We start from the raw sequence: 113,330 nt of genomic DNA, 5'->3' as shown, positions 1-113,330 counted from the left end.
GAAAACAGTGTTTCTACTGCCTGACTGGCTTTTTGTGCACCGTATTGCTGTTGAATTGCTGCCAATGCGTCAGTGCTGGCGGTGGCAAAAACCAGTGGAGCAAGTACACTTTCCTGGCCCAGAACCCACTCTGCCAGTTCGTGTGCATAAGCGGCCAGAGTTTCAATTGAGAGGCAGCGTGCCACATCAACTTCACGGGCTGGTGCAATTTGACGGTAATGTGCTACCTGGCGGTTGGTCATTTGAGAGCATGAACCGGAGAGCACTACGCCGCGCCCAGCGAGCGGATGCCCTGCTTTGCGAGCCTGGTTACCGTTTTCTTGCGCCCACTGCCGGGCAAGGCCAATCGCCAGACCAGAACCGCCCGTTACCAGTGGGGTATCGCGCAAGGCTTCTCCCTGAATTTCCAGATGGTGTTCGGTCAGCGCATCAAGCACCGCGTAGCGGTAGCCCTCTTGCTGTAAGCGAGCCAGCTCTTGACGAACGGCATCCACACCTTGTTCGAAAACATGTGCCGAAACGACGCCGCAGCGCCCTGTGGATTGCGCTTCAACCAGACGGGGAAGATAGCTGTCGGTCATGGGATTTACCGGGTGATGGCGCATCCCGGATTCGGCCAGCAGTTGATTCATTACGAACAAATACCCCTGATAAACCGTACGTCCGTTGACCGGCAGGGCCGGAGAGAAGACCGTAAACGGCGTGTCGAGAGCATCCATTAATGCATCGGTAACCGGGCCGATATTACCTTTCGCCGAACTGTCGAAAGTAGAGCAGTATTTGAAATAGATCTGTTTGCAACCTTGCTGTTGCAACCAGCTCAGTGCCGCCAGCGATTGCTGTGTGGCTTCAACCACCGGACAGGAACGCGTTTTCAGGCTGATCACCAGTGCGTCGATTGCTTCCGGCATTTTACCTGTTGGAACACCGTTAATTTGTACCGTTGGTAGACCGTTTTCCACCAGAAAACTGGCGATATCCGTCGCGCCGGTAAAATCATCGGCGATAACGCCAATCTTGATCATGATTTCGCTCCCGGTAGAGTGATGCCAGAGAAAATCTTGATAACTGCGCTATCGTCTTCTTTCCCGTAACCCGCGTTACTGGCGCTGGTGAACATATTCAATGCTGTTGAGGCCAATGGCAGCGGGAAGTGCAGGGCTTTGGCTGTATCGGCAACCAGACCAAGATCCTTAACAAAAATATCGACGGCTGAATGCGGGGTGTAATCGCCATCCACCACATGACGCATCCGGTTTTCGAACATCCAGGAATTTCCGGCGGCATTGGTCACGACGTCATACATCACATCCAGCGGGATCCCCGCACGGGCTGCAAGTGCCATCGCTTCGGCTCCGGCAGCAATATGTACGCCCGCTAACAACTGGTGAATAATTTTTACGGTCGAACCTAGTCCCGGTTCTGCACCTATGCGATAAACTTTTCCGGCAACGGCTTCCAGCACGGGTGCCAGTCGTTCAAAGGCAATATCGCTACCGGAGGCCATGACAGTCATTTCACCGTTAGCGGCTTTTACTGCACCACCAGAAACTGGCGCATCCAGCATTTCCAGATCGAATCCAGCCAGAGCGGTAGCAATTTCTTGCGCATCAGCACTAGCGATAGTGGAAGAAACCATTACTGCCGTACCGGGTTTCAGATGTTGTGCAACGCCTGTTTCACCAAACAGCACCTGTTTAACCTGGGCCGCATTGACCACCAGCACCAGCAGAGCGTCCAGTTTTTCGGCAAACGTCGCGGCGTTATCAGAAACCCCGCAAGCACCTGCCTCTTTCAACGTAGCGCAGGCATTGCTGTTCAGGTCTGCGCCCCAGGTAGAAAGACCTGCGCGGACACATGACAGTGCTGCTCCCATTCCCATTGACCCTAAGCCAACGATACCGACATGAAACTCAGATCCCGTTTTCATCTGCTCTCCTTGTTAATTTAAGTGATATTTTGTTTGATATTGTGAATATAGGCGCTGGAAGATAACGATATGGTGAGCTGATTCACAAAAATTAACATTGTGTGTTATTTTATGTGAACTAAGCGTTAGTTGCGCCGCGCACGTTTCGCAGGCAAATAGCGTAGAATGTCAGCAGGACAAAGGAAGGAGCAAAAGTTGATACCCGTAGAGCGTCGCCAAATCATCCTTGAGATGGTAGCTGAAAAAGGCATTGTCAGTATTGCTGAACTAACGGACAGAATGAATGTGTCACATATGACCATTCGTCGGGATTTACAAAAACTGGAGCAGCAGGGAGCCGTTGTGCTGGTGTCCGGAGGCGTCCAGTCTCCGGGACGCGTGGCGCATGAACCTTCTCATCAGGTAAAAACTGCGCTGGCAATGACGCAAAAAGCGGCTATTGGCAAGCTGGCGGCAAGTCTTGTTCAGCCGGGAAGTTGTATCTATCTGGATGCGGGAACGACCACGCTAGCGATAGCACAGCATCTGATTCACATGGAGTCACTGACTGTGGTCACAAACGATTTCGTTATTGCGGACTACTTGCTCGACAACAGTAATTGCACAATTATTCACACTGGCGGTGCAGTGTGTCGGGAAAACCGTTCCTGTGTCGGGGAAGCCGCTGCGACCATGCTGCGCAGCCTGATGATTGATCAGGCTTTTATTTCTGCATCGTCATGGAGTGTGCGGGGGATTTCTACGCCAGCGGAAGATAAAGTCACGGTGAAACGGGCGATTGCCAGTGCCAGCCGCCAGCGAGTTTTGGTCTGTGATGCGACGAAATATGGTCAGGTGGCGACATGGCTGGCGTTACCATTAAGCGAGTTTGATCAGATTATTACAGACGACGGTTTGCCGGAGAGTGCCAGTCGCGCGCTGGCGAAGCAGGATCTCTCTTTGCTGGTAGCGAAAAATGAATAATGGCCTGCAATAACACCGGGTTACTCATGCTTCACAGAAGAAGCATGAGACTACTTTATTTTATAAAATGACAGCCGCCCGCTTTTCGGCGATCCGGTATCAATATAAATCTGGTTTGCGAACGTCTGAATGTTATCAAACATCATATGTCCAAATATAAAATAATCAGCGCCGTTTATTTGTTGTAACTCGCCATTAAGCGATTTCTGCACACGATCAACAGGCCAGAGTAGTTCTCTCTCCGCTATTTCTTTGCCAAAGAGATATTCATTCCCCGGATAATCTGCATGTGCGATGACATATTTTATTATGTCGTTAGTGATTTCAATAATATGTGGAAGGCGATGAAATTTCAGCAACAGATTTATTGCTTCTTGTTGTTCCGTCTCATTTAATTCAAAGAACCAGTCGCCGCCGCTGGCAAGCCACATATTTCCATCGCCAGTTTCGAATGCATCAAGCGCCATCGCTTCATGGTTGCCTTTAACCGATGTAAACCAGGGCTGGTTTAACAGGCGTAGTACGTTAAGACTCTCCGGCCCACGATCAATATTATCGCCGACAGAAATAAGTAAGTCGGTTTCAGGGAAAAAAGAGAGTTGATGTAAGCGGGATTGTAATAATTGATAGTCACCATGAATATCACCAACGGCCCATATATAACGATAGTGATGGGCATTAATTTTTTGATAGCGTGTAGATGGCATGGTTTTACCCTGTAAAATAAGATTTCCTATTATACAGGGTGTTTTTATTTGATTCGTCTGTTGTCGTTAATATTCCCGATAGCAAAAGACTATCGGGAATTGTTATTACACCAGACTCTTCAAGCGATAAATCCACTCCAGCGCCTGACGCGGAGTCAGTGAATCCGGGTCGAGATTTTCCAGTGCTTCGACCGCAGGCGACGTTTCTTCTGGCACTGACAGCAAAGACATTTGCGTACCATCCACTTGCGTAGCGGCGGCGTTCGGCGAAATGCTTTCCAACTCACGCAGTTTTTGCCGTGCGCGCTTAATAACCTCTTTTGGCACGCCGGCCAGAGCTGCAACCGCCAGGCCGTAGCTTTTGCTCGCCGCGCCATCCTGCACGCTGTGCATAAAGGCAATGGTGTCGCCGTGCTCCAGCGCATCGAGATGCACGTTGGCGACGCCTTCCATTTTCTCCGGTAACTGGGTCAGCTCGAAATAGTGGGTGGCAAACAGTGTCAACGCTTTAATCTTATTCGCCAGATTTTCCGCGCACGCCCACGCCAGCGACAGACCATCGTAAGTGGACGTCCCGCGCCCAATCTCATCCATCAGCACCAGACTGTACTCGGTGGCGTTATGTAAAATATTGGCGGTTTCGGTCATTTCCACCATAAAGGTTGAACGCCCGGATGCCAGATCATCCGCTGCCCCTACGCGGGTAAAGATGCGATCGATAGGTCCAATCTCGACTTTTTGTGCCGGTACATAGCTGCCGATGTAGGCCATCAGCGCAATCAGTGCGGTCTGGCGCATATAGGTACTTTTACCGCCCATATTCGGACCGGTAATGATCAACATGCGACGCTGCGGCGACAGGTTCAGCGGGTTGGCGATAAACGGCTCATTCAGCACCTGTTCAACCACCGGATGGCGGCCTTCGGTGATGCGAATACCCGGTTTATCAATAAAGGTCGGGCAGGTGTAGTTCAGCGTATAGGCCCGTTCTGCCAGGTTCACCAGCACGTCGAGTTCCGCCAGCGCGCTCGCGCTCTGTTGCAACGCTTCCAGATGCGGCAACAGCAGGTCGAACAACTCTTCATAAAGCTGTTTTTCCAGTGCCAGTGCTTTGCCTTTTGAAGTGAGAACTTTGTCTTCGTACTCTTTTAGCTCTGGAATAATGTAGCGTTCGGCGTTTTTCAGCGTCTGGCGGCGCATGTAGTTAATCGGTGCCAGATGGCTTTGTCCACGGCTGATCTGAATGTAATAACCATGCACCGCGTTAAATCCGACTTTCAGCGTGTCCAGGCCGGTACGTTCACGCTCGCGGACTTCCAGACGCTCCAGATAATCGGTCGCGCCGTCAGCCAGCGCGCGCCACTCATCCAGCTCTTCGTTATAGCCCGATGCGATAACACCACCGTCGCGCACCAGTACCGGCGGTGTGTCGATAATGGCCCGCTCCAGCAGATCGCGCAGTTCGGCAAACTCACCCATCTTCTCACGCAGCGCCTGTACCGGAGCGCTATCGACATTTTCTAACTGCGCACGCAGCTCCGGCAGTTGCTGGAAAGCGTGACGCATACGGGCCAGATCGCGTGGGCGAGCAGTTCGTAAAGCCAGACGTGCCAGAATACGTTCCAGGTCGCCGACCTGACGCAGCACCGGCTGTAGCTCGGCGGTGAAATCCTGCAATGCGCCAATAGTTTGCTGGCGCTCAAGCAACACGCGGGTATCGCGCACTGGCATATGCAGCCAGCGTTTCAGCATACGACTACCCATTGGCGTTACAGTGCAGTCGAGCACTGAAGCCAGCGTGTTTTCCGCACCGCCCGCCAGGTTCTGAGTAATTTCCAGGTTACGACGTGTCGCGGCATCCATAATGATGCTGTCCTGCTCACGTTCCATGGTGATAGAACGAATATGCGGCAGGGTCGTACGTTGGGTATCTTTCGCATACTGCAACAGACAACCGGCAGCACAAAGTCCGCGCGGCGCGTTCTCGACGCCAAAACCGACCAGATCGCGGGTGCCAAATTGCAGATTCAACTGCTGGCGCGCGGTGTCGATTTCAAACTCCCACAGCGGGCGACGGCGCAGGCCGCGACGGCCTTCAATTAACGACATTTCAGCAAAATCTTCTGCATACAGCAGTTCCGCCGGATTAGTGCGTTGCAGTTCTGCCGCCATCGTTTCGCGGTCAGCCGGTTCGCTCAGGCGAAAACGACCGGAACTGATATCCAGCGTCGCGTAGCCGAAACCTTTGCTGTCCTGCCAGATAGCCGCCAGCAGGTTGTCCTGACGCTCCAGCAACAGGGCTTCATCGCTGATGGTGCCTGGCGTAACGATACGCACAACTTTGCGCTCAACCGGACCTTTGCTGGTCGCCGGATCGCCAATTTGTTCGCAGATGGCAACGGACTCGCCCTGATTCACCAGTTTGGCGAGGTAGTTTTCCACCGCATGGTAGGGGATCCCCGCCATCGGGATCGGCTCTCCCGCGGAAGCACCGCGTTTGGTCAGTGAAATATCCAGCAGCTGCGAGGCGCGTTTCGCGTCGTCATAAAACAGTTCGTAAAAGTCACCCATCCGATAGAACAGCAGGATCTCGGGATGCTGGGCTTTCAGCTTGAGATACTGCTGCATCATGGGCGTATGGGCATCGAAATTTTCTATTGCACTCATGGGGTTATGTCCGGTTCCCTGATATTAAATGGGGTGTGATGGTTTTTATTTTCGTTGTAATCACATAAGGCGCACATGATACCGGAGTTAATCATTTCAGGGGAAGAAGCGAACGGCGAGTTCTTGATGCTGGTTCCGGGAAAGATGCTGTTTTGCAGCTTTTGCGTGATGCTTATGAAGCAAGTACGCAAAATTGTATCGGTTGGCTAACCCTTCTTCTTTAGAGTCATAGTGCCCTTTAAGATTAAGTTGTAATATAAATGCATCTTAATGAGATGGAGGCAGCATGTCCGGCAAGCGTATCTCTCGTGAAAAACTGACGATTAAAAAAATGATCGATCTTTATCAAGCGAAATGCCCGCAGGCGTCAGCGGAGCCGGAGCATTATGAGACGTTGTTTACTTACGCGCAAAAGCGGCTGGATAAATGTGTGTTCGGCGAAGAGAAACCAGCCTGTAAGCAGTGTCCGGTGCACTGTTACCAGCCTGCAAAGCGTGAAGAGATGAAACAGATTATGCGTTGGGCTGGGCCGCGAATGCTGTGGCGTCATCCGATCTTAACCGTGCGTCATCTCATCGATGACAAGCGTCCGGTGCCGGAGTTGCCAGAAAAATATCGTCCAAAGAAATAAATCTGCCGGAGAGCCATACTCTCCGGCAAATAAGGCGCTTACGCTTTGGTGGCAATCAGGATGGCTGATGCTTTGATCAATGCAATAACGCGCGAGCCAGTGGTGAGTTTCATTTCATCCTGACTTTCATTTGTTACCACTGCCACAATTTCAAAACCCGCATCCGTTTTGATATGGACAGTGGCGTTCACTGCGCCTTCGGTGATTGTCGACACGCTGCCAGCAAACTGGTTGCGAGCAGAGAATTTCAGTCCACAGTCTTCCGTTGCCAGCGTTACCCACGGGGCTTTAATCAGGGCAATCGCTTCTTTCCCTTTCGCCAGACCCAGCGCTTGCTGGCTGCTGTGAGTCACAATTGCCACCAGCTTTGCACCACCTGCCAGCGTCAGTTCTACTTCATCATTCACAGCGCCCATTGCTACTGCGCTAACTGTTCCGGTTAATTGATTTCTTGCTGAAACTGCCATACTGCCTCCTTTCATTGAACGTTGATCGAGTATAACCACATCTGTTAAATCAATGCCGATTTATCAATTCCCAGTCGCTTCATCCGTGACAGCAGGGTCGTGCGTTTCAGCCCCAGACGTTGCGCAGCGCCTTTAGGCCCGGCAACCACGCCGTTGGTTTCTTTCAGCACGCGAACAATCAACTGATATTCATCTTCGCCCTCCTGGGCGACAACCGTTGCGGCAGGCGGCGTTTCAGGCTCCGGTAAAGCAATATCTGGCAGTGACAGCTGCAGCACGTTGCCGCGTGTTAGCAATACCGCGCGCTCAATGACGTTTTCCAGTTCGCGTACGTTACCCGGCCACTCCATGTTGCTCAAGGTGCGCAGCGTCTCGGCAGGAATGCTGTCGATATTGCGCCCGAGACGACGGGCAATTTTGAAGGTAAAGGCTTTCGCCAGCAGCGGAATATCTTCCGGACGCTCGCGTAGTGGCGGCAGGTGGATCGGGAATACATTCAGGCGGTAATAGAGATCGCTACGGAACTCACGGTCGGCGACCATTTTTTTCAGATCGCGGTTAGTCGCGGCAATTAAACGTACGTCCGTCTGAATGATTTTGTTGCTGCCGAGGCGTTCAAACTCCTGTTCCTGTAATACACGCAGCAACTTCGGCTGTAACTCCAGTGGCATATCGCCCACTTCGTCGAGGAACAGGGAGCTTTTATCCGCCAGTTCAAAACGACCAATGCGCTGGGCGCTGGCACCGGTAAAAGCCCCACGCTCATGACCAAACAGATCGCTCTCCAGCAATCCGGCAGGCATTGCCGCGCAGTTCATTTTTACCATGCGGCGATTATTACGCCCACTGAGATTATGGATCGCGCGGGCAATCAGCTCTTTACCTGTACCAGTTTCACCGAGAATCAGCACGGTACTGTCGCTTTGCGCCACCATTTCAACTTGTTTAAGTACGCTGTACATGGCTTCGCTGCGGCCAATAATCTCGCCAAATTCACTATCAACATTGTTGAGCTGCTCGGTCAGGGCGAGGTTTTCATCAACCAGCCGTTCTTTCAGACGATGGATTTCCTGATAGGCGAGGGCGTTATCGACAGCGATTGCCACACGTTCGGCAATCTGGCGCAGTAAATTCAGATTGGTAGTGGTAAACACTTTCTCTTCGCATTGCGCCAGTTTCAGCACGCCCAGCATGGTGTCGCCAGACATCAGCGGTAACAGGCACAAGGTTTGAATCTGGTTGCCCCAGGTGTCGAACAACATGCGTTCATAGGGGGCTAAATCGTCCCGCTCGTGGAGATTAATCAGCAGCATCTCTTTGCTTTTGAACACGCGTTCGGTGAGGGTTCCGGCTTCATCGACTTCGCTCTGTTCGTGGGCGGGATGCTGTTTATCAAGATAGTGAGTGGAGTAGATGTTGAGTTTGTTTTTACGGTGGCTGCGTAAGACGATGCTGATATCGTCAATGTCGAAGTAGTAATGGATTTCTTTGGCGACTTCGCTGACCAGTTCGTCCATATCCAGGCGGGAAAGCACCGCGTTGGTAATGGCAACCAGGATGCGGAAGTTATCGCGCTCCCGGCATAACAACTCATAGTCGACATTATTGACGACGCGGCTCTGGATTTGTTCGGTGACGACAGAAACGATCTGCGTAAATGTTTGCAGACGATTGAACTCTTTTTCGCTCCAGGGGCGATCGTCATAACGAATAAATTCACAGCCACCAAAAATATGCCCTTCCGCCGCCAGTGGCATCAGGCAATAGTGACCAAATTTGGGGTATAGCCCACCTGCGGCCAGCTGCGGCCAGGTTTCACAAAATTCTTCGTAACTGCAATGCAGCGTATCAGGGCGCGACAAAATGCTGCGTACCGGACCGTGTGCCAGAACAGTTTCGTCTTCATATTTAATGGGGGTGTCTTTTTCACGCGATGCGTAATAAGACGCACGTTGAGTCTGCGCTTGCCACAACACAATAGCCGCGTTGTCGGCGAGCGCAGAACGCTTTACCAGTTGCGAAAGAGCCTCACACAGCGAGGCCAGATCGGGCTGCTGCAATAGTGTCCGAGTGATGTCGAACAACCCTTGTTGTCCGAGATCACTCATCGGTGTATATGACATTTTGTTCTTCCAGGAAAGCACCGCAAAGCGGTGCAAAAGGTCATTGACTAACTATAGGAGATTTAGAATTTTATTAGCATATACGCGGAAGCGGTTCGGCGTGTGGTAAATCGAGGGTTCGTTTCACGCCATACAGACCGGCAAGACGAACACCTTTACGTTCCACCACTTCACCAATCAGCGCCGCGTCTTTCCCCAGTGGATGGGAATGTAACGCTGCCAAAACTTGCTCTGCCGCGTTGCGTTCAACGGCGATCACCAGTTTGCCTTCGTTGGCAAAGTTAAGGGCGTCCAGTCCCAGCAGTTCGCAAACGCCGCGCACAGCAGGTTTAACCGGCAGTGCCGCTTCTGAAATTTCAATACCGCAACCGCAGGCTGCCGCGAACTCATGAACTACCGCGTTCACACCACCACGGGTGGCATCACGCAGCGCTTTCACGCCGGGAATGTCACGCAGCGTCTGAATAAGCGGCGTTAGTACCGCACAGTCGCTGACCAGTTCGCCATCCAGCCCCAGCTGCTCACGCAGGTTAAGGATAGTCGCCCCGTGGTCGCCGAGTGTACCGCTAACCAGCAATACATCGCCTGCGGTTAGCGTCTGTGCGCCCCAGTGAATATTCGCCGGAATTGCGCCCATGCCAGCGGTGTTGATAAACAGTTTATCTGCCGCGCCGCGCTGCACCACTTTAGTATCGCCAGTGACGATGGCAATGCCTGCCGCGCGGGCGGTTTCTGCCATGCTGGTCACTACGGCTTTCAGTGTCTCCATCGGCAATCCTTCTTCGAGGATAAAGCCACAGGAGAGATAGCGCGGAATAGCGCCACTGACCGCAACGTCATTCGCGGTTCCGCAAATCGCCAGCTTGCCGATATTACCGCCAGGAAAGAACAGCGGGTCAATGACGTAACTGTCGGTGGAGAACGCCAGACGGTCGCCTTCCGCTACCAGCTGCGCCAGATCAAGACGTGCCTGATCTTCCTGCTCTGCCAGCCACGGGTTGGCAAAGGCTTCCATAAACAGGCTGTTGATTAATTGCTGCATCGCCTGGCCGCCGCTACCGTGGGCGAGTTGGATATTATTCACGCTTCACTCTCCTGCTGACGATACTGATACCACGCGGCGCACGCTCCTTCGGAGGAAACCATCAGCGCACCAAACGCGGTTTGAGGATTACAGGTGTTACCAAACAGCGGGCATTGATGCGGCTTACATTTGCCCGTTAATACTTCGCCACAACGTGCGCGCGGGTCATCGCAGACCTGCTGCGGTGCCGGGCGGAAATGCGCTTCGGCATCGAATCGTTGATAATCCGGCGTCAGGTGTACACCAGAAGATTCAATCACGCCTAAGCCGCGCCATTCGCTGTCGCCGTTGACACAGAACACATCGGCAATCGCCTGTTGCGCCAGCAGGTTACCGGCATCCGGCACCACCCGACGATACTGATTCTCTACCTTGCTGTGGGCCGCTATTTTCTGCTCCACCAGCATCACCACGCCTTGCAGTAGATCAAGGGGTTCGAAACCAGCGACCACCAGCGGACGATGAAAATCGCTGGCGATAAAATTATAGGCATCAGTGCCGATAACCATACTAACGTGACCGGGCGCAAGAAACGCGTCGATACCGTTATCCGGCTCTTCCAGCAAACTGCGCAGCGTCGGGATAAGCGTAATATGCTGGCAGAAGAAGTAAAAATTCTGCACATCACGCGCTTTCGCCTGTTGCAGAGTGATGGCCGTCGTCGGCATGGTGGTTTCAAAACCTAAGCCGAAGAACACCACTTTGCGGGTTGGATTCTCCTGCGCCAGTTTCAACGCATCCATCGGCGAGTAAACGATGCGCACATCGGCACCGCGTGCTTTTGCCTGCAACAGCGATCCCTGTTTCCCCGGCACGCGCATGGCGTCGCCAAAGGTACAGAAGATGACTTCCGGATGGCTGGCAATCTCCACGCAGGTATCGATTCTACCCATCGGCAGTACACACACCGGACAACCCGGACCGTGGATAAACTCAACGTTTTCCGGCAGTAACTGGTCGAGGCCGAATTTAAAGATAGCGTGGGTATGACCGCCACACACTTCCATAATCCGCAGAGGGCGTTCGGCTGTGTAAGAGAGATGTGAAGCACGTTCGCGCAGATGCTCAATTAACTGCATCACCTGTTCCGGCGCGCGATATTCATCAACAAAACGCATTATTTTTCCTCGCCATACAACAGCGCACCGACATCCGGCTCAACGTCAAACATGTTTTGTAAGGCGTCGAGAGTGTCGCGCGCTTCGGCTTCATTAATTACGCTCATGGCAAAGCCAACGTGGACCAGTACCCACTGGCCTACGCGTGGCTGACCGTTTTCATCGCAGCTGCCGACTAACGTTAAATCGACATCGCGCTGAATGCCGCAGACGTCGACTTTCGCCTGGTTGCCGTCAATGGTGCGGATCTGGCCGGGAACGCCTATGCACATCGCTGTGTCTCCAGCCAGTTCAGCCACTGGTCCATCCCTTCGCCGCTGGTGGCGGAAATAAGGATGATTTCAATTTCTGGATTGACTTCGCGGGCGCAGGCGATGCACTTCTCAACGTCAAAGTTGAGATACGGCAGCAAGTCAACTTTGTTGAGCAGCATCAGCGAAGCTGCGGCAAACATATGCGGATATTTCAGCGGTTTGTCTTCACCTTCGGTAACGGAAAGCACCGCCACTTTGTGTTTTTCACCGAGATCGAAGCTGGCCGGGCACACGAGGTTGCCGACGTTTTCGATAAACAGAATACCGTTATCGTCCAGTGGCAGGCGCGGTGCGGCGTCGGCAATCATCTGTGCGTCAAGATGGCAGCCTTTACCGGTATTCACCTGAATCGCTGGTGTGCCGGTAGCGCGAATGCGCGCGGCATCGTTCACGGTTTGCTGGTCGCCTTCAATAACCGCGCACGGAACGCTGTCTTTCAGGCGCATTAAGGTTTCCGTCAGCAGGGTGGTTTTACCGGAACCAGGGCTGGAAACCAGGTTGAGCACCAGTTGCTTGCGGGCAGCAAAGCGCGCGCGGTTGCGTTCAGCCAGACGGTTATTTTTGTCCAGCACGTCAATTTCGACTTCCAGCATCCGACGCTGGCTCATGCCCGGCGCGTGAGTACCCGCTTCGCCATGACCGTAATGCAGATCGCCTTCTTCAGTCTGGCTGGGGGTAAATTCAGGCGCTTTAATGCCGGTGATTTTCATCTTCGGGCGTGCCGCCGGGGCAAATGGCGCGCTACGAAACGCGGAATGAGGGTTATGTTCATCACCCTCGATATACAGGTTGCCTTCACCGCAACCGCATGTTGTACACATCGCTCACTCCTGGTCTATTTCTATCCGCCGAATCTGTAAACCGTCGTCTGCCACAATCTGTAGCATGTCACCATGACACTGTGGACAGCGGCGGACGCGCTGGGTCAGTAGCGTCACATACTGTTGGCATGTTTCACACCAGCATTCGGCCTCTTGTTCTTCGAGGTGCAGTTTACAACCTTCCGCCACGCTGCCGCGGCAAACCAGATCAAAACAAAAGGCAAGAGAGCTGGTTTCGACACAAGAAAATGCGCCAATTTTGAGCCAGACCCCAGTTACGCGTTTTGCGCCGTGTTTTGCGGCCTGCTGTTCGATCAATTCCAGTGCCCGTTGGCAGAGGGTTATTTCGTGCATATCGCCTCCCATTAACTATTGCCAGCTACAAGCAATAATTGTGCCAGTGTTGATTATCCCTGCGGTGAATAATGTCGATGATGTCGAAATGACACGTCGACACGGCGACGAAATTCATCTTTATCTTAAAAATCTGTTTCATAACAATGAATTAAAAGTTGGCACAGAAAATGCTTAAAGCTGGCATCTCTGTTAAACGGGTAACCTGACAATGACTATTTGGGAAATAAGCGAGAAAGCCGATTACATCGCACAGCGGCATCGTCGCCTACAGGACCAGTGGCACATCTACTGCAATTCGCTGGTTCAGGGGATCACGTTATCGAAAGCGCGCCTGCATCACGCCATGAGCTGCGCGCCGGACAAAGAACTCTGTTTCGTCCTTTTTGAACATTTTCGCATTTACGTCACCCTGGCGGATGGCTTTAACAGCCACACCATCGAGTATTACGTCGAAACAAAAGATGGTGAAGACAAACAGCGGATTGCGCAGGCGCAACTGAGCATTGACGGCATGATTGATGGCAAGGTCAACATCCGCGATCGCGAACAGGTTCTGGAACACTATCTCGAAAAAATCGCTGGCGTTTACGACAGCTTATACACCGCCATTGAAAACAATGTGCCGGTGAATTTAAGCCAACTGGTAAAGGGACAAAGCCCGGCAGCATGAGCTGAGGCTTTGCCCGTTTTGCAGGCGTTACGCCTGTTTGGGGATGGGCGTGTCGATGAGTGTCGAAAATGACATTTCATCGGCATGTTTTCGTCAAAAATGACAATCACCTGAGGAATGCCTGGTGAATCGTTTTGTAATTGCTGACTCCACGCTCTGTATCGGCTGCCACACCTGTGAGGCCGCCTGTTCAGAGACGCATCGCCAGCACGGCCTGCAATCAATGCCGCGCCTGCGAGTGATGCTCAATGAAAAAGAATCTGCGCCGCAGCTCTGTCACCACTGTGAAGATGCGCCCTGTGCGGTGGTTTGCCCGGTTAACGCCATCACCCGCGTTGATGGGGCCGTGCAGTTGAATGAAAGTCTGTGCGTAAGCTGCAAACTGTGCGGCATCGCCTGCCCGTTTGGCGCAATTGAATTTTCCGGCAGCCGTCCGCTGGATATTCCGGCAAACGCCAATACCCCGAAAGCGCCACCGGCACCGCCTGCTCCGGCGCGTGTCAGCACATTGCTTGACTGGGTGCCAGGTATTCGCGCGATCGCCGTCAAATGTGACCTTTGTAGCTTTGATGAACAAGGTCCGGCCTGCGTGCGGATGTGCCCGACTAAAGCCCTGCATCTGGTGGATAACACCGATATCGCCCGCGTCAGCAAACGTAAGCGTGAGCTGACTTTTAACACGGACTTTGGCGATCTCACCTTGTTTCAGCAGGCTCAAAGTGGAGAGGCTAAATGAGCGCAATTTCCCTGATCAATAGTGGCGTGGCGTGGTTTGCCGCCGCCGCTGTTCTGGCATTTCTCTTTTCTTTTCAAAAGGCGCTAAGCGGCTGGATAGCCGGAATTGGCGGCGCGGTGGGTAGCCTGTATACGGCAGCCGCGGGCTTCACTGTGCTGACTGGTGCGGTTGGCGTGAGCGGTGCGCTGTCGCTGGTAAGCTACGATGTGCAAATCTCTCCGCTTAACGCGATTTGGCTGATTACGCTCGGCCTGTGCGGTCTGTTTGTCAGCCTCTACAACATTGACTGGCATCGCCACGCGCAGGTGAAATGCAACGGCTTGCAGATCAATATGTTGATGGCTGCCGCCGTCTGTGCCGTCATCGCCAGCAACCTCGGCATGTTCGTGGTAATGGCCGAAATCATGGCCCTGTGTGCGGTGTTCCTCACCAGCAACAGCAAAGAGGGCAAACTGTGGTTTGCGCTGGGGCGTCTTGGCACTCTGCTGCTGGCGATTGCCTGCTGGCTGCTGTGGCAGCGTTACGGCACGCTGGATCTGCGCCTGCTGGATATGCGTATGCAACAGCTGCCGCTCGGTTCCGATATCTGGCTGCTCGGTGTGATTGGCTTTGGCCTGCTGGCCGGGATTATTCCGCTGCACGGCTGGGTGCCGCAGGCACATGCTAACGCCTCTGCGCCAGCTGCCGCGTTGTTTTCTACGGTAGTCATGAAAATTGGCCTGCTGGGCATTTTAACCCTGTCGCTGCTGGGCGGTAATGCACCGCTGTGGTGGGGGATCGCGCTGCTGGTGCTCGGCATGATCACCGCGTTCGTCGGTGGTCTGTATGCGTTGATGGAACACAACATCCAGCGCCTGCTGGCTTACCACACCCTGGAGAATATCGGCATTATCCTGCTGGGGCTGGGCGCTGGCGTAACGGGTATCGCGCTCGAACAACCGGCGCTGATTGCTCTTGGCCTGGTCGGTGGTCTGTACCATCTGCTTAACCATAGCCTGTTCAAAAGCGTACTGTTCCTCGGGGCGGGGAGCGTCTGGTTCCGTACCGGTCATCGCGATATCGAAAAACTCGGTGGTATTGGCAAGAAAATGCCGGTTATCTCCATCGCCATGTTAGTCGGGCTGATGGCAATGGCTGCGTTGCCGCCGCTGAACGGGTTTGCCGGGGAATGGGTTATCTATCAATCCTTCTTCAAACTGAGCAATAGTGGCGCGTTTGTTGCCCGTCTGCTGGGGCCGCTGCTCGCAGTGGGTCTGGCAATTACCGGTGCGCTGGCGGTGATGTGTATGGCGAAAGTCTATGGCGTCACGTTCCTCGGCGCGCCGCGTACCAAAGAAGCCGAAAACGCCACCAGTGCGCCGCTCCTGATGAGCGTAAGCGTGGTGGCACTGGCGATTTGCTGCGTAATTGGCGGTGTTGCTGCGCCGTGGCTGCTGCCGATGCTCTCTGCTGCTGTACCTCTGCCGCTGGAGCCTGCTAACACCACCGTTTCTCAACCCATGATCACGTTGCTGCTGATTGCCTGCCCGCTGCTGCCATTCATCATTATGGCGATTTGCAAAGGCGATCGTTTGCCGTCGCGTTCCCGCGGCGCGGCCTGGGTGTGCGGCTACGACCATGAAAAATCAATGGTGATTACTGCTCACGGTTTTGCCATGCCGGTGAAACAGGCGTTTGCGCCGGTGCTGAAACTGCGCAAATGGCTGAATCCGGTGTCGCTGGTACCGGGCTGGCAGTGCGAGGGGAGTGCGTTGCTGTTCCGCCGGATGGCGCTGGTTGAACTGGCGGTACTGGTGGTGATTATTGTTTCACGAGGAGCCTGAGAATGAGTGTTTTATATCCGTTAATTCAGGCGCTGGTGTTATTTGCCGTTGCGCCGCTGCTCTCCGGTATAACCCGCGTGGCGCGCGCCCGCTTGCATAACCGTCGCGGGCCGGGCGTGTTGCAGGAGTATCGCGACATTATCAAACTGCTGGGCCGCCAGAGCGTTGGCCCGGATGCCTCCGGCTGGGTGTTCCGCCTGACGCCGTATGTGATGGTGGGCGTCATGCTGACTATCGCTACTGCGCTGCCGGTGGTGACCGTTGGTTCTCCGCTGCCGCAGCTGGGCGATTTGATCACTTTACTGTATCTCTTTGCCATCGCGCGTTTCTTCTTTGCCATTTCTGGTCTGGATACCGGTAGCCCGTTTACCGCTATCGGCGCGAGCCGTGAAGCGATGCTTGGCGTGCTGGTTGAACCGATGCTGCTGCTTGGTCTGTGGGTCGCCGCACAGGTTGCCGGTTCCACCAACATCAGCAACATCACCGACACCGTTTATCACTGGCCGCTGAGCCAGAGCATTCCGCTGGTGCTGGCGCTTTGTGCCTGTGCATTCGCCACCTTTATCGAAATGGGCAAACTGCCGTTCGACCTGGCGGAAGCCGAGCAGGAGTTGCAGGAAGGTCCGCTCTCTGAGTATAGCGGCAGCGGCTTTGGCGTCATGAAATGGGGTATCAGCCTGAAACAGCTGGTGGTGTTGCAGATGTTCGTCGGGGTGTTTATTCCGTGGGGACAAATGGAAACCTTCACCGTCGGTGGGCTGCTGCTGGCGCTGGTGATTGCCATCGTCAAACTGGTGGTTGGCGTCCTGGTTATCGCGCTGTTCGAAAACAGCATGGCCCGTCTGCGTCTTGATATTACTCCGCGCATTACCTGGGCTGGGTTTGGCTTTGCATTTTTAGCGTTCGTCTCCTTGCTGGCGGCGTGATTAAAGAGAGTTTGAGCATGTCTGAAGAAAAATTAGGTCAACATTATCTCGCTGCGCTGAATGAGGCATTTCCGGGCGTCGTGCTGGACCACGCCTGGCAGACCAAAGATCAGCTGACCGTGACCGTGAAGGTGAACTACCTGCCGGAAGTGGTGGAGTTTCTCTACTACAAGCAGGGGGGCTGGCTGTCGGTGCTGTTTGGTAACGACGAACGCAAACTTAATGGTCATTACGCCGTTTACTACGTGCTGTCGATGGAGAAGGGCACCAAATGCTGGATAACCGTGCGCGTTGAAGTTGACGCCAACAAACCGGAATATCCGTCCGTAACGCCGCGCGTTCCGGCGGCGGTATGGGGCGAGCGTGAAGTGCGCGATATGTACGGTTTGATTCCGGTAGGGCTGCCGGATGAACGTCGTCTGGTGCTGCCGGATGACTGGCCGGATGAACTTTATCCGCTGCGTAAAGACAGCATGGATTATCGTCAACGTCCGGCACCGACTACCGATGCTGAAACCTACGAGTTCATCAACGAACTGGGCGACAAGAAAAACAACGTCGTGCCGATTGGTCCGCTGCACGTCACTTCCGACGAACCGGGTCACTTCCGTCTGTTCGTCGATGGCGAAAACATTATCGACGCCGACTACCGCCTGTTCTATGTCCATCGCGGCATGGAAAAACTGGCGGAAACCCGCATGGGTTACAACGAAGTGACCTTCCTCTCTGACCGTGTGTGCGGGATCTGCGGCTTTGCTCACAGCACCGCCTACACCACGTCGGTGGAAAACGCGATGGGTATTCAGGTGCCAGAACGTGCGCAGATGATCCGCGCCATTCTGCTGGAGGTAGAACGCCTGCACTCGCATCTGCTCAACCTCGGCCTCGCCTGTCACTTTACCGGCTTCGACTCCGGCTTTATGCAGTTCTTCCGCGTGCGTGAAACCTCCATGAAAATGGCAGAGATCCTTACCGGTGCGCGTAAAACCTACGGCTTGAACCTGATCGGCGGAATTCGTCGCGATCTGCTGAAAGATGACATGATCCAGACCCGCCAGTTGGCGCAACAGATGCGTCGTGAAGTGCAGGAGCTGGTGGATGTGCTGCTGAGCACACCGAACATGGAACAGCGTACTGTCGGCATTGGTCGTCTGGACCCGGAAATCGCCCGCGATTTCAGTAACGTTGGCCCGATGGTCCGCGCCAGCGGTCACGCCCGCGATACCCGTGCCGATCACCCGTTTGTTGGTTATGGCCTGCTGCCAATGGAAGTCCACAGCGAGCAGGGCTGCGACGTTATTTCCCGTCTGAAAGTGCGTATCAACGAGGTCTATACCGCGCTGAACATGATCGACTACGGTCTGGATAACCTGCCGGGCGGTCCGCTGATGGTGGAAGGCTTTACCTATATTCCGCACCGTTTTGCGCTGGGCTTTGCCGAAGCGCCGCGCGGCGACGATATCCACTGGAGCATGACCGGCGACAACCAGAAGCTGTACCGCTGGCGCTGCCGTGCCGCGACCTACGCGAACTGGCCGACCCTGCGCTACATGCTGCGCGGCAACACCGTTTCCGATGCGCCGCTGATTATCGGTAGCCTGGACCCTTGCTACTCCTGTACCGACCGCATGACCGTGGTCGATGTGCGTAAGAAGAAGAGCAAAGTGGTGCCGTACAAAGAACTCGAGCGTTACAGCATTGAGCGTAAAAACTCGCCGCTGAAATAAGGAATCGCCATGTTTACCTTTATCAAAAAAGTTATCAAAACCGGCACGGCGACCTCGTCTTATCCGCTGGAGCCGATTGCGGTTGATAAAAACTTCCGTGGTAAGCCAGAGCAGAACCCGCAGCAGTGCATCGGCTGCGCGGCCTGCGTCAATGCCTGCCCGTCAAACGCCTTAACGGTTGAAACTGACCTCGCCACAGGAGAGCTTGCCTGGGAGTTTAATCTCGGGCGCTGCATCTTCTGTGGACGCTGCGAAGAAGTTTGCCCGACGGCGGCGATTAAGCTGTCGCAAGAGTACGAACTGGCGGTGTGGAAGAAAGAAGACTTCCTGCAACAGTCCCGCTTCGCGCTGTGCAACTGTCGCGTCTGCAATCGTCCTTTCGCCGTCCAGAAAGAGATCGACTACGCCATTGCGCTGCTCAAGCACAACGGCGACAGCCGCGCGGAAAACCACCGCGAAAGCTTTGAGACTTGCCCGGAATGTAAGCGCCAGAAATGCCTGGTGCCGTCCGACCGTATTGAACTGACTCGCCATATGAAAGAGGCCATCTGATGAGCAATTTATTAGGCCCCCGTGACGCCAACGGCATTCCGGTCCCGATGACGGTGGATGAATCCATCGCCAGCATGAAGGCGTCGTTACTGAAAAAAATCAAACGTTCTGCCTACGTTTACCGCGTGGACTGCGGCGGCTGCAACGGCTGCGAAATCGAAATTTTCGCCACGCTTTCGCCGCTGTTTGATGCAGAACGCTTCGGCATTAAAGTCGTTCCTTCACCGCGTCATGCGGATATTTTACTGTTTACCGGCGCGGTCACCCGTGCAATGCGATCCCCTGCGCTGCGTGCGTGGCAGTCCGCGCCGGACCCGAAAATTTGTATCTCCTACGGTGCCTGCGGTAACAGCGGCGGGATCTTCCACGATCTCTACTGCGTGTGGGGCGGTACGGATAAAATCGTCCCGGTGGATGTTTATATCCCTGGCTGCCCGCCAACGCCTGCCGCCACGCTGTACGGCTTTGCAATGGCGCTCGGCCTGCTGGAGCAGAAAATTCACGCCCGTGGGCCGGGTGAGCAGGATGAACAACCGGCGGAGATCCTGCATGGCGATATGGTGCAGCCGCTGCGCGTGAAAGTGGATCGCGAAGCTCGCCGCCTGGCGGGTTACCGTTACGGTCGCCAGATTGCCGATGACTTCCTGACACAGTTAGGGCAGGGCGAAGAGCAGGTTGCACGCTGGCTGGAAGCGGAAAACGATCCGCGTCTGAACGAGATTGTCAGCCATCTGAATCATGTTGTTGAAGAGGCGCGTATCCGATGAGTGAAAAGGTGGTGTTCAGTCAACTGAGCCGTAAATTTATTGATGAGAACGATGCCACGCCCGCCGAGGCGCAGCAGGTGGTCTATTACAGCCTGGCGATTGGTCACCACCTTGGGGTTATCGATTGCCTGGAAGCGGCGCTCACCTGTCCGTGGGATGAATATCTGGCATGGATTGCCACTCTGGAGGCGGGCAGCGAAGCCCGCCGCAAAATGGAAGGCGTGCCGAAATATGGTGAGATCGTCATCGACATTAACCATGTGCCGATGCTGGCCAACGCATTCGATAAAGCCCGGGCTGCGCAAACTTCGCAGCAGAAAGAATGGAGTACAATGCTGTTAAGTATGCTGCATGATATTCATCAGGAAAACGCCATCTATTTGATGGTGAGGAGATTGCGTGACTGACGTTTTACTCTGTGTTGGCAATAGCATGATGGGCGATGATGGCGCAGGTCCGCTGCTGGCGGAAAAGTGTGCCGCCGCGCCGAAAGGTAACTGGGTGGTGATTGACGGCGGTAGCGCACCGGAAAACGACATCGTCGCTATTCGCGAACTGCGCCCGACACGACTGTTGATTGTCGACGCCACGGATATGGGGCTAAACCCCGGCGAGATCCGCATCATCGATCCGGATGATATCGCCGAGATGTTTATGATGACTACCCATAACATGCCGTTGAACTACCTTATCGACCAGTTGAAAGAAGACATTGGCGAAGTGATTTTCCTCGGCATCCAGCCGGATATCGTCGGCTTTTACTACCCGATGACCCAGCCGATTAAAGACGCCGTAGAAACCGTTTATCAACGACTGGAAGGCTGGGAAGGGAATGGCGGATTCGCGCAGTTAGCGGTGGAAGAAGAGTAGTTCGTAGACAAACATGTTCACGTTTTGGAATTTGGACGTGCAATTGTGACGTGTAGACGGGTGTTTACATATTGTGAACACCCGTGTGATCAACTACTATAGAAAAATAAATCCGAAGGAATGGTAGTCCAGGTTTAGTCATTCAGGCGCTAATAAGGAAGTTAAAATGCACATCATTTCGAAAGCGCCATTTGAAGAGTGTGCGCGCAAATATCCTAACGACGCTCTGGCTCTACACTCATTGTATCGGGTTATTAAGGAAACGGATTTTTCTACACCAGAAGAAATGCGAACGGCGTTTCCTAACCTCGACAATTTTAAATATCGCAACAAATGGTACGTTCTGGATGTCGGCGGGAACAATCTTAGGGTTATTGCCTACATAAACTTTGTTAATAAGCGGTTCTTTGTGAAGCACATAACGAATCACGCAGAGTATGACAAACTGACACGTTACTACAGAGAGAACAAAGAATGACTGCTAATGCTGCACGCGCTGTTAAAGCAACAAGAGAACTGGTCAATGCAGTCCCCTTTCTGGGAGGCAGTGACTCAGAAGATGATTATCGTGAAGCACTGGAACTGGTCGAATATTTGATTGAAGAAGATGACACCAATCCACTTATCGACTTTCTGGCGAGCCGCATTGCAGAATATGAAAACAACAACGAAAAGTTTGCAGAGTTCGACAAAGCCGTTGCAGCAATGCCGGTTGGCGTGGCCTTACTTCGTACGCTGATTGATCAACATAATTTGACCTATGCGGATTTGAAGAACGAAATCGGCTCTAAATCTCTGGTCAGTCAGATTTTGTCTGGGCAACGATCCCTGACGATATCCCATATTAAGGCACTTTCAGCCCGATTTGGCGTTAAGCCGGAATGGTTTCTTTGATTTTGACTGATGCCAAACCCAAGATTGCCCGATGCGCAACGCTTATCGGGCTTTCCTGGTTCGTGCGACGGTAGTTACTTACTCTAAATCTTCACCATTACTGGCAATTACTTTTTTATACCACCAGAACGATTTCTTACGTGTGCGCGTCAGCGTGCCGTTGCCTACGTCGTCACGGTCTACGTAGACAAAACCGTAGCGTTTGCTCATTTCACCCGTAGAGGCGGAAACTAAATCAATACAGCCCCATGTGGTGTAGCCCATCAGCGGAATGCCATCTGCAATCGCTTCGCCCATTGCGCGGATATGTTCGCGTAAATAGCTGATGCGATAGTCATCGTTAATCTCACCATTGGCAGCAAATTCATCTTTTGCGCCGAGGCCGTTTTCCACCAGAAACAGTGGCTTCTGATAACGGTCGTACATCATATTCATGGTGATACGCAGACCGAGTGGATCAATACCCCAGCCCCAGTCGCTCACTTGCAGATACGGGTTACGCAGCGATTTCACTACGTTCGCCGCACTGCTATTGTTGGCGTTCATCTCCGCCGAGGCGCAGCGTGAGGCGTAATAGCTGAAAGAGACAAAATCGACGGTGTTTTTCAGGATCTCATCATCGCCCGGTGCTTTGTCGATGGTTACCCCTTTTTCGCGGAATACGCGGGCAGAGTAAGCCGGATACGCGCCCCGCGCCTGCACATCGATAAAAAACAGGTTTTCCCGATCTTTCTCCAGCGCCGCCCAGACATCTTCCGGCTTGCAACTGTAAGGGTAGAAGTTACCGCCCGCCAGCATACAGCCCACCTGATTTTGCGGGTTAACCTCATGGGCGATTTTGGTGGCTAATGCACTGGCAATCAGTTGGTGATGCGCAGCCTGATATTTCACCTGATCCTGATTTTCGCCTTCTTCAAACACCAGACCCGCGCCGGAGAACGGGCTATGCAACATAATGTTGATTTCATTGAAGGTTAGCCAGTATTTCACCAGACCATCAAATGCTTCAAAGCAGATTCTGGCGTAGCGGCTGAAAAACTCCACCAGCTTGCGGTTACGCCAGGAGCCATATTCGGTGACCAGATGCATCGGCACATCGAAGTGGCACAACGTGACCAGCGGTTCGATACCGTACTTTTTACACTCTTCAAAGACAGAACGGTAAAAAGCAATGCCCTGCTGGTTGGGCGTCAGTTCATCGCCCTGCGGGAAGAGGCGGCTCCAGGCAATTGAGGTACGGAACACTTTGAATCCCATCTCTGCCATCAGGGCGATATCTTCTTTATAACGATGATAAAAATCCGTCGCCTCATGGCTGGGATAAAACTCGTCATCGCGCAACTGAAAACGTTTTTCCAGCCCCAGTTTCACCGCCATTCGATGCTCGCCGTGTGGGATCATATCGACGGTGGTCAGCCCTTTGCCACCTTCACGGTACGCACCTTCAGACTGGTTGGCGGCAAGCGCGCCGCCCCATAAAAAACCTTCTGGAAATACTGACATTTTCATCCTCAATTAAGACTTACTTCTTTGGCGACGGTCGGTTGTGCGCTCTGATGCTTTCGCGCCTCGGCAGTCGCTTCCTCAACAGGAATATCCTCAAAGCCGAGCAACAGTGTGAGGATAAACGACAGCACCACCGCCAGCGCCATGACCGCGAACACCCAGACGATGCTCATTGGATTCGCCGGATCGAAGAACTGCACGCTGGTAAATAGCCCCGGCGCTGCCATTGAGTGGCTGGCAAGCCCCGCCATACCGGCAACCGCGCCGCAAATAAAACCGCTGATAAGACTGGCGATAAGCGGACGTTTCAGGCGGATCGCCACGCCATATAACGCCGGTTCGGAAATCCCCGCCATAATGGCTGATGCCGCCGCAGCCAGCGCCGTCTGGCGCAGTTCCGGGTTTTTCGTTTTCCACGCCACCGCCAGTGATGAACCGCCCAGCGACAGGTTAGCGCCGATCTCTGACGGCATGACCATCCCTTCTTTGCCGGTTTCGGCAATGGTCTGAATGATGGTTGGCGTAAAGACGCGGTGCATCCCGGTCATTACCAGCAGAGGCCACAGCGCGCCCATAATGGCGACTGAAAGCCAGCCCAGATAACCATGAATGGTGTAAACCAGCGCCGAAATGGCGCTACCGATCCAGATACCAATCGGGCCAATCAGCAGAATTGCCAGCGGTGCGGCAATCAACACAATCAGCATTGGCTTGAGGAAGTTTTTAGTCACCGCCGGTGTAATGCTGTCCACCCAGCGTTCGATATATGACAGGCACCAGGTCATCACCAGCGCCGGGATCACCGTGTAGGTGTATTTCACCGCGGTGACCGGAATCAGGGCAAATTCGACATGTTCACCCTGGGCCGCTTTCGCCATTAATTCAATAAAACTCGGATGTACCAGCACACCCGCGATGGCAATCGCCAGCGACATATTGGTTTTAAATTTGATGGCGGCAGAAGCCGCGACCATCAGCGGCAGGAAGAAGAAAGCACCGTCACCAATCACATTCAGAATGGTTAAGGTCGGCGATCCTTTTGTCAGCACGCCGCTCATCTCGAGGATCATCGCCAGCAGTTTGACCATCGATCCGCCGATAATCGCCGGGATCAGCGGTGACATGGTGCCGATCAGCGCATCGAGGATCCCCGCACCAATGCGACGTAGCGTAAGTTTGGGTTTACCCACGGGCTGTGCGGGCTGCATATCTCCCGGCAGCAGGCTGACGACTTCCTGAAAGGCTTGTGAAACGGTATTGCCGATAATCACCTGGCACTGGTTGTCACTACGTACCACGCCGAGCACGCCGGAGATGGTTTTCAACGTCGGACTGTCGATAAGCTGGTCATCTTTGATAACAAAGCGCAAACGCGTCATACAGTGCGTGACTGCCGAGATGTTATCAACGCCGCCCAGTGCCGCTATCACCGAGCGTGCCAGCGCCGCATAATTTTTGGCCATCGGATTTTATCCTGTTATCAGTAGGGTAGATGTAGTTGTTATCAGTCGACGTGACGGAAAAATGCCGATGCTGAAACGGAATTAGGAAACCGGTTTCACAAAATCATGAATAGTTGTCACTAAATAAGCAAGAGAGTTAATTGTTCATTTTTTATATTTGTGAAACCGGTCACCTGAATATTTTTCCCGCCGATTGCGCAAGGACAATCGGCAAACGGTGCAGTACACTGCGTTGATTGCGTGTAAAGGGATGAAAATGATGACGACGATGCTGGAAGTGGCGAAGCGCGCCGGGGTTTCAAAAGCGACCGTTTCCCGCGTGCTTTCAGGTAATGGCTACGTCAGCCAGGAGACTAAAGATCGCGTGTTTCAGGCGGTAGAAGAGAGCGGTTACCGCCCAAACTTGCTGGCGCGCAATCTGTCGGCGAAGAGTACTCAGACGCTGGGGCTGGTCGTGACCAACACGCTTTACCACGGCATTTATTTTAGTGAATTACTCTTTCATGCCGCGCGAATGGCGGAAGAGAAAGGGCGACAGTTGCTATTGGCAGATGGTAAACACAGCGCCGAAGAAGAGCGCCAGGCGATTCAGTATCTGCTGGATTTGCGCTGCGACGCCATTATGATTTACCCGCGTTTTTTAAGCGTGGATGAGATTGATGACATCATTGACGCACACAGTCAGCCGATAATGGTGCTTAATCGCCGCCTGCGCAAAAACAGCAGCCATAGCGTCTGGTGCGATCATAAACAGACCAGCTTTAACGCCGTGGCAGAGTTGATAAACGCCGGACATCAGGAGATTGCTTTCCTTACCGGCTCGATGGATTCTCCCACCAGCATTGAACGTCTTGCCGGGTATAAAGACGCGCTGGCGCAGCATAGTATTGCGCTCAATGAAAAACTTATCGCTAACGGTAAATGGACGCCTGCCAGCGGGGCCGAAGGGGTAGAAACGTTGCTCGAACGTGGGGCTAAATTTAGCGCGTTAGTTGCCAGTAACGACGATATGGCGATAGGTGCGATGAAAGCGTTACACGAGCGCGGCGTAGCGGTGCCAGAGCAGGTGTCAGTTATCGGATTCGATGATATCGCCATTGCCCCCTATATCGTTCCGGCGCTCTCCAGCGTAAAAATTCCGGTGACTGAGATGATTCAGGAAATTATTGGACGGCTGATTTTTATGCTCGATGGTGGGGATTTCTCACCGCCGAAAACCTTCAGCGGAAAACTGATCCGCCGCGGCTCCCTCATTGCTCTTTCGCAATAAACATTGTCATCACATGTCATCGTCACTAGTGTCGATGACATCGTTTTTCCTGCATTACAGAATTTAATTTCTTTAAATAACAGTAAATTAAAAACTGGCATGATTTGTGAATGTATCGGCGCATTAACTGTCATTGCTGGAGAATTTGATGAACCGTTTCATCATTGCTGACGCGAGTAAATGTATTGGTTGCCGTACCTGTGAAGTGGCGTGCGTGGTTTCTCATCAGGAGAATCAGGACTGTGCATCGCTGACCCCGGAAACTTTTTTACCGCGAATCCATGTCATTAAAGGTGTGAACATTTCTACGGCAACAGTCTGCCGTCAGTGTGAAGATGCACCGTGCGCTAACGTCTGCCCAAATGGTGCTATCAGCCGTGATAAAGGGTTTGTTCATGTGATGCAGGAACGTTGCATTGGTTGCAAAACCTGCGTTGTGGCTTGCCCGTATGGCGCGATGGAAGTGGTGGTACGTCCGGTGATTCGCAACAGCGGCGCAGGGCTGAATGTACGGGCTGACAAAGCCGAAGCCAATAAATGCGACCTCTGTAACCATCGTGAAGACGGCCCGGCGTGTATGGCGGCTTGCCCGACCCATGCGCTGATTTGTGTCGATCGTAATAAACTTGAACAACTGAGCGCAGAAAAACGCCGCCGTACGGCGCTGATGTTCTAAAAATCTTACAGAACTGTTCTGGCATCAAAGGAATTCCCGGAAATATTCGTAGAATACGGAGCGGGCGGTATCGCCGACCTGTGATTGCCGGATACGACGCTGTCGTGTCCGGCAGGGCGGGTTACGCAATTCATGATGGCGGGAATAACTCAATGGCAAAAAACACATCTTGCGGTGTCCAACTGCGTATTCGTGGCAAAGTGCAGGGCGTCGGTTTTCGTCCGTTTGTCTGGCAGCTGGCACAGCAATTAAATCTTCACGGCGATGTCTGTAATGACGGCGATGGCGTAGAAGTCCGGCTGCTGGAAGACCCGGAAACGTTTCTTGTGCAGTTGCATCAGCACTGCCCGCCGCTGGCGCGTATTGATAGCGTCGAGCGTGAGCCGTTTATCTGGTCACAACTGCCCACCGAGTTCACTATACGCCAGAGCACAGGCGGCACCATGAATACGCAAATTGTTCCCGATGCCGCTACTTGCCCTGCCTGTCTTGCCGAAATGAATACCCCAGGCGAGCGGCGTTATCGTTATCCGTTTATCAACTGTACTCACTGTGGCCCGCGTTTCACCATTATTCGCGCCATGCCTTACGACCGCCCGTTTACCGTGATGGCGGCGTTTCCGTTGTGTCCGGCTTGTGACAAAGAGTACCGCGACCCGCTCGATCGTCGCTTCCACGCCCAGCCGGTGGCCTGCCCGGAGTGTGGCCCACATCTTGAATGGGTAAGTCATGGTGAACATGCGGAACAAGAGGCGGCATTACAGGCAGCTATCGCACAGTTAAAAATGGGCAACATTGTCGCCATCAAAGGGATTGGCGGATTTCATCTTGCCTGCGATGCACGTAACAGTAACGCGGTGGCGACACTTCGGGCGCGCAAACATCGCCCGGCGAAACCGCTGGCGGTCATGTTGCCAGTGGCAGAAGGTTTACCAGACGCTGCGCGCCAGTTGCTCACCACACCCGCCGCGCCGATTGTGCTGGTGGATAAAAAATACGTTCCTGAGCTTTGTGATGATATCGCCCCTGGCCTTAACGAAGTTGGGGTGATGTTGCCTGCGAATCCGCTTCAGCATTTGCTGTTACAGGAACTGCAATGTCCGCTGGTGATGACCTCCGGCAACCTGAGCGGTAAACCACCGGCTATCAGCAACGAACAGGCGCTGGCGGATTTGCAGGGCATTGCCGACGGATTCTTGCTACATAACCGCGACATCGTGCAGCGGATGGATGATTCGGTGGTGCGCGAAAGCGGCGAAATGCTGCGCCGTTCGCGGGGGTATGTGCCGGATGCGCTGGCTTTGCCTCCGGGCTTTAAAAATGTTCCGCCTGTGCTGTGTCTCGGCGCGGATCTGAAAAACACCTTCTGCCTGGTGCGCGGTGAACAAGCGGTGTTGAGTCAGCATCTGGGCGATTTAAGTGACGATGGCATCCAGATGCAGTGGCGCGAAGCGTTACGCCTGATGCAAAACATCTACGATTTCACTCCGCAATACGTTGTGCATGACGCGCATCCGGGCTATGTCTCCAGCCAGTGGGCACGCGAAATGAATCTGCCGACGCAAACGGTGCTGCATCATCATGCTCATGCGGCGGCGAGTCTGGCAGAGCATCAGTGGCCGCTGGATGGCGGTGATGTCATTGCGTTGACGCTCGACGGTATCGGTATGGGGGAGAACGGCGCTTTGTGGGGCGGCGAATGCCTGCGGGTGAACTATCGCGAATGTGAGCACCTGGGCGGCTTGCCTGCGGTGGCGCTTCCGGGGGGCGATTTGGCTGCAAAGCAGCCGTGGCGTAACCTGCTGGCGCAGTGCCTGCGCTTTGTGCCGGAGTGGCAGAATTACCCTGAAACGACAAGTGTGCAACAGCAAAACTGGAGCGTGCTGGCGCGGGCCATTGAGCGTGGAATTAACGCGCCGCTGGCGTCATCGTGTGGGCGTTTGTTCGATGCTGTGGCGGCGGCACTGGGCTGTGCGCCAGCCACGTTAAGTTATGAAGGTGAAGCGGCTTGTGCTCTGGAGGCGCTCGCAGCCTCATGCGACGGAGTGACGCATCCGGTGACGATGCCGCTGGTGGACAATCAACTGGATCTCGCCACTTTCTGGCAGCAGTGGCTGAACTGGCAGGCACCGGTTAATCAACGCGCGTGGGCGTTTCATGATGCGCTGGCGCAGGGTTTTGCCGCGTTGATGCGTGAGCAGGCCACGATGCGCGGTATCACTACGCTGGTATTTAGCGGTGGGGTTATTCATAACCGATTGCTGCGTACACGCCTGGCGCATTATCTCGCTGATTTCACATTACTCTTTCCGCAGAGTTTACCGGCGGGTGATGGCGGCTTGTCTCTGGGGCAGGGGGTTATTGCTGCGGCGCGCATCCTGCATGCTGCATAGTGGCGGATGTGGCGTAACTAAGCGTAAAAAGAGCGCGGACAGTCCCCTCGCCCTTTGGGCGAGGGAGAAAACCATGCCTACACCGGCAACGTTTTCAACAATCCAAACGCCTCTTTCATCCGATCCTCACTGACCACAAAGGCGCGAAGCTGGTCGGCATCATCAACACCGCGCGCCACCATTCCCTGGCGTTCGGTATTAATTTGCCAGCGTAAATCCTGACGCTGGGTTTCGCCTGCCAGATGCAGCGGTAATTCTGGCGTTTTGATTTTCACCAGCATCGCAGGGAGTTTCAGCGGCGTGTTATTGCCGAGAAGATTTTTTGCCAGCACCATCGCGCTAAGTTGAATCGGCTGGAGGAACGGCAATACCTGACCGTTAATTTCCGTGCAATCGCCCAGCGCATAAATATCGGCATTACTGGTTTGCAGATAACTATCGACGCAAACGCCGCGATTAATCGTCAGCCCGGCGCGTCGTGCCAGGGCGGTTTCCGGGCGCAGTCCGGTGGCGGCAATTACCGCATCCACTTCGATGCTGCGCTGGCGGTCCAGCGTTGCCAGAATGCCAGAATCCGTTTTTTCCAGCCCCTGCAACTGAGATTTTAACAGCAGATGAACGCCAATCTCCGTCAACCGATGCTGCAAGCGGCTGCTTACTTCCGGTGGCATTAACGATGCCAGAATACTGGCAGCGTTGTCGATTAGCGTGACCGCTTTGCCTGCACGACAAAAATCCATCGCCAGTTCGCTACCAATCAAGCCACCGCCAACAATCAATACGCGTCGGGCATCCCGCAGTTGCGTTTCACAGGCGCGATACTCTTGCTGACTATTTAATGTCAGCATTAACTCACGCCCAGGCACTGGCGGGACAAAGGCGCTGGCTCCGGTTGCCAGCACTAACTTGTCGTATTGCCACTGATTATTCTGACTTTTCACCACATGGGCTTCGGCATCGATATCCGTCACCCAGGTGTGCGGAAACAGGTGCAGATTAAACTGCTCGGCAAATTCACCCGCCGTCTGGCGGGTAAGGTCATCGGCACGTTGCCCCTGGCTGATAACATGGCTGAGATCCGGTTTGTTGTACTCATCCATGCTGTCGGCGGCAATCAGAGTTAATGGAATACTGGCGTCCTGTTTGCGAATATTTTTCACCAGTTGGCGGGCGGCGAAGCCCGAACCAATGATCACAATGCCGTTGCTCATTTTGCCTCCGATGCCAGTTCGTCAAAGACGTCTTTGCCGAGAGAGCATTCCGGGCACAGGAAGTTATCCGGGACTTCACTCCACGGCGTTCCTGGCGCAACGTCCTGCATTGGCTCGCCTTTTGCCGGATCGTAAATCCACTGGCAGACGCTGCACTGCATCCGTGGGCCGAGGTCAGCCGTCGTGTTGGCAGAGGTTTCTTCTTTAACCACCGTATTCACCGTGCTCTGCGGCAGCGGCGCGAGCGCCCACTGACGGGCGATTTCGCGACCGTGTTCACGGCATAACTCCAGAGCGTCCTGGTCCGGTCGCCATTTGGCTTTCAGGCTAAGCGACATTTCGAAACCTGCATCCTGCAGGCGTGTGGAAAGACGATCCACCGCACCGCCGCTCCAGCCGTGAGAGCCGAAAGCACTGGCGCGTTTGTTACGGAAGCGTAAACCAGTCATCTCCTCCACCAGCCCGGCGATTTTCGGCATCATCACATTATTCATCGTAGAAGTGCCGACCAGCACGCCTTTTGAGCGGAAGACATTGGTCAGGATTTCGTTTTTATCGCTTCGGGCGACGTTGAAAATTTTCACCGCCACGCGTGGGTCGGTTTCCGCAATACCCTGGGCGATAGCATCGGCCATCATGCGGGTATTATTCGACATGGTGTCGTAGAAAATGGTGATTCTGTCTTCCTGATAATCCGCCGCCCATTTCAGGTACAGCTCGACAATTTGCGTCGGGTTATCGCGCCATACCACGCCGTGAGAGGTCGCTATCATATCGACTGGTAAGTTAAAGCCCAGGATCTCGGTAATTTTCGGCGTTACCAGGCGGCTGAACGGCGTCAGGATATTGGCGTAGTAACGCTGGCACTGCTCGAAAAGCTCCGTCTGATCCACTTCATCGTTGAACAGATGCTCGTCGCAGTAGTGCTGACCGAAAGCATCGTTACTGAATAGCACCGCGTCGCCTGTCAGGTAAGTCATCATGCTGTCCGGCCAGTGCAGCATTGGCGTTTCGACAAAAATGAGCTGTTTGCCGTTGCCGATATCCAGTGTGTCGCCAGTTTTCACCACATTAAAATTCCACTCCGGATGATGGTGATGACCATTTATCGAGTCGATAGCGTTGGCAGTACAGTAAATCGGCGTATCGGGAATTTGCGCCATCAGTTCGGTCAGCGCCCCGGCGTGGTCCTCTTCAGCATGGTTAATCACGATGTAATCGATATCCGCCAGATCGATTTCATTACGCAGGTTCTGCACAAATTCGCGGCTGAATTTATGGTCAACGGTGTCGATCAGCACGTTTTTTTCTTCGCGGATGAGGTAGCTGTTGTAGCTGCTGCCGCGCAGCGTTTTATATTCCGTGCCGTGAAAATCACGCACTTCCCAGTCACGTTGACCAACCCAATGAATGTTATTTTTCACCACAATAGACATAGCAACCTCAATTTATTCAGCGTGTTCTAAAAAGATGTCTTGCTAATTGCAGATTGCGTGCCAGTTTTTTATCTGATTGTTTTTACTCTATAAATAAAATTATGCTCATTAATGAGTAGTCAAAATGACTATCAATCAAATGGTCGATATGACAATATCTATAGTCAAATTGACAGTGAGGCAAAGATGAGTTTTTCCGTTGATGTGCTGGCGAATATCGCCATCGAATTGCAGCGTGGGATTGGTCATCAGGATCGTTTTCAGCGCCTGATCACCACGCTGCGTCAGGTGCTGGAGTGTGATGCCTCTGCGTTGCTACGTTATGACTCGCGGCAGTTTATTCCGCTTGCCATCGACGGGCTGGCGAAGGATGTACTCGGTAGACGCTTTGCGCTGGAAGGGCATCCACGGCTGGAAGCGATTGCCCGCGCCGGGGACGTGGTGCGCTTTCCCGCAGACAGCGAATTGCCCGATCCCTATGACGGTTTGATTCCCGGGCAGGAGAGTCTGAAGGTTCACGCCTGCGTTGGTCTGCCATTGTTTGCCGGACAAAACCTGATCGGCGCATTGACGCTCGACGGGATGCAGCCCGATCAGTTCGATGTTTTCAGTGACGAAGAGTTACGGCTGATTGCCGCGCTGGCGGCGGGAGCGTTAAGCAATGCGTTGCTGATTGAACAACTGGAAAGTCAGAATATGCTGCCAGGCGATGCCGCGCCGTTTGAAGCAGTGAAACAGACGCAGATGATCGGTCTGTCGCCAGGTATGACGCAATTGAAAAAAGAGATTGAGATTGTGGCGGCGTCCGATCTCAACGTCCTGATCAGCGGTGAGACGGGAACCGGTAAGGAGCTGGTGGCGAAAGCGATTCATGAAGCCTCGCCACGGGCGGTGAATCCGCTGGTCTATCTCAACTGTGCCGCACTGCCGGAAAGTGTGGCGGAAAGTGAACTGTTCGGGCATGTGAAAGGAGCGTTTACTGGCGCTATCAGTAACCGCAGCGGGAAGTTTGAAATGGCGGATAACGGCACGCTGTTTCTCGATGAGATCGGCGAGTTGTCGTTGGCATTGCAGGCCAAGCTGCTGCGGGTGTTGCAGTATGGCGATATTCAGCGCGTTGGCGATGACCGCAGTTTGCGGGTCGATGTGCGCGTGCTGGCGGCGACTAACCGTGACTTACGCGAAGAGGTACTGGCAGGGCGATTTCGCGCTGACTTGTTCCACCGCCTGAGCGTGTTTCCACTTTCAGTGCCGCCGCTGCGTGAGCGGGGCGATGATGTCATTCTGCTGGCGGGGTATTTCTGCGAGCAGTGTCGTTTGCGGCTGGGGCTCTCCCGCGTGGTATTAAGTGCCGGAGCGCGAAATTTACTGCAACACTACAATTTTCCGGGGAACGTTCGTGAACTGGAACATGCTATTCATCGGGCGGTAGTGCTGGCGAGAGCAACCCGCAGCGGCGATGAAGTGATTCTTGAGGCGCAACATTTTGCTTTTCCTGAGGTGACGTTGCCGCCGCCAGAAGTGGCGGCGGTGCCCGTTGTTAAGCAAAACCTGCGTGAAGCGACAGAAGCGTTCCAGCGTGAAACCATTCGTCAGGCGCTGGCGCAAAATCATCACAACTGGGCCGCCTGTGCGCGGATGCTGGAAACCGACGTCGCCAACCTGCATCGGCTGGCGAAACGTCTGGGGCTGAAGGATTAAATAATCCCGGCCTGATAGAAATCCTGCAGGTTAATTGCGCCGGTGAGTTTGCCGTTTTCATCCACCACCGGTGCGGCAGTGATTTTGCGCTTCATCAGGATCTCTTTGGCGTCGATGGCACGGCTTTGCGCCTGTAATGTGGTGCCGCCTGTCGTCATCGCTTCATTAACTGGCGTGGTGAGTGCGCCGCCGCCAACCAGCCAGCGACGTAAATCACCGTCGGTAAAGACGCCTTGTACCTGTTGTTGAGCGTCACATACCGCCACCAGCCCCAGACCAGTGCGGCTAAGTTCCAGCATCGCGTCCATCACGCTGGCGGTTAACGCCACCTGCGGGATGGCATCGTCACGACGCATAAGATGATGCACTTTGTTCAGCAAGCGAGCGCCCAGCGCACCGGCTGGATGTGAACGGGCAAAATCTTCTTCATTAAAACCGCGCGCCTGCATGACTGCCATCGCCAGCGCGTCGCCCATCATCAGGGTATTTACAGTGCTGGAAGTCGGCGCAAGGTGCATCGGGCAGGCTTCGCGTTCTACGGAAATATCCAGCACCGCTTTCGCCGCCAGGCCCAGCGGTGACGTCGGTTTGCCGGTCATCGCCAGCAGCGCGATAGATTTATCTTCCAGACGCGGAATAATCAGATCCAGTTCCTTCGCGCCACCGGAGTAAGAGATAAACAGCATCACATCGCGGCTTTCGATCATCCCCAGGTCGCCGTGCAATGCCTCTGCCGGATGGACAAAAAAGGCAGGAGTGCCGGTGCTGGCAAGCGTTGCGGCGATTTTCTTACCAATGTGGCCCGATTTGCCAATTCCCGAAACCACCACTTTACCTTCGCAGTGCAGGATGATATTGGCGGCGCGAACAAAATCATCGCCCAGACGTTCCGGTAAACGGCTTGCTTCCTGTAACTCCAGCATTAACGTCTGACGTCCCGCGTTCAGTAGTGCTTCACTCATTGCTCTCTCCGGTTATGATCACATCGATCCCTTTCTTTTCCAGCGCCTGACGAAACGCCGGATCGATACCTGCGTCGGTAATTAGCTTATCGACGCTTTCAAGACTGCAAACTACGTTGGGGCTTTTACGGCCAAACTTTGATGAGTCTGCCATCAAAATCACTTCGCGCGCGGCATTGCACATTGCCTTACTGACGGTATAAACCTCGTTGAACGTGGTTACGCCCGCATTGAGATCGATGCCGTCGGTGCCCATAAACAATTTATCGAAGGTGAAATGCTCGAAGGCATTCTCTGCCAGTTGCCCGTGAAATGAGGCCGATTTTTTACGAAATGTTCCGCCTGGCATCAGGATAGTTTGTTCGTTATCCAGTTCGGATAGCGCATTGACGATATGCAGGCTGTTGGTCATCACTGTGATGTTATTAAAGCGCGAGAGCAGGGGAACCATCTGCAAAACGGTACTGCCAGCATCAAGAATGATCGAATCGCCATCATGGATAAAACTAACGGCAGCTTCTGCAATCAGCTCTTTCTTGTGGGTGTTGATGAGAGTTTTATGATCGATAGGCGGATCGGATTCCTCTTTATTCAACACCACTCCGCCATAAGTACGAATGACGGTTCCGGCATGTTCCAGAATGACCAGATCTTTGCGGATGGTTGTGCCTGTGGTGTCAAAGTATTGCGCCAATTCTTCAACCGAGCATTTACCCTGCTTTTGCAGATACTCCAGAATGGCGGCCTGACGCTGACGAGGTTTCATGGGCGTGATTACCTGATTTAGGTTTCAAAATGATAACTTCGCAAGCAAGTAACATTCACAACGAAATTATCCACGTTTCAGTTTAAGCGCCAATGATAGAGCATTCTGTGATAGTGGATCATGGGGAAAGATCACATCGGGCTGTAAATCACCCGCATGCATACCGGTAATTGCGGGAATTTTTTGCGGTCGGGCGAAGACGGTCAGTCCTTTCATAAACAAGGTGTCGACGATGCGTTGCTGATCGTCTAGCGCGATGGCGACCACGACCCGCGGTTTAAAGCGCCCGCTGGAACGGCCCACGCCAACCCGCCCTTGCTGGCATAGTGTGTCGAAAGCACGGTTAAAACGAGAAATTTGCCAACCGCCTAAGGCCAGTTGCGCACACCAGGCGATAACGGCGACGGTGATGAGTGCGGATACCATAACTTTTCCTTAATGTAGTGGCGGAAGTCCTGTAGGCCTGATGAGCGTAGCGCATCAGGCATTTTATTAGTCTCGCGGAGATCCTTAACGGATCTCCGCTGTTGATCAGAACATCACCTGACCGCCGGTGACATTGATCGACTGTCCGGTGCAGTACGACGCCTTAGGACTGGCGTAGAACAGAAGCATATTCAGCACATCCTGATAATCGCAGCCGCGTTTGAGCGGTACTTTGTCGATGTAATACTGCTCGACTTGATCCGGTTTGATACCCAGCTTGGTCGCATATTGTGGCAATAGCGACTGAAACATCGGCGATTTCAGCAGATTACCGAGCATCAGTGAATGCACCGTAATGCCGTACTCCGCCAGATCCAGCGCCAGTGATTGAGTCAGCCCGACGCCACCAAATTTCGCGGCGCTATAACCAGAGTTGTGTTTGCTGCCCACTTTGCCGGATTTCGAGTTGATCTGAATAATGCGCCCCTGAATCCCGTCGCGGATCATCAAACGCGAAAATTCACGGGCACACAGGAAATAACCCACCAGATTCACTTGTAGCGAACGGTCAAAATCGCCGAGCTGGAAGTCGCTGATAAAGGCTGCTTTTGCAATTCCGGCGCTGTAGACCAGCAAATCCACGCGACCAAAGATTTCATCTACCCCACGAGAGAGCGCCAGAACGCTTTGCTCGCTGGTGGCGTCAGCACCAAAACCATACGCTGTTCCTTCACCATATTCGGCGTTAATTTCTTGTGCCACATTTGCGGCTTTGTCGCTCTGAATATCGACAACCGCGACGCGATACCCCTCGGCAGCCAGACCGTGGCACAGGAACGCGCCTAAGGTTTGCCCACCACCGATGACAACGGCAACCTGATTCATTTTTTACTCCTTAACAGATTCAAACTTCAAAACCGATCCCGGCGCGATATCGTCGGGGACAGGGCCTGCCACATGGACAGTGCCCGGAAATTCCGCTTCGTTTAAACCATCGAAGCGCAGGGTGACATGACCCAGTTCGCGAAGGTTGTCTTCCGCCACGCTGCCAACGGCGGTCACCGGATAGCGATGCTGCCCGAGCGAAAATTGCAAACCGGGATGGAGTGCACCTTTCAACTCGCCGTGGCAATGAATGAAGCAATATTCTTCGAGATCCGCAGGCGCGCCTTCACGAAAGGTGATGAGCATCTGGTCGCTGAGGGCGTCAGTGGCACTCGCGCCGATACGGGTGATGGTGGTCTGATAAATAACGGTCATGTTTCAGCCTCTATTGATAGATAAAACCGGAGACAAACCAGGCGATCAGTACAGTTGGCGCGCCGGTTAAAAAGCGGCTCACCAGAACAGAAGGGACACCGACGCGAACCGTGTCCTGACGGGCTTCCGCCAGCGACAAACCGACCGGGATGAAGTCGCAGGCCGCCTGCGCGTTGATGGCAAACAGTGCAGGTAAAGCCAGATGCGGCGGAATATTGCCGAGGCCAATCTGCACGCCAATCAATACGCCGATAACCTGTGCGATAACTGCGCCTGGGCCGAGGAAAGGTGAAAGCAGCGGGAAGGAGCAGATGAGCGCCAGCATGACCAGCCCCAGTGGATGGCTCGCCAGCGGAGCAAGACCGTGGGCAATCCAGTCGCCAAGACCGGAAGCCATAATGATGCCGATAAGCGCCGAGACGAACGCCATAAACGGCAGAATGGTTTTTAATACAGTGTCGATGGTGTCACGACCAGATTGAAACAACACGGCAACGGCAGAACCCATACCCATTCCCACCTTCGCCAGTAAACCATCGCTTTGTTCGGTGATTTTCTTGCTGGTGTCATAGTCACGGCCCACGGAAGAGGGTTGTGGTGTCGCATCACCCACTACAGTGATGTTTTCTTCTTTCACGCCAGAGACATAAATATCTTCCACAATATACTGCGCCAGCGGACCGGACTTGCCCGTCGAATGGATATTAATGGTGGGAATACGCCGTTTCGGATAAATGCCGCAGCGTAATGTGCCGCCACAGTCGATTACCGCGACACCAATTTCCGCCTCCGCGGGTTCACCTTCTTTAAATCCGTCAATAGCCTGCCAGCCAGTAAGCTGTGCCAGTTTGTCAACAATCGCAGGCCGGGTACCGGCGGTGATATAGACGATTTTTTTGCCCGGCGTGGCTTCCAGCTCAAGCGGGCCGCCCCAGCCACCCGTTCCTTTTTCGATCCGAATACGCGTCATGATGTTGCTCCTGCCAGGTGAACTTTTTGTTCAAGTTGAATGCCCATCTTTTTCTCAAAAATGGCGGTGGTCAGATCGGTCACCCAGCCGCGGAAGAAGTTGGTGACCAGACCAACCAGCAGATAACTCACCGCCAGTGGGCCAAGTGGCAGGTTCAGTGTTGTCAGACCGCTGGCAATGCCAAGATAAACAAACAGTTCGCCTGGGTTGATATGGGGGAAGAGGCCATTCATTGAGTGGCAGCTATAAGAGGCGGCCGCGTAGTAGCTGGGTTTGTATTTTTCCGGCATAAAGCGACCCAGGCTTAAGGTCATCGGATTGCAAAAGACAAACGTGCCAATGCACGGTAGCAGCAGGTAACGGGAAACAGGGTTACCGGCGCAACGTTGAGCAAAACGTTCAATACGATGCTGACCGATAAAATTAATCAGTGCGTTCATGATAACCAGCAGGCTAATCAACAGCGGAAGAATGCCGGTCACCATCCCGGTAAACACCTCTCCGCCCTTTTGGAACAGCCCGATAAACCACTCTGCACCATGAGTAATGGTTTCTATCATTGTTCTCTCCTTCAGGATTTATTGTTTTATTACCAAACGGCAACCTAATCTAATCAGATTGAAAGATTTAAAAGTGTTATTTTGATCGCAAAATGAAAGATAAATATTTTAACTTGAAAGTTTAAATAAAAGGATAGCGAGGAGAATGAGTTGAGTTATGTAAAGTCCGTATCGGGCAGTGACTACCGCTTCCTTGTGCGGGGCGTGATGCTTTACCATACTTGCCCCTGGTTGAATCTGTTAAATGGACCCCTCATGTTCAAGCGTCGTTATGTAACATTGCTTCCCCTTTTTGTGTTGCTTGCCGCCTGTAGCAGCAAGCCAAAACCTACTGAGACTGAAACGACCACCGGAACGCCGTCTGGCGGCTTCCTGCTTGAGCCGCAGCACAATGTGATGCAGATGGGCGGCGATTTCGCTAATAACCCGAATGCCCAGCAGTTCATCGACAAAATGGTGAACAAACACGGTTTCGATCGTCAGCAGTTGCAGGAAATTCTCTCCCAGGCGAAACGTCTGGATTCGGTACTGCGGCTGATGGATAACCAGGCACCAACCACATCGGTGAAACCGCCATCAGGTCCGAACGGCGCATGGCTGCGTTATCGCAAAAAATTTATTACGCCGGACAACGTGCAGAACGGTGTGGTTTTCTGGAATCAGTATGAAGATGCGCTGAATCGCGCGTGGCAGGTGTATGGCGTACCGCCGGAAATTATCGTCGGGATTATCGGCGTTGAAACGCGCTGGGGGCGCGTGATGGGGAAAACTCGCATCCTCGATGCGCTGGCAACGCTGTCATTTAACTACCCACGCCGCGCGGAGTATTTCTCTGGCGAGCTGGAAACTTTCCTGCTGATGGCGCGCGACGAGCAGGACGATCCGCTCAATCTGAAAGGTTCCTTTGCCGGGGCGATGGGCTACGGACAGTTTATGCCGTCGTCTTACAAACAATACGCGGTAGATTTCAGCGGCGACGGGCATATCAACCTGTGGGATCCGGTTGATGCCATTGGTAGTGTGGCGAACTATTTCAAAGCGCACGGCTGGGTGAAAGGTGATCAGGTTGCGGTGATGGCAAACGGTCAGGCTCCAGGCTTGCCAAATGGCTTCAAAACCAAGTACAGCATTTCGCAGCTTGCCGCGGCAGGTTTAACGCCACAGCAGCCGCTGGGCAACCATCAACAAGCCAGCCTGCTGCGTCTGGATGTCGGTACCGGTTACCAGTACTGGTACGGTCTGCCGAACTTCTACACCATCACCCGTTACAACCACAGTACCCATTACGCAATGGCGGTCTGGCAGTTAGGACAAGCCGTGGCGCTGGCGCGCGTGCAGTAACTATTTGCAAGAGGGGAGCGTGAGCTTCCCTCTGGCTAATCAGCTTTTTTCTGAATCCTCCTCGTAAAATTGCAACGCCAACACCATCTTCCTGACGAAAGTGCTATCTTGTCCGGCATAAATTTTTGACTGACAGAGGTTGTGATGACTGACAGTGAACTGATGCAGTTAAGCGAACAGGTTGGGCAGGCGCTGAAAGCCCGTGGCGCAACCGTAACAACTGCTGAGTCTTGTACCGGTGGTTGGGTAGCGAAAGTGATTACCGATATTGCCGGCAGTTCCGCCTGGTTTGAACGCGGATTTGTCACCTACAGTAACGAAGCGAAAGCGCAAATGATCGGTGTACGCGAAGAGACGCTGGCGCAGCATGGCGCGGTGAGCGAACCTGTCGTGGTGGAAATGGCGATAGGCGCACTGAAAGCGGCTCGTGCTGATTATGCTGTGTCTATTAGTGGTATCGCCGGGCCGGATGGCGGCAGTGAAGAGAAGCCTGTCGGCACCGTCTGGTTTGCTTTTGCCACCGCCCGCGGCGAAGGTATTACCCGGCGGGAATGCTTCAGCGGTGACCGTGATGCGGTGCGTCGTCAGGCTACTGCGTATGCATTGCAGACCTTGTGGCAACAATTTCTACAAAACACTTGATACTGTATGAGCATACAGTATAATTGCTTCAACAGAACATATTGACTATCCGGTATTACCCGGCATGACAGGAGTAAAAATGGCTATCGACGAAAACAAACAGAAAGCGTTGGCGGCAGCACTGGGCCAGATTGAGAAACAATTTGGTAAAGGCTCCATCATGCGCCTGGGTGAAGACCGTTCCATGGATGTGGAAACCATCTCTACCGGTTCGCTTTCACTGGATATCGCGCTTGGGGCAGGTGGTCTGCCGATGGGCCGTATCGTCGAAATCTACGGACCGGAATCTTCCGGTAAAACCACGCTGACGTTGCAGGTGATCGCCGCAGCGCAGCGTGAAGGTAAAACCTGTGCGTTTATCGATGCTGAACACGCGCTGGACCCAATCTATGCACGTAAACTGGGCGTCGATATCGACAACCTGCTGTGCTCCCAGCCGGACACTGGCGAGCAGGCACTGGAAATCTGTGACGCCCTGGCGCGTTCTGGTGCAGTAGACGTTATCGTCGTTGACTCCGTGGCGGCACTGACGCCGAAAGCGGAAATCGAAGGCGAAATCGGCGACTCTCACATGGGCCTTGCGGCACGTATGATGAGCCAGGCGATGCGTAAGCTGGCGGGTAACCTGAAGCAGTCCAACACGCTGCTGATCTTCATCAACCAGATCCGTATGAAAATTGGTGTGATGTTCGGTAACCCGGAAACCACTACCGGTGGTAACGCGCTGAAATTCTACGCCTCTGTTCGTCTCGACATCCGTCGTATCGGCGCGGTGAAAGAGGGCGAAAACGTGGTGGGTAGCGAAACCCGTGTGAAAGTGGTGAAGAACAAAATCGCTGCGCCGTTTAAACAGGCTGAATTCCAGATCCTCTACGGCGAAGGTATCAACTTCTATGGCGAACTGGTTGATCTGGGCGTGAAAGAGAAGCTGATCGAGAAAGCAGGTGCGTGGTACAGCTACAAAGGTGAGAAGATCGGTCAGGGTAAAGCGAATGCGACTGCCTGGCTGAAAGATAACCCGGAAACCGCGAAAGAGATCGAGAAGAAAGTACGTGAGTTGCTGCTGAGCAACCCGAACTCAACGCCGGATTTCTCTGTAGATGACAGCGAAGGCGTAGCAGAAACTAACGAAGATTTTTAATCGTCTTGTTTGATACACAAGGGTCGCATCTGCGGCCCTTTTGCTTTTTTAAGTTGTAAGGATATGCCATGACAGAATCAACGTCCCGTCGCCCGGCATATGCTCGCCTGTTGGATCGTGCGGTACGCATTCTGGCGGTGCGCGATCACAGTGAGCAAGAACTGCGACGTAAACTCGCGGCACCGATTATGGGCAAAAATGGCCCGGAAGAGATTGATGCCACGGCAGAAGATTACGAGCGCGTTATCGCCTGGTGCCATGAACATGGCTATCTCGATGACAGCCGATTTGTTGCGCGCTTTATCGCCAGCCGTAGCCGCAAAGGTTATGGACCTGCGCGTATTCGTCAGGAACTGAATCAGAAAGGTATTTCCCGCGAAGCGACAGAAAAAGCGATGCGTGAATGTGACATCGACTGGTGCGCACTGGCGCGCGATCAGGCGACGCGAAAATATGGCGAACCTTTGCCAACTGTCTTTTCAGAAAAAGTTAAGATCCAGCGTTTTCTGCTCTATCGTGGCTATCTGATGGAAGATATCCAGGATATTTGGCGAAATTTTGCCGACTGAACGCATACGGTATTTTACTTCCCAGTCAAGAAAACTTATCTTATTCCCACTTTTCAGTTACCAGCCCGGCGGTTAAGACACGCTGGAGCTGGTGGCGATATTTCGTTAGCTTGATTTCAGGATAATTATGAGCAAGAGCACCGCTGAGATCCGTCAGGCGTTTCTCGACTTTTTCCATAGTAAGGGACATCAGGTAGTTGCCAGCAGCTCCCTGGTACCCCATAACGACCCAACTTTGTTGTTTACCAACGCCGGGATGAACCAGTTCAAGGATGTGTTCCTTGGGCTCGACAAGCGTAATTATTCCCGCGCTACCACTTCCCAACGCTGCGTGCGTGCGGGTGGTAAACACAACGACCTGGAAAACGTCGGTTACACCGCGCGTCATCATACCTTCTTCGAAATGCTGGGCAACTTCAGCTTCGGCGACTATTTCAAACACGATGCCATTCAGTTTGCATGGGAACTGCTGACCAGTGAAAAATGGTTTGCCCTGCCGAAAGAGCGTCTGTGGGTTACCGTCTATGAAAGCGACGACGAAGCCTACGAAATCTGGGAAAAAGAAGTAGGGATCCCGCGCGAACGTATTATTCGCATCGGCGATAACAAAGGTGCGCCATACGCATCTGACAACTTCTGGCAGATGGGTGACACTGGTCCGTGCGGCCCGTGCACCGAAATCTTCTACGATCACGGCGACCACATTTGGGGTGGCCCTCCGGGAAGTCCGGAAGAAGACGGCGATCGCTACATTGAGATCTGGAACATCGTCTTCATGCAGTTCAACCGCCAGGCAGATGGCACGATGGAACCGCTGCCGAAGCCGTCTGTAGATACCGGTATGGGTCTGGAGCGTATTGCTGCGGTGCTGCAACACGTTAACTCTAACTATGACATCGACCTGTTCCGCACGCTGATCCAGGCGGTAGCGAAAGTCACTGGCGCGACCGATCTGAGCAATAAATCGCTGCGCGTAATCGCTGACCACATTCGTTCTTGTGCGTTCCTGATCGCGGATGGCGTAATGCCGTCCAATGAAAACCGTGGTTATGTACTGCGTCGTATCATTCGTCGCGCAGTGCGTCACGGCAATATGCTGGGCGCGAAAGAAACCTTCTTCTACAAACTGGTTGGTCCGCTGATCGACGTAATGGGCTCTGCGGGTGAAGACCTGAAACGCCAGCAGGCGCAGGTTGAGCAGGTGCTGAAGACTGAAGAAGAGCAGTTTGCCCGTACTCTGGAGCGCGGTCTGGCGCTGCTGGATGAAGAGCTGGCAAAACTTTCTGGTGATACGCTGGATGGCGAAACGGCTTTCCGTCTGTACGACACCTATGGCTTCCCGGTTGACCTGACGGCTGATGTTTGTCGTGAGCGCAACATCAAAGTTGACGAAGCTGGTTTCGAAGCAGCAATGGAAGAGCAGCGTCGTCGCGCGCGCGAAGCCAGCGGCTTTGGTGCCGATTACAACGCAATGATCCGTGTTGACAGCGCATCTGAATTTAAAGGCTATGACCATCTGGAACTGAACGGCAAAGTGACCGCGCTGTTTGTTGATGGTAAAGCGGTTGATGCCATCAATGCAGGCCAGGAAGCTGTGGTCGTGCTGGATCAAACGCCATTCTATGCGGAATCCGGCGGTCAGGTTGGTGATAAAGGCGAACTGAAAGGCGCTAACTTCTCCTTTGCGGTGGAAGATACGCAGAAATACGGCCAGGCGATTGGTCACATCGGTAAACTTGCTGCGGGTTCTCTGAAAGTGGGCGACGCGGTGCAGGCTGATGTTGATGAGGCTCGTCGCGCCCGTATTCGTCTGAATCACTCCGCAACGCACCTGATGCACGCTGCGCTGCGCCAGGTTCTGGGTACTCATGTATCGCAGAAAGGTTCACTGGTTAACGACAAAGTGCTGCGCTTCGACTTCTCACACAACGAAGCGATGAAACCAGAAGAGATTCGTGCGGTCGAAGACCTGGTGAACGCACAGATTCGCCGTAACTTGCCGATCGAAACCAACATCATGGATCTCGAAGCGGCGAAAGCGAAAGGTGCGATGGCGCTGTTCGGCGAGAAGTATGATGAGCGCGTACGCGTGCTGAGCATGGGCGATTTCTCCACCGAGCTGTGTGGCGGTACTCACGCCAGCCGCACTGGTGATATTGGTCTGTTCCGCATCATCTCTGAATCGGGTACTGCTGCAGGCGTTCGTCGTATCGAAGCGGTAACCGGAGAAGGCGCTATCGCCACCGTTCATGCAGACAGCGATCGCTTAAACGAAGTCGCGCATCTGCTGAAAGGCGATAGCAATAATCTGGCTGATAAAGTGCGCTCAGTACTGGAACGTACGCGTCAGCTGGAAAAAGAGTTACAACAGCTTAAAGAACAAGCTGCCGCACAGGAGAGCGCAAATCTTTCCAGTAAGGCAATTGATGTTAATGGTGTTAAGCTGTTGGTTAGCGAGCTTAGCGGTGTTGAGCCGAAAATGTTGCGTACCATGGTTGACGATTTAAAAAATCAGCTGGGGTCGACAATTATCGTGCTGGCAACGGTAGCCGAAGGTAAGGTTTCTCTGATTGCAGGCGTATCTAAGGACGTCACAGATCGTGTGAAAGCAGGGGAACTGATTGGTATGGTCGCTCAGCAGGTGGGCGGCAAGGGTGGTGGACGTCCTGACATGGCGCAAGCCGGTGGTACGGATGCTGCGGCCTTACCTGCAGCGTTAGCCAGTGTGAAAGGCTGGGTCAGCGCGAAATTGCAATAATATAAGCGTCAGGCAATGCCGTGGACTCGCTTCACGGCATTCGCATTAACGCTATCGACAACGATAAAGTCAGGTTGAAGTTGTGTATATCGGCTAAACTTAGGTTTAACAGAATGTAATGCCATGACTGCTTACATGTAATGTGTTTGTCATTGCTTACTTTTTGGCGTTATATGATGGATAATGCCGGGATACAGAGAGACCCGACTCTTTTAATCTTTCAAGGAGCAAAGAATGCTGATTCTGACTCGTCGAGTTGGTGAGACCCTCATGATTGGGGATGAGGTCACCGTGACAGTTTTAGGGGTAAAGGGCAACCAGGTACGTATTGGCGTAAATGCCCCGAAGGAAGTTTCTGTTCACCGTGAAGAGATCTACCAGCGTATCCAGGCTGAAAAATCCCAGCAGTCCAGTTACTAATCTTTCCGCGTCTCATCTTTATCGGTGAGACGCACCCCTCAAAATATCTCCTTCACTCCATTGTCTTTTCGCTTTACTCCCGTTCATTCAACTTAAGTCTCCATTTTTTTGCATTACTGCTATCTGACAGACCTCCGTTTTTCTGTTGATAAAACACTCTTTTTGACGTTTTTACAGACTAATTGAGCGTGAAGTGTGCAAACGATAAAAGTGTGGGAAAAATTGTTTGACTTATAAGTCTCAGAAAGTAATATGTGCGCCACGCAGCGACGATGAGCGATAAACAAGTTCTTCGAAGCACTCGTAAGAGGCGTGTGGTGAGGTGGCCGAGAGGCTGAAGGCGCTCCCCTGCTAAGGGAGTATGCGGTCAAAAGCTGCATCCGGGGTTCGAATCCCCGCCTCACCGCCATTTGCATCCGTAGCTCAGCTGGATAGAGTACTCGGCTACGAACCGAGCGGTCGGAGGTTCGAATCCTCCCGGATGCACCATATTCTACGTACTTTCAGCGATGAAGGTATGGAAGAGGTGGCGGTAATAACCGCAGGCACCAGGGAGGATAACGTTGCTTTAGCAACGGCCCGAAGGGCGAGCCGCAAGGCGAGTAATCCTCCCGGATGCACCATCTCTTACTTGATACGGCTTTAGTAGCGGTATCAAAAAATCTGCAGTAAAGTAAGTTTCCCGATGCATCCGTAGCTCAGCTGGATAGAGTACTCGGCTACGAACCGAGCGGTCGGAGGTTCGAATCCTCCCGGATGCACCATCTCTTACTTGATATGGCTTTAGCAGCGGTATCAATATCAGCAGTAAAATAAATTTCCCGATGCATCCGTAGCTCAGCTGGATAGAGTACTCGGCTACGAACCGAGCGGTCGGAGGTTCGAATCCTCCCGGATGCACCATATTCTCCGTAATCATCAGTGATGATGGTTAAGATGGATTTTCTTATTTGATATGGCTTTAGTAGCGGTATCAATATCAGCAGTAAAATAAGTTTTCCCGATGCATCCGTAGCTCAGCTGGATAGAGTACTCGGCTACGAACCGAGCGGTCGGAGGTTCGAATCCTCCCGGATGCACCATCTTCTCCAAAAAATTTCCTTCAAAAATATCTCATTTCTAAATAACTACTTTATCCATTTCCTGAATTTTCTTCTCCTTCGCCATCAGCGACAAAATCAAGCAATTACGCTAAAGTAGCGTCATATTTTTCGACTTGCGAGAAGACCATGTACGAGCGTTATGCAGGTTTAATTTTTGATATGGATGGCACCATCCTGGATACCGAGCCTACGCACCGTAAAGCGTGGCGCGAAGTATTAGGGCACTACGGTCTTCAGTACGATGTTCAGGCGATGATTGCGCTTAATGGCTCGCCCACCTGGCGTATTGCTCAGGCGATTATTGAGCTGAATCAGGCCGATCTCGACCCGCATGCGTTAGCGCGTGAAAAAACAGAAGCAGTAAGAAGTATGCTGCTGGATAGTGTCGAGCCGCTTCCTCTTGTTGAAGTGGTGAAAAGCTGGCATGGTCGTCGCCCAATGGCTGTAGGAACGGGGAGTGAAAGCGCCATCGCTGAGGCATTGCTGGCGCACCTGGGATTACGCCGTTATTTTGACGCCGTCGTCGCTGCTGATCACGTCAAACACCATAAACCCGCGCCAGACACATTTTTGTTGTGCGCGCAGCGTATGGGCGTGCAACCGACACAGTGTGTGGTCTTTGAAGATGCCGATTTCGGTATTCAGGCGGCCCGTGCAGCAGGCATGGACGCTGTGGATGTTCGCTTGCTGTGAGTGAAGCGTTATCGCTTTTCTCGTTGTTTGCCAGTAGTTTTCTCAGCGCTACACTATTACCCGGCAACTCCGAAGTCGTGCTGGTGGCAATGTTGCTTTCCGGGATCAGTCATCCCTGGGTTTTAGTTTTAACAGCAACAATGGGTAATAGCCTTGGAGGGTTAACTAACGTTATCCTTGGGCGTTTCTTTCCATTGCGTAAAACATCGCGCTGGCAAGAGAAAGCTACCGGCTGGCTGAAACGCTATGGTGCAGTCACGCTATTATTAAGCTGGATGCCCGTGGTTGGCGATTTACTGTGTCTGTTAGCGGGATGGATGCGCATCTCCTGGGGGCCGGTAATCTTTTTTTTGTGCCTTGGTAAAGCGTTACGCTATGTTGCAGTTGCAGCAGCGACCGTTCAGGGCATGATGTGGTGGCACTAATTGTAGGCCTGCACATATGGTCACCATTACAGTTATGCTAATTAAAACGATTTTGACAGGCGGGAGGTCAATTTGATCCCGGACGTATCACAGGCGCTGGCCTGGCTGGAAAAACATCCTCAGGCGTTAAAGGGGATACAGCGTGGGCTGGAGCGCGAAACTTTGCGTGTTAATGCTGATGGCACACTGGCAACAACAGGTCATCCTGAAGCATTAGGTTCCGCACTGACGCACAAATGGATTACTACCGATTTTGCGGAAGCATTGCTGGAATTCATTACACCAGTGGATGGTGATATTGAACATATGCTGACCTTTATGCGCGATCTGCATCGTTATACGGCGCGCAATATGGGCGATGAGCGGATGTGGCCGTTAAGTATGCCATGCTACATCGCAGAAGGTCAGGACATCGAACTGGCACAGTACGGCACTTCTAACACCGGACGCTTTAAAACGCTGTACCGTGAAGGGCTGAAAAATCGCTACGGCGCGCTGATGCAAACCATTTCCGGCGTGCACTACAATTTCTCTTTGCCAATGGCATTCTGGCAAGCGAAGTGTGGTGATATCGCGGGCGCTGATGCCAAAGAGAAAATTTCTGCGGGCTATTTCCGCGTTATCCGCAATTACTATCGTTTCGGTTGGGTCATTCCTTATCTGTTTGGCGCGTCTCCGGCGATTTGTTCTTCTTTCCTGCAAGGAAAACCAACATCGCTGCCGTTTGAGAAAACCGAGTGCGGTATGTATTACCTGCCGTATGCGACCTCTCTTCGTTTGAGTGATCTCGGCTATACCAATAAATCGCAAAGCAATCTAGGTATTACCTTCAACGATCTTTACGAGTACGTAGCGGGCCTTAAACAGGCAATCAAAACGCCATCGGAAGAGTACGCCAAGATTGGCATTGAGAAAGATGGTAAGAGGCTGCAAATCAACAGCAACGTGCTGCAGATTGAAAACGAACTGTACGCGCCGATTCGTCCAAAACGCGTTACCCGCAGCGGCGAGTCGCCTTCTGATGCGCTGTTACGTGGCGGCATTGAATATATTGAAGTGCGTTCGCTGGACATCAACCCATTCTCGCCGATTGGTGTAGATGAACAGCAGGTGCGATTCCTCGACCTGTTTATGGTCTGGTGTGCGCTGGCTGATGCACCGGAAATGAGCAGTAAAGAACTTGCCTGTACACGCGTTAACTGGAACCGGGTGATCCTCGAAGGTCGCAAACCGGGCCTGACGCTGGGTATCGGCTGCGAAACCGCGCAGTTCCCGTTACCGCAGGTGGGTAAAGATCTGTTCCGCGATCTGAAACGCGTTGCGCAAACGCTGGATAGCATTAACGGCGGCGAAGCGTATCAGAAAGTGTGTGATGAACTGGTCGCCTGCTTCGATAATCCCGATCTGACTTTCTCTGCCCGTATCTTAAGGTCTATGATTGATACTGGTATTGGCGGAACAGGCAAAGCGTTTGCTGAAGCGTACCGTAATCTGCTGCGTGAAGAGCCGTTGGAAATTCTGCGCGAAGAGGATTTTGTAGCCGAGCGCGAGGCGTCTGAACGCCGTCAGCAGGAAATGGAAGCCGCTGATACCGAACCGTTTGCGGTGTGGCTGGAAAAACACGCCTGACAGAAAAGAAAAAGGCCACTCGTGAGTGGCCAAAATTTCATCTCTGAATTCAGGGATGATGATAACAAATGCGCGTCTTTCATATACTCAGACTCGCCTGGGAAGAAAGAGTTCAGAAAATTTTTAAAAAAATTACCGGAGGTGGCTAAATGCCGTTGTTAGATAGCTTCACAGTCGATCATACCCGGATGGAAGCGCCTGCAGTTCGGGTGGCGAAAACAATGAACACCCCGCATGGCGACGCAATCACCGTGTTCGATCTGCGCTTCTGCGTGCCGAACAAAGAAGTGATGCCAGAAAGAGGGATCCATACCCTGGAGCACCTGTTTGCTGGTTTTATGCGTAACCATCTTAACGGTAATGGTGTAGAGATTATCGATATCTCGCCAATGGGCTGCCGCACCGGTTTTTATATGAGTCTGATTGGTACGCCAGATGAGCAGCGTGTTGCTGATGCCTGGAAAGCGGCAATGGAAGACGTGCTGAAAGTGCAGGATCAGAATCAGATCCCGGAACTGAACGTCTACCAGTGTGGCACTTACCAGATGCACTCGTTGCAGGAAGCGCAGGATATTGCGCGTAGCATTCTGGAACGTGACGTGCGCATCAACAGCAACGAAGAACTGGCGCTGCCGAAAGAGAAGTTGCAGGAACTGCACATCTAGTCAGTAAACTATCTTCACAATTAATTGAAAAAAGCCAGTTCAAATGAACTGGCTTAGTTGTACTTAGTGCGCACCACCTCCGCCGCCACCTGCGCCAAATGGCGGTTTAGCAAACCACACCAGCCCCAGCAAGACGAGGAATATCCCGGCTGACATCCAGAAGATCTCATTGGCGGAAATAATCAGCCCCTGATTGGTGATCTGCTGGGCAATCCAGCCTGATGCCTGCTGTTGCGTCATTCCCAGTCCTTCCAGTTGACTGTACATCGCCTGGGCGTTTGGGTTAAACGGGTTTACCGACTCGGTTAACTGCGCATGGTGCATCGACTCGCGGTTGGTCCACATGGTTGTGGTTATCGACGTGCCGATAGACCCCGCCAGCGTACGCGTAAAGTTGGAGAGGCTCGATGCCGCCGCCAGTCGTTCCGGTGGCAAACCAGACAGCGTAATGGTGGTCAGCGGCATAAAGAAGCAGGCCACCGCAAACCCCTGGATAAACTGCGGCCAGGCCGACGCGCCAAAATCCATACCCGGTTCAAAGGTATAGGCACGCCAGTAGAAGCAGACGGCATACATAATAAAGCTGAAGGTTACCAGCCGCCGCATATCCAGTTTATGCGCGAAGCGGCCGATAATCGGCGACAGGATCACCGGAATAATTCCTACCGGCGCAGAGGCCAGACCTGCCCACGTTGCCGTGTAACCGTAGACCTCCTGCAACAACTGCGGCAGCAGAACAATAGCGCCGAAGTAGAGCATATACGCGAGGCTGATACACAAACAGCCGATGGTGAAGTTGCGCGACTTAAACAACGACAGATCGACTATCGGGTTATCGTCGGTCAGCTCCCAGACAATCAGGAAGCAGATAGCCACCACTGCCACCACGGTAAGGATGATAATTTCCTGTGATGAAAACCAGTCCAGCTCTTTACCGCGGTCGAGCATAATCTGCAGGCTACCGATACCAATAACCAGCAGTGCCAGCCCCACGGCATCAATCCGCCGCCGTTCGGTGCGGGTTTCACGTCCGCGCAGGGTTTGCAGTGTCATCAACACCACCGCCACGCCAATCGGTACGTTGATGAAGAATATCCAGCCCCAGTGGTAATTGTCACTGATATACCCGCCGAGGATCGGGCCGCAAATTGGCGCAACAATCACCGTCATCGACCACAACGCCAGCGCGATCGAGCGTTTGGCTGGCGGGTAGTTATTCAGCAATAGACTTTGCGAAAGCGGAATTAACGGCCCGGCGACAATCCCCTGAATCACGCGGAAGAAAATCAGCATATTCAGGCTGCTGGAGACACCACACGCCCACGACGCAATAGCAAAGGCGATGGTGGACCAGAGGAACAGTTTCACTTCCCCGACGCGCTTTGCCAGCCAGCCGGTAAGCGGGATCGAGATGGCATTCGCCACCCCGAAAGAAGTGATTACCCACGTTCCCTGGCTGAGCGATGAGCCCAGATTCCCGGCGATAGTGGGGATCGCCACGTTAGCAATGGTGGAGTCCAGCACCTGCATGAATGTCGCCAGTGACAGCGCAATCGTCATAATGACCAGTTGCGCGCCTTCCAGCGGTTTTTGCTGTTGCATCACACGCACCTCTGGATTAGCCAGCGTTAGCTTTTACGATATCGTCGATCAGTTTATTGACAGGTGCCAGGCTGATTTCACGCGCGGTGCTTACCGCTACCGGTGTGGAACGTACTTTATTTGCCAGTACCTGACCGTCACGGTTAGTGGTATTGACGCTCACCAGCGTGGACAAACCGATACGCAGCGGGTATTGCTCGAGCTGTTTCTGGTCCAGTTCAATACGAACAGGCAGACGCTGAACGACTTTGATCCAGTTACCAGTCGCATTTTGCGCCGGAAGCAGTGAGAACGCGCTACCTGTCCCCATATCCAGACCAACCACTTTACCGGTGTATTTCACATCATCGCCGTAAATATCGGTGGTGATGGTGACCGGCTGACCGATGCGCATATTGGCAATCTGCGTCTCTTTAAAGTTGGCATCCACCCACATATTGGTGGCTGGAACGACCGCCATCAGCGGCGTCGTTGGGCTAATTTGTGCCCCAGGCTGTACCGCGCGGCGGGAGACATAACCGGTCATCGGACTGACAATACGAGTACGCTCCAGCGCCAGCCAGGCGTTACGTACTTCGGTGGCAGCCTGTTGCACGGCAGGCTGATCTTCCAGTTTAGTCCCCAGAATCATCGCCTGATTGGCATTGTATTGTTGAATCGCGACGTCCAGTTGTGCCTGGGCACTGGTAACGGCGTCGCGGGCGTGTTGCAGCTCTTCGCGACCAATCAGGTTGGCATTGCCCAGCGGCACACGGCGGTTGTAGTCGCTTTGTGCTTTCGCGAGTGCGATTTTTTGCACCTCAATATTAGCCTGCAACTGTTTGCTGTTAATCATCAGCTGGTGGGTTTGGCGAACGCTGGAAGCCAGTGCAGTTTTGGCTTTTTCAAACGCCTGGCGAGCATCTGTCGGGTCGAGGGTGACCAGCACATCGCCTTCTTTTACAAAGTCGGTGTTATCGGCCCAGACTTTCGTCACGCTGCCAGACACCTGAGACATAATTTGAATCTGATTCCCTGCCACGTATGCGTCATCGGTTTCTTCGAAATGACGCAGTACCAAAAACCAATAAATCCCTATCGCTACGGCAATAATTATAAAGAGCAAGGTGAGAAGGAGGAGCAGACGCTTACGTTTGCCGCTCTTCTTTACCGGTTGCTGCGGGGTTTGAGTCTCCGCATTTGCGCTCATATTGTTCTCCACGATCTTCTTAACTCATCGGCTGAGCCGACCTGCTTGCCAAAAAGGCCAGCATGTTGCGATGCTGGCCAGTCATTTTTTCTTTTATAAATCTGGATTTTTGAGCGAGATGACGCGTTAGCTCATCGCTTCGAGAACCACACCGTCTTGTTCCATCTGGTCGAGACGGGAGAGCAATTTGCGGGTGATTTGCTCGAGCTGATCTTTTTCTGTTGTGCTGAGCGCGGACCAGAGTTGATGCAGGCAGTTATGCTGCGGTGGTAAAACCTCGCGCAAAAACTCGTGACCTTTTTCCGTTAATTGCAGATGCAGGCAGCGGCGATCGTTATCGCTTTCACGACGTTCAATCCAACCGCGTTTTTCCAGTTCATCGGCAATACGCGTCGCGTTGGTACGGGATGATCCAAGAGCACAACTCAATTCAGAAGGCTGAATACTGTGGTTTTCCTGAGACTCCAGCGTAATCAACGCCATAAACAACGTCTCGTTAATCCCCTGAGCCTTCAGCATTTTATTGCGGTTCTCCAGCAGCTTGCTTTGCATGTGCATGCAAAGACGGGTCAGAAGGATCTCCTGATAAGGAAAATCTTCGTGGCGGCTGGCGCGAAATTTTAGCATTTGTTCAATGGGCGTAAACGAACTATCCATTTGGGTATGACCTCATTAATTTCAGCCGATATAGTAACGACAGTGACAAATAAAGTAAATGTATTGTTTTAGAAAAATGATTCTTGTGGGTTATATAATCGCCATCACTTTCCAGGCGAGCCCGTAGGCCAGCGCACTAAGCAGTGTTGGGATGATAATGCTGCGTGTTTTATAGAAACTGGCACCCAGTACCGCGAAGCCGACCAGCGTGGGCACGAAACGGCGTGTATCGTGCATCACTTCTGGTGCGGTAGAGACAACCAGCAGAGCGCATATCGAGGCGATGCCAATGGTGTCGAGCAATATGCCTATCGCGCCACGTTTGGTTGGGCGGGCATTACCCACACGCAGGCGCAGCGGCAAATAGCGGAAGCAATAATTCGCCGCGCCAACCAGTAACCCAAGCAGCAGAACCTCATAGCTCATCGGGCGCTCCTTGCCAGAATGCCTGGATTAACGCAGTGAGGCAGCCACAGACAATGCCTGCCTGAATGGCGACGGGAATAGAAAATAGCGTTACGCCTGCAAGGGCACCAACTAACGCTGCGGTAACGCAAAGAGATTGTTTGCGCTGGAAAGAGGCGAGCAGGAAACTCATAAAGAGTGCCGGAAGCATAAAACCTAATGCTGCTTCAACGGCGGGATATCCTTGCAGCAAGCCGCTGCCGGAGAATGCCCCTATTACCGTACCAAATACCCACGATGACCATGAACTGAAGGCAATGCCGATCATCCAGTTCTCGCTCCAGCGGCGATTATTGCGTACCAGTTTTGCGGTTGCGGCGGCAAAAACCTCATCCGTCAGGCCAAATGCCCACAGGGCGGTTTTCGATTTTTGCAGACGCTGAATAATACGGCTACGCAGTGACGGGCCATACAAAACATGGCGAACATCCATTGCCATGACGGTCAGTGCAGCAACCCACAAACTACTCCCGGCTGCCAGCATCGCGGTAATGACGAACTGGCTCGCGCCTGCATAAATGATGCAGGAGAAAAAAACGCTTTCGAGAGGAGAGAATCCCAGACGGGTCGCATTCAGACCGAACGCAAAGGCCACCGGAATATAACTAATAACAATCGGTAAACTGTCTTTGCATCCTTCCATGAAGGTCGCCGAACCAGGAGCAGGCTGTGGAGTAGGGCTTTCCATAGAGTGTACGCTTAACGATTGTTAATATTATAAATAGACTGAATGAATATCTTAACCTTATCAGACTGATGGGCTTCTTAACACCCTTATAAGTGTAAAGCCACGAAAACGGTTGCTGATTGCTTAATTTGCAGCTTCCTGACGATGAAAACCTCGCCACCAGACCAGTAAGTTAACCAGGGCAATCGTCGCGCCAGCCAGACAAACGCCAGCCCAACCGCCATGTTGCCAGGCTGAGGCTGAAATTAGCGAACCGGCGGCACCGCCAATAAAGTAGCTGGTCATGTAACCTGCGGTCAGGCGATTACGCGCATCAGGGTGTATTCGATAAATTACCGTCTGGTTAGTGATATGCACGCCCTGCACGGTGAGATCCAGCACCAGGATGCCGATAATCAAGGCCAGTACGGAAGTGTGGCCAAACCAGATCGCCAGCCATGAAAGTAATAGCAGCAGCAGACCGAAAGTAGTGGTGTGGTGCGATTTACCCTTATCGGCAAAACCGCCCGCCGGACGAGCACCCAACGCTCCGGCAGCTCCCGCAAGTCCAAACAGACCAATTACACCATCGCTGTAGTTAAAAGGTGGAGCGGCAAGCAAAAAGGCCATTGAGGTCCAGAGAATGCTGAAGTTGGCAAAGGTCAGGCAGCCCAGCAACGCGCGGGTGCGCAGAATTTTATCGCTGATAAACATGCTGAAAACGGAACCAAGCAACTGTGGGTAGTTGAGGTGGGTTTCTGATTTCATTTGTGGCAGACCACGCCATAATGCCAGCGCCATCAGTGCCATTAACACCGAGGCAACCCAAAAGACGGTGCGCCAGCCGCCGAGGTTTGCCAGCAACCCGGCAACGGTTCGTGCCAGCAAGATCCCCAACAGCAGCCCGCTCATAATGGTGCCGACCACTTTGCCGCGTTTATCCGGTGAAGCCAGCGTCGCTGCCAGCGGAACCAGAATTTGTGCCACGACTGAGAATAAACCGGTTAATGCCGTACCGAGGATCATCATCGCCAGTGACTGACTGCTGGCAGTGATTAACATACCGCCCGCTGCCAGTAAGGTCATCGAGACAATCAGGCGGCGGCGTTCAAACATATCACCGAGGGGAACAAGAAACAGCAGACCTGCGGCATAGCCCAACTGCGCGGCGGTAACAATAAAGCCCGCCGAACTGGCGGAAAGGGAAAAGTTACGCGCAATGGTGTCGAGCAATGGCTGGGCGTAATAGTTGCTGGCGACCGCCAGACCGGTGGCGATAGACATCAGTACGATCAGTGCCGGGCTAAGCTCATGATTAGGTTTAGTCATTATTTTTGTTCATCAGGTGATGATTAAGCTGGAAATCAATAATAGCGGATGTTGATGAATATGGGGCGAAAGATAGATTGTTAAAATGTGCGGGTAATGGGGAGAGGGTATTTGAAGGTGAAATATGCCACTAAGGCAAATGTTACGTTCACTTCCAGATTATAGCTACTTTGTCACTATTTTGCTGGTGAACGTGCCAGGGTGGCTCAGTCGCCACCACCCTGGCGACCCAAACTTTTGGCACAAAATCGCCGCTACGCGGTACATTCGACTTATTTCTTACGGCTATCGGGTACGGGCGCGAGGTAACATCCCTGTAAGACGCGCCCTCGCCGCGCATCCCTGCGCGTCGCCCCGGCCTTCAGAAAACGTCTCATCGATTTTCAGCCGGATTAAAACCATCGCTGCAATTGTTTTACTCACATGAGCATTATCTGCGCGGTTATCAATATTTACTTCTGCGCTGCCAGCGCCTCATTCACCCAGCCATCGAACTGCTGCTGGTGGGCTTTGATCCAGCCATCAACGTGGCCCTGAATATCGCCTTCTGAGGCTTTGCCGTCATGCATAATGGCGTTCTGGGCGTTAATATCTGCCACTGGTAACTGCATAATGGCAAACAGTTTCGCTGCTGCCGGGTTTTTCTCGGCCCAGGCTTTGTTGGCAACGATATGCATGGTACTGACCGGGAAGCCGTAATTCGCGCCATTCGGCAGTTTGGTATCGGCATTTTTATCGCCCGGCAGTGCGGAGAACGGCACCTGCAACCAGACCACATCTTTCCCCGGTTTCAGTTCGTTACTCACCCAGTACGGCGTCCAGGTGTAGTAAAACACCGGCTTACCCTCTTTGTAACGACTGATGGTGTCAGCCATCATCGCTGCGTAGTTCCCCTGATTATGCGTCACGGTATTGGTCAGTCCATACGCGGCAAGCTGGTGGTTGATCGCACCTTCGCAGCCCCAGCCAGGGTTACAGCCAGTCAAATCCGCTTTACCGTCGCCGTTGGTATCGAACAGTTTGGCGATCTTCGGATCTTTCAGTTGCGCGATGTTGGTGATTTTGTACTGGTCGGCAGTTTTCTTATCGATCAGGTAACCCTGTGCCGCGCCGTTAACAAATACTCCTTCACGATAAAATTTCTTATCGCCACCGGCAGCTTCGTACATGTTGTCATGCAGCGGCGTCCAGTTCACGGCGGTGAAGGTTGCATCGCCGGAAGCAAGCGAGGTGTAGCCAACGTTGTAATCCACTTCGCTGGGTTTATTGACGGTATAACCTAATTTCTCCAGTGCACGACTGACCAGCAGCGTCTGGAAGGTTTCTTCAGTGATGGTGCTCTGAACTGGATTAACAGTAATGCCTTTGCCCGGCAGATCGGCAGCAAAAGTTTGTGTAGAGATAAGCGTGGCAAACGCTGTCGCAAAAAGTACGCTATGTCGCATTGTTATTCCTTTTTTTGGCAGGGTGATAATGCCCGGCGTCACCGGGCAAGTGCAGAGTTACTTAATGAATGGGCGGGTCAGCAAACCAACAGGGCCAGTGGTGTACCAGCGACGGTTGCCGCGACTGCGTGAGTCGCGCCCAACGGCCTGCGTCAGGCGGTCGAGGATAATGGCGAGGATCACAATCCCGACGCCGCCAACGGTGGCAAGCCCCATATCCAGACGACCGATACCGCGAAGTACCATCTGACCCAGCCCGCCGACTGCAATCATCGAGGCGATGACCACCATAGAAAGGGCCAGCATCAGCGTCTGGTTAACGCCCGCCATAATGGTCGGCATCGCCAGCGGTAACTGAACTTTGAACAGCATCTGGCGCGGGCTGGCACCGAATGAGCGCGAGGCTTCAATCAGATCCGCCGGAACCTGGTTAATCCCCAGAATTGTCAGACGGATAATCGGCGGCAGAGCAAAGATGATCGTCACCACTACGCCCGGCACGTTACCGATACCAAACAGCATGACGATTGGTACCAGATAAACAAACGCTGGCGTGGTCTGCATGGCATCAAGCAGTGGACGAATAATTTTCGCCGCTCGTGGACTTCTCGCCAGCCAGATCCCCAACGGCAAACCGATGACGATACAGAACAGCAGGGCGGTTAGCACCAGCGCCAGAGTAACCATTGCCTGTGACCAGGCACCGATTGCGCCGATGGCAATCAGCGAAACCAGCGTCGCCACGCCCATTCCGACACCGGAAATTTGCCAGGCGATGAGAGCGAAAACGATAATCGCCACCGGAGCGGGCATACCCAGCAGCAATTGCTGGAAACCGTTGAGGATGTAATCAACCGGAACGCGCACGCCCTGGAAGACGGGACGGAAATGGGTAACGACCCAGTCGATCCCTTCAGTGACCCAACTGTCGAGCGGGATCAGCGTTTTATGGAACGGATCGAGAATATTAAAATGCTCGACGTTTGGCGCTGGCGTACTGGTCAGCCAGTCAGCACCACCGCCGTCAGTCGGTGCAGTCGCCGGTGTACCCCAGGCGTCTGCGGACTGTGCGGCACTGTCCGCCGCTGGCGTGGTATCCCACGGATTATTTTGATCAGCCATTATTTACCCCCTCACGATCTAAAGCGCGCAGCAGCATTCCTTTCGAAATGATGCCGACATACTGTTGGTCCTCGTCGACCACGGGCACCGCACAGGGGGCCTGTCCGACATGAGAGAGCAACTCGCTAAGAGGCGTTTGTGCATCGACCGCTAACGGCGCATCAATCAGCGCCGCATCAAGACCTTGCTGCTGCGTTAACGCGGCTTTAAGCGAATCGATAGACACAGCGCCGACAAACTTATTACCGCGTTCGATGACGTAGCCATATTCGCGATCTTCATCCTGCAATAATTTCAGTGCCGAACGCGGGCCGAAGCCGGGGGTTTTACGAATTAAGCCGTTCGGTGTACGACGGGCAATATCTTTCGCACTGAACACCTGGCTAATATCGACGCCACGGAAGAAGGTACGGACATAATCATTCGCCGGATTATTGAGAATTTCATCCGGTGTGCCGACCTGTACCACTTCACCATTTTGCATAATGGCAATTCGGTCGCCAATACGCATAGCTTCATCGAGATCGTGGGAAATAAAGACAATGGTGCGCTGATGTTTCGCCTGTAATTTTACCAGCTCATCCTGCATCTCGGTGCGAATTAATGGATCGAGCGCCGAGAAGGCTTCGTCCATTAATAATATATCCGGATTAATCGCTAACGCGCGGGCTAATCCCACACGTTGACGCATCCCGCCAGAGAGTTCATCCGGGTAGCTGTGGGCATAATTTTCCAGCCCGACCTGACGCAGTGCATCAAGGGCTTTTTCCCGGCGTTCTTCGGCATTAATTCCGGCCAATTCCATACCGAACGCAGTATTGTCCAGCACGGTCATATGCGGCATTAAGGCAAAGGACTGGAAGACCATCGCAATCTTTTTTCTGCGCACCTCACGGAGTTCGGCGTCGGATATTTTGGCAATATCCACACCATCAATCAGCACTTGCCCGCGGGTGGGTTCAATCAGGCGATTGAGAAGGCGTACCATTGTGGATTTACCCGAACCGGATAATCCCATGATGACAAATATCTCGCCTTCTTCAATGGCCAGACTGGCGTCTTTTACGCCAAGCGATAGCCCAGTTTTTTCCAGAATTTGTTCTTTTGAAAGTCCTTGTTCGATATATTTGAAAGCTCGCTGTGGATGCTCACCAAATATTTTATAAAGATTTTTAATTTCTAATTTAATTGCCATGCAATAGAAAGATTCCTGTTATTTGTTTATGTCGATACATTACCCAATGGAAATAGTCACTTTTTTCTACCCTAACATACTGAGAATCTGAGGCAACCCCTGATGGCAAATGTGGCATGAATATTGATGTGAGCAAATCGCCGGAATTTCCCATGATATAAGGGCTGAGAGCAAATCGAGAAAAGTTGATATTTTTTGTCAAAGATAGCGAAAAAACGTCTGAATATTGTGGTTTCAGGCGAATAATGCAACAGAGTGTCAGTGTAGATCACCACAAAATATTTGCGTGATAAAAAGCTATTTGGCGGAAATTATTTCCCTGCTGCGGGTAGTGATATTTTTGAAAAATAACACCCTCAGAAATTCCAGTCTTCATCTTCTGTTTCGACCGCTTTTCCCATCACATATGAAGAGCCTGAACCGGAAAAGAAATCGTGATTTTCATCGGCATTCGGCGAAAGCGCGGCGAGGATTGCCGGATTCACTTCCGCCATTTCTGCGGGAAATAACGGTTCGTAGCCCAGATTCATCAACGCCTTATTGGCGTTGTAACAGAGAAACGCTTTCACATCGTCAGCCCACGGGGTTTCGGCGTACAGCTCATCGGTGTATTGCAACTCGTTGTCATAAAGTTCCAGCAACAAATCGAAGGCGAAACTCTTCAACTCTTCACGTTGTGCCTGGGAGATCTTTTCCATGTTTTTCTGATATTTATAGCCGATGTAATAACCGTGGACTGCTTCATCGCGGATAATCAGACGGATCAGGTCTGCGGTATTGGTTAGCTTTCCGCGGCTGGAAAAATACATCGGCAGCCAGAAACCGGAATAGAACAAAAAAGATTCAAGAAACACACTGGCGATTTTCTTTTTCAGCGGATCATCCCCGCGATAATGTTGCTGAATAATCTGAGCTTTTCGCTGCAACGGTGCGTTTTCTTCACTCCAGGCGTAGGCGGCATCGACATCTTTGGTCTGGCACAGCGTCGAGAAAATCGAACTGTAAGAGCGGGCATGAACCGCTTCCATAAAGCTGATATTCGATAATACCGCTTCTTCATGAGGCGTGAGTGCATCGGGCAACAGCGAAGGCGCGCCGATAACATTTTGCAGCGTGTCGAGCAGCGTCAGGCCAGTAAAAACGCGCATCGTCAGTTGTTGTTCTACGACACTTAATGTCTGCCATGCAGGAATATCGTTCGACAGCGGCACCTTTTCTGGTAGCCAGAAATTGCTGGTCAGGCGATTCCACACCTCCAGATCTTTATCGTCAGATATCTTGTTCCAGTTGATGGCGCTGATACGAGAGAGTTTCATAGATATTCCTTAAAGTGCACACGAGACGCAGCCTTCAATTTCAGTGCCTTCCAGCGCCATCTGACGCAGGCGGATGTAATAGAGCGTTTTGATACCTTTGCGCCAGGCGTAAATCTGCGCTTTGTTGATATCGCGAGTGGTGGCGGTATCGGGGAAAAACAGCGTCAGCGACAGCCCCTGATCGACATGGCGAGTCGCTTCCGCGTAAGTGTCGATGATCTTTTCTGCGCCAATTTCGTAAGCGTCCTGATACAGCGCCAGATTCTCGTTAGTCATAAACGGGGCAGGGTAGTAAACGCGTCCTGTTTTGCCCTCTTTGCGTATCTCTACTTTCGCCACAATCGGATGAATACTCGACGTAGCATGGTTGATATAAGAGATAGAACCGGTTGGCGGCACCGCCTGAAGATTCTGGTTGTAAATGCCGTAGCGCATCACGTCGTCGCGCAGCTGCGCCCACATCTCACGGGTAGGTAACGTAATACCGCTACGGGTAAACAGTTCGCCAACTTTCGCCGTTTTCGGCTGCCAGTTCCCTTGCAGATATTGGCTAAAATATTCACCACTGGCATAGCGTGACTGTTTGAACCCGGCGAAGGTTTCACCGCGTTCGCGCGCCAGCAACATCGAGGTACGCAGTGCGTGCCAGGTGATGGTATAGAAATAGAGATTGGTGAAATCCAGTGCTTCCGGCGACCCATAAGCGATGCCTTCTCGCGCCAGATAGCCGTGTAAATTCATCTGCCCCAGTCCGATGGCGTGTGAGGCGGCATTTCCGGCTTCGATGGACGGCACGCTGCGGATATGACTCATATCTGACACCGCCGTTAAACCGCGCACGGCAGTCTCTACCGTGCGGGCAAAGTCGGGGGAATCCATGGTGTGGGCAATATTCAACGAACCTAAATTGCAGGAAATATCATGGCCTGTGCGGGCATAGTCGAGATTCTCGTCATACTCTGAGGCGCTGTTAACCTGCAAAATTTCTGAGCAGAGATTGCTCATATTTATGCGCCCGGCGATAGGGTTAGCACGGTTAACCGTGTCTTCATACATGATGTAGGGATAGCCGGACTCAAACTGGATTTCTGCCAGTCGCTGGAAGAAATCACGGGCGTTGAGGTATTTTTTGCGAATGCGTTCATCGGCAACCAGTTCGTCATAGTGTTCGCTAATGGCGACATCGGCAAACGGCTTGCCATAAACTCGCTCTACGTCATAAGGCGAAAACAGCGCCATCTGCGCATTCTCTTTTGCCAGATGGAAAGTGATATCCGGGATCACCACGCCCAGCGACAGTGTTTTAATGCGGATTTTTTCGTCGGCATTTTCCCGTTTTGTATCGAGAAAACGCAGAATATCGGGATGATGAGCATGTAAATAGACTGCACCTGCCCCCTGACGCGCGCCGAGCTGGTTGGCATAGGAAAATGCGTCTTCCAGCATTTTCATCACCGGAATCACGCCAGATGATTGATTTTCAATACGTTTAATTGGCGCGCCCGCTTCTCGCAGATTCGACAGCAAAAATGCTACGCCGCCGCCGCGTTTCGACAGTTGCAGTGCGGAATTTACCGCCCGGCCAATCGACTCCATATTGTCTTCAATACGCAGCAGAAAACAGGAAACCAGTTCGCCGCGCTGCTGCTTACCGCAGTTGAGGAATGTCGGCGTGGCTGGCTGAAAGCGTCCTGACAGCATCTCATCGGTCAGTTGCGTCGCCAGTGTTTCATCGCCTTGTGCCAGCGTCAGCGCCACCATCGTGACTCGATCGGCAAAATCTTCCAGATAACGCTTACCGTCGAATGTCTTCAACGTATAGCTGGTGTAAAACTTCCATGCTCCGAGGAATGTCTGGAAACGAAAACCGCTGGCGTGCGCGTGGGCAAACAGCGTAATGACAAAATCGCGAGAGTAGCGATTAAGGACGCTTTCATCATAGTAACCTTCGTTAACCAGCCAGTTCAGGCGCTGCTGCTGGCTACTGAAGGCCACACTGTTCGGACGCACATGCGTCGTTATAAAGGCGTCTACTGCCTGGCGATCTTTATCGAACTGAATGCGACCTGCGCTATCGTAAAGGTTAAGCATCGCATTCAGCGCGTGGTAATCCATCGTTTCCTGCGTCAGGCGTTCTGCGGGTGTCGTTGCCAAAATTCGGTTACTCCTTTACGAACGTTTTCGATATCGCTTTGCGTACCCATGAGTTCAAAACGGTACAGCCACGGCACGCCGCATTTCTGAGCAATCACATCTCCGGCGCGGCCATACGCCTCACCAAAGTTGCGATTACCCGAAGCAATAACGCCGCGCAGCAACGCCCGGTTATGCTCGTCGTTTAAAAAGCGAATGACCTGTCGTGGCACCGCGCCAGCCGTACCGCCGCCGCCGTAAGAGGGCACGATCAGGATGTAAGGCTCGTCTACCTGAATCCGTTCCCGCTCATTGAGCGGGATGCGCACCGCGGGCAGCCTTAAACGTTCGATAAAACGCTGCGTATTTTCGGAGCTGCTGGAAAAGTAGACGAGCTGGCTCATGCACTGGCAGCGTGTGGCGCTGGATGCAGACGATTGATCATGTCCGGGCGGAAACCAGACCAGCTAAGATCGCCTGCAATCACAACCGGCAACTGACGAAAGCCCTGAGCACGCAGCGCTTCTGCCGCTTCAGGAACGCGATCGACATTAATCATTTCAAAGTCAAAGCCCCGGTTTTCCATCGCCCGTTTGGTGGCGTGGCACTGAACGCAATCGTTACGAGTGTAAATAGTAATGCGCATTATTCGTATTTCCGTTTAAAATGAAGATACGGCGCGATGATACGCGTCGGGTTGTCTCTCTGTTGATACAGAGATACTAGATGTAGTTGAAAAAAGATTCAACCATACAAGATATGGGAATTTTAGATTGATTACGCCACCGATGAATGGCTCAACGGGGTAGGGGATTTTGTGTTTTTTTGCCGGGCGAATACCCGGCATCAAGAAGTTACATCCGCATGGAAACGGCCAGACGGTTAAAACAATTCATCAGCCCGATGGCAAACGTTAAGTCGCTGATCTCTGCTGCGCTGAAATGCTCAAGCAAAGGCTGATAAACCTCGTCTTCCGCATGGGTTCTGGCAATTTCGGTTACCGATTCCGCCCATGCCAGCGCCGCCCGCTCGCGTTCATCAAAATGATGGCTTACGCGCCAACCTGCCAGGGCGTCCAGTTTGTGCTGTGGCACGCCGGATTTGCGCAATGCTTTGCTGTGCATCTCCAGACAAAATGCGCAGCCGTTGATTTGCGAGACGCGCAAATAAACTAACTCCATCAACGTGGTATCCAGCGTGCTATTTTCCAGTGCCGTTTTGGCCTGCACTAGTGCGTTATACACTGCCGGGCTAAGTTCGTAGTAAGGCTGACGTAATGTAGTCATACAGTTTCTCCTCTTATTAACGCCCGCAATGTAGCACTATAATGGACTGCTAAAGAGAGCCATAAATTACCTAAAAAAGCAGACCATATGCCGCGCTATCAGGATATCGCCCGTCAGTTAAAAACGGCTATTGAGCAAGGGGAACTGAAACCCGGCGCAAGGCTGCCTTCAAGTCGTACCTGGTCGCAGGAGCTGGGGGTGTCTCGATCCACTGTCGAAAATGCGTATGCTGAGCTGGTGGCGCAAGGATGGCTGATCAGGCGGGGACAGGCTGGCACATTTGTCAGTGAGCGGATATATCCGCAACAATCTACTGTACAAGTTGTAGCTTTTGCCGGTGAAAGTCAGCAACCGTTGCCATTTCAAATGGGATTACCCGCACTCGATCTCTTTCCGCGAGAGCTGTGGGCGCGGGTGATGGGGCGTCGCCTTCGTACCCAGACGCGCTTTGATTTGGCGTTAGGCGATGTCTGCGGTGAGGTGGCGTTGCGCGAGGCAATAGTTGATTACTTACGCGTTTCACGTGGGATTGATTGTCAGCCAGAGCAGGTCTTTATCACTCACGGTTATGCGGCCTCAATAGCTTTAATTCTGCACGCGCTGGCGAAACCGGGAAACGGGATGTGGATAGAAGATCCCGGCTTTCCACTGATTCGCCCGATTGTCACTCGCCATGATGTGGAAATTTTGCCTGTGCCGGTTGATGACAATGGACTGGATATCACAAGCGGAATACAAAATTATCCTGATGCGCGTTTTGCCCTGATAACACCAGCACACCAAAGTCCGCTGGGTGTGGCGCTCTCTTTAGCGCGCAGGCATCAGATACTGGAATGGGCAGATCGTAGTCAGGCATGGATTATTGAAGATGATTATGACAGTGAGTTTCGCTATCACGGTAAGCCGTTACCGGCGTTAAAAAGTCTCGACGCACCGCAGCGGGTAATTTATGCCGGAACATTCAGCAAAGCGCTATTTCCTGCATTGCGCTGTGCGTGGCTGGTGTTGCCAGTGAAGCAAATTGCACAATTCCGCCACCAGGCGTCACTGGCTCCATGTGCGGTACCTGTTCTATGGCAGAACACACTGGCAGACTTTCTTCGCGAGGGGCATTTCTGGCGGCATCTGAAGAAAATGCGTCAGCATTATGCCCAACGTCGGCAATGGATTGAGCAAGCGTTGACGCAGCAAGGATTTCAGGTTGTGCCGCAGAAAGGTGGTATCCAGATGGTGATCAGAATGATAGGCGATGATATTGCCCATGCGCGTAAAGCCAATGCTGCAGGCCTTGCGGTGCAGGCACTTAGCGACTGGCGTATCCGTTCAAGTGGGGAAGGTGGATTACTGCTCTCGTTTACTAATATCGTTAACGAAGGTATGGCGCGACAGGTAGCACAACAATTACGTAAAGCCTTAAGCTAAAAAACCCCGAAGCCAGGCTTCGGGGTCAAAGACGCGTATTTATTATCATTATTGCACTACGATTTGCGCATGCTTAACAGTGCGCCGATAAAAATACCTACCGCAGCTGCTGTACCCACGCTACACCAGGGTCTTTCACGAACAAAAGAATCCGCGCAGCCAACGGCATCACGCGCGGCTTGCTGGACGCGAGTACGACCATGCATTCGCGCCCTGGTTTCTTTCAGTAGAGCCTGCGCTTTACTGCGTGCGGCTTCGGCTTCCCCTTTGGCGTCGCTGCCCCAGGACTTCAATACAGATTCGAGGCTGTCAGCTAATTGATTGACATCATTCTGGATATCCTGCACGCCATCATCAACGTCGTTGCGGTTCGGTCGGTTAAACATATGATCCCCCATTAGAATTCGATGTAATTTTCAGTGTAGACCATAATTTTCTTAACTGAGGTTCATCGCGGCTTTATGGACTTTTCTGAAAGCGTTGTGAATGCGCAATCAGGTAAGGTAGGCCCGCGGTTGATAATAACGAGGATCAAATATGTATTTACGACCAGACGAGGTGGCGCGCGTACTTGAAAAAGTCGGTTTTACTGTCGATGTGGTAACCCAGAAAGCTTATGGTTACCGCCGTGGGGAAAATTATGTCTATGTTAATCGCGAAGCGCGAATGGGACGTACCGCCCTGGTGATTCATCCAACATTAAAAGAACGTAGTTCAACACTGGCTGAACCCGCTTCCGATATTAAAACTTGCGATCATTACCAGCAATTTCCGCTCTATTTAGCGGGTGAACGTCATGAGCATTACGGTATCCCGCATGGCTTTAGTTCGCGTGTTGCGCTTGAACGTTATTTGAATGGTTTATTTGGCGAAGCCAGTTAAAGACGCGACTGGCGATGCCAGTCGCGAAAAGAAGGGTCAGGCTTTTACCTGCTGGTAACGGCTGACTTTAAACAGTCGGCGGCAATAATCGAGGAAGTAGCCATAAACCGCCCCCATCAACATCGAAACAACGATGTTTGAACTGACCGCCGCCATAATCTGATGCCAGTCTGCGCCCACCACTAACAAGATCGCCACATACACCGGTGACTGGAACGTCACATAAGCCATGATATCCGCCAGATTTTTTATCCAGCCCGACGGGCTAACTTTGCGTGCTGCGCGCATAAACAGATCGCGGTACATACCGTATGGCCATGCAATTAAGATGTTCACCGGAATCGCTACCAATCTGGAATAAAAAGATTGTTCGAAGCTCATTCCGGAGAGGAAAACTTCAATACACATGTTCACGACAGAACAGTAAACAACCATCGCGAACGTATCTGCAACTGCATGACGCAAGCGTGACTGCGGTGAGAACATGCTAATGCTCCTTAATAAAAGCGTAATGGGATGTTAATGGAGATGAAAGCAGTGGATCTCATTGTCATCTGCATTTTCGCATAGCGTATATCGCTGGCTATGACTAATCAATTAGTGAAAAATTTTTATTTAATCTGTTTTTGTAGATAAAATATTCCGTAACAGCGCGTTTTTTGTACATTGTGGATTTTTACATGCCGATATGATTTATTTTTAATTAAATCAATTGGATATGTGTTTACCTTTATTATCACTCATGAAGGTTTAGGGGTGAGGTAACGCTATAAGCGTAGAGAATTCGGTGTATGTCGTGACCGGGTCATTTTCAGCATTTTTTATGCCAGAAAATGTACATTGACAGCAGAAAGCACCAGTGAGGGGTGTTTCCATTTATTCGGTTAAATTGCATTTTTATTCATTTTTGTTTTGTCAGGCTTGCGGAATTAGCGAGCAGAGAGCGCCGCTCTGCTCACAAATAACCGAAATTACTCATCAAAATGGCTAATATATAATCTTGAAATTATTCTGAGAGTTTCAGAAAATAACAGCTGAAATAATCTCGCGCAGGACTGTAAATAGATTAAATTTTGTGGAAATATAATAAGTGATCGCTTACACTACGCGACGAAATACTTTTTTGTTTTGGCGTTAAAAGGTTTTCTTTATTATGTCCGTAATGTTACAAAGTTTAAATAACATTCGCACCCTCCGTGCGATGGCTCGCGAATTCTCCATTGACGTTCTTGAAGAAATGCTCGAAAAATTCAGGGTTGTCACTAAAGAAAGACGTGAAGAAGAAGAACAGCAGCAGCGTGAACTGGCAGAGCGCCAGGAAAAAATTAGCACCTGGCTGGAGCTGATGAAAGCTGACGGAATTAACCCGGAAGAGTTATTGGGTAATAGCTCCGCGGCCGCCCCACGCGCTGGTAAAAAACGCCAGCCGCGTCCGGCGAAATATAAATTCACCGATGTTAACGGTGAAACTAAAACCTGGACCGGTCAGGGCCGTACACCGAAGCCAATCGCTCAGGCGCTGGCAGAAGGTAAATCTCTCGACGATTTCCTGATCTAATTACTGAGGCCGGATGCCGCCGCTATGGCGCGTCCGGCGTCGCTTCTCAAGCTCGTTGGTTCCACGGCATCTTATCTAACAACCTTGCCATCCCACAAAAACCGCTAATTCCTGCAAACAGTAACCCGGCACCAACAAAGCCGCTTAATAAGAAGAAACCGCTATTTACGGTATAACCGAGTATAACGCCGATTAATATTAAACCACCCGCAGCGATCTGCACCTGGCGCATTAACGGCAAGGGTTGAGATTTATTTACCGCTACTGGTAATCCTGCTTTTTTCCAGCCATCAATCCCATCTTCGAGTAAAAAGATTTCTGCGGGGGCGGCAATCGCTGCTAATTTATCGGCGTTATTACTGGTGCGTTTACCTGCCTGGCAGTGGAATATAATTTGCTCGTGACGTAATTTAGCCGGAAGACCTGACTGTTCCAGCACGGATAATGGAGCCAGATCTGCTTCAGGAATATGCTCACGAAGATATTCATCAGCGTCACGAATATCGATTAACTTTGCGCCGCGTGCGATTAATTCTTGTGCATCATGCGGCGAAATGGTTGTCAAAGCCATAGTGACTCCTTACGGACAATAGACATTTTTCAGGGTGGCGATAATGGCATTTACCGCCTCATTTTTAATGGAATATAGAATGCGTTGGGCATCCCGTTGGCTGTCGATAAGCCCTTCGTCCCGCATACGAGCGAGATGCTGTGATGTTGCAGAGGCACTTAGTCCGGTAATGCGCGTCAGCTCTCCCGCACTGGTGCCGGGAGAACCGCTAAGCATGCACAGAATCAGCAACCGTTTAGGGTGGCTCATTGCTTTCAATAAGGCCGCTGCCTGTTCGGCACTGGCCTGTAATTGCGCGAGTTCAGTCATAGTTATTTAAGCATTTTCTAAATTAAGTAAACTCTAAACTAAAAATATAACATATGCCAGCATCAGCAGCGTAAATGAGAGTAAAAGCGTAAGCTGAAACTGGCAGGCTCCGCTAAAATTACTACGCTTAAGAGATAAAATCTCTTTTTAAACAATGAGTAATTTTCTTATAGGGAGTACATATGGGTTTCTGGAGAATCGTCATCACCATCATTCTGCCGCCGCTCGGCGTGCTGCTCGGTAAAGGGTTCGGTTGGGCGTTCATTATTAATATTCTGCTGACACTGCTTGGGTATATCCCCGGTTTGATTCACGCTTTCTGGGTGCAAACCCGCGATTAAACCTGTGTTCACCCCCGCGGCGTTAACGCGCCGCGTTCCTCTGCTACACTTTCTGAGTGTTTCCGTTAACGAATGAGGTAGCTATGGGTCTGTTCAATTTTGTGAAAGATGCCGGAGAAAAACTCTGGGACGCGGTTACAGGTCAGCACGATAAAGACGATCAGGCGAAGAAGGTGCAGGAGCATCTGAACAAAACCGGTATACCTGATGCCGATAAAGTGAACATTCAAATCGCCGACGGCAAAGCGACGGTCACGGGTGACGGCTTAAGTCAGGAGGCGAAGGAGAAAATCCTTGTTGCGGTGGGGAATATTTCCGGTATTGCCAGTGTCGATGATCAGGTGAAAACGGCGACACCAGCCGCTGCCAGCCAGTTTTATACCGTTAAGTCTGGCGACACTCTTAGCGCCATTTCTAAACAGGTCTACGGTAACGCCAATCTGTACAATAAAATCTTCGAAGCGAATAAACCGATGCTGAAAAGCCCGGATAAAATTTACCCGGGGCAAGTGTTGCGTATTCCTGAAGAGTAGTTAATTGCCAGCCATCGCCTGCTGGATAATGGGAATTGGCGTCAGTAAATGCTGGCGCATTAACTCACTGGCGCGCGCGGTATCTCGCGCCAGTACCGCCGCAGTCAGGGTCTGGTGCTGATCGTGTTTATCCTCCAGCATCTCCACCGAAAGCACTGTTCGCCGCAGCCAGATAAATCGATAGCGCGCCGCCAGATCAAACAACCGTTCACGCATTTGCAGCAAATAGTGAGAACCACAGCCCGCCACAATTGCCGTATGAAACGCCTGATGACGCAGATCCCACTCATCAAGCATTTTCTCACTGGCGTCACAGGCCTCCAGCTTACTGAGCAGATGCGCTTTTGCGAGAACGTCTGCCTCCCATTCATCGCCACCGCGGGCAATCGCCAGACTGACCAGCATCGCTTCCATATTGGCGCGGGCGTCGAAAATATCGAGCAGCTCCTGCTCTGACATAGACGCCACCCGATACCCTTTTTGATTCACCACCGTGACCAGCCGTTCCGCCACCAGTTGCGAAAGAGCTTCCCGTAACGGCCCAACGCCAAGTGCATAACGCGATGTAAGCAAACTCATCCGTAATTTTTCATCCGGTTGAAAATTACCGCGAATAATATCGTTCTTCAGCCAGCGATAGCCATCCAGAGACGTAATGGTCATGGTGTGACTCCTGATCATTATCAGCGCGTATTATGAACGGGTGTTTTTTGCCACAATACCAGCTTTTTCCAGCGAGCCATAATTGGCACGGTACAGATAATCCCTATCGCTAATAAGCCGGTGGAGATCACTTCTAACTGTTGCGCCGGGCGGAATAGCATCACTACCAACACAAAGGTAATAAAGCCGATGACCAGCCAGGTGAGCCACGGATAAAGCCACATCCGCAGGCGAATTTCGCTTCCTTCTGCTCGCAGAATTTTGCGCATCCGCAATTGTGAAACGGCGATGACTAAATAAACCAGCAGGGCGATAGCGCCGGAGCTGTCGATCAGAAATTTAAACACTTTCGCAGGCGCGTAATAATTCACCACCACCGTTAAAAATGCCGCACCGGTCGAGAGTAATACCGCCACATACGGGGTTTTACTGCGGTTGATTTTACCCATTACCGCGGGAGCATCACCGCGACGGCTTAAGGAGTAGAGCATTCTGGAAGCGGTATACAGCGCCGAGTTCAGGCAACTGGTTACGGAAAGTAATATCACGCAGTCCATGATTAATTTCGCATGGGGAATATTGAGCAACTCCAGAACCGAGCGATAAGATCCAACGGCTTTCAGCCCCGGCATATTCCACGGTATTAATGCCACGACGACAAAAATAGAGCACAAATAGAAGATAGAAATACGCCAGATAACCGAGTTGGTGGCGCGGACAATATGTTTTTCCGGCGTGTCAGATTCCGCGGCGGCAATGGTGACAATTTCTGCGCCCATAAACGAGAACATGGTGATCAACATCGCGCTTAATACCGCGCCGAAGCCGTTGGGCATAAAGCCGCCGCTATCCCACAATCTTGAGATCCCGCTCACTTCGGCATAAGGGTAAAAACCGCTAATTGCGACTGCACCAAGGAAAATAAAGGCCAGGATAGCGATGACTTTGCACAGCGCCAGCCAGAACTCAAATTCGCCGTAGTTTTTAACGCTTAATAAATTACTGCCAGTTAAGGCGAGGGTAATGACGAGGGAAAATAACCAGATGGGAATGCCTGGAACCCACGAGTGCAGGATCATGGCGGCGATGTTGGCTTCCAGCGGGATAACCAGTACCCAAAACCACCAGTACAACCAGCCGATGGTATAGCCCGCCCAACGACCAATAGCTTTATCTGCATAGGTGGAAAACGAACCCGTGTCGGGCGTGGCAACCGCCATTTCCGCCAACATCCGCATAATCATAACCACCAGTAATCCGGCGAACAGATAGGCCAGTAATACCGCCGGGCCCGCTTCGGCGATAGCGACGCTGGAACCGACAAACAGACTTGCGCCGATAACACCGGCAATAGACAACATGGTGACGTGGCGTGACTTCAGCCCGCCGCCTAACTCATGTGGTTGCGATGATTGCCCCATCCTGAATCCTCTCGAAAGTGTGTCACTTGGGAGAGCGCCCCGACATTTCCCGCGTCGGGTCACGCGTGTAATTGTTATTGGTTCTTTTTACCGGAGAGCGGCTCCGCCTTATCCGGCCGACATAGATTTATTCCTGTTCACGTACAGATTGTCGGATGCAGCGTAAACGCTTTATCCGACCTGGATTCGCGTAGGCCGGACAAGACGCGCAGCGTCGCCTCCGGCATGGGTACGGATCTACTGCTTCGCCTCAGCAAAACACTGGCTGATGATTTCCAGACCCTGACGGATCTGAGCGTCTTCAATGGTGAGCGGTACAAGGATGCGCAGCACGTTGTAATACGGGCCGCAGGAGAGAAGAATCAGGCCTTTATCGCGGGCACGCGCCACGATCTCGGCGGTGAGTTTGGCGTCCGGTTTGCTGTGATCGCCATCTTCAAACAGCTCGATGGCAATCATCGCTCCCAGCCCGCGTACGTCGCCGATCTCCGGGTGTTTTTCGGCTATCGCCAGCAATCCGTCTTTCAACTTCTGCCCCAGATCGTTGGCTTTTTGCAGCAGATTTTCCTGCTCAAACACCTTCAACACTTCCAGCGCAGCCACGCAGGCAATCGGGTTACCGGCATAGGTGCCGCCCAGACCGCCTGGAGCGACGGCATCCATCACTTCCGCGCGCCCGGTGACGCCCGCCAGCGGGAAGCCGCCCGCGATCGATTTCGCAAAGGTGGTAAGATCCGGCGCAACGCCCATCTGCTCCATCGCAAACAGCGTGCCGGTACGCCCCGCGCCGCTCTGCACTTCATCGGCAATCAGCATGATCCCGTGCTCGTCACACAGCGCGCGTAAACGCTGCATAAAGGCTGGCGTCGCGGCGTAGAAACCGCCTTCGCCCTGAACCGGCTCAATCACGATGGCGGCGATATCTTCCGGTGCAGCGTCATTTTTAAAAATTCGGTGAATGCTGGCGATAGCGTCATCTTCACTGATGCCGTGCAGCGGGCAAGGATAAAGCGCGCGATAAACGTGCCCAGGCATCAGTCCCATGCCCGCAGAGTACGGATTCACCTTGCCGGTCAGCGCCAGCGTGTAATGCGTGCGCCCGTGATATGCACCGCTAAAGGCGATGGTCCCGCTGCGTTTGGTGGCGGCGCGGGCGATTTTCACCGCGTTCTCCACCGCTTCAGAACCGGTCGTTACCAGCAGCGTTTTTTTGGCGAAATCTCCCGGCACCTTCTGATTCATAATCTCGCACAGCTCCAGATACGGTTCGTAAGCCAGCACCTGGAAGCAGGTGTGCGACAGCTTTTTCAACTGCGCTTCCACCGCCGCAACCACTTTCGGATGCAGGTGCCCGGTATTGAGCACCGCAATCCCGCCCGCGAAATCAAGAAACTCACGGCCTTCAACGTCCCACACCCGGCAGTTTTCCGCGCGGTCAGCGAAAATCGGGTGAATTTGCCCAACGCCACGAGGAACTGCCTGACTACGGCGCTGCATTAACTCTTTATTGCTGCTCATTCGCGTTCTCCAGTTAAAGACCGATGCACATATATTTGATTTCTAAGTAATCTTCGATGCCATACTTCGAACCTTCACGACCCAGACCCGAGGCTTTAATGCCGCCGAACGGGGCCACTTCATTGGAAATAATCCCGGTATTGATGCCGACGATGCCGTATTCCAGCGCCTCGCCCACGCGGAAGACGCGGCTTAAATCACGGGCGTAGAAATAGGCGGCAAGACCAAACTCGGTGTCATTGGCTTGTGCAATCACATCGGCTTCATCTTTAAAACGGAACAGCGGGGCGAGGGGGCCGAACGTCTCTTCTTTCGACACTTTGGCGTTGGCCGGAACGTCTACCAGAATGGTCGGCTGGAAGAAGTTGCCGCCGCGTTCATGTGCTTTACCGCCGCAAACCACGCGCGCGCCTTTCTCCAGGGCATCGGCGATATGCTCTTCCACTTTTGCTACCGCTTTTTCATCAATCAGCGGCCCAATAGTGACGCCTTTCTCCAGCCCGTCGCCGATGTGCAGTTTGCTCACCGCCTGCTGCAATTTTTCGGCAAAGCGGTCATACACGCCGTCCTGCACGTATAAACGGTTGGCGCAGACGCAGGTTTGCCCGGCGTTGCGGAATTTCGAGGCCAGTGCGCCTTCCACGGCTTTGTCGAGGTCGGCATCGTCAAAGACGATAAACGGCGCGTTGCCGCCCAGCTCCAGCGACACTTTCTTGATGTCTTTCGCGCACTGTTCCATTAACTGGCGGCCAATTTCGGTCGAGCCGGTAAACGACAGCTTGCGCACCAGCGGATTGCTGGTCAGTTCGTTACCGACCGCGCCCGCCGAACCGGTGACCACGTTAAATACGCCAGCCGGAACGCCTGCGCGAATCGCCAGCTCCGCCAGCGCCAGCGCAGAGAACGGCGTCTGACTGGCGGGCTTCAGCACCATGGTGCAGCCTGCCGCCAGCGCCGGACCGGCTTTGCGGGTAATCATCGCCGCCGGGAAGTTCCACGGCGTGATAGCCGCGGTGACGCCAATCGGCTGCTTGATAACAATCAGGCGTTTATCGGCCTGATGACCAGGAATGGTGTCGCCATAAATGCGTTTGCCTTCTTCGGCAAACCACTCAATAAAGGAGGCGGCGTAGCTAATTTCGCCTTTCGCTTCAGCCAGCGGTTTGCCCTGTTCTAGGGTCATCAGGCGCGCTAAATCGTCCTGATGCTCCATCATCAAATTGAACCAGTTGCGCAGAATGGTGGCGCGTTCTTTGGCGGTGAGCGCACGCCAGGCGGGCAGAGCACGGTTGGCGGCGTCGATAGCGGCGCGGGTTTCATCAGCGCCCATTTTGGGTACGCTACCCAGCTTGTCGCCGTTCGCCGGATTGGTGACGTCGATGACCTCGCCATTGTTGGCGTCCAGCCATTCCCCGTTAATCAACGCCTGCTGGCGGAATAAGTTACTGTCGTTAAGTTTCATTGTTACGTCCTGTTTTCAAAGGTTATTGATTAAATGCGGCGTGTAAGGCATCCACACTACGTGCCGCTCGCAGCGTGCGTCCGGGGTTACTCTGGCTTGCCAACAGCGTTTGTACCTTGCTGACAATATGCGCACCAATAGGAATTGCTGATGTCGCTGCCGGGGAGGGCGCATTGCAGGTGTGGATCGTGCGCGGGGTGGTGACAAACAGAAAATCGTCAATCAGCTTGCCGTCCGGCGATACCGCCTGCGCCCGCACACCTGCTGGCCAGGGCTGGAGATCGCTTAACGAAAGCCGGGGACAATACTTTTGCACCAGCCGCAGATAGCCGCTTTTGCACAGCGAGTTTTTCATCTCGCCCAATCCTGAGCGTAGATGGTTTTGCAGCACCCGGCGAATCCCCGACGAGCCTAAAATCTCCAGCGTGTCACTAAACGAGAAATCGCGCTTGCGATAGCCTTCGCGTTTAAAAGCCAGCACCGCGTTTGGCCCGACGGTCACGCTGCCATCGATCATGCGGGTGAGATGCACGCCCAAAAATGGCATCGCGGGGTCGGGAATGGGGTAAATCAGGTGGTTAACAATCTGGTTATGCTCCGGCGCAAGGCGGAAATACTCGCCACGGAACGGGCAGATAATAAAGCCCGGTTCGAGGCCGAGCATTTTCACCAGCCGGTCAGCCATCAGCCCGGAACAGCTAATCAGCGTCGATGCTTCATATTCACCGCCCTGACGGGTACGTATCACCACGCCGTTTTTATGCTCACTGAGGGCGCTGACTTCGGCGTTATAAATAATCTCGCCGCCTCTGGCCTGGAAGATTTTTGCCATCGCCGCCGTCACTTCGCGATAGCTGACAATGCCGCTGGACGGCACAAAAATGCCGCCGAGCCCGGTGATATTCGGTTCGCGCTCGCGCAGTTCCTCGGCGTTTAACCACTCGCGCTCGATACCGTTCGCCGCCGTGCGTTCCCACAACGCGCGCATCCGTTCCATTTCAAGTTCAGAGGTGGCGACCAGCATCTTGCCGCAGTTGTCATAGCGAATGCCGTTTTGATCGCAAAAGGCTTTGGTGGCGCGGTTTCCCGCCAGGCAAAACTGCGCCTTCAGGCTGCCGGGCGTGTAATAGACCCCGGCATGGATCACGCCGCTGTTGTGGCCTGTCTGATGACAGGCCGGACCGGACTCTTTTTCCAGCAACGCAATGCGGGCATCCGGATAAACATCAATCAGTTGCATGGCGGTCGACATGCCGATGATGCCGCCGCCAATAATCACAAAATCATACATCCGCTCAATTCCTTTGCGCTTACTGATGCGTCTGGTAGTGGTTAGAGGCGTAAGCGAAATAGCCACGCTGACGCATCAGTTCACGGCGCAGATCCGGGTGCGGAGTAAAGCGGTCGCGACCGTGCAGCCAGAATAGATTGTTAATCAACAGGAATTTGCCAACGGGAACGGGCACAGAAAGAATGCCTTTGCTGGTTTCAATGGCATCGGAAAGCTCGCTCAGCCACACGCCTTCTTCGAAGTCTTTTGGCTGGACGAACTGGTCGATATAACGCATCACCGGGCGACCCTGTTGATCAACGTCGAACACTGGATGGAAAACATCTTTGCTGACGTTTTTGCTCGGAGGCGCGGCAAAGCGCATCGGGCGACGCGCCAGCGGGTGGCGGAAATAGTGGTCCAGATGTTCCCAGTCATCGAGATGCAGCAGCAACGAATTTCCACCCTGCATGTTCTGCTCGTCGATTTTCATCATCAGCACATAGTCGGTGATCTCTTCGACGTAGGTGCCGTCGTTGTGCAGCTCCATTACGCGGTGCGGCTGACGCAGATAGCTGTCTGAGTTATCGACATTTTTCACCACGAATCGCGCGTAATACTGACCGCTCATCGCATCGAAATTTGAGCGACCAATCAGATGCGCTACCGCCGTTGCCAGCTTCACCATCTCATCCGCTTGCTTCACATCATCGACACCCACCGCATTGATCAACAGCGCACCTTCAGCACGGTTTAGCAGGGTCTTCAACAGCAATGGTTGCAGCTGGTTCGCACACAGATCGTCAAGAATTTTGCCTACCCGAAAACGCAGAAAAGATTTGTACTCCAGCGCCTGCACGGGCCATTCGGCAACCTGTTCGAGAAACTGTTTGGTCGTCTGTTCGGTGAAGGTGAGTTCCAGCAGACGCGGGGATTGCGCCGACGGGATGAGAGTGAATCCGCTATAGTCCTGGCCTGAATCGACAGCGTTATTTTGTACGGCGGTCAGTGCATTCATCAGAAGCGATCCTCTTATGAGATGTAGGGTGACATGGCGATGCTCATTTCGTAGCCATAATCTAAAAATATCTACATTTCTGAAAAATGCGCACAAATGCGCCATATTGTTTTCTTATTGTGATCAAAAGCAACAAATTGGTAACATTTAACGTGGGGTATTAAGGCAAAGTGAGACAGGAAATGAATAACTAAAGCAACAGGTTAGGGGAGGATTACCATCAGAGAACAGATTATCTGGTCGATAAAAAACGGTAAATGGCTTCACTGCAAAATGACCGTTAGTAAACTAAACATATTATCTGCCCCGTTTTAGCGGGGCAGATATAACATTAAATTACAAATAGAGATAGTTCGGCGGTTCTCCAGTTTTCCCTAAAAGAAGAGCGCTACGCCCAGGAATATTGATATTTAGAGTTCCGCCTCTAAGCGTAAATGCTTTACCAGGGGGGATAATTTTTCGGGTATTATTAATAATAATGTTAACGCTATTACTCCCCATGTTTTTATATATTCCAGGTTGCAATTTGTTAGGCCAGGTACCTTCAACTTCTTCGTTTCCTTTATTTATTATAACTAGTCCATCATGAGGAGAGTGATTAATGTTCACAGAATCCCCACGACTAAAGGCCAGAACGTTTTTAGTTGCAAATACACCCTCAAATGCGCTCCATATTCCTGCTTTATCTATATATAATGCGTGGAATTCATTGTAGAGCTGCTGATAGGTAGAGCAACCTTTATTAAGCCACGCCTCACCGCCGACACGAGTAGACCCATCATCATTTTTAATCTCAGTCGTTGATTTTAATACCTGACCATCCCAGTAAACTAAAGGCCTGCTGAACGGGAGAGCGGCCATATATGCCATTGCTAATTGTTCATCTTGCTGATGGTTAAATAAAAAGTCATTGAAAAGATTACCATTGTTAGGGAAATCGTGGTTGATGTTAATCAATATCCGTCTTTCTGATGGGATGCTTGAGATTGTGGAGCCCGGTTTTGATGCAAGGGCCTGGAGATCTCCACCGAATGAAAAGGCTTTTATCGTCTTCATGAGCAATGAAAAATCAATGGCGCTTAAATCATCTCTTTCATAAAGCAGCGATGACATTTGTTGTTCATCTAACGGACAAGTTACCAGGTATTCCATGTAATTCATAACAGCTTTTTTTTGATATTTTGGATTAAATAAATTTGTATTGTGCAACCGCTCATTATAATTTTTAAGCGGTGGGGTTATCGACCTCTCTATTTGTTCATGTTTTGAGTGTTTTGCTGCATCATAACGTAAACCTCGTACGCCATATTTTCGCATTTCACGAACGTATTGATTTTGCAACATAATAACCTGGTCACTTTTGGGTGTTGTTTTAGGCATTCCATTTAAACGCTTTTCTTTTAATGCATGGAGGTTTTCCCATTCATCCTTAGAAATATTATCTTTACTTGCTTCGAAGTCTTTTGCAGTGAGATGTATATCTTCTGGATGGATTTGGTCACGTTCTTTTGTTACTGGATCTATAATAAAGGGAATCAAGACCTGACCTTGCCAATAGCCAGGGATACCACTTTCTATATCTTTACTGATCTTCGCTCGTATATCGGCAGAGGGATAATCCAGATCATTTTTACCACTACCCCCGATTCCCATAAAGTTAAATGTATAATCAGGGATGATATCGATACCAAATTTTTTGGCATCTTTAACCAATGCGATAAAATCCTGCAAATCTCCCATTGGATTATGGATAGTACAAAGATCTTCGGGTTGATAAGCGTGAAACCAGTAACCTTTTTCTTCTTCGGGAGTTTCTGGTCCGTCGGCGCGGAAAGTGGTTACGGGAGGGATTTGTATATACCCATAATGACAACGTGCAAACTCAGATATATTTTTCCTGATTTGTTGATAGGTGGCATTAAAAGCATGAAGAATCGCTTCGCCAGGTTTTTTGGGGGTGATGATTTCACATTGTGATTTCTGAACAGCAGTAAGAGATTTACGCTCAAGTGTTTGCCGTAGATGTTCTGGATTGATTAATATTTTAAATGTTTCTTGCTGGCCGGTAGGTGACGTTACGTTAATATTATATACATCAGCTGCCAGTTCATAGTCAGGAATGTTAATAGCATATGCAACATACTTATCTTTTGGGGACGGTTTGTCAGATATAATGTGAGTAAAATGTTCAGCTGGACCATACTGATGAACACCGCTGTTATCACCTCTTTCAACCATTGTATCTCGTTGATAAACCCATGTTTTTCCTTCTCCTATCCTGTCTGGCGCTGTAATGCTACGCTGTGCTGCTTTATTCAACTCTCGGTAAGTTGTATCTGGAAAAAGGGAAATTTTATAATCGTTTTTTAACAGATCATTAATAACTTTTTCTGCGTGAAAAGTTGATATAATTTCTCTGTGTTTTAAATCCTGAGGATAAACTCCACAAGAATTAATAATATTTGTTATACAGTTTAGATATTCTAATGTATTTAATTTGGAATTTAGATCCCCGTCAGTAATGTTCCATGATAACAATGTGGGGTTGCCGATAGGTAAATTTCTTGGTCCTGGTTTTATAGAAAACATAATAAAGTTCCTCTAATGGTAGAGTAATATGGTGTATACGGAAACATAAAAATGTTTAATTGTTGTGAAAGTAATTGCAAACAGATGTCCTACTTTTATCCAATATTTATATGGAAAAGGATAATGCTTAAATCTGTTTTTTTAATTATCGATGTGGTCTGGAGAGGCAACTGTCAAAAATCGCTCATACGAAACTAATGATTAGCAGAATAAGATCTATGAAAGAATATATTGCTATATGAAGTTTATTTTTATGGGGTGAAAAGTAACAGATATCATAATGATGCGAAAACTCTTCAACTAATGTAATAAAGTTTTATTATTAGATACAAAATCATTACAAACTTTCATTGAATCGATGGTAACTATAAATAGTGCTAAGTATTAGCATTTGCTTGTTGACTGAGAGTATCGACTTTGTGAATGGAAGCGGTGTCGGGTTTTATGTCGCAGGTAATGACGACCCAGGATGAATGAGAACGCATAAAAATCTGTTATTTACATCATAAGATCATCATGTTTATTGCGTGGTTTATAAGTATTGTTATTGCATACTCAAGGCCCTTTAGCTCAGTGGTTAGAGCAGACGACTCATAATCGTCCGGTCGCTGGTTCAAGTCCAGCAAGGGCCACCAAATCATCATTCAGGTATCAGGAAGAGTTAAGGGTACAAGGGGTACTCGATGGCGGTCTATATTTCACGACTAACGCCATTTCAAGGAAGAAGTGTGGTGGGTGGTTTCGAATGAGGGCTGGTGTTTTGGTACGTGGCACGCCACTGCAATGTATTTATCCATCAGTACTCATTCAAAAGTACCTGGAAAAAATGCCCGCTATGCCAAGCGGGCAAATTGCTTACATGTGGAATTAAGTAATTAACGATAAAGCCAGAGTATTATCATTTATCATGCCTCTTCATTTAATCAGGTTAATTACTCAAATCACTGAACTATTCTCTGTTCGCTCACTGATGATAAGTGAAGTGTCACAACCACGATTTGTATGTGGACCAATGCTGTAGAGTAAGGATGAAATGTCTCTGCCACGCCTTAAACATCTACTACTGACTAGAACCGCCGTCGAATGCAGAAGAGTCTTGTGAGCATTACAGGAGTCTGGCTTTGGTCATTAATCAACGCTATTTAGATATAAATTTCTAACACTCAAAAAACGATTCTCACGAATAAATTATAACGGGTGGTTTTTATCATACAGTGAAATAACCTTTTGCTTATTAAATTTAACATTCTTGTGCTAAATTAATTAAAAGTACCATGTATAGCATATGAAGCTGTTAATGCCAGCAATTGTCTCAAATGAGCGATTTTTTATAGTGACAAACAATAATAACATTAAAAATAGCCATGTAGACATTAACTGAGGAAAAGACAATGTTAGTTAGTAAAAGCAACGAAATTAACACTAGCACATTTATAAATAGTGGAAATTGTAATGAAAGAAAATCCTCTAAATCCATGGAGTTACTAGCTTATAGTATTATAAAATTAATTTGTAAAGAAGCTGCCTCAGGGACGTATAACGGTGCTCTTGAAATTTTACAAAAAATGATGTCTGAATGTAAATATCATGAAGGCAATGCTTTTGTCATTATGGGAGCCGGAGAACAATTAAAACGTATTAAATATGATGCTAATGAAAATAAATTAAAAGTATACAACGTACACTTTGATAATAATCAAGAGTTAGTTGCTGATGGTGAGCCTGACGTAGTATTTTTAAAAAAAACGGTGTGGGAAGACCTTCTCGTTAAACTAAAGCTGGAGAACAAAGAAAATGCGGTTTCTGAAATTAACCTGTCATCTAATAAAAATAATGTTGATCAGTTTATTGAATGCGCTAAGAGAAATGAACAGACCCTATTCGGCAATATAAGAAAAAGTGATTTTCATGTTGCTTCACTTCAGCCAGGTAGAACGCGTAGTGTTATTTCAGAAACGCCGCCAAATGACTGTATGGAATCACATAATTTATATGAAAACCACACAGATACGGTTTCAACTGTAACTAAAAATTCTCAGCAAGTTAAAGGTCACTATGGAGATAAGTTGAAAGAAATGCAGTTGTTCCTCAACCAGATGAGCAATGCACTTCAACAGGATTCATCTTTGTTAGAGTCAAAGGAACACACCATAGATATTCAAGAAAAAACGAATAAGTTTGTGCAGCATTTTCAGCGGGTATTATTTGATAAAAATGGAAGGTCATCAGAGTTTCTACTTAATTTTTATGAGTGTTGCTATAAGTTTTTACCAAGAGCGCAGCCTCAAGATAAAATCGATAGCTATAATTCAGCACTGCAAGCTTTTTCCATCTTTTGTTCATCTACGTTGACACATAATAATGTAGGGTTTAATTTCAAATTATTTCCAGAAGTCAAGCTGTCTGGAGGAGAGCTTGAAACGGTATTCAAATACAAAAATGGTAATTTTGTCTGGGAGATAGCCAGAATTAAAATTACTCTCCCAAAAGAAGAGGGTGGTTTATATAATTTACGTGGATTGGATTTTAAGGGATGCTTCTTTTCTGGACAGAACTTCAGTAACTATGATATTCAATATGTGAACTGGGGAACGTCATTGTTTGATCTTGATACTCCATGTATTTTTAATGCGCCTGCTTACAACAAGAGTAATGAAAAATCATTAGAACGCGTCAGCGAAAACGGTTTAAGTGGAGTCTTGTCTGATCGTAATAAAAAAATAAAACTAATCACGGGTGTGGCACCATTCGATGATATTTTATTTATGGATGATGACTTTGATGATAACTCCCCTGATGATGGTCCCGTTGAGAATAGTCCTGTTGTGAATAGTCCCCTTGTATGAAGTTCTAAAAGTAGTTTTCAATGATAAATAAATGGCTATTTTTACGAAGAGATAATAACGTAGATTGAAACAATATGTATTATTGATTAAGTAAATGGGGTTATTCTTCACACTACATCCATTTTAGTGTCACTACCAAAGAAAAAGGGGCTACGTTTTCATGTAACCCCTTGATTTATTTGGTGGGCTAGCAGTGACTGAATTGGTGCTGTAATTGGTTGAAATATTTCATCTAATGTCTGGTTCAACTTTCCTTAGCTGCCTGAAAGTTTTTTTGATATTACCCAGCAATAACAGCGTTACGGTGTACCACGCCTGACTGATGAACTGCGTGCTCAGAGTTACCACTTCAGCGCATAACCGTGGCAGCAGACCCGGACTGAAAAACTGCTCAGGACATTATCGGCAGGGTACGCACTGCTAGTCTGTAAACTGAACCGACTGGGGCGCAGTATGTGGCATCTTGTCGTGCTGTTGGAGGAGCTGTGCAAACGTGGTATTAACTTTCGTGCTCTGGCCCAATCTATATTTCCCCAACAATGGGGGGACGAATGCTGTAAAAGTAAAACAATCTGCGATCTCAAAGTTATTGTGTGATTTTTATGTGAGCAGAAGATATTCATCAGAAACGATTATGTAAATCATTTTATTTTTCCGACGGCTTCAATGTCGAAAGAAAAGAATACGCCGTATTTCCTGAAAAGATTGACTTTTTTATCCAATCATCCTTCAGCACAATGTCTTAAAAAAATGCCTCATTCTTATGCGGAATATCATCATTTCATCATGATGTCTTTGATGAGCGGTGAACACAATACACTTGCGCTGTCTCTTCAGGATGAATCCCCTGGTCTGGTGCCTGTGGGCTGATGTTGCAGCAAAGCTAAGGTCGCTTAAACGCTACTCAGTATTCACTTTTCAGAGGATGAAATTTATGAACAGGACCAGTCCCTATTATTTTCGCCGCTCAGTACTTTCCTTATTGATATCTGCCTTAATATATGCCCAGCCCGGGATGGCGGCCTTCACTACTAATGTTATTGGTGTGGTAAACGATGAGACTGTAGATGGCAACCAACGAGTAGATGAACGAGGTACAACAAATAACACTCATATTATCAACCATGGCCGGCAGGAGGTCTATGGTGGGATATCTAATAGTAGTATTATTGAAACTGGTGGCGAGCAACTAGTATCAATCCATGCCGATATTAACGGGCAAGCTAATAATACAACCATTAATGGAGGCAGACAGTCAATTGAGTACGGAGGAATTTCTACTGGCACGATAATCGAAAGTGGCAATCAATATGTTTATAAAGGTGGTACCAGCAATGACACGACAATTAAGGGCGGTACTTCACGCATAGAGGGGGGGACTGCAAATGGAACAATCATTGATGGTGGAGGCCAGTCAGTATCAACTCAGGGGCATGTTGACGGTACGACGATAAATAAGTCTGGTTATCAGGACATCACGCAAGGAAGTCTGGCGACGAACACAACCATAAATGGTGGGCGACAGTATGTTGAACAGAGCACAGTAGAAACAACCGCCATTAAAAATGGCGGTGAGCAAAGAGTATATGAGAGCCGTGCGCTGGACACGACGATTGAAGGCGGAACTCAGTCTCTGAATAGTAAGTCAACGGCAAAAAATACGCAGATCTATTCTGGTGGTACGCAAATTGTTGATAACACGAGCTCCTCGGATGTTATTGAAGTTTATTCCGGCGGCGTGCTTGATGTTAGAGGTGGTACGGCAACTAATATTACTCAGCACGATGGAGCCGCTTTAAAAGTAACGACTTACGATTTGACGGTGAGCGGTACGAATAGTGAAGGGGCATTCTCCATCCACAATAACGTGGCAGAGAATGTGTTGCTGGAAAACGGTGGTCATTTAGACATAAACGCATATGGTTCGGCAAATAAGACGATTATTAAAGATAAAGGAACAATGTCAGTTTTAACGAATGCTAAAGCTGATGCGACCCGAATAGATAATGGCGGCGTTATGGATGTTGCCGGAAACGCGACAAATACCATAATTAATGGTGGCACACAGAATATTAATAATCATGGTATTGCCACGGGCACCAATATCAACAGTGGAACGCAAAATATCAAGAGCGGCGGGAAAGCTGACACGACAAATATATCCTCTGGGAGCCGGCAGGTTGTTGAGAAAGATGGTACGGCAACTGGCAGCAATATTAGCGCCGGAGGCTCGCTGATTGTCTATACCGGCGGTATTGCACATGGGGTTAACCAGGAGACGGGCAGTGCTTTAGTTGCCAACACGGGCGCAGGGACTGATATCGAAGGATACAACAAGCTCTCTCACTTCACTATTACCGGAGGAGAGGCTAATTATGTTGTGCTGGAAAATACCGGCGAACTGACGGTAATGGCTAAAACCTCGGCGAAAAATACTACCATTGATGCTGGCGGTAAGCTGATTGTCCAGAAGGAGGCTAAAACAGATAGCACCAGACTTAATAATGGTGGCGTTCTGGAGGTTCAGGACGGTGGTGAGGCTAAGCATGTTGAGCAACAATCCGGCGGCGCATTAATTGCTTCCACGACCTCCGGAACACTTATCGAAGGAACCAACAGTTATGGTGATGCTTTCTACATCAGGAATTCAGAAGCTAAAAATGTAGTGCTGGAAAACGCTGGCTCATTAACAGTCGTCACTGGTTCCCGGGCAGTTGACACGATTATTAATGCCAACGGCAAAATGGATGTTTATGGAAAAGATGTTGGTACTGTACTTAATAGTGCTGGTACCCAAACAATATATGCCAGTGCCACTTCTGAAAAAGCAAATATCAAAGGTGGCAAGCAAACGGTATATGGTTTAGCCACTGAGGCAAATATCGAAAGTGGTGAACAAATTGTTGATGGTGGGTCAACAGACAAAACGCACATCAATGGCGGTACGCAAACCGTTCAGAATTATGGTAAGGCGATCAATACCGATATCGTCTCTGGCCTACAACAAATTATGGTAAACGGGACAGCGGAAGGTTCCATTATTAATGGCGGTTCACAGGTAGTTAATGAGGGCGGTCTGGCTGAAAACTCGGTGCTTAATGAAGGCGGCACTCTCGATGTGCGGGAGAAAGGCAGCGCAACGGGGATACAGCAAAGTAGCCAGGGCGCGTTGGTTGCAACCACCAGAGCGACGCGGGTCACAGGGACACGCGCTGATGGCGTCGCGTTCAGCATTGAGCAGGATGCGGCGAACAATATCCTGCTGGCAGATGGCGGCGTGTTAACCGTGGAGTCAGACACCACTTCCGCCAAAACACAGGTCAATGCGGGCGGGCGGGAGATCGTCAAAACAAAAGCCACTGCGACAGGCACGACGCTCACCGGCGGCGAACAAATCGTCGAGGGGGTGGCGAATGAGACAACGATTAACGACGGCGGAATACAAACAGTTTCGGCTAACGGTGAGGCAGTAAAAACAACGATTAATGAAGGCGGTACGCTGACAGTCAACGATAATGGCAAAGCGACAGATATCATCCAGAACAGCGGTGCCGCTCTCCAGACGAGCACGGCTAACGGTATTGAAATCAGCGGTACTCACCAGTACGGCACCTTTTCCATTGCCGGAAATTTAGCGACCAATGTGCTGCTGGAAAATGGCGGTAATTTATTGGTATTAGCAGGTACCGAAGCTCGCGATTCCACGGTTGGCAACGGTGGGGCAATGCAAAACCTGGGTCAGGACTTCGCCACAAAGGTTAATTCCGGTGGGCAATATACCCTTGGTCGGTCAAAAGATGAGTTTCAGGCTCTGGCCCGGGCAGAAGATCTACTGATCGCTGGCGGGACGGCAATCGTCTACGCAGGTACGCTGGCGGATGCATCGGTCAGTGGCGCGACAGGAAGCCTGTCGTTAATGACGCCACGGGATAATGTTACGCCAGTTAAACTTGAAGGGGTGGTCCGGATTACCGATAGCGCGACATTAACTATCGGAAATGGCGTCGATACGACGCTTGCCGACCTGACGGCTGCCAGTCGGGGCAGTGTCTGGCTTAACAGCAATAATTCCTGTGCAGGCACCAGCAACTGCGAATATAGAGTAAACAGTTTACTCCTCAACGACGGTGATGTTTATTTATCAGCACAAACAGCAGCGCCTGCCACAACTAACGGTATCTACAATACGCTGACCACCAGTGAACTTTCCGGCAGCGGTAATTTCTACCTGCATACCAACGTTGCAGGCTCCCGGGGCGATCAACTGGTCGTCAACAACAACGCCACTGGCAATTTTAAAATCTTTGTTCAGGATACCGGCGTCAGCCCTCAGTCTGACGACGCGATGACGCTGGTGAAAACAGGGGGAGGGGATACTTCGTTTACGCTGGGTAATACCGGCGGTTTCGTTGATCTTGGGACCTATGAGTATGTCCTGAAAAGCGACGGCAACAGCAACTGGAACCTGACCAATGATGTCAAACCCAACCCGGACCCCAACCCAAATCCGAAACCGGATCCAAAACCAGACCCAAAACCGGATCCGAAACCAGACCCGACTCCCGCTCCAACGCCGACACCCGTCCCGGAGAAACGCATCACGCCTTCTACAGCAGCCGTACTCAATATGGCAGCAACATTACCGTTGGTCTTTGATGCTGAGCTAAACAGTATTCGCGAGCGGTTGAACATAATGAAAGCGAGTCCACACAACAATAATGTCTGGGGGACGACGTATAACACCCGTAATAATGTCACCACCGATGCGGGTGCCGGGTTTGAGCAGACGCTGACCGGAATGACGGTGGGGATCGATAGCCGTAATGATATTCCTGAGGGGATTGCGACGCTGGGCGCTTTTATGGGTTATTCCCATTCACATATTGGTTTTGATCGTGGAGGACATGGCAGTGTGGGCAGTTATTCTCTGGGGGGCTATGCCAGCTGGGAACATGAAAGTGGTTTCTATCTGGACGGTATCGTGAAGCTGAACCGCTTTGAAAGTAACGTAGCCGGTAAAATGAGCAGCGGTGGAGCCGCCAACGGCAGTTATCGCAGCAACGGGCTGGGCGGTCACATTGAAACCGGGATGCGATTTACGGATGGTAACTGGAACCTGACGCCGTATGCATCGTTAACGGGGTTCACCGCTGATAACCCCGAATATCATTTATCCAATGGCATGGAATCGAAATCAGTCGATACCCGCAGTATATATCGTGAACTGGGCGCAACGCTGAGTTACAACATGCGTCTGGGGAACGGTATGGAAATTGAGCCGTGGCTGAAGGCGGCTGTGCGCAAAGAATTTGTCGATGATAACCGGGTGAAGGTGAATAATGACGGTAATTTCGTCAATGATTTGTCGGGCAGACGTGGAATATACCAGGCAGGTATTAAAGCCTCATTCAGCAGTACGTTAAGCGGACATCTCGGGGTGGGGTATAGCCATGGTGCCGGTGTGGAATCCCCGTGGAACGCGGTGGCTGGTGCGAACTGGTCGTTCTGACCATCAACGAAAAAGCCCACATCTGTGGGCTTTCATATCACCAAGAGCCGCGGCTCCTTTGCGTATCCTTTTATGTCTCCTCACCGTCTGGTCGGTGTCTTGCTGAGACTTCTAACTTCCTGTTTTTGTTGGTGTTGTCCTTGCACCGTCCAATCATGATTGGTGGAGCTGGCGGGAGTTGAACCCGCGTCCGAAATTCCTACGTCCTCGGTACTACATGCTTAGTCAGTCTTTACATTCGCTTGCCAGCTGCGGACGGACACGCCACTAACAAACTAGCCTGATTAAGTTTTAACGCTTCAACCCCAGGCAGGGCTTCCACGCGATCTCTTTTGGGTTTGACCTCTCTTGATCCCCGTCCTAAGAGCGGAGGCTAGGGAGAGAGGGCTCTAAGCAGGTTATTAAGCTGCTAAAGCGTAGTTTTCGTCGTTTGCGACTATTTTTTGCGGCTTTTTACGAGGCCAACCGCCCCTCGGCATGCACCTTGGGTTTCGCAAATCCCGTCGAATCCAGAATCAGCCCCAATGTGTAACGGCAAGTATACCAGATTTATGAGCGCCATGACCAGCCTCAATGGCGTTATCGTTAAAGATTTAGCACCCATGTAGCCTGATTTTTATTCGATTAAGCAATGGGATGGCAACATTTGTGTCGGATGTGATAGCCAATAAGATGTTCATTCGCGCCGCCGGAGAGGGAGGCGCGGTGAGGAACTGGTCAATAATTGGAGTGCAGGTTTAACGGTGGGCGTTTTTCATGATACGCGCTTTATCCACCTGCCATTCGCGCTCTTTGATATCTGAACGTTTATCGTGCTGTTTCTTACCTTTGGCGACGCCGATTTTCACTTTGCACCAGGCATTTTTCCAGTACAGGGAGAGCGCCACTACGGTATAGCCTTCTCGATTGACGCGACCGTACAATGAGTCCAGTTCGCGCTGGTTGAGAAGTAACTTGCGGGTACGGGTAGGATCGCACACCACATGCGTGGAGGCCACAGCCATTGGCGTGATGTTAGCGCCAAACAGAAATGCTTCTCCATCACGTAGAAGGACGTAGCTGTCGCTGATATTGGCTTTTCCTGCGCGCAGGGATTTAACCTCCCAGCCTTGCAGGGCAAGTCCCGCTTCGAACTCTTCTTCGATAAAGTATTCGTGCCGGGCGCGCTTGTTAAGCGCGATGGTCGCTGAACCAGGTTTATGTGCTTTTTTCTTCGTCATAAGCGTCGTGAATCATCGGTAATCTGAAATCGAAAACACCCCATATCAATCCTGCGGGGGACAAGGCTCTATCTTAGCATGAACCCGATGTTACCCAGCGCCGGGATAGCGTTTTTTTTACAGCAGGATAAATGATATTATTTGTTGGATTTTTGTTGATGGAAATTGTTATGCCTCAGATTAGCCGGACCGCACTGGTACCCTACAGCGCGGAGCAAATGTATCAGTTAGTGAATGACGTTCAGTCTTATCCTCAGTTTTTGCCGGGTTGTACCGGAAGTCGGATTCTGGAGTCCACTCCTGGGCAGATGACTGCGGCGGTAGATGTCTCTAAGGCCGGGATCAGCAAAACGTTTACTACCCGCAACCAGTTGACCAATAACCAAAGTATTCTTATGAATCTGGTGGATGGGCCGTTCAAGAAATTGATCGGTGGCTGGAAGTTTACGCCGCTGAGCCAGGAGGCGTGTCGTATCGAGTTTCATCTCGACTTTGAGTTTACCAATAAGTTGATTGAACTCGCCTTTGGTCGCGTGTTTAAAGAGCTGGCGGCTAATATGGTCCAGGCTTTTACGGTTCGGGCGAAAGAGGTTTACAGTGCCAGGTAAAATTGCCGTTGAGGTGGCTTATGCGCTACCTGAGAAGCAGTACCTGCAGCGCGTGACGCTGCAGGAGGGCGCGACGGTTGAAGAAGCTATTCGCGCCAGTGGCTTGCTGGAATTGCGTACCGATATCGATTTAACCAAAAACAAAGTCGGCATTTACAGCCGTCCGGCAAAACTCAGCGATACCGTGCATGATGGCGATCGGGTGGAGATTTATCGTCCTCTCATTGCCGATCCGAAAGAGCTGCGCAGGCAACGAGCAGAAAAATCAGCGAATAAATAACAGACAGAAAAAAGGTGCTCATTGAGCACCTTTTTTAACGTCTTTGAGGGCAACTTTATGATTAGTTACCACTCAGCGCGGGTTTGTTATCAATGTTGGTCAACACTCCGCTACTGTTAAAGGTCAGCGTCAGCGTTTGCTGCGTTACACCTTCATGACCTGGTTGCTGGCGGAAGACATAGAACCAGGTATTCGTACCAAATGGATCGGACATCAGCGGTGTACCCAATGCGTACGCAACTTGTTGTTGCGTCATGCCAACACGTATTTTGGATACGTCGTTAGCGGTCAGATAGTTCCCCTGGTTGATGTCAGGACGGTAAACCACTCGCTCCAGAGTGGAACAGCCTGCGGTCAACATCAATAGTACTGCTGCTGCAGCAGTCAGCGTTTTACAGCGCATAGTGATTTGATTCCTTTTCGGGCCCGAGCAGTACGTGGCTCATCTGTAATATGCCGATGATAATAGACCTTTCATCACTTTAAAACCTTTTGCTTTCCGGTCTTACGGCGTTTTGCTGTTTACTCTGACCGTGAAGCAGGAAAAAAGTTTACGCCGCAAGCAGTTCTTTCGCATTCGCCAGTGTGTTACGTGTGACTTCACTGCCACCAAGCAGGCGCGCCAGCTCTTGTAACCGCGCTTTTTTATCCAGGGATTGCATATGCGTTTCTGTCATCGCACCATCGGTTTCTTTGCTGACAAAATAGTGTTGATGACCACATCCCGCGACTTGTGGCAGGTGGGTAACACACATCACCTGAGTTGATTCGCCGAGTTGACGCAGCAGTTTGCCAACAACTGCCGCTGTTGGGCCGCTAATCCCTACATCCACTTCATCAAAAATCAGTGCCGGGGTTTCCATTTTACGCGCCGTGATGACCTGAATTGCCAATGCGATGCGGGACAATTCACCACCGGATGCAACTTTGGCAATAGGCTGCATTGGCTGACCTGGGTTGGTGGTTACCCGAAACTCAATACGATCGGCACCGTCAGCGCCCAGGTGATGCTCGTCAAATTTAACATCAATCGTAAACTGCCCATGTGGCATAGAGAGTGCATGCATACTGTCGGTGATCAGCTGTGCAAGTTCTTCTGCATAGTGCTGGCGTTGCTGGTGTAACGCGCGCGCCGTTTCCAGTGCCTGCTGATGATGTTTCGTTACCGCCAGCGCGAGCGTTTCTTGTGAGTCGGCCTGATCGTCCAGTTGCTGCTGTTCTTCCAGTAGCGACTGGTAATACTGTGGCAATGCCTCAGGGCTGACGTGATGTTTACGTGCCAGCGAAATCTGTTTTGAGATGCGCTGTTCAAGTTCAAACAGTCGGTTAGGATCGAGGTCCAGACGATCGCAGTAGTGGCGCAGTTCATCGCTGGCTTCAGCAATCTGGATGGTAGCTTCTTCCAGCATATCAAGTACGCCGGACAGTTTGCTGTCCATGCCAATCAATTCGCTCACCAGTTGTTTAGCCGTGTAAAGCTGACTTTGCAGGTTTGCGTCTTCACCGTCGGCCATTACTGCCAATGCATTCTGGCTGGTAGTCAGCAATTGACCGCTGTTCGCCAGACGTTTGTACTCTTCGTCGATTTGCTCAAACTCTCCGGGCTGCGGATTAAATTCGTTAAGTTCTTTTAATTGGTATTGCAGCAGTTCTGCACGGGCGGCGCGTTCCTGACTTAACTGTTGATGATGCGCGAGGTCACGGCAGCTTTGATGCCACAACTGATAACGTGCGGTCATTTCCTGGAGTAGAGAGGTTTCATTGGCATAGCCATCAAGCAGGAATTTTTGGTGCTCGGGTTTGGTGAGTAACTGATGAGCGTGCTGACCATGGATCTGAATCAGCAACTGACCCAGTTCGCGCAGTTGTGAAAGAGGAACCGCTGTACCGTTGATAAAACCACGGGAGCGACCATCGCTGCTGATTACGCGACGAAGCAAACATTCATGCCCGTCTTCAAGCTGGTTTTCTTCCAGCCAGCGCAGGGCCGCTGGCGTATCTTTCAGAGAAAAACGGGCGCACAGGTCGGCACGAGCAGCGCCGGTACGCACCATGTCGGCTTCAGCGCGACCACCGAGACAAAGGCCGAGGGCATCTATTGCAATAGATTTACCCGCGCCGGTCTCGCCAGTTATTACGGTCATGCCGCTATGAAAATCAATCTCAAGCTCACGAACGATAGCAAAGTTGCTGATGGTCAGTTGTGCCAACATAGTTGTTTTCCTGTATGAAAAACCATTACTGTTATTGTGTACAGTATAAACTGGTTTTATATACAGTAAAGAGGCTGGCGTAAAATTAGAATAATTTTTTTGACCAGCCGAGCTTGGTGCTTAATGTATTGAAATAACTGTAATCTTTCGGATGAATCAGATTCAGATGGTAATCACAGCGACGAATCAGGACATCTTCACCTTCCTGAATCGGCAGTGCTATCTGGCTGTCGCAACTGATTTCCAGGTCGTTACGGCGATGCGAAAAACGCAGACGGATCGTGCTGCTGCTGTTTATCACCAGCGGTCGCGCTGACAACGTATGCGGGAACATGGGCACCAGGGTAATTGCATCCAGAGAGGGTGTCAGAATAGGACCGCCCGCAGAGAGGGAATAGGCGGTGGAGCCTGTTGGCGTCGAAATAATCAGGCCATCAGAACGCTGAGAAAACGCAAAGATCTCGTCGATATACACTTCGAACTCAATCATATGCGCCACTTTGCCAGGATGAAGTACCACTTCGTTAATCGCCGTGCTGATGCGTTTCTGGCAATCTTGCTGACAAACTTGCGCTTCCAGCAAAAAACGTTTCTCGCTGATGTAGTGGCCTTCCAGCACATCGGCTAATTGTTGCTGGGCGTTATCGGGGTCAAGGTCAGTCAGGAAACCCAGGTTGCCACGGTTGATTCCAATAACTTTAATATCGTAACGGGCGAGTGTGCGCGCCGCGCCCAGCATATTACCGTCGCCACCAACGACTACCGCGAGATCAGCCAGTTGCCCAATCTCCGCGAGCGTGCCAGTTTTCACATTCTTCAGTTGCAGTTCGTGAGCGATTTGCTGCTCAACGATGACCTCGTAACCTTTTGTGCACAGCCAGCGGTAGAGCATTTCATGTGTTGTCAGTGCAGTGGGGTGCCGTGGGTGTCCCACAATGCCAATACACTTGAAATGATTATTCATTTTTCCGAGGTCCTTGTTGCGAAGATTGATGACAATGTGAGTGCTTCCCTTGAAACCCTGAAACTGATCCCCATAATAAGCGAAGTTAGCGAGATGAATGCGAAAAAAACGCGGAGAAATTCATGAGTAGTAAAGAACAGAAAACGCCTGAGGGGCAAGCCCCGGAAGAAATTATCATGGATCAGCACGAAGAGATTGAGGCAGTTGAGCCAGACGCTTCTGCTGAGCAGGTGGATCCGCGCGATGAAAAAATTGCGAATCTCGAAGCTCAGCTGGCTGAAGCCCAGACTCGTGAACGTGACGGCATTTTGCGCGTAAAAGCCGAAATGGAAAACCTGCGTCGTCGTACTGAACTGGATATTGAAAAAGCCCACAAATTCGCGCTGGAGAAATTCATCAACGAATTGCTGCCGGTGATTGATAGCCTGGATCGTGCGCTGGAAGTGGCTGATAAAGCTAACCCGGATATGTCCGCGATGGTTGAAGGTATTGAGCTGACGCTGAAGTCGATGCTGGATGTTGTGCGTAAGTTTGGCGTTGAAGTGATCGCCGAAACTAACGTCCCGCTGGACCCGAATGTGCATCAGGCCATCGCAATGGTGGAATCTGATGACGTTGCGCCAGGTAACGTACTGGGCATTATGCAGAAGGGTTATACGCTGAACGGTCGTACAATTCGTGCGGCGATGGTGACTGTAGCGAAGGCAAAAGCTTAATTTCTGTTTTCGTAATAAATAACGGCCCAGCATGCGAATGCCGGGCCGTTTTTTTACTCCGCCACACTCTCGCGCAGCGGTTTTACAGGAAAAACTTTTACCTGCTTAATCATATTGTCCTGTACGTCGAGAATATCGATATCGTACTCGCCAATACGCACGCGGGTGCCTGCGACAGGGATCTCTTCCAGTGCCTCAAGAATGACGCCATTAACCGTGCGGGCATCATCTTCCGGTAGATGCCAGTTAAAGGCTTTGTTGATTTCCCGCACGTTGGCGGTGCCATCGATAATCACCGAACCGTCGTTTTGCGGAGTGACTTCTTCGGCAAGTGTTGGCGACATCGACGTGGTGAAATCACCAACTATCTCTTCCAGAATATCTTCAACCGTCACCAGCCCTTGAATGTCTCCATACTCGTTGACGACCAGGCCGACTTTCTTTTTGTTGCGCTGAAACTTCACCAACTGCGTGCTGAGGGGCGTACCTTCCGGGACAAAATAGATCTCGTCCGCGGCGCGCAGCATGGTTTCTTTGGTGAACTCTTTTTTCTCCGACATCAACCGCCAGGCTTCACGTACTCGCAGCATACTGATGGCGTCGTCCAGCGAATCACGGTAGAGCACGATGCGCCCGTGAGGTGAGTGGGATAGTTGGCGCAGAATCGATTTCCAGTCATCGTTGATATCAATACCGATAATTTCACTGCGCGGCACCATGATGTCATCAACGGTCATCTTTTCCAGATCGAGCACCGACAGCAGCATATCCTGATTGCGACGGGAAATTTGTGAGCGCGATTCGTGCACGATAGTGCGCAACTCTTCTTTGCTCAAAGAGCCGCTAACCACGATATCGGTTTTGATACCCATCATGCGCATCAGCATACGGGTGATAGCATTCAGCAACCAGACCAGCGGCATCATCAAAATTTGCAGCGGAGCCAGCAGAAAACTACTCGGATAAGCGACTTTTTCCGGGTACAGCGCGGCAATGGTTTTCGGCAATACCTCAGCAAAAACCAGTACGACAAAAGTCAGCACACCAGTCGCAATTGCCACGCCCGCATCGCCGTACAAACGCATCCCAACAATAGTGCCGAGCGCGGAGGCAAGAATATTGACCAGGTTATTGCCGATTAACACCAGGCTAATCAGGCGGTCTGGCTTACGCAGCAATTTTTCGACGCGTTTGGCCGAGCGATTACCCTGTTTCGCCATATGTCGCAGACGATAGCGGTTGAGGGTCATCATTCCGGTTTCGGACCCGGAAAAATAGGCTGAAATGACCACCATGATGATCAGAATAATGATCAACGTAGTAGTAGAAATGTGTTCCAGGGGAAACTCCTTTTCTGGGTTTAGCTGATTAACTGCTGGACAATTCGACTGCCGAAGTAGGCCAGTGTCAGAATGACTGCACCCGCAACGTTAAACCAGACGACGCGGCGTCCACGCCATCCTTCATGATAATGTCCCCACAGCAGCACAATATAGACAAACCACGCCACGATAGAGAGCACAGCCTTGTCGATATTTTCCATGCTAAATAAGTTGTGCATGTAGAACAGGCCAGTGCAAAGCGTGAGCGTTAGCAGCACCACGCCAATCTGCGTGATGTGGAACATTTTACGCTCGATACTCATCAATGGCGGCATTTCCTGGTTAAACGCCAGTTTCTTGTTCTTCAGTTGGTAATCAATCCACGCCAGTTGCAGCGCGTACAGGGCGGCGATAATTAGCGTGGCATAGGAAAAGAGCGATAAGCCAATGTGCACCAGCATCCCAGGCGTTGCTTCCAGATGGGTGATGTATTCATTGGGCATGAAGGTCGCCAGCGCCAGGTTGATAAGCGCAAAGGCATAGACAATGGGTAGCAGCAACCAGCCACGATTGCGAGAAGCCACAATGGTCATTACCGTACAGATCATCAAACTGACCAATGAACCAACGTTCAGCAGGCTGAGGTTTTGTCCGCTATCACCGTCGGGCAGGATGCGGGCTTCCAGAGCGATTGCGTGGCAGACCAGCGCAATGACCGCAGAAATAATAGCCATGCGCCGCCAGCCGCCGTTTTTTTGCAGCAGACCGGGAACAATCAGCGCAAGACTGACGGAGTAGGCGACAAGCGCGAGCAGAGCAAAAACGGGCATAGTAATGTCGACAGTTTGAGCAATAAGAAAGAGAAGCAGTATAGCGTCAGGTGAACGCTGCTCCAACCGTTGCATAACAACAAAGACGCCTTCATGTTATACTGCGGCAAAATACTGATGATGTGTCGCGATTGCGGCCAACCGTTTCCACCCCAGGCGAGAGACAATGTTTGATAATTTAACCGATCGTTTGTCGCGCACGCTGCGCAATATCAGTGGCCGTGGACGCCTCACTGAAGACAACGTAAAAGATACGCTGCGCGAAGTGCGCATGGCGCTGCTGGAGGCGGACGTCGCTCTGCCGGTAGTGCGTGAGTTTATCAATCGCGTAAAAGAGAAAGCGGTTGGTCATGAAGTTAATAAGAGCCTGACGCCGGGGCAGGAGTTCGTCAAAATCGTCCGTAACGAACTGGTTGCGGCGATGGGCGAAGAGAACCAGACCCTGAACCTGGCTGCGCAACCGCCTGCGGTCGTGCTGATGGCAGGCCTGCAAGGTGCCGGTAAAACAACCAGCGTTGGTAAACTCGGTAAGTTCCTGCGCGAGAAGCACAAGAAGAAAGTGCTGGTGGTTTCCGCCGACGTTTATCGCCCGGCGGCAATCAAACAGCTTGAGACGCTGGCAGAGCAGGTGGGCGTTGATTTCTTCCCTTCTGATGTTGGTCAGAAGCCGGTTGATATTGTTAACGCGGCGCTGAAAGAAGCCAAACTGAAATTCTACGACGTGCTGCTGGTGGATACCGCTGGTCGTCTGCACGTTGACGAAGCGATGATGGACGAGATCAAACAAGTCCATGCGTCGATTAATCCGGTTGAAACCCTGTTTGTGGTTGACGCCATGACCGGTCAGGATGCGGCCAATACGGCAAAAGCATTTAATGAAGCGTTACCGCTTACCGGCGTAGTGTTGACCAAAGTGGACGGCGATGCCCGCGGTGGTGCGGCGCTCTCTATTCGTTACATCACTGGCAAACCGATCAAGTTCCTCGGTGTTGGCGAGAAAACTGAGGCGCTGGAGCCGTTCCATCCGGACCGCATCGCGTCGCGTATTCTCGGCATGGGCGACGTACTGTCACTGATCGAAGATATTGAAAGCAAAGTTGACCGCGCGCAGGCAGAGAAATTAGCCAGCAAGCTGAAAAAAGGCGACGGCTTCGATCTCAACGACTTTCTTGAGCAGCTGCGCCAGATGAAAAATATGGGCGGCATGGCTAGCCTGATGGGCAAGCTGCCGGGCATGGGGCAGATCCCGGATAACGTCAAGTCGCAGATGGACGATAAAGTGCTGGTGCGTATGGAAGCCATCATCAACTCGATGACGATGAAAGAGCGCGCTAAGCCAGAAATCATCAAAGGTTCGCGTAAGCGTCGTATCGCCGCCGGTTGCGGGATGCAGGTACAGGACGTTAACCGCCTTCTGAAGCAGTTCGACGACATGCAGCGCATGATGAAGAAAATGAAGAAGGGCGGAATGGCGAAGATGATGAGAAGCATGAAGGGGATGATGCCGCCGGGATTTCCTGGTCGCTAATCGGCCTGGCTTGTTTGTCATTTTGGCACCGGGGTGTGCTCGTCATCCTCACGTACTGCGTGTACGCTCCGGTGACTGCGCGCACTCCGGCACCAAACTGGCTGCACCGCCGACGGCCTTTTACAGCAGAGTTAGCAACTGTTGATTGCAATTTCCGCAAAAATGAGTAAAATTTTCGGGCTTTTAATATGACACCGGACTCCGTTCCTCGATGGGGTCCGGTTGTTTTATTCACACAAGAGGATGTTATGGTAACTATTCGTTTAGCACGTCACGGCGCTAAAAAGCGTCCGTTCTACCAGGTTGTTGTCGCTGACAGCCGTAATGCACGCAACGGTCGCTTCATCGAGCGCGTTGGTTTCTTCAACCCAATCGCTAGCGAAAAAGAAGAAGGCACTCGCCTGGATCTGGATCGCATCGCTCACTGGGTTGGCCAGGGCGCAACTATTTCTGATCGCGTTGCTGCGCTGATCAAAGAAGTAAACAAAGCAGCTTAATCTGTCACGGTGGTCATGATGAGCAAACAACTCACCGCGCAAGCACCTGTTGATCCCATCGTTTTGGGAAAAATGGGTTCGTCTTACGGTATTCGTGGGTGGCTCAGAGTGTTTTCTTCCACCGAAGACGCCGAAAGCATTTTTGACTATCAGCCCTGGTTTATCCAGAAGGCGGGTCAGTGGCAGCAAGTCCAGCTGGAAAGCTGGAAGCACCACAATCAGGACATGATCATCAAGCTGAAAGGCGTTGACGATCGTGATGCGGCGAACCTGCTGACGAATTGTGAAATTGTCGTGGATTCATCGCAGCTGCCTCAGCTTGAAGAGGGGGACTACTACTGGAAAGACCTGATGGGCTGCCAGGTAGTAACCACTGAAGGCTACGATCTCGGTAAAGTCGTCGATATGATGGAAACCGGATCTAATGACGTTCTCGTCATTAAGGCAAACCTGAAAGATGCGTTTGGTATCAAGGAACGTCTCGTACCGTTCCTCGATGGGCAGGTTATCAAGAAAGTCGATCTCACTACTCGTTCAATCGAAGTAGATTGGGATCCTGGTTTTTAAACCACCGGATAAACGGTAAAAGACGGCGCTATGTGGATTGGCATAATTAGCCTGTTTCCTGAAATGTTCCGCGCAATTACCGATTACGGGGTAACTGGCCGGGCAGTTAAAAATGGCCTGCTGAGCATCCAGAGCTGGAGTCCTCGCGACTTCACGCATGACCGGCACCGTACCGTGGACGATCGTCCTTACGGCGGCGGACCGGGGATGTTAATGATGGTGCAACCTTTGCGGGACGCCATTCATGCAGCAAAAGCCGCGGCGGGTGAAGGCGCAAAGGTGATTTATCTTTCACCACAGGGGCGCAAGCTTGATCAAGCGGGCGTCAGCGAACTGGCAACGAATCAAAAATTGATTCTGGTGTGCGGTCGCTACGAAGGTATAGATGAGCGCGTGATCCAAACCGAAATTGACGAAGAATGGTCAATCGGCGATTACGTTCTCAGTGGTGGTGAGTTACCAGCAATGACGCTGATTGACTCCGTTTCCCGGTTTATTCCGGGAGTACTGGGACATGAAGCCTCAGCAACGGAAGATTCCTTTGCTGAAGGATTGCTGGATTGCCCGCACTATACGCGGCCTGAGGTGTTAGAAGGGATGGAAGTTCCGCCAGTGTTACTGTCGGGCAACCATGCCGAGATACGTCGCTGGCGTTTGAAACAGTCGCTGGGCCGTACCTGGCTTAGAAGACCTGAACTTCTGGAAAACCTGGCTCTGACTGAAGAGCAAGCAAGGTTGCTGGCGGAGTTCAAAAAGGAACACGCACAACAGCAACATAAACATGATGGGATGGCGTAAGCCCCCGAGATATCAGTTTACCCAGGATAAGAGATTAAATTATGAGCAACATTATTAAGCAACTTGAACAAGAGCAGATGAAGCAGGACGTACCTTCCTTCCGTCCGGGTGATACCGTGGAAGTGAAAGTATGGGTTGTTGAAGGTTCCAAAAAACGTCTGCAGGCATTCGAGGGCGTGGTTATCGCTATTCGTAACCGCGGTCTGCACTCTGCATTCACTGTTCGTAAAATTTCCAACGGCGAAGGCGTTGAGCGTGTCTTCCAGACTCACTCTCCGGTAGTTGACAGCATTTCTGTCAAACGTCGTGGTGCTGTTCGTAAAGCTAAACTGTACTACCTGCGTGAGCGTACTGGTAAGGCTGCTCGTATCAAAGAGCGTCTTAACTAAGGTTTCGCTTAAGCGACATCCTGTTAAGAAGGGCTGGCCAATTGGCTGGCCCTTTTTTTATCTGTTTGCTCGTGTTTTAAGGGGTAGTAATCACCACTGCGACGCGGCGGTTCTCGGCGCGGCCCTGGGCGGTCTTGTTACTGGCTATGGGATATTTTTTTCCTAAACCCTGTGTGGTGAGATTGCTGCGCGGAATTTGTCCACCCATAGCCCATGCATCGGCCACGACATTCGCCCGTTTCAATGATAAGCCTTCGTTGTAACTATCTTCACCATAGTTATCGGTGTGTCCATCCATACGGGCATGTGTTAGCCCTGTCGAGGCCAATTTGGCTGCCATGGTTTGGATCTGTTGCTGGCTTTCCGGGAGCAATTTGTAGTCATTTTTTGCGAACAGAATGGCATCTGATAAGCCCAGCGACCAGTCGCCGGCGGATTCAGTAAATCCATAAGATTGCATAGCGGCGACTTGCTCAGGAGTAAACTTTCCCTGAGGGGACTGGCAGCCAGTCAGTATTAGTGAGGTGAAAATCAGGGGTGCTACCAGGTGCTTTATCATATCGATATATCCTTGTTATCTCACCAGCTTTTCGGCACGCTGGTGTTTGGCCTGATACATATTGTGATCGGCAAGCTCTTGTAATTTTTCCGCAGAGGCGTGCTCAATGGTCATCGCGTAACCAATGCTTAATGTCATGGTGGTCTGATGGCCATTATGAAGATCAAACGGGAGATTAAAGATTTGTGTCAGTGCTGAGCATATCTGCTGCACTTCAGATTCCGACTGTACATCATAGAGCACCATCGCGAATTCATCGCCGCCCAGGCGGTATGCTTTATGTCGCAGCCCGCCAAATTCAGCTAACCGTTTTGCTACCTCAATCAAGACACGATCGCCCGTCGCATGACCCCAGGTATCATTGATATATTTGAAATTATCGCCATCAAGAAATAGTAACGCCGACGTTTTTCGGGCATCGGAATTGTTCATCAACGTATTGATACCGCTACGAAACGCTGCGCGGTTAGCCAGCCCGGTTAATGGGTCATGTAGCGCGGTACGCAGAAGCTGCGCATTTTTGGCCTGTAAACGAAGCTGCCACTCTTCCATTTCATCCAGCAGACTGTTGAAGTCGAGAGCGAAGCGGTGAAACTCTGCGATACGTTCTTCCGAAACTCGTCGGGAAAAATTGCGGTTGGAACGCACATCATGTACGACATCGGTGATGTTTTTTAACGCTTCAACCAGACCATTGTGCAAATGGCGGGTGAGGGTAATTGCGATGCCTGATGCCAGCAGAATGCAGGCGGTCAGGACAGCGAGCGAAAACCAGATGAAATGGCTGATTGAACTGTCGCGAGCGGTTAAGCGAACTTCGCCAATGGTTTCACCATTGTGACGAATCGGCTGAACGATGGGGGCAGGGAAGAGCCAGTGGCTTATGAAATTACTGAAAGTATCGCCTGGATCCTTACGGGTGTAATGCCAGGATGCCAGAATATTTTGCTGCTTATCACGCACTTCTGCAGTTGAAAATTGGCCTTGCTGCCCCAGCGCTGCCAGTGTTTCAGTTGCTGCAGAGCCATCGGCAAAAACGACCGCTGCTTCCAGACTGTAAGTCATTGTTGCTGCTGTCAGTGCCAGGTTTTTTTGCGCGTACTGTTTCAGGGTCAGCACCGAGGTCACGGAAAGCAGCAACCAGATCAGCATCATAGTGATAAATATGCTGGTCATACTGATGTTGCGTAATGCTCTTTTAAACGTGGGGCGCTTATTAAGAGAATTATCGTTATCCATCATTTTTCTTCCGTGCGAGCATCAAGACATCCGGGTTGACCTTTACACCGCTACGCGATAAGGCATCCAGGTTTACGGCAAATCTGACGTCATTATTGTGGATGATCAGACAAAAGGCGCTACCAATAATGCACTCGGTATTTTGTTCGGCAATTAATAATAACGCCTTTGACGGATATTGTTCGGTTAATTCCATCTGGAATGTCGGTGACTCGTTGCCAAAATAAAAACCATTGCAGCCTGAAATCATCGCCTCTTGTTGAGTGTGAATGATGACAGGCAGATAAGGCAAAGATGTCGTACCATTCTCTTGTAGGGCGTTACTAAAATGTGAAGATGAAAAGATACATAACTTTGGTGGCCCTGATAGCGCAGGCCAGCGGGTGTAACTGACAATACCGGAAACCATCATACGCACGTTTTTCGCAACGTCAGAAGGTTCCTGAGCGAGTATTGGTGCTCCCGTCAGCAGGAGAATCAGCAGTAAGAACAGTCGGTGAGAAAAACGCATTCAGGGATCCTCACCATCTTCGCTCGAAATGCATCGATATTTTTTCAGAATGCTCATTAAAATATCATTCTTTCATGCGGTCGTCATCAATGTGAGAAATAAAACACAATGAGTAGAATCTCATGTTTAATTTATTTGTGGGGGGTTAATTAATTTAATCGTATTGTGCTGGCATTTTCATCAGCCCCTTTTTGCCATACTTCATGCAGTTGACTGGCATTTTCAACATTGTTGCAGCTGGCAGGAAAGCTTTTACCGGAAAGGCCCCGGGCATAAGTAAAATCGGTCTGGCAAGTTTTCTTTTGTCCTTCGGCATATCCTTTAAGGTATAGACCGCGATCCGCCTGTGAATCGCTAAATGCATCGTCATCTTTTATGGCGCTGGCCGATATCGCATCTTCCATACCGACATCATACCAGTCGGTGCTGGTCAAGGTTGGCGCGTGAGTATAAGGATCAATCTGACATCCGCTAACCAGTAAAGCCAACAAGGGGGCGATAAACTTTTTCATCATTTCTTTCTCCTTTTTCAAAGCATAGCGGATTGTTTTTAAAGGAGGTGTAAATTTATTTGTACGAAATAAGCATCAAAAGCGCGAGTAAATTGTTTCTGTAAAGAAAAATGTACGAAATATGGATTGAAAACTTTACTTTATGTGTTATCGTTACGTCATCCTCGCTGAGGATCAACTATCGCAAACGAGCATAAACAGGATCGCCATCATGCAAAAAGACGCGCTGAATAACGTACATATTACCGACGAACAGGTTTTAATGACTCCGGAACAACTGAAGGCCGCTTTTCCATTGAGCCTGCAACAAGAAGCCCAGATTGCTGACTCGCGTAAAACCATTTCAGATATTATCGCCGGGCGCGATCCTCGTCTGTTGGTAGTATGTGGTCCTTGTTCCATTCATGATCCGGAAACTGCTCTGGAATATGCTCGTCGATTTAAAGCCCTTGCCGCAGAGGTCAGCGATAGCCTCTATCTGGTAATGCGCGTCTATTTTGAAAAACCCCGTACCACTGTCGGCTGGAAAGGGTTAATTAACGATCCCCATATGGATGGCTCTTTTGATGTAGAAGCCGGGCTGCAGATCGCGCGTAAATTGCTGCTTGAGCTGGTGAATATGGGACTGCCACTGGCGACGGAAGCGTTAGATCCAAATAGCCCGCAATACCTGGGCGATCTGTTTAGCTGGTCAGCAATTGGTGCTCGTACAACGGAATCGCAAACTCACCGTGAAATGGCCTCCGGGCTTTCCATGCCGGTTGGTTTTAAAAACGGCACCGACGGCAGTCTGGCAACAGCAATTAACGCTATGCGCGCCGCCGCCCAGCCGCACCGTTTTGTTGGCATTAACCAGGCAGGGCAGGTGGCGTTGCTACAAACTCAGGGGAATCCGGACGGGCATGTGATCCTGCGCGGTGGTAAAGCGCCGAACTATAGCCCTGCGGATGTTGCGCAATGTGAAAAAGAGATGGAACAGGCGGGACTGCGCCCGTCTCTGATGGTAGATTGCAGCCACGGTAATTCCAATAAAGATTATCGCCGTCAGCCTGCGGTGGCAGAGTCCGTGGTTGCTCAGATCAAAGATGGCAATCGCTCGATTATTGGTCTGATGATCGAAAGTAATATCCACGAGGGCAATCAGTCTTCCGAGCAACCGCGCAGTGAAATGAAATACGGTGTATCCGTAACCGATGCCTGCATTAGTTGGGAAATGACCGATGCCTTGCTGCGTGAAATTCATCAGGATCTGAACGGGCAGCTGACGGCTCGCGTGGCTTAAGAGGTTTATTATGGTTGCTGAGTTGACCGCATTACGCGATCAAATTGATGAAGTCGATAAAGCGCTGCTGAATTTATTAGCGAAGCGTCTGGAACTGGTTGCTGAAGTGGGCGAGGTGAAAAGCCGCTTTGGACTGCCTATTTATGTTCCGGAGCGCGAGGCATCTATGTTGGCCTCGCGTCGTGCAGAGGCGGAAGCTCTGGGTGTACCGCCAGATCTGATTGAGGATGTTTTGCGTCGGGTGATGCGTGAATCTTACTCCAGTGAAAACGACAAAGGATTTAAAACACTTTGTCCGTCACTGCGTCCAGTGGTTATCGTCGGCGGTGGCGGTCAGATGGGACGCCTGTTCGAGAAGATGCTGACACTATCGGGTTATCAGGTGCGGATTCTGGAGCAACATGACTGGGATCGAGCGGCTGATATTGTTGCCGATGCCGGAATGGTGATTGTTAGTGTGCCAATCCACGTTACTGAGCAAGTTATCGGCAAATTACCGCCTTTACCGAAAGATTGTATTCTGGTTGATCTGGCATCGGTGAAAAATGGACCATTACAGGCCATGCTGGCGGCGCACGATGGCCCGGTACTGGGTCTACACCCAATGTTCGGTCCGGACAGCGGTAGCCTGGCAAAGCAAGTTGTGGTCTGGTGTGATGGACGTAAGCCGGAAGCATACCAATGGTTTCTGGAGCAAATTCAGGTCTGGGGCGCTCGGTTGCATCGTATTAGCGCCGTCGAGCACGATCAGAATATGGCGTTTATTCAGGCACTGCGCCACTTTGCTACTTTTGCTTACGGGCTGCACCTGGCAGAAGAAAATGTTCAGCTTGAGCAACTTCTGGCGCTCTCTTCGCCGATTTACCGCCTTGAGCTGGCGATGGTCGGGCGACTGTTCGCTCAGGATCCGCAGCTTTATGCCGACATTATTATGTCGTCAGAGCGTAATCTGGCGTTAATCAAACGTTACTATAAGCGTTTCGGCGAGGCGATTGAGTTGCTGGAGCAGGGCGATAAGCAGGCGTTTATTGACAGTTTCCGCAAGGTGGAGCACTGGTTCGGCGATTACGCACAGCGTTTTCAGAGTGAAAGCCGCGTGTTATTGCGTCAGGCGAATGACAATCGCCAGTAATAATCCAGCGCCGGATGATTCACATCATCCGGCACCTTTTCATCAGGTTGGATCAACAGGCACTACGTTCTCACTTGGGTAACAGCCCAATACCTTCATTGAACGGGTGATTTCCCCTAACTCTTTCAATGCTTTTTGCATTTCCGCTGATTCAAGATTGGCCTGAATATCCAGATAAAACATCTCTTCCCACGGATTACCGTGAATCGGGCGTGACTCCAGACGGGTCATAATCAGATTGTGGTTGCGCAGTACCAGCAACGCTTCAACCAGCGCACCAGCTTGTTGCCCGGTCGCCATTAACAACGTCGTTTTCGCTGGAACCTGGTCAGACACGTTAATGGCTTTACGTGCCAACACCACAAATCGGGTGAAGTTTTGTCGCTGATTCGCTTCAATACGCTCCAGTACCTGCAAACCGTACAAAGTGCCGCCAGCTTCGCTTCCCAACGCAGCAACATGCGGTGATTTTGCCTGTGCAACCTTTTCCATTGCCGCAGACGTACTTTCGGTATATTCAATCTTCCAGTGCGGATAACGATTAAGGAATTTGCTGCATTGCTGGAATGGCTGCGGATGGCTGTAGACCGTATTGATGGTGGATAAATCAGTAGTGCCGGAGACCAACAAACAATGGTCGATAGTTAACGTCATCTCGCCAACAATCGACAAACTGGTATGTTGCAGCAGATCGTAAACGTCATTTATGGCACCGGAGCTGGTATTTTCAATCGGTACGACGGCATAGTCGGCCTGGCCGGTTTCCACCTGATTAAAAATATCGGCAAATTTGGCGCAGCCACTTTCAATGAATTGCTCAAAGTGACGGGCAGCATACTGGCGCGCCGCAAGATGGGAATAAGAACCTTTGGGGCCGAGAAAAGCGATGCGTGCTGAGTGCGGATTAATTTTATTGAGATGTTGCTGGAGCAACGCCTGCTGAGTTAATACGGAATCTTCAATAATGAGCTGGAACAGGCGAGTAATGTAATGGGCGTCCAGATGGTGCGCTTTACCGAGCGTAATTAATCTTTCCAGTAAATCGCGTTCACGATCAATATCACGTACCGGGCGATGCGAGAGCAATTTGGCTTTTCCCACCTCGACGGCCAGTTCGCGCCGCTCTGCCAGTAATGCTAATAATTTTTCATCCAGCGCGCTGATTTTCTCTCGCAGCGCCAGTAATGGATTTTCCGATGTCATAGTGTTGCCTTTTTGTTATCAATAAAAAAGGCCCCCCGATTTGGGAGGCCTTATTGTTCGTCTTCGCATTCTGTTTCACACGACGAAACGCCTCCCATTCAGGGGAAGGTAAAAAAGAATGCGAAGAAAAACGGTGTGTGTTTCATGTTTGTTTCCTTAAGTGACTTCAGTACAGTACCCGTACTGTTTTCACGCTGTCAACAAAAAACGCGCCCGAAGGCGCGTTGGCGATACACTCAATATAAAGGACTACTCTTCTTCAACTTCTTCGACGAAGTTGGCGTCTTTCACCGATGTTGCGGCACGACGTGCTTCGCCTTTGTGCTGCAGTTTATTGAGCTGCCGTTCCAGCTTGTTGATCAATTCGTTAATTGCGGTGTACATATCTTCATGTTTACCACTGGCAACCAGAACGCCGTTAGGTGTATTGATTGTGGCGTCAGCAACAAACCCTTGTGGCTCTTTGGACAGAATGATATGTGGATTAATCAGATGTGTTTGCCATTTTTCCAGTTTGGCGAGACGGTCTGCGACATGTTGGCGGATGGCCGGAGTAATTTCCATTTGTTTGCTGGTAATGTTCATTGTCATAAATTTTACCTCTTGTCTTCCCGTCTTGGTGAATTCAGCATACCGTTCCTGATGTCAAAATGTGTGATGGAAATCTCATAATTTTGTCACTTTTTGTCAACGAATCTTTTTTGTGAGAAATCGCAGGAAGAGGTGTTTTTTTACTTGAGGAATATCTCAAAGCGAGCCATATTTGATGAGATCGATAGTGACTAAATCGCTTCAGTTTCACAACTAACAGAATAAAAAAACGGCAGCTCAAGGGCTGCCGTTTTGTGTTTCAGGTTTTTGTTATGTATTGCTGCTGTTTGCAGCGATGATTTTCGCTACTTTTTCAGCTTGCGCATTCATCTGCATCTGACGGTATGCATTTTCCATCAGCGGCAGCGCATCACGCGTAGCCTGGGTATCCGGGTAGTCGCGCAACATGCCTTCTACGCGGTTAACGACGGCAACCCATGCACCACGTTCTGTATAATACTCGGCAACGGAGTATTCATATTTCGCCAGACGATCTTTCAGGAATACCAGACGTTTGGTGGCATCGGTGGTGTACTGACTGTTCGGATAGCCGCGCACCAGTTTGGAAAAGTCACTAAACGCAGCTCGTGCATGTTGAGGATCGCGATCGCTACGATCGACGCCAAAGAACCCTTGCAGCGCACTGTCATCCAGCGCCATATTGGTCAGGCCACGCATGTACATGACATAATCGATATTCGGATGGGTCGGGTTAAGGCGAATAAAACGATCGATGGCAGCCTGTGCTAACGGCAAATCGGCGTTTTTATAGTAGGCATAGATGAGATCCAGCTGCACCTGCTGCGAATACGGACCAAACGGATAGCGATTATCTAACGCTTCCAGTTGCGTTATTGCCTGTCTCCAGTTACCGTCCTGCAGCTTTTGTTGTGCAGTCGCGTAAATTTCATTTGGCGGATTATCAGGTACTTCTTCCTTTGACCCCGAGCAACCCGCCAAAAACAGGCTTAGTGTGGCGGCTGCCACCAGATATTTCATGCGCGTCATGACGTTTTGACTTTCCTCAAAATGTAATACGGGAGATTCTCTGTTCCTGCTCCCGGTTAAGACCAGCTACAATAGCACACTATATTAAACGGCAAAGCCGTAAAACCCCAACGATAAACGAAGAAGCAGTATATATGGCACAACGAGTACAGCTCACTGCAACGGTGTCCGAAAACCAACTCGGTCAACGCTTAGATCAGGCTTTGGCCGAAATGTTCCCGGATTATTCACGTTCGCGGATAAAAGAATGGATCCTCGACCAGCGCGTGCTGGTTAACGGCAAAGTTTGTGATAAGCCGAAAGAAAAAGTATTGGGTGGCGAGCAGGTGGCCATCAACGCTGAGATTGAAGAAGAAGCGCGTTTTGAACCGCAGGATATCCCGCTGGATATCGTCTATGAAGATGAAGATATCATCGTCATTAATAAACCACGCGACCTGGTGGTACATCCTGGCGCGGGTAACCCGGATGGTACGGTACTGAATGCGTTACTTCATTACTATCCGCCCATTGCCGATGTACCGCGTGCGGGCATCGTCCATCGTCTGGATAAAGACACCACCGGCCTGATGGTTGTGGCAAAAACCGTTCCGGCTCAGACGCGTTTAGTCGAATCTTTGCAACGGCGTGAAATTACTCGTGAGTATGAAGCGGTGGCAATTGGTCATATGACCGCTGGCGGTACAGTAGATGAACCAATCAGCCGCCACCCGACCAAACGTACTCACATGGCGGTGCATCCCATGGGCAAACCGGCGGTCACTCACTATCGCATCATGGAACACTTCCGTGTGCACACGCGTCTGCGGTTGCGTCTGGAAACTGGACGTACGCACCAGATCCGCGTGCATATGGCCCATATCACTCATCCGCTGGTGGGCGATCCGGTTTATGGTGGCCGTCCGCGTCCGCCAAAAGGTGCTTCGGAAGCGTTTATCTCCACGCTGCGTAAGTTTGACCGCCAGGCGCTTCATGCAACCATGCTGCGTCTTTATCACCCAATCTCCGGCATCGAAATGGAATGGCATGCGCCTATTCCACAAGATATGGTGGAGCTGATTGAGGTGATGCGCGCCGATTTCGAAGAGCATAAAGATGAAGTGGACTGGTTATGAGTAAGCTGATTGTCCCGCAGTGGCCCCTGCCAAAAGGTGTTGCGGCCTGTAGCTCTACTCGTATCGGCGGCGTGAGCTTGCCCCCGTATGACTCGCTCAACCTCGGTGCTCATTGTGGCGATAACCCGGATCACGTTGAGGAGAATCGCAAGCGACTTTTTGCTGCGGGCAATTTGCCTTCAAAACCGGTCTGGCTTGAGCAGGTACACGGCAGAGATGTGCTTAAGCTTACTGGCGAACCTTATGCCTCAAAACGAGCAGATGCCTCTTATAGCAACACGCCGGGCACGGTTTGCGCAGTGATGACTGCCGACTGCCTCCCCGTGCTGTTTTGCAATCGAGCGGGAACGGAAGTCGCCGCCGCTCATGCTGGCTGGCGTGGACTGTGCGCTGGCGTGTTGGAGGAGACGGTTTCCTGTTTTGCTGATAATCCGGAAAATATTCTCGCCTGGTTAGGGCCGGCAATTGGTCCACGCGCGTTTGAAGTGGGGGCGGAGGTTCGCGAGGCGTTTATGGCAGTAGACGCCAAAGCGAGTACAGCTTTCATTCAGCATGGTGATAAGTATCTGGCGGATATTTCTCTCCTTGCCCGGCAGCGTCTGGCGAACGTCGGTGTCGAACAAATTTTCGGCGGCAACCGTTGTACATATACGGAAAATGAGACTTTCTTCTCTTATCGTCGCGACAAGACCACCGGTCGTATGGCAAGTTTCATTTGGCTGATATAACCTAAAGAATCAAGACGATCCGGTACGCGTGATTTTCTTTTCACATTAATCTGGTCAATAACCTTGAATAATTGAGGGATGACCTCATTTAATCTCCAGTAGCAACTTTGATCCGTTATGGGAGGAGTTATGCGTCTGGATCGTCTTACTAATAAATTCCAGCTTGCTCTTGCCGATGCCCAATCACTTGCACTCGGGCACGACAACCAATTCATCGAACCACTTCATTTAATGAGCGCCCTGCTGAATCAGGAAGGGGGTTCGGTTAGTCCTTTATTAACATCCGCTGGCATAAATGCTGGCCAGTTGCGCACAGATATCAATCAGGCATTAAATCGTTTACCGCAGGTTGAAGGTACTGGTGGTGATGTCCAGCCATCACAAGATCTGGTGCGCGTTCTTAATCTTTGCGACAAGCTGGCGCAAAAACGTGGTGATAACTTTATCTCGTCAGAACTGTTCGTTCTGGCGGCACTTGAGTCTCGCGGCACGCTGGCCGACATCCTGAAAGCAGCAGGGGCGACCACCGCCAACATTACTCAAGCGATTGAACAAATGCGTGGAGGTGAAAGCGTGAACGATCAAGGTGCTGAAGACCAACGTCAGGCTTTGAAAAAATATACCATCGACCTTACCGAACGAGCCGAACAGGGCAAACTCGATCCGGTGATTGGTCGTGATGAAGAAATTCGCCGTACCATTCAGGTGCTGCAACGTCGTACTAAAAATAACCCAGTACTGATTGGTGAACCCGGCGTCGGTAAAACTGCCATCGTTGAAGGTCTGGCGCAGCGTATTATCAACGGCGAAGTGCCGGAAGGGTTGAAAGGCCGCCGCGTACTGGCGCTGGATATGGGCGCGCTGGTGGCTGGGGCGAAATATCGCGGTGAGTTTGAAGAACGTTTAAAAGGCGTACTTAACGATCTTGCTAAACAGGAAGGCAACGTCATCCTGTTTATCGACGAATTACATACCATGGTCGGCGCGGGTAAAGCCGATGGCGCAATGGACGCCGGAAACATGCTGAAACCGGCGCTGGCGCGTGGTGAATTGCACTGCGTAGGTGCCACGACGCTTGACGAATATCGCCAGTACATCGAAAAAGATGCTGCGCTGGAACGTCGTTTCCAGAAAGTGTTTGTTGCCGAGCCTTCTGTTGAAGATACCATTGCGATTCTGCGTGGCCTGAAAGAACGTTACGAATTGCACCACCATGTGCAAATTACTGACCCGGCAATTGTTGCAGCGGCGACGTTGTCTCATCGCTACATTGCTGACCGTCAGCTGCCTGATAAAGCCATCGACCTGATCGATGAAGCAGCATCCAGCATTCGTATGCAGATTGACTCAAAACCAGAAGAACTCGACCGACTCGATCGTCGTATCATCCAGCTCAAACTGGAACAACAGGCGTTAATGAAAGAGTCTGATGAAGCCAGTAAAAAACGCCTGGATATGCTCAACGAAGAACTGAGCGACAAAGAACGTCAGTACTCCGAGTTAGAAGAAGAGTGGAAAGCAGAGAAAGCATCGCTTTCTGGTACGCAGACCATTAAAGCGGAACTGGAACAGGCGAAAATCGCTATTGAACAGGCTCGCCGTGTGGGTGACCTGGCGCGGATGTCTGAACTGCAATACGGCAAAATCCCGGAACTGGAAAAGCAACTGGAAGCCGCAACGCAGCTCGAAGGCAAAACTATGCGTCTGTTGCGTAATAAAGTGACCGATGCCGAAATTGCTGAAGTGCTGGCGCGTTGGACGGGGATTCCGGTTTCTCGCATGATGGAAAGCGAGCGCGAAAAACTGCTGCGTATGGAGCAAGAACTGCACCATCGCGTTATTGGTCAGAACGAAGCGGTTGATGCGGTATCTAACGCTATTCGTCGTAGCCGTGCGGGGCTGGCGGATCCAAATCGCCCGATTGGTTCATTCCTGTTCCTCGGCCCAACGGGTGTGGGGAAAACTGAGCTTTGTAAGGCGCTGGCGAACTTTATGTTTGATAGCGACGAGGCGATGGTCCGTATCGATATGTCCGAGTTTATGGAGAAACATTCGGTGTCTCGTCTGGTTGGTGCGCCTCCGGGATATGTTGGTTATGAAGAAGGTGGCTACCTGACCGAAGCTGTGCGTCGTCGTCCGTATTCCGTTATCCTGCTGGATGAAGTGGAAAAAGCGCATCCGGATGTCTTCAACATTCTGTTGCAGGTACTGGATGATGGGCGTCTGACTGACGGGCAGGGGAGAACGGTCGACTTCCGTAATACGGTCGTCATTATGACCTCTAACCTCGGTTCCGATCTGATTCAGGAACGCTTCGGTGAACTGGATTATGCGCACATGAAAGAGCTGGTGCTCGGTGTGGTTAGCCATAACTTCCGTCCGGAATTCATTAACCGTATCGATGAAGTGGTGGTCTTCCATCCGCTGGGTGAACAGCACATTGCGTCGATTGCGCAGATTCAGTTGAAACGTCTGTATAAACGTCTGGAAGAACGTGGTTATGAAATCCACATTTCTGACGAGGCGCTGAAACTGCTGAGCGAGAACGGTTACGATCCGGTCTATGGCGCACGTCCTCTGAAACGTGCAATTCAGCAGCAGATTGAAAACCCGCTGGCACAGCAAATACTGTCTGGTGAATTGGTTCCGGGTAAAGTGATTCGCCTGGAAGTTAATGAAGACCGGATTGTCGCCGTCCAGTAAATGATAAAACGAGCCCTTCGGGGCTCGTTTTTGTCTATAAGTTAGACGGAAAAGACTATATTTAAGATGTTTTGCCTGAAAAATGAGCGAACGATAAAGTTTTTATATTTTTCGCTTGTCAGGCCGGAATAACTCCCTATAATGCGCCACCACTGACACGGAACAACGGCAAGCACGCCGCCGGGTCAGCGAGGTTCTCCTGAGAATCTCAACAGAGAAAAGCAAAAAATGCTTGACTCTGTAGCGGGGAAGCGTATTATGCACACCCCGCGCCGCTGAGAAAAAGCGAAGCGGCACTGCTCTTTAACAATTTATCAGACAATCTGTGTGGGCACTCGAAGATACGGATTCTTAACGTCGCAAG

The 113,330-nt window shown here is 51.1% G+C and carries 110 protein-coding genes, 6 tRNA genes, 1 other RNA gene, 1 pseudogene and 1 other annotated feature (1 of these 119 running past the window's edge); of the genes and pseudogenes, 56 read left to right on the top strand and 62 right to left on the bottom strand.

Annotated features, from left to right (window positions below; genetic code table 11):
- Both otnK and ltnD read right to left on the bottom strand, forming a co-directional pair.
- Positions 1-1,025, bottom strand: the 5' portion of a protein-coding gene (gene otnK / locus ACJHYD_RS17240; protein WP_001551546.1) for a 3-oxo-tetronate kinase. The gene continues 238 nt to the left of window position 1, outside the view; only the first 1,025 of its 1,263 coding nucleotides appear in the window; the start codon lies at positions 1,023-1,025; the stop codon falls past the left edge of the window.
- Positions 1,022-1,930 (bottom strand): L-threonate dehydrogenase, encoded by a 909-nt coding sequence (gene ltnD / locus ACJHYD_RS17235; RefSeq protein WP_000847985.1) that lies wholly within the window; start codon positions 1,928-1,930, stop codon positions 1,022-1,024. Before ltnD ends, otnK begins: the two co-directional genes overlap by 4 nt.
- 195 nt (positions 1,931-2,125) lie before the next feature.
- Between ltnD and ygbI the strand changes: the two genes are divergently transcribed.
- Positions 2,126-2,893, top strand: a complete 768-nt coding sequence (gene ygbI, locus ACJHYD_RS17230; RefSeq protein WP_001295181.1) for a DNA-binding transcriptional repressor YgbI — start codon at positions 2,126-2,128, stop codon at positions 2,891-2,893.
- A 50-nt stretch (positions 2,894-2,943) separates the two neighbouring features.
- Here ygbI and pphB read toward each other — a convergent pair whose 3' ends face one another.
- The gene (gene pphB / locus ACJHYD_RS17225) at positions 2,944-3,600 is read right to left on the bottom strand and encodes a protein-serine/threonine phosphatase (protein ID WP_001141345.1); all 657 of its coding nucleotides are present in this window, start codon (positions 3,598-3,600) and stop codon (positions 2,944-2,946) included.
- Between the two features lie 105 nt (positions 3,601-3,705).
- Positions 3,706-6,267, bottom strand: coding sequence for a DNA mismatch repair protein MutS (mutS, locus tag ACJHYD_RS17220; RefSeq protein ID WP_220412350.1), 2,562 nt, complete (start codon positions 6,265-6,267; stop codon positions 3,706-3,708).
- A 75-nt stretch (positions 6,268-6,342) separates the two neighbouring features.
- On the opposite strand from mutS, the gene ACJHYD_RS17215 reads away from it, so the two are divergent.
- Together ACJHYD_RS17215 and ACJHYD_RS17210 are read left to right on the top strand one after the other, a co-directional pair.
- Positions 6,343-6,477 (top strand): hypothetical protein, encoded by a 135-nt coding sequence (locus ACJHYD_RS17215; protein ID WP_000611932.1) that lies wholly within the window; start codon positions 6,343-6,345, stop codon positions 6,475-6,477.
- 76 nt (positions 6,478-6,553) lie between these two features.
- A complete protein-coding gene (locus ACJHYD_RS17210; protein WP_001551545.1) occupies positions 6,554-6,898 on the top strand; it encodes a nitrous oxide-stimulated promoter family protein in 345 nt (114 codons plus the stop codon).
- Positions 6,899-6,936: 38 nt separating this feature from the next.
- Here ACJHYD_RS17210 and ACJHYD_RS17205 read toward each other — a convergent pair whose 3' ends face one another.
- The 7 genes from ACJHYD_RS17205 to hypA form a co-directional block, all read right to left on the bottom strand.
- Positions 6,937-7,365 (bottom strand): molybdopterin-binding protein, encoded by a 429-nt coding sequence (locus ACJHYD_RS17205; protein ID WP_000301062.1) that lies wholly within the window; start codon positions 7,363-7,365, stop codon positions 6,937-6,939.
- A gap of 44 nt (positions 7,366-7,409) precedes the next feature.
- Positions 7,410-9,488 carry a formate hydrogenlyase transcriptional activator FlhA gene (gene flhA, locus ACJHYD_RS17200; RefSeq protein WP_001301446.1) on the bottom strand — a complete coding sequence of 693 codons (2,079 nt, stop codon included), beginning with the start codon at positions 9,486-9,488 and terminating at the stop codon, positions 7,410-7,412.
- A 73-nt stretch (positions 9,489-9,561) separates the two neighbouring features.
- Positions 9,562-10,572 carry a hydrogenase maturation carbamoyl dehydratase HypE gene (gene hypE, locus ACJHYD_RS17195; RefSeq protein ID WP_001059912.1) on the bottom strand — a complete coding sequence of 337 codons (1,011 nt, stop codon included), beginning with the start codon at positions 10,570-10,572 and terminating at the stop codon, positions 9,562-9,564.
- Complete coding sequence (gene hypD / locus ACJHYD_RS17190) at positions 10,569-11,690, bottom strand: hydrogenase formation protein HypD (RefSeq protein ID WP_001212973.1); 1,122 nt, start codon at positions 11,688-11,690, stop codon at positions 10,569-10,571. Before hypD ends, hypE begins: the two co-directional genes overlap by 4 nt.
- The gene (hypC, locus tag ACJHYD_RS17185; RefSeq protein ID WP_000334881.1) at positions 11,690-11,962 is read right to left on the bottom strand and encodes a hydrogenase 3 maturation protein HypC; all 273 of its coding nucleotides are present in this window, start codon (positions 11,960-11,962) and stop codon (positions 11,690-11,692) included. The genes hypD and hypC overlap by 1 nt, the downstream gene beginning before the upstream one ends.
- Complete coding sequence (gene hypB, locus ACJHYD_RS17180) at positions 11,953-12,825, bottom strand: hydrogenase nickel incorporation protein HypB (RefSeq protein WP_000337665.1); 873 nt, start codon at positions 12,823-12,825, stop codon at positions 11,953-11,955. The genes hypC and hypB overlap by 10 nt, the downstream gene beginning before the upstream one ends.
- A gap of 3 nt (positions 12,826-12,828) precedes the next feature.
- Complete coding sequence (gene hypA / locus ACJHYD_RS17175; protein WP_001299100.1) at positions 12,829-13,179, bottom strand: hydrogenase maturation nickel metallochaperone HypA; 351 nt, start codon at positions 13,177-13,179, stop codon at positions 12,829-12,831.
- A gap of 211 nt (positions 13,180-13,390) precedes the next feature.
- Between hypA and hycA the strand changes: the two genes are divergently transcribed.
- The 11 genes from hycA (at position 13,391) to ACJHYD_RS17120 (ending at position 22,147) form a co-directional block, all read left to right on the top strand.
- A complete protein-coding gene (hycA, locus tag ACJHYD_RS17170; RefSeq protein WP_000158056.1) occupies positions 13,391-13,852 on the top strand; it encodes a formate hydrogenlyase regulator HycA in 462 nt (153 codons plus the stop codon).
- Positions 13,853-13,976: 124 nt separating this feature from the next.
- Complete coding sequence (hycB, locus tag ACJHYD_RS17165) at positions 13,977-14,588, top strand: formate hydrogenlyase subunit HycB (protein WP_001079186.1); 612 nt, start codon at positions 13,977-13,979, stop codon at positions 14,586-14,588.
- Complete coding sequence (gene hycC, locus ACJHYD_RS17160; protein ID WP_001551543.1) at positions 14,585-16,411, top strand: formate hydrogenlyase subunit 3; 1,827 nt, start codon at positions 14,585-14,587, stop codon at positions 16,409-16,411. The genes hycB and hycC overlap by 4 nt, the downstream gene beginning before the upstream one ends.
- A 2-nt stretch (positions 16,412-16,413) precedes the next feature.
- On the top strand, positions 16,414-17,337 hold the full coding sequence (hycD, locus tag ACJHYD_RS17155) for a formate hydrogenlyase subunit HycD (protein WP_000115226.1): 924 nt from the start codon (positions 16,414-16,416) through the stop codon (positions 17,335-17,337).
- Between the two features lie 17 nt (positions 17,338-17,354).
- Positions 17,355-19,064: a formate hydrogenlyase subunit HycE gene (gene hycE / locus ACJHYD_RS17150; RefSeq protein WP_001288122.1), complete on the top strand. Its 1,710-nt coding sequence runs from the start codon at positions 17,355-17,357 to the stop codon at positions 19,062-19,064.
- A gap of 9 nt (positions 19,065-19,073) precedes the next feature.
- Positions 19,074-19,616: a formate hydrogenlyase subunit HycF gene (gene hycF / locus ACJHYD_RS17145; RefSeq protein WP_000493785.1), complete on the top strand. Its 543-nt coding sequence runs from the start codon at positions 19,074-19,076 to the stop codon at positions 19,614-19,616.
- On the top strand, positions 19,616-20,383 hold the full coding sequence (gene hycG, locus ACJHYD_RS17140) for a formate hydrogenlyase subunit HycG (RefSeq protein WP_000067399.1): 768 nt from the start codon (positions 19,616-19,618) through the stop codon (positions 20,381-20,383). Before hycF ends, hycG begins: the two co-directional genes overlap by 1 nt.
- The gene (gene hycH / locus ACJHYD_RS17135) at positions 20,380-20,790 is read left to right on the top strand and encodes a formate hydrogenlyase assembly protein HycH (RefSeq protein WP_001291918.1); all 411 of its coding nucleotides are present in this window, start codon (positions 20,380-20,382) and stop codon (positions 20,788-20,790) included. The genes hycG and hycH overlap by 4 nt, the downstream gene beginning before the upstream one ends.
- Complete coding sequence (hycI, locus tag ACJHYD_RS17130; protein WP_000132961.1) at positions 20,783-21,253, top strand: hydrogenase maturation peptidase HycI; 471 nt, start codon at positions 20,783-20,785, stop codon at positions 21,251-21,253. The genes hycH and hycI overlap by 8 nt, the downstream gene beginning before the upstream one ends.
- Positions 21,254-21,419: 166 nt before the next feature.
- On the top strand, positions 21,420-21,731 hold the full coding sequence (locus ACJHYD_RS17125; RefSeq protein WP_000547555.1) for a type II toxin-antitoxin system HigB family toxin: 312 nt from the start codon (positions 21,420-21,422) through the stop codon (positions 21,729-21,731).
- Positions 21,728-22,147 (top strand): type II toxin-antitoxin system HigA family antitoxin, encoded by a 420-nt coding sequence (locus ACJHYD_RS17120; RefSeq protein ID WP_000126294.1) that lies wholly within the window; start codon positions 21,728-21,730, stop codon positions 22,145-22,147. The genes ACJHYD_RS17125 and ACJHYD_RS17120 overlap by 4 nt, the downstream gene beginning before the upstream one ends.
- A 78-nt stretch (positions 22,148-22,225) precedes the next feature.
- Here the strand turns inward: ACJHYD_RS17120 and ascB are convergent, their stop codons facing one another.
- On the bottom strand, positions 22,226-23,650 hold the full coding sequence (ascB, locus tag ACJHYD_RS17115) for a 6-phospho-beta-glucosidase AscB (protein ID WP_000110355.1): 1,425 nt from the start codon (positions 23,648-23,650) through the stop codon (positions 22,226-22,228).
- Between the two features lie 8 nt (positions 23,651-23,658).
- Complete coding sequence (ascF, locus tag ACJHYD_RS17110; RefSeq protein ID WP_001107889.1) at positions 23,659-25,116, bottom strand: PTS cellobiose/arbutin/salicin transporter subunit IIBC; 1,458 nt, start codon at positions 25,114-25,116, stop codon at positions 23,659-23,661.
- Positions 25,117-25,375: 259 nt separating this feature from the next.
- Here ascF and ascG point away from each other — a divergent pair, with 259 nt between their 5' ends.
- From ascG to hypF, 3 genes are all read left to right on the top strand, one after another.
- Complete coding sequence (ascG, locus tag ACJHYD_RS17105; protein ID WP_029130985.1) at positions 25,376-26,386, top strand: DNA-binding transcriptional regulator AscG; 1,011 nt, start codon at positions 25,376-25,378, stop codon at positions 26,384-26,386.
- A gap of 148 nt (positions 26,387-26,534) precedes the next feature.
- Positions 26,535-27,062, top strand: a complete 528-nt coding sequence (gene hydN, locus ACJHYD_RS17100) for an electron transport protein HydN (protein ID WP_001078777.1) — start codon at positions 26,535-26,537, stop codon at positions 27,060-27,062.
- 152 nt (positions 27,063-27,214) lie between these two features.
- Positions 27,215-29,455, top strand: a complete 2,241-nt coding sequence (gene hypF, locus ACJHYD_RS17095) for a carbamoyltransferase HypF (protein ID WP_001551540.1) — start codon at positions 27,215-27,217, stop codon at positions 29,453-29,455.
- Between the two features lie 77 nt (positions 29,456-29,532).
- On the opposite strand, the gene norW is transcribed toward hypF, so the two are convergent.
- Together norW and norV are read right to left on the bottom strand one after the other, a co-directional pair.
- Positions 29,533-30,666, bottom strand: coding sequence for an NADH:flavorubredoxin reductase NorW (norW, locus tag ACJHYD_RS17090; RefSeq protein ID WP_001551539.1), 1,134 nt, complete (start codon positions 30,664-30,666; stop codon positions 29,533-29,535).
- Entirely contained in the window at positions 30,663-32,102 is a 1,440-nt protein-coding gene (gene norV, locus ACJHYD_RS17085; RefSeq protein WP_001551538.1) for an anaerobic nitric oxide reductase flavorubredoxin, read from the bottom strand. The genes norW and norV overlap by 4 nt, the downstream gene beginning before the upstream one ends.
- 186 nt (positions 32,103-32,288) lie before the next feature.
- On the opposite strand from norV, the gene norR reads away from it, so the two are divergent.
- A complete protein-coding gene (norR, locus tag ACJHYD_RS17080; RefSeq protein ID WP_000010726.1) occupies positions 32,289-33,803 on the top strand; it encodes a nitric oxide reductase transcriptional regulator NorR in 1,515 nt (504 codons plus the stop codon).
- Here norR and gutQ read toward each other — a convergent pair.
- The 7 genes from gutQ to srlA form a co-directional block, all read right to left on the bottom strand.
- Positions 33,800-34,765 (bottom strand): arabinose-5-phosphate isomerase GutQ, encoded by a 966-nt coding sequence (gene gutQ, locus ACJHYD_RS17075; protein WP_001287415.1) that lies wholly within the window; start codon positions 34,763-34,765, stop codon positions 33,800-33,802. The genes norR and gutQ overlap by 4 nt on opposite strands.
- Positions 34,758-35,531, bottom strand: coding sequence for a glucitol operon DNA-binding transcriptional repressor SrlR (srlR, locus tag ACJHYD_RS17070; RefSeq protein ID WP_000804552.1), 774 nt, complete (start codon positions 35,529-35,531; stop codon positions 34,758-34,760). Before srlR ends, gutQ begins: the two co-directional genes overlap by 8 nt.
- Before the next feature lie 66 nt (positions 35,532-35,597).
- Entirely contained in the window at positions 35,598-35,957 is a 360-nt protein-coding gene (gutM, locus tag ACJHYD_RS17065; RefSeq protein ID WP_000252908.1) for a transcriptional regulator GutM, read from the bottom strand.
- Between the two features lie 105 nt (positions 35,958-36,062).
- Entirely contained in the window at positions 36,063-36,842 is a 780-nt protein-coding gene (gene srlD, locus ACJHYD_RS17060) for a sorbitol-6-phosphate dehydrogenase (RefSeq protein WP_001077351.1), read from the bottom strand.
- Between the two features lie 3 nt (positions 36,843-36,845).
- Entirely contained in the window at positions 36,846-37,217 is a 372-nt protein-coding gene (gene srlB, locus ACJHYD_RS17055; RefSeq protein WP_000216201.1) for a PTS glucitol/sorbitol transporter subunit IIA, read from the bottom strand.
- A gap of 10 nt (positions 37,218-37,227) precedes the next feature.
- Positions 37,228-38,187 (bottom strand): PTS glucitol/sorbitol transporter subunit IIB, encoded by a 960-nt coding sequence (gene srlE / locus ACJHYD_RS17050; protein ID WP_000196934.1) that lies wholly within the window; start codon positions 38,185-38,187, stop codon positions 37,228-37,230.
- Positions 38,184-38,747 (bottom strand): PTS glucitol/sorbitol transporter subunit IIC, encoded by a 564-nt coding sequence (gene srlA, locus ACJHYD_RS17045; protein WP_000573321.1) that lies wholly within the window; start codon positions 38,745-38,747, stop codon positions 38,184-38,186. Before srlA ends, srlE begins: the two co-directional genes overlap by 4 nt.
- A 255-nt stretch (positions 38,748-39,002) precedes the next feature.
- Between srlA and mltB the strand changes: the two genes are divergently transcribed.
- The 15 genes from mltB to luxS all read left to right on the top strand — a co-directional run bounded on the left by mltB (position 39,003) and on the right by luxS (position 50,133).
- Positions 39,003-40,088: a lytic murein transglycosylase B gene (gene mltB, locus ACJHYD_RS17040; protein WP_001328874.1), complete on the top strand. Its 1,086-nt coding sequence runs from the start codon at positions 39,003-39,005 to the stop codon at positions 40,086-40,088.
- Positions 40,089-40,232: 144 nt separating this feature from the next.
- Positions 40,233-40,730: a nicotinamide-nucleotide amidase gene (pncC, locus tag ACJHYD_RS17035; protein ID WP_000132231.1), complete on the top strand. Its 498-nt coding sequence runs from the start codon at positions 40,233-40,235 to the stop codon at positions 40,728-40,730.
- A 79-nt stretch (positions 40,731-40,809) separates the two neighbouring features.
- Positions 40,810-41,871 carry a recombinase RecA gene (gene recA / locus ACJHYD_RS17030; RefSeq protein ID WP_000963143.1) on the top strand — a complete coding sequence of 354 codons (1,062 nt, stop codon included), beginning with the start codon at positions 40,810-40,812 and terminating at the stop codon, positions 41,869-41,871.
- A 68-nt stretch (positions 41,872-41,939) separates the two neighbouring features.
- Positions 41,940-42,440: a recombination regulator RecX gene (recX, locus tag ACJHYD_RS17025; RefSeq protein ID WP_000140506.1), complete on the top strand. Its 501-nt coding sequence runs from the start codon at positions 41,940-41,942 to the stop codon at positions 42,438-42,440.
- Between the two features lie 127 nt (positions 42,441-42,567).
- Positions 42,568-45,198 (top strand): alanine--tRNA ligase, encoded by a 2,631-nt coding sequence (alaS, locus tag ACJHYD_RS17020; protein ID WP_000047168.1) that lies wholly within the window; start codon positions 42,568-42,570, stop codon positions 45,196-45,198.
- Between the two features lie 234 nt (positions 45,199-45,432).
- Entirely contained in the window at positions 45,433-45,618 is a 186-nt protein-coding gene (gene csrA, locus ACJHYD_RS17015) for a carbon storage regulator CsrA (protein ID WP_000906486.1), read from the top strand.
- Between the two features lie 316 nt (positions 45,619-45,934).
- Positions 45,935-46,027 (top strand) — tRNA-Ser (locus ACJHYD_RS17010).
- Between the two features lie 3 nt (positions 46,028-46,030).
- Positions 46,031-46,107 (top strand) — tRNA-Arg (locus tag ACJHYD_RS17005).
- Positions 46,108-46,305: 198 nt separating this feature from the next.
- A tRNA-Arg gene (locus ACJHYD_RS17000) sits at positions 46,306-46,382 on the top strand.
- Between the two features lie 62 nt (positions 46,383-46,444).
- Positions 46,445-46,521 (top strand) — tRNA-Arg (locus ACJHYD_RS16995).
- A gap of 102 nt (positions 46,522-46,623) precedes the next feature.
- Positions 46,624-46,700 (top strand) — tRNA-Arg (locus ACJHYD_RS16990).
- Positions 46,701-46,847: 147 nt separating this feature from the next.
- The gene (gene yqaB / locus ACJHYD_RS16985) at positions 46,848-47,414 is read left to right on the top strand and encodes a fructose-1-phosphate/6-phosphogluconate phosphatase (RefSeq protein WP_000273309.1); all 567 of its coding nucleotides are present in this window, start codon (positions 46,848-46,850) and stop codon (positions 47,412-47,414) included.
- Positions 47,411-47,839 carry a YqaA family protein gene (locus ACJHYD_RS16980; protein ID WP_001287454.1) on the top strand — a complete coding sequence of 143 codons (429 nt, stop codon included), beginning with the start codon at positions 47,411-47,413 and terminating at the stop codon, positions 47,837-47,839. Before yqaB ends, ACJHYD_RS16980 begins: the two co-directional genes overlap by 4 nt.
- 72 nt (positions 47,840-47,911) lie before the next feature.
- Complete coding sequence (gene gshA, locus ACJHYD_RS16975; RefSeq protein WP_001551535.1) at positions 47,912-49,468, top strand: glutamate--cysteine ligase; 1,557 nt, start codon at positions 47,912-47,914, stop codon at positions 49,466-49,468.
- 149 nt (positions 49,469-49,617) lie between these two features.
- Positions 49,618-50,133 carry an S-ribosylhomocysteine lyase gene (luxS, locus tag ACJHYD_RS16970; protein ID WP_001130211.1) on the top strand — a complete coding sequence of 172 codons (516 nt, stop codon included), beginning with the start codon at positions 49,618-49,620 and terminating at the stop codon, positions 50,131-50,133.
- 63 nt (positions 50,134-50,196) lie between these two features.
- Here luxS and emrB read toward each other — a convergent pair whose 3' ends face one another.
- From emrB to ACJHYD_RS16900, 14 genes are all read right to left on the bottom strand, one after another.
- Positions 50,197-51,735, bottom strand: coding sequence for a multidrug efflux MFS transporter permease subunit EmrB (gene emrB / locus ACJHYD_RS16965; RefSeq protein WP_001295176.1), 1,539 nt, complete (start codon positions 51,733-51,735; stop codon positions 50,197-50,199).
- A 16-nt stretch (positions 51,736-51,751) separates the two neighbouring features.
- A complete protein-coding gene (emrA, locus tag ACJHYD_RS16960; RefSeq protein WP_001295175.1) occupies positions 51,752-52,924 on the bottom strand; it encodes a multidrug efflux MFS transporter periplasmic adaptor subunit EmrA in 1,173 nt (390 codons plus the stop codon).
- Between the two features lie 126 nt (positions 52,925-53,050).
- Positions 53,051-53,581 (bottom strand): multidrug efflux transporter EmrAB transcriptional repressor EmrR, encoded by a 531-nt coding sequence (gene emrR / locus ACJHYD_RS16955; RefSeq protein ID WP_000378442.1) that lies wholly within the window; start codon positions 53,579-53,581, stop codon positions 53,051-53,053.
- Between the two features lie 90 nt (positions 53,582-53,671).
- Positions 53,672-54,007 carry an L-valine transporter subunit YgaH gene (ygaH, locus tag ACJHYD_RS16950; protein WP_000119745.1) on the bottom strand — a complete coding sequence of 112 codons (336 nt, stop codon included), beginning with the start codon at positions 54,005-54,007 and terminating at the stop codon, positions 53,672-53,674.
- The gene (ygaZ, locus tag ACJHYD_RS16945) at positions 53,997-54,734 is read right to left on the bottom strand and encodes an L-valine exporter subunit YgaZ (RefSeq protein WP_410228826.1); all 738 of its coding nucleotides are present in this window, start codon (positions 54,732-54,734) and stop codon (positions 53,997-53,999) included. The genes ygaH and ygaZ overlap by 11 nt, the downstream gene beginning before the upstream one ends.
- Before the next feature lie 123 nt (positions 54,735-54,857).
- Entirely contained in the window at positions 54,858-56,042 is a 1,185-nt protein-coding gene (locus tag ACJHYD_RS16940; RefSeq protein ID WP_000165699.1) for an MFS transporter, read from the bottom strand.
- 452 nt (positions 56,043-56,494) lie between these two features.
- Positions 56,495-57,487 (bottom strand): glycine betaine/L-proline ABC transporter substrate-binding protein ProX, encoded by a 993-nt coding sequence (gene proX / locus ACJHYD_RS16935; RefSeq protein WP_001216531.1) that lies wholly within the window; start codon positions 57,485-57,487, stop codon positions 56,495-56,497.
- A 57-nt stretch (positions 57,488-57,544) separates the two neighbouring features.
- A complete protein-coding gene (gene proW / locus ACJHYD_RS16930; protein ID WP_000774978.1) occupies positions 57,545-58,609 on the bottom strand; it encodes a glycine betaine/L-proline ABC transporter permease ProW in 1,065 nt (354 codons plus the stop codon).
- Positions 58,602-59,804 (bottom strand): glycine betaine/L-proline ABC transporter ATP-binding protein ProV, encoded by a 1,203-nt coding sequence (proV, locus tag ACJHYD_RS16925; RefSeq protein WP_000985490.1) that lies wholly within the window; start codon positions 59,802-59,804, stop codon positions 58,602-58,604. The genes proW and proV overlap by 8 nt, the downstream gene beginning before the upstream one ends.
- A gap of 356 nt (positions 59,805-60,160) precedes the next feature.
- The gene (gene nrdF / locus ACJHYD_RS16920; protein WP_001521117.1) at positions 60,161-61,120 is read right to left on the bottom strand and encodes a class 1b ribonucleoside-diphosphate reductase subunit beta; all 960 of its coding nucleotides are present in this window, start codon (positions 61,118-61,120) and stop codon (positions 60,161-60,163) included.
- Positions 61,121-61,129: 9 nt separating this feature from the next.
- The gene (gene nrdE / locus ACJHYD_RS16915) at positions 61,130-63,274 is read right to left on the bottom strand and encodes a class 1b ribonucleoside-diphosphate reductase subunit alpha (RefSeq protein WP_001551534.1); all 2,145 of its coding nucleotides are present in this window, start codon (positions 63,272-63,274) and stop codon (positions 61,130-61,132) included.
- The gene (gene nrdI, locus ACJHYD_RS16910; protein WP_001551533.1) at positions 63,247-63,657 is read right to left on the bottom strand and encodes a class Ib ribonucleoside-diphosphate reductase assembly flavoprotein NrdI; all 411 of its coding nucleotides are present in this window, start codon (positions 63,655-63,657) and stop codon (positions 63,247-63,249) included. The genes nrdE and nrdI overlap by 28 nt, the downstream gene beginning before the upstream one ends.
- The gene (nrdH, locus tag ACJHYD_RS16905; protein ID WP_001223227.1) at positions 63,654-63,899 is read right to left on the bottom strand and encodes a glutaredoxin-like protein NrdH; all 246 of its coding nucleotides are present in this window, start codon (positions 63,897-63,899) and stop codon (positions 63,654-63,656) included. The genes nrdI and nrdH overlap by 4 nt, the downstream gene beginning before the upstream one ends.
- 208 nt (positions 63,900-64,107) lie before the next feature.
- Positions 64,108-64,539 (bottom strand): carboxymuconolactone decarboxylase family protein, encoded by a 432-nt coding sequence (locus tag ACJHYD_RS16900; RefSeq protein ID WP_000209797.1) that lies wholly within the window; start codon positions 64,537-64,539, stop codon positions 64,108-64,110.
- Positions 64,540-64,626: 87 nt separating this feature from the next.
- Here ACJHYD_RS16900 and ACJHYD_RS16895 point away from each other — a divergent pair, with 87 nt between their 5' ends.
- Positions 64,627-65,961: a PLP-dependent aminotransferase family protein gene (locus tag ACJHYD_RS16895; protein WP_001138434.1), complete on the top strand. Its 1,335-nt coding sequence runs from the start codon at positions 64,627-64,629 to the stop codon at positions 65,959-65,961.
- 56 nt (positions 65,962-66,017) lie between these two features.
- On the opposite strand, the gene ACJHYD_RS16890 is transcribed toward ACJHYD_RS16895, so the two are convergent.
- Positions 66,018-66,347 (bottom strand): DUF883 domain-containing protein, encoded by a 330-nt coding sequence (locus ACJHYD_RS16890; protein WP_001295174.1) that lies wholly within the window; start codon positions 66,345-66,347, stop codon positions 66,018-66,020.
- A gap of 151 nt (positions 66,348-66,498) precedes the next feature.
- Here ACJHYD_RS16890 and ACJHYD_RS16885 point away from each other — a divergent pair, with 151 nt between their 5' ends.
- Positions 66,499-66,843 carry a DUF2002 family protein gene (locus tag ACJHYD_RS16885; RefSeq protein ID WP_000281320.1) on the top strand — a complete coding sequence of 115 codons (345 nt, stop codon included), beginning with the start codon at positions 66,499-66,501 and terminating at the stop codon, positions 66,841-66,843.
- 36 nt (positions 66,844-66,879) lie between these two features.
- Here ACJHYD_RS16885 and alaE read toward each other — a convergent pair whose 3' ends face one another.
- Positions 66,880-67,329 (bottom strand): L-alanine exporter AlaE, encoded by a 450-nt coding sequence (gene alaE, locus ACJHYD_RS16880; RefSeq protein ID WP_000492658.1) that lies wholly within the window; start codon positions 67,327-67,329, stop codon positions 66,880-66,882.
- 667 nt (positions 67,330-67,996) lie between these two features.
- Here alaE and stpA point away from each other — a divergent pair.
- The gene (gene stpA / locus ACJHYD_RS16875) at positions 67,997-68,401 is read left to right on the top strand and encodes a DNA-binding protein StpA (RefSeq protein WP_000115383.1); all 405 of its coding nucleotides are present in this window, start codon (positions 67,997-67,999) and stop codon (positions 68,399-68,401) included.
- A gap of 46 nt (positions 68,402-68,447) precedes the next feature.
- On the opposite strand, the gene ygaP is transcribed toward stpA, so the two are convergent.
- Both ygaP and ACJHYD_RS16865 read right to left on the bottom strand, forming a co-directional pair.
- On the bottom strand, positions 68,448-68,972 hold the full coding sequence (gene ygaP, locus ACJHYD_RS16870) for a thiosulfate sulfurtransferase YgaP (RefSeq protein WP_001551532.1): 525 nt from the start codon (positions 68,970-68,972) through the stop codon (positions 68,448-68,450).
- A 9-nt stretch (positions 68,973-68,981) separates the two neighbouring features.
- On the bottom strand, positions 68,982-69,281 hold the full coding sequence (locus tag ACJHYD_RS16865; protein ID WP_000137280.1) for an ArsR/SmtB family transcription factor: 300 nt from the start codon (positions 69,279-69,281) through the stop codon (positions 68,982-68,984).
- 182 nt (positions 69,282-69,463) lie between these two features.
- Here ACJHYD_RS16865 and ACJHYD_RS16860 point away from each other — a divergent pair, with 182 nt between their 5' ends.
- Together ACJHYD_RS16860 and kbp are read left to right on the top strand one after the other, a co-directional pair.
- Positions 69,464-69,622, top strand: coding sequence for a YqaE/Pmp3 family membrane protein (locus ACJHYD_RS16860; protein ID WP_000508177.1), 159 nt, complete (start codon positions 69,464-69,466; stop codon positions 69,620-69,622).
- Between the two features lie 83 nt (positions 69,623-69,705).
- A complete protein-coding gene (gene kbp / locus ACJHYD_RS16855; RefSeq protein ID WP_000522413.1) occupies positions 69,706-70,155 on the top strand; it encodes a potassium binding protein Kbp in 450 nt (149 codons plus the stop codon).
- Here the strand turns inward: kbp and csiR are convergent, their stop codons facing one another.
- The 7 genes from csiR to ACJHYD_RS16820 all read right to left on the bottom strand — a co-directional run bounded on the left by csiR (position 70,156) and on the right by ACJHYD_RS16820 (position 80,096).
- Entirely contained in the window at positions 70,156-70,818 is a 663-nt protein-coding gene (gene csiR / locus ACJHYD_RS16850; RefSeq protein ID WP_000156811.1) for a DNA-binding transcriptional regulator CsiR, read from the bottom strand.
- Between the two features lie 20 nt (positions 70,819-70,838).
- Positions 70,839-72,239, bottom strand: a complete 1,401-nt coding sequence (gene gabP, locus ACJHYD_RS16845) for a GABA permease (protein WP_001295173.1) — start codon at positions 72,237-72,239, stop codon at positions 70,839-70,841.
- Between the two features lie 237 nt (positions 72,240-72,476).
- Positions 72,477-73,757: a 4-aminobutyrate--2-oxoglutarate transaminase gene (gene gabT / locus ACJHYD_RS16840; protein ID WP_001551531.1), complete on the bottom strand. Its 1,281-nt coding sequence runs from the start codon at positions 73,755-73,757 to the stop codon at positions 72,477-72,479.
- Positions 73,758-73,770: 13 nt separating this feature from the next.
- Positions 73,771-75,219 carry an NADP-dependent succinate-semialdehyde dehydrogenase gene (gene gabD, locus ACJHYD_RS16835; protein ID WP_001551530.1) on the bottom strand — a complete coding sequence of 483 codons (1,449 nt, stop codon included), beginning with the start codon at positions 75,217-75,219 and terminating at the stop codon, positions 73,771-73,773.
- A gap of 22 nt (positions 75,220-75,241) precedes the next feature.
- Entirely contained in the window at positions 75,242-76,510 is a 1,269-nt protein-coding gene (gene lhgO / locus ACJHYD_RS16830) for an L-2-hydroxyglutarate oxidase (protein WP_000271981.1), read from the bottom strand.
- A 19-nt stretch (positions 76,511-76,529) separates the two neighbouring features.
- Positions 76,530-77,507, bottom strand: a complete 978-nt coding sequence (gene glaH / locus ACJHYD_RS16825) for a glutarate dioxygenase GlaH (RefSeq protein WP_001366601.1) — start codon at positions 77,505-77,507, stop codon at positions 76,530-76,532.
- 336 nt (positions 77,508-77,843) lie between these two features.
- The gene (locus ACJHYD_RS16820) at positions 77,844-80,096 is read right to left on the bottom strand and encodes an alpha-amylase family glycosyl hydrolase (protein WP_001551529.1); all 2,253 of its coding nucleotides are present in this window, start codon (positions 80,094-80,096) and stop codon (positions 77,844-77,846) included.
- 559 nt (positions 80,097-80,655) lie between these two features.
- On the opposite strand from ACJHYD_RS16820, the gene ACJHYD_RS16815 reads away from it, so the two are divergent.
- The 5 genes and pseudogenes from ACJHYD_RS16815 (at position 80,656) to ypjA (ending at position 88,451) form a co-directional block, all read left to right on the top strand.
- Positions 80,656-80,731: transfer RNA gene (locus tag ACJHYD_RS16815), tRNA-Ile, on the top strand.
- Between the two features lie 756 nt (positions 80,732-81,487).
- Positions 81,488-82,942, top strand: a complete 1,455-nt coding sequence (locus tag ACJHYD_RS16810) for a DUF5507 domain-containing protein (protein ID WP_001551528.1) — start codon at positions 81,488-81,490, stop codon at positions 82,940-82,942.
- A gap of 381 nt (positions 82,943-83,323) precedes the next feature.
- A pseudogene (locus tag ACJHYD_RS16805) lies at positions 83,324-83,470 on the top strand (recombinase family protein); the annotation flags it as partial.
- Between the two features lie 222 nt (positions 83,471-83,692).
- Positions 83,693-83,812, top strand: coding sequence for a hypothetical protein (locus tag ACJHYD_RS16800; protein ID WP_001120794.1), 120 nt, complete (start codon positions 83,693-83,695; stop codon positions 83,810-83,812).
- Positions 83,813-83,876: 64 nt separating this feature from the next.
- A complete protein-coding gene (gene ypjA / locus ACJHYD_RS16795; RefSeq protein WP_001551527.1) occupies positions 83,877-88,451 on the top strand; it encodes an adhesin-like autotransporter YpjA/EhaD in 4,575 nt (1,524 codons plus the stop codon).
- 160 nt (positions 88,452-88,611) lie between these two features.
- Here the strand turns inward: ypjA and ssrA are convergent.
- Together ssrA and smpB are read right to left on the bottom strand one after the other, a co-directional pair.
- Positions 88,612-88,974, bottom strand: a transfer-messenger RNA (tmRNA) gene (gene ssrA / locus ACJHYD_RS16790).
- Between the two features lie 214 nt (positions 88,975-89,188).
- Positions 89,189-89,671, bottom strand: coding sequence for an SsrA-binding protein SmpB (gene smpB, locus ACJHYD_RS16785; protein ID WP_000162574.1), 483 nt, complete (start codon positions 89,669-89,671; stop codon positions 89,189-89,191).
- 170 nt (positions 89,672-89,841) lie between these two features.
- Here smpB and ratA point away from each other — a divergent pair, with 170 nt between their 5' ends.
- A complete protein-coding gene (gene ratA, locus ACJHYD_RS16780; protein WP_024186456.1) occupies positions 89,842-90,279 on the top strand; it encodes a type II toxin-antitoxin system toxin RatA in 438 nt (145 codons plus the stop codon).
- On the top strand, positions 90,269-90,559 hold the full coding sequence (locus ACJHYD_RS16775) for an RnfH family protein (RefSeq protein ID WP_001117840.1): 291 nt from the start codon (positions 90,269-90,271) through the stop codon (positions 90,557-90,559). Before ratA ends, ACJHYD_RS16775 begins: the two co-directional genes overlap by 11 nt.
- 61 nt (positions 90,560-90,620) lie before the next feature.
- On the opposite strand, the gene bamE is transcribed toward ACJHYD_RS16775, so the two are convergent.
- The 3 genes from bamE to nadK form a co-directional block, all read right to left on the bottom strand.
- Positions 90,621-90,962 (bottom strand): outer membrane protein assembly factor BamE, encoded by a 342-nt coding sequence (gene bamE, locus ACJHYD_RS16770; protein ID WP_001203437.1) that lies wholly within the window; start codon positions 90,960-90,962, stop codon positions 90,621-90,623.
- Between the two features lie 148 nt (positions 90,963-91,110).
- Positions 91,111-92,772, bottom strand: coding sequence for a DNA repair protein RecN (recN, locus tag ACJHYD_RS16765; protein ID WP_001551525.1), 1,662 nt, complete (start codon positions 92,770-92,772; stop codon positions 91,111-91,113).
- An 85-nt stretch (positions 92,773-92,857) separates the two neighbouring features.
- Positions 92,858-93,736, bottom strand: a complete 879-nt coding sequence (gene nadK / locus ACJHYD_RS16760; RefSeq protein ID WP_001059169.1) for an NAD(+) kinase — start codon at positions 93,734-93,736, stop codon at positions 92,858-92,860.
- Positions 93,737-93,858: 122 nt separating this feature from the next.
- Between nadK and grpE the strand changes: the two genes are divergently transcribed.
- A complete protein-coding gene (grpE, locus tag ACJHYD_RS16755; RefSeq protein ID WP_001307957.1) occupies positions 93,859-94,452 on the top strand; it encodes a nucleotide exchange factor GrpE in 594 nt (197 codons plus the stop codon).
- Positions 94,453-94,505: 53 nt separating this feature from the next.
- On the opposite strand, the gene ACJHYD_RS16750 is transcribed toward grpE, so the two are convergent.
- Together ACJHYD_RS16750 and ACJHYD_RS16745 are read right to left on the bottom strand one after the other, a co-directional pair.
- Complete coding sequence (locus tag ACJHYD_RS16750; RefSeq protein ID WP_010723175.1) at positions 94,506-95,792, bottom strand: HlyC/CorC family transporter; 1,287 nt, start codon at positions 95,790-95,792, stop codon at positions 94,506-94,508.
- A gap of 20 nt (positions 95,793-95,812) precedes the next feature.
- Positions 95,813-96,604: an inner membrane protein YpjD gene (locus ACJHYD_RS16745; protein WP_001338897.1), complete on the bottom strand. Its 792-nt coding sequence runs from the start codon at positions 96,602-96,604 to the stop codon at positions 95,813-95,815.
- A gap of 166 nt (positions 96,605-96,770) precedes the next feature.
- On the opposite strand from ACJHYD_RS16745, the gene ffh reads away from it, so the two are divergent.
- From ffh to rplS, 5 genes are all read left to right on the top strand, one after another.
- Positions 96,771-98,132: a signal recognition particle protein gene (gene ffh, locus ACJHYD_RS16740; protein WP_001551524.1), complete on the top strand. Its 1,362-nt coding sequence runs from the start codon at positions 96,771-96,773 to the stop codon at positions 98,130-98,132.
- Positions 98,133-98,380: 248 nt separating this feature from the next.
- Positions 98,381-98,629 carry a 30S ribosomal protein S16 gene (gene rpsP, locus ACJHYD_RS16735; RefSeq protein WP_000256450.1) on the top strand — a complete coding sequence of 83 codons (249 nt, stop codon included), beginning with the start codon at positions 98,381-98,383 and terminating at the stop codon, positions 98,627-98,629.
- Positions 98,630-98,647: 18 nt separating this feature from the next.
- Positions 98,648-99,196: a ribosome maturation factor RimM gene (gene rimM, locus ACJHYD_RS16730; protein WP_000043335.1), complete on the top strand. Its 549-nt coding sequence runs from the start codon at positions 98,648-98,650 to the stop codon at positions 99,194-99,196.
- Positions 99,197-99,226: 30 nt separating this feature from the next.
- Positions 99,227-99,994 (top strand): tRNA (guanosine(37)-N1)-methyltransferase TrmD, encoded by a 768-nt coding sequence (trmD, locus tag ACJHYD_RS16725; protein ID WP_000264776.1) that lies wholly within the window; start codon positions 99,227-99,229, stop codon positions 99,992-99,994.
- Between the two features lie 41 nt (positions 99,995-100,035).
- Positions 100,036-100,383 carry a 50S ribosomal protein L19 gene (gene rplS, locus ACJHYD_RS16720; protein ID WP_000065253.1) on the top strand — a complete coding sequence of 116 codons (348 nt, stop codon included), beginning with the start codon at positions 100,036-100,038 and terminating at the stop codon, positions 100,381-100,383.
- A 76-nt stretch (positions 100,384-100,459) separates the two neighbouring features.
- On the opposite strand, the gene ACJHYD_RS16715 is transcribed toward rplS, so the two are convergent.
- From ACJHYD_RS16715 to ACJHYD_RS16700, 4 genes are all read right to left on the bottom strand, one after another.
- Positions 100,460-100,942, bottom strand: a complete 483-nt coding sequence (locus ACJHYD_RS16715; protein WP_000589828.1) for an OmpA family protein — start codon at positions 100,940-100,942, stop codon at positions 100,460-100,462.
- Positions 100,943-100,957: 15 nt separating this feature from the next.
- Entirely contained in the window at positions 100,958-102,184 is a 1,227-nt protein-coding gene (gene dgcN / locus ACJHYD_RS16710; RefSeq protein WP_001551521.1) for a diguanylate cyclase DgcN, read from the bottom strand.
- On the bottom strand, positions 102,174-102,692 hold the full coding sequence (locus tag ACJHYD_RS16705; protein ID WP_001212386.1) for a YfiR family protein: 519 nt from the start codon (positions 102,690-102,692) through the stop codon (positions 102,174-102,176). Before ACJHYD_RS16705 ends, dgcN begins: the two co-directional genes overlap by 11 nt.
- Positions 102,693-102,841: 149 nt before the next feature.
- The gene (locus ACJHYD_RS16700) at positions 102,842-103,207 is read right to left on the bottom strand and encodes a DUF2799 domain-containing protein (protein WP_019842457.1); all 366 of its coding nucleotides are present in this window, start codon (positions 103,205-103,207) and stop codon (positions 102,842-102,844) included.
- Between the two features lie 208 nt (positions 103,208-103,415).
- Between ACJHYD_RS16700 and aroF the strand changes: the two genes are divergently transcribed.
- Together aroF and tyrA are read left to right on the top strand one after the other, a co-directional pair.
- Positions 103,416-104,486 (top strand): 3-deoxy-7-phosphoheptulonate synthase AroF, encoded by a 1,071-nt coding sequence (gene aroF / locus ACJHYD_RS16695; RefSeq protein WP_001168045.1) that lies wholly within the window; start codon positions 103,416-103,418, stop codon positions 104,484-104,486.
- Between the two features lie 10 nt (positions 104,487-104,496).
- The gene (tyrA, locus tag ACJHYD_RS16690; RefSeq protein ID WP_000225221.1) at positions 104,497-105,618 is read left to right on the top strand and encodes a bifunctional chorismate mutase/prephenate dehydrogenase; all 1,122 of its coding nucleotides are present in this window, start codon (positions 104,497-104,499) and stop codon (positions 105,616-105,618) included.
- A 42-nt stretch (positions 105,619-105,660) separates the two neighbouring features.
- Here tyrA and pheA read toward each other — a convergent pair whose 3' ends face one another.
- The 4 genes from pheA to bamD form a co-directional block, all read right to left on the bottom strand.
- Positions 105,661-106,821: a bifunctional chorismate mutase/prephenate dehydratase gene (gene pheA / locus ACJHYD_RS16685; RefSeq protein WP_000200120.1), complete on the bottom strand. Its 1,161-nt coding sequence runs from the start codon at positions 106,819-106,821 to the stop codon at positions 105,661-105,663.
- Between the two features lie 21 nt (positions 106,822-106,842).
- Positions 106,843-106,968: a sequence feature (Phe leader region), on the bottom strand.
- Positions 106,920-106,967: a pheA operon leader peptide PheL gene (gene pheL, locus ACJHYD_RS16680; RefSeq protein ID WP_001386991.1), complete on the bottom strand. Its 48-nt coding sequence runs from the start codon at positions 106,965-106,967 to the stop codon at positions 106,920-106,922. (Overlaps the previous feature by 48 nt.)
- A 102-nt stretch (positions 106,969-107,070) precedes the next feature.
- Entirely contained in the window at positions 107,071-107,412 is a 342-nt protein-coding gene (gene raiA, locus ACJHYD_RS16675) for a ribosome-associated translation inhibitor RaiA (protein WP_000178456.1), read from the bottom strand.
- Between the two features lie 270 nt (positions 107,413-107,682).
- Positions 107,683-108,420 carry an outer membrane protein assembly factor BamD gene (gene bamD / locus ACJHYD_RS16670; protein ID WP_000197686.1) on the bottom strand — a complete coding sequence of 246 codons (738 nt, stop codon included), beginning with the start codon at positions 108,418-108,420 and terminating at the stop codon, positions 107,683-107,685.
- Between the two features lie 134 nt (positions 108,421-108,554).
- Between bamD and rluD the strand changes: the two genes are divergently transcribed.
- The 3 genes from rluD to clpB all read left to right on the top strand — a co-directional run bounded on the left by rluD (position 108,555) and on the right by clpB (position 112,966).
- Positions 108,555-109,535: a 23S rRNA pseudouridine(1911/1915/1917) synthase RluD gene (gene rluD, locus ACJHYD_RS16665; RefSeq protein WP_000079112.1), complete on the top strand. Its 981-nt coding sequence runs from the start codon at positions 108,555-108,557 to the stop codon at positions 109,533-109,535.
- The gene (gene yfiH, locus ACJHYD_RS16660) at positions 109,532-110,263 is read left to right on the top strand and encodes a purine nucleoside phosphorylase YfiH (RefSeq protein WP_001551518.1); all 732 of its coding nucleotides are present in this window, start codon (positions 109,532-109,534) and stop codon (positions 110,261-110,263) included. Before rluD ends, yfiH begins: the two co-directional genes overlap by 4 nt.
- Positions 110,264-110,392: 129 nt before the next feature.
- Entirely contained in the window at positions 110,393-112,966 is a 2,574-nt protein-coding gene (clpB, locus tag ACJHYD_RS16655; RefSeq protein WP_001235102.1) for an ATP-dependent chaperone ClpB, read from the top strand.
- Positions 112,967-113,330: the final 364 nt, after the last annotated feature.

This window comes from Escherichia sp. WS1368, from assembly GCF_046487485.1.
GTDB classification, from domain to species: Bacteria; Pseudomonadota; Gammaproteobacteria; order Enterobacterales; family Enterobacteriaceae; genus Escherichia; species Escherichia coli.
Note: the sequence above shows the minus strand (reverse complement) of the source record. Positions and strands in the feature narration are given on the sequence as shown.

What these genes read in the sequence shown, in the direction of transcription:
- hycC (WP_001551543.1), top strand. Translation starts at nt 14,585, where the DNA reads ATGAGCGCAATTTCCCTGATCAATAGTGGCGTGGCGTGGTTTGCCGCC.
- gutQ (WP_001287415.1), bottom strand. Translation starts at nt 34,765, where the DNA reads ATGAGTGAAGCACTACTGAACGCGGGACGTCAGACGTTAATGCTGGAG.
- ACJHYD_RS17215 (WP_000611932.1), top strand. Translation starts at nt 6,343, where the DNA reads ATGATACCGGAGTTAATCATTTCAGGGGAAGAAGCGAACGGCGAGTTC.
- alaS (WP_000047168.1), top strand. Translation starts at nt 42,568, where the DNA reads ATGAGCAAGAGCACCGCTGAGATCCGTCAGGCGTTTCTCGACTTTTTC.
- ACJHYD_RS17205 (WP_000301062.1), bottom strand. Translation starts at nt 7,365, where the DNA reads ATGGCAGTTTCAGCAAGAAATCAATTAACCGGAACAGTTAGCGCAGTA.
- ACJHYD_RS16900 (WP_000209797.1), bottom strand. Translation starts at nt 64,539, where the DNA reads ATGACTACATTACGTCAGCCTTACTACGAACTTAGCCCGGCAGTGTAT.
- lhgO (WP_000271981.1), bottom strand. Translation starts at nt 76,510, where the DNA reads ATGTATGATTTTGTGATTATTGGCGGCGGCATCATCGGCATGTCGACC.
- hypF (WP_001551540.1), top strand. Translation starts at nt 27,215, where the DNA reads ATGGCAAAAAACACATCTTGCGGTGTCCAACTGCGTATTCGTGGCAAA.
- ygaP (WP_001551532.1), bottom strand. Translation starts at nt 68,972, where the DNA reads ATGGCTTTGACAACCATTTCGCCGCATGATGCACAAGAATTAATCGCA.
- ascB (WP_000110355.1), bottom strand. Translation starts at nt 23,650, where the DNA reads ATGTCAGTATTTCCAGAAGGTTTTTTATGGGGCGGCGCGCTTGCCGCC.
- ascG (WP_029130985.1), top strand. Translation starts at nt 25,376, where the DNA reads ATGACGACGATGCTGGAAGTGGCGAAGCGCGCCGGGGTTTCAAAAGCG.
- dgcN (WP_001551521.1), bottom strand. Translation starts at nt 102,184, where the DNA reads ATGATGGATAACGATAATTCTCTTAATAAGCGCCCCACGTTTAAAAGA.
- rplS (WP_000065253.1), top strand. Translation starts at nt 100,036, where the DNA reads ATGAGCAACATTATTAAGCAACTTGAACAAGAGCAGATGAAGCAGGAC.
- ygaZ (WP_410228826.1), bottom strand. Translation starts at nt 54,734, where the DNA reads ATGGAAAGCCCTACTCCACAGCCTGCTCCTGGTTCGGCGACCTTCATG.
- gutM (WP_000252908.1), bottom strand. Translation starts at nt 35,957, where the DNA reads ATGGTATCCGCACTCATCACCGTCGCCGTTATCGCCTGGTGTGCGCAA.
- nrdI (WP_001551533.1), bottom strand. Translation starts at nt 63,657, where the DNA reads ATGAGCCAGCTCGTCTACTTTTCCAGCAGCTCCGAAAATACGCAGCGT.
- bamE (WP_001203437.1), bottom strand. Translation starts at nt 90,962, where the DNA reads ATGCGCTGTAAAACGCTGACTGCTGCAGCAGCAGTACTATTGATGTTG.
- hypB (WP_000337665.1), bottom strand. Translation starts at nt 12,825, where the DNA reads ATGTGTACAACATGCGGTTGCGGTGAAGGCAACCTGTATATCGAGGGT.
- pphB (WP_001141345.1), bottom strand. Translation starts at nt 3,600, where the DNA reads ATGCCATCTACACGCTATCAAAAAATTAATGCCCATCACTATCGTTAT.
- bamD (WP_000197686.1), bottom strand. Translation starts at nt 108,420, where the DNA reads ATGACGCGCATGAAATATCTGGTGGCAGCCGCCACACTAAGCCTGTTT.
- hycA (WP_000158056.1), top strand. Translation starts at nt 13,391, where the DNA reads ATGACTATTTGGGAAATAAGCGAGAAAGCCGATTACATCGCACAGCGG.
- ACJHYD_RS16860 (WP_000508177.1), top strand. Translation starts at nt 69,464, where the DNA reads ATGGGTTTCTGGAGAATCGTCATCACCATCATTCTGCCGCCGCTCGGC.
- ACJHYD_RS16700 (WP_019842457.1), bottom strand. Translation starts at nt 103,207, where the DNA reads ATGATGAAAAAGTTTATCGCCCCCTTGTTGGCTTTACTGGTTAGCGGA.
- rimM (WP_000043335.1), top strand. Translation starts at nt 98,648, where the DNA reads ATGAGCAAACAACTCACCGCGCAAGCACCTGTTGATCCCATCGTTTTG.
- ACJHYD_RS17120 (WP_000126294.1), top strand. Translation starts at nt 21,728, where the DNA reads ATGACTGCTAATGCTGCACGCGCTGTTAAAGCAACAAGAGAACTGGTC.
- gabT (WP_001551531.1), bottom strand. Translation starts at nt 73,757, where the DNA reads ATGAGCAGCAATAAAGAGTTAATGCAGCGCCGTAGTCAGGCAGTTCCT.
- mutS (WP_220412350.1), bottom strand. Translation starts at nt 6,267, where the DNA reads ATGAGTGCAATAGAAAATTTCGATGCCCATACGCCCATGATGCAGCAG.
- recX (WP_000140506.1), top strand. Translation starts at nt 41,940, where the DNA reads ATGACAGAATCAACGTCCCGTCGCCCGGCATATGCTCGCCTGTTGGAT.
- hycG (WP_000067399.1), top strand. Translation starts at nt 19,616, where the DNA reads ATGAGCAATTTATTAGGCCCCCGTGACGCCAACGGCATTCCGGTCCCG.
- csrA (WP_000906486.1), top strand. Translation starts at nt 45,433, where the DNA reads ATGCTGATTCTGACTCGTCGAGTTGGTGAGACCCTCATGATTGGGGAT.
- proV (WP_000985490.1), bottom strand. Translation starts at nt 59,804, where the DNA reads ATGGCAATTAAATTAGAAATTAAAAATCTTTATAAAATATTTGGTGAG.
- kbp (WP_000522413.1), top strand. Translation starts at nt 69,706, where the DNA reads ATGGGTCTGTTCAATTTTGTGAAAGATGCCGGAGAAAAACTCTGGGAC.
- gabD (WP_001551530.1), bottom strand. Translation starts at nt 75,219, where the DNA reads ATGAAACTTAACGACAGTAACTTATTCCGCCAGCAGGCGTTGATTAAC.
- hycF (WP_000493785.1), top strand. Translation starts at nt 19,074, where the DNA reads ATGTTTACCTTTATCAAAAAAGTTATCAAAACCGGCACGGCGACCTCG.
- yqaB (WP_000273309.1), top strand. Translation starts at nt 46,848, where the DNA reads ATGTACGAGCGTTATGCAGGTTTAATTTTTGATATGGATGGCACCATC.
- aroF (WP_001168045.1), top strand. Translation starts at nt 103,416, where the DNA reads ATGCAAAAAGACGCGCTGAATAACGTACATATTACCGACGAACAGGTT.
- srlE (WP_000196934.1), bottom strand. Translation starts at nt 38,187, where the DNA reads ATGACGCGTATTCGGATCGAAAAAGGAACGGGTGGCTGGGGCGGCCCG.
- stpA (WP_000115383.1), top strand. Translation starts at nt 67,997, where the DNA reads ATGTCCGTAATGTTACAAAGTTTAAATAACATTCGCACCCTCCGTGCG.
- srlR (WP_000804552.1), bottom strand. Translation starts at nt 35,531, where the DNA reads ATGAAACCTCGTCAGCGTCAGGCCGCCATTCTGGAGTATCTGCAAAAG.
- grpE (WP_001307957.1), top strand. Translation starts at nt 93,859, where the DNA reads ATGAGTAGTAAAGAACAGAAAACGCCTGAGGGGCAAGCCCCGGAAGAA.
- luxS (WP_001130211.1), top strand. Translation starts at nt 49,618, where the DNA reads ATGCCGTTGTTAGATAGCTTCACAGTCGATCATACCCGGATGGAAGCG.
- flhA (WP_001301446.1), bottom strand. Translation starts at nt 9,488, where the DNA reads ATGTCATATACACCGATGAGTGATCTCGGACAACAAGGGTTGTTCGAC.
- ascF (WP_001107889.1), bottom strand. Translation starts at nt 25,116, where the DNA reads ATGGCCAAAAATTATGCGGCGCTGGCACGCTCGGTGATAGCGGCACTG.
- hydN (WP_001078777.1), top strand. Translation starts at nt 26,535, where the DNA reads ATGAACCGTTTCATCATTGCTGACGCGAGTAAATGTATTGGTTGCCGT.
- mltB (WP_001328874.1), top strand. Translation starts at nt 39,003, where the DNA reads ATGTTCAAGCGTCGTTATGTAACATTGCTTCCCCTTTTTGTGTTGCTT.
- proX (WP_001216531.1), bottom strand. Translation starts at nt 57,487, where the DNA reads ATGCGACATAGCGTACTTTTTGCGACAGCGTTTGCCACGCTTATCTCT.
- ACJHYD_RS17210 (WP_001551545.1), top strand. Translation starts at nt 6,554, where the DNA reads ATGTCCGGCAAGCGTATCTCTCGTGAAAAACTGACGATTAAAAAAATG.
- recN (WP_001551525.1), bottom strand. Translation starts at nt 92,772, where the DNA reads ATGTTGGCACAACTGACCATCAGCAACTTTGCTATCGTTCGTGAGCTT.
- csiR (WP_000156811.1), bottom strand. Translation starts at nt 70,818, where the DNA reads ATGACCATTACGTCTCTGGATGGCTATCGCTGGCTGAAGAACGATATT.
- pncC (WP_000132231.1), top strand. Translation starts at nt 40,233, where the DNA reads ATGACTGACAGTGAACTGATGCAGTTAAGCGAACAGGTTGGGCAGGCG.
- ACJHYD_RS16820 (WP_001551529.1), bottom strand. Translation starts at nt 80,096, where the DNA reads ATGTTTTCTATAAAACCAGGACCAAGAAATTTACCTATCGGCAACCCC.
- smpB (WP_000162574.1), bottom strand. Translation starts at nt 89,671, where the DNA reads ATGACGAAGAAAAAAGCACATAAACCTGGTTCAGCGACCATCGCGCTT.
- norV (WP_001551538.1), bottom strand. Translation starts at nt 32,102, where the DNA reads ATGTCTATTGTGGTGAAAAATAACATTCATTGGGTTGGTCAACGTGAC.
- proW (WP_000774978.1), bottom strand. Translation starts at nt 58,609, where the DNA reads ATGGCTGATCAAAATAATCCGTGGGATACCACGCCAGCGGCGGACAGT.
- hypA (WP_001299100.1), bottom strand. Translation starts at nt 13,179, where the DNA reads ATGCACGAAATAACCCTCTGCCAACGGGCACTGGAATTGATCGAACAG.
- ACJHYD_RS16895 (WP_001138434.1), top strand. Translation starts at nt 64,627, where the DNA reads ATGCCGCGCTATCAGGATATCGCCCGTCAGTTAAAAACGGCTATTGAG.
- ACJHYD_RS16810 (WP_001551528.1), top strand. Translation starts at nt 81,488, where the DNA reads ATGTTAGTTAGTAAAAGCAACGAAATTAACACTAGCACATTTATAAAT.
- emrA (WP_001295175.1), bottom strand. Translation starts at nt 52,924, where the DNA reads ATGAGCGCAAATGCGGAGACTCAAACCCCGCAGCAACCGGTAAAGAAG.
- norW (WP_001551539.1), bottom strand. Translation starts at nt 30,666, where the DNA reads ATGAGCAACGGCATTGTGATCATTGGTTCGGGCTTCGCCGCCCGCCAA.
- hycD (WP_000115226.1), top strand. Translation starts at nt 16,414, where the DNA reads ATGAGTGTTTTATATCCGTTAATTCAGGCGCTGGTGTTATTTGCCGTT.
- clpB (WP_001235102.1), top strand. Translation starts at nt 110,393, where the DNA reads ATGCGTCTGGATCGTCTTACTAATAAATTCCAGCTTGCTCTTGCCGAT.
- norR (WP_000010726.1), top strand. Translation starts at nt 32,289, where the DNA reads ATGAGTTTTTCCGTTGATGTGCTGGCGAATATCGCCATCGAATTGCAG.
- rluD (WP_000079112.1), top strand. Translation starts at nt 108,555, where the DNA reads ATGGCACAACGAGTACAGCTCACTGCAACGGTGTCCGAAAACCAACTC.
- yfiH (WP_001551518.1), top strand. Translation starts at nt 109,532, where the DNA reads ATGAGTAAGCTGATTGTCCCGCAGTGGCCCCTGCCAAAAGGTGTTGCG.
- ACJHYD_RS16885 (WP_000281320.1), top strand. Translation starts at nt 66,499, where the DNA reads ATGTATTTACGACCAGACGAGGTGGCGCGCGTACTTGAAAAAGTCGGT.
- ypjA (WP_001551527.1), top strand. Translation starts at nt 83,877, where the DNA reads ATGAACAGGACCAGTCCCTATTATTTTCGCCGCTCAGTACTTTCCTTA.
- ffh (WP_001551524.1), top strand. Translation starts at nt 96,771, where the DNA reads ATGTTTGATAATTTAACCGATCGTTTGTCGCGCACGCTGCGCAATATC.
- hycE (WP_001288122.1), top strand. Translation starts at nt 17,355, where the DNA reads ATGTCTGAAGAAAAATTAGGTCAACATTATCTCGCTGCGCTGAATGAG.
- raiA (WP_000178456.1), bottom strand. Translation starts at nt 107,412, where the DNA reads ATGACAATGAACATTACCAGCAAACAAATGGAAATTACTCCGGCCATC.
- ratA (WP_024186456.1), top strand. Translation starts at nt 89,842, where the DNA reads ATGCCTCAGATTAGCCGGACCGCACTGGTACCCTACAGCGCGGAGCAA.
- ygaH (WP_000119745.1), bottom strand. Translation starts at nt 54,007, where the DNA reads ATGAGCTATGAGGTTCTGCTGCTTGGGTTACTGGTTGGCGCGGCGAAT.
- srlD (WP_001077351.1), bottom strand. Translation starts at nt 36,842, where the DNA reads ATGAATCAGGTTGCCGTTGTCATCGGTGGTGGGCAAACCTTAGGCGCG.
- srlB (WP_000216201.1), bottom strand. Translation starts at nt 37,217, where the DNA reads ATGACCGTTATTTATCAGACCACCATCACCCGTATCGGCGCGAGTGCC.
- nadK (WP_001059169.1), bottom strand. Translation starts at nt 93,736, where the DNA reads ATGAATAATCATTTCAAGTGTATTGGCATTGTGGGACACCCACGGCAC.
- hypD (WP_001212973.1), bottom strand. Translation starts at nt 11,690, where the DNA reads ATGCGTTTTGTTGATGAATATCGCGCGCCGGAACAGGTGATGCAGTTA.
- ACJHYD_RS16865 (WP_000137280.1), bottom strand. Translation starts at nt 69,281, where the DNA reads ATGACTGAACTCGCGCAATTACAGGCCAGTGCCGAACAGGCAGCGGCC.
- rpsP (WP_000256450.1), top strand. Translation starts at nt 98,381, where the DNA reads ATGGTAACTATTCGTTTAGCACGTCACGGCGCTAAAAAGCGTCCGTTC.
- ltnD (WP_000847985.1), bottom strand. Translation starts at nt 1,930, where the DNA reads ATGAAAACGGGATCTGAGTTTCATGTCGGTATCGTTGGCTTAGGGTCA.
- hypC (WP_000334881.1), bottom strand. Translation starts at nt 11,962, where the DNA reads ATGTGCATAGGCGTTCCCGGCCAGATCCGCACCATTGACGGCAACCAG.
- ACJHYD_RS16890 (WP_001295174.1), bottom strand. Translation starts at nt 66,347, where the DNA reads ATGTTTAACCGACCGAACCGCAACGACGTTGATGATGGCGTGCAGGAT.
- trmD (WP_000264776.1), top strand. Translation starts at nt 99,227, where the DNA reads ATGTGGATTGGCATAATTAGCCTGTTTCCTGAAATGTTCCGCGCAATT.
- hycH (WP_001291918.1), top strand. Translation starts at nt 20,380, where the DNA reads ATGAGTGAAAAGGTGGTGTTCAGTCAACTGAGCCGTAAATTTATTGAT.
- ACJHYD_RS17125 (WP_000547555.1), top strand. Translation starts at nt 21,420, where the DNA reads ATGCACATCATTTCGAAAGCGCCATTTGAAGAGTGTGCGCGCAAATAT.
- nrdH (WP_001223227.1), bottom strand. Translation starts at nt 63,899, where the DNA reads ATGCGCATTACTATTTACACTCGTAACGATTGCGTTCAGTGCCACGCC.
- glaH (WP_001366601.1), bottom strand. Translation starts at nt 77,507, where the DNA reads ATGAATGCACTGACCGCCGTACAAAATAACGCTGTCGATTCAGGCCAG.
- emrB (WP_001295176.1), bottom strand. Translation starts at nt 51,735, where the DNA reads ATGCAACAGCAAAAACCGCTGGAAGGCGCGCAACTGGTCATTATGACG.
- ACJHYD_RS16745 (WP_001338897.1), bottom strand. Translation starts at nt 96,604, where the DNA reads ATGCCCGTTTTTGCTCTGCTCGCGCTTGTCGCCTACTCCGTCAGTCTT.
- ACJHYD_RS16705 (WP_001212386.1), bottom strand. Translation starts at nt 102,692, where the DNA reads ATGCGTTTTTCTCACCGACTGTTCTTACTGCTGATTCTCCTGCTGACG.
- emrR (WP_000378442.1), bottom strand. Translation starts at nt 53,581, where the DNA reads ATGGATAGTTCGTTTACGCCCATTGAACAAATGCTAAAATTTCGCGCC.
- tyrA (WP_000225221.1), top strand. Translation starts at nt 104,497, where the DNA reads ATGGTTGCTGAGTTGACCGCATTACGCGATCAAATTGATGAAGTCGAT.
- ACJHYD_RS16940 (WP_000165699.1), bottom strand. Translation starts at nt 56,042, where the DNA reads ATGACTAAACCTAATCATGAGCTTAGCCCGGCACTGATCGTACTGATG.
- recA (WP_000963143.1), top strand. Translation starts at nt 40,810, where the DNA reads ATGGCTATCGACGAAAACAAACAGAAAGCGTTGGCGGCAGCACTGGGC.
- alaE (WP_000492658.1), bottom strand. Translation starts at nt 67,329, where the DNA reads ATGTTCTCACCGCAGTCACGCTTGCGTCATGCAGTTGCAGATACGTTC.
- nrdF (WP_001521117.1), bottom strand. Translation starts at nt 61,120, where the DNA reads ATGAAACTCTCTCGTATCAGCGCCATCAACTGGAACAAGATATCTGAC.
- gabP (WP_001295173.1), bottom strand. Translation starts at nt 72,239, where the DNA reads ATGGGGCAATCATCGCAACCACATGAGTTAGGCGGCGGGCTGAAGTCA.
- pheA (WP_000200120.1), bottom strand. Translation starts at nt 106,821, where the DNA reads ATGACATCGGAAAATCCATTACTGGCGCTGCGAGAGAAAATCAGCGCG.
- ACJHYD_RS16715 (WP_000589828.1), bottom strand. Translation starts at nt 100,942, where the DNA reads ATGATAAAGCACCTGGTAGCACCCCTGATTTTCACCTCACTAATACTG.
- srlA (WP_000573321.1), bottom strand. Translation starts at nt 38,747, where the DNA reads ATGATAGAAACCATTACTCATGGTGCAGAGTGGTTTATCGGGCTGTTC.
- ACJHYD_RS16800 (WP_001120794.1), top strand. Translation starts at nt 83,693, where the DNA reads ATGCCTCATTCTTATGCGGAATATCATCATTTCATCATGATGTCTTTG.